This window comes from Eikenella sp. HMSC071B05, assembly GCF_001811325.1.
Lineage (GTDB): Bacteria > Pseudomonadota > Gammaproteobacteria > Burkholderiales > Neisseriaceae > Eikenella > Eikenella corrodens.
Genome location: NZ_KV804551.1, coordinates 378,015 through 491,004 on the forward strand (window position 1 = coordinate 378,015; position 112,990 = coordinate 491,004).

Consider the following 112,990-nt stretch of genomic DNA (forward strand, 5'->3'; position numbering starts at 1 on the left):
AGGCTACCTGAAACTTTCAGGTAGCCTTTTGCTATTTCTACTTGGCTTTGGCAGAGTGATAACAGGGAAGGGCGGCTTGGATGTTTTAATAATGTGAGGAAATCTTGGTTTGTTAAGTTGCATTCGTTCCAGCTTCTTGCGTCAATAGAGCAGAAGCAAACTGATGCCTTGTATAGAAACAATAGAAAGGCTACCTGAAACTTTCAGGTAGTCTTTCTATTGTTGCAATTATGCTTGGAGCAAGCCGTCCATCCAGCCTAACCCGCTGCCAGATTGCGCAGCTCACGCACCGCATCGGCAATTTCGCCCGCTGTCAGGCCGATGGGGCCGATGCCGCGGGCGGCCAGCAGCTCTGCCGCCGTGCCGTGCATCCATACTGCCGCGCAGGCCGCATCTTGCATGGGCAGATGTTGCGCCAGCAGGGCAGCCATCAGGCCGCTCAATACGTCGCCGCTGCCAGCGGTTGCCAAGCCGGGGTTGCCGCTGTCGTTTTCATACACAATCCGCCCGTCTGGTGTGCACACCAAGGTTTTCGCACCTTTGAGCACCACATAGCTGCCGTAGCGCTCGGCAATATTGGAGGCTGCCAAATAGCGGTTACCCTGCACCTCTTCCACTGTAATACCCAGCAGGCGTGCCGCTTCCAGCGGATGAGGCGTGAGTACCACATTATTGGGCAAGAACATAGTCTCTACCGCCAGCAGGTTCAGCGCATCGGCATCCAGCAGCAGCGGTGCATCAGTATGGATGGCCGCTGCCGTGGTCTGCTCCAACAGCTGACACGAGGCATCGCTCATGCCCAAGCCGCAGCCAATAGCGTAAACGCTGATGTCGCGCCGTTGCACCAGCTGCGCGGCGGTGGTGATCATGATTTCCGGATAATTGGGCAGATACGGTATCGGCAGGCTGTTTTGCGCAAAACCGAGCCATACTTTGCCCGCCCCGCCTTTCAAGGCCGCGCTGGCCGCCAGCACCCCGGCGCCGGACATGCCGGCCGCGCTGCCCACCACAGCCACCGTGCCGAACGTGCCTTTATGGCTGTCTTCGGCCCGTGGTTTGATTAAAAGGGGGAAACGGAAACGGGCAGTATGCTGCCACTTCGCCAACTGCTGGGATAAATCTGCCATATCAAACCTCATGTTATTCAATTAGACAAATGCCAAGCAAACGGCATACCGAGAGTGCGGCCATTACGCCGAATATTGAGCTAGGGCAAACACGGTGCAGGCCGCCATTGACCCGGTGCCAGATCCAGCTGCCACAAATCCAACCGACCGATGCCCACGCGCACCAGCCGCAGGCAGGGATAGCCCGCCTTGGCCGTCATACGGCGCACTTGGCGGTTTTTGCCTTCGCTGATGCGGATTTCCAACCAAAAATCCGGCACGCTCTTGCGCACCCGAATCGGCGGAACACGCGGCCACAGGCAGTCGGTTTCCGATTTTTCAGGTAGCCTGATCTGCGCCGGGCGGGTAACGAAATCGCCCAAATCCACACCACGCTGCAACAAATCCAGTTTTGCTTCGTCCGGGCTGCCTTCGAGCTGCGCCCAATAGGTTTTCACCGTTTTGTGGCGCGGGTCGGCAATTTTGGCTTGCAGGCGGCCGTCGGCCGTGAGCAGCAGCAGCCCTTCACTGTCGGTGTCCAGCCGCCCGGCGGGATAAACATCGGGCAGTCCAATAAACTCTTTCAGCGAGCGGTGTTTCTCGTGCGGGCTGAATTGGCAGATAACCCCATAGGGCTTGTTGAAAACAATTAAATCAGACATGGTGTGCAGGCCGGTTGGGGTTTCAGGTAGCCTTTTGGGCTGGAATGGCTAGATTATATAGCTGAAATCAAAGCTATTCCAGCCACCCGCGCCCGTATTCCCAAGCAATGCGAGCCATCCGGCGGTATAATTGCCCTCGGCTGAGCTGAGGCTACCTGAAAACGCAAGCAGCAACGAAGTGGAAGCGTAGCGCCATTTCTGCCAAAGCCAAGGCCTAATCCTTATCTACATAGCGAGAACACCATGTCCCCAGCCCCCATCCGCACCGGCCGTGCTGCCGACCAACTGCGCCCCATCAGCATCACCCCCCATTTCCTGCCTCATGCCGACGGCTCTGTCCTGATTGCCTGCGGCAACACCAAAGTGATCTGCACCGCCAGCATCGACGAATCCGTCCCGCCCTTTCTGCGCGGCAAAAACCAAGGTTGGGTAACCGCCGAATACGGCATGCTTCCCGCCTCCACCGCCAGCCGTATGCGCCGCGAAGCCGCCCAAGGCAAGCAATCCGGCCGCACCCAGGAAATCCAACGCCTGATCGGCCGCTCCCTGCGTGCCGCCGTAGATTTAAGCCAGCTGGGCGAACGCCAAATCCTGATTGACTGCGACGTAATCCAAGCCGACGGCGGTACCCGAACCGCCAGCATCACCGGCGCATACGTCGCCCTGCATCTGGCTGTGGGCAAGCTCTTGGCCGCAGGCAAACTCGCGCACAGCCCAATCCGCGAAGCCGTGGCCGCCGTGTCGCTCGGCATCGTCGGCGGCGTGCCCCTGCTCGATTTGGACTACCCCGAAGACTCCGGTTGCGACAGCGACATCAACCTCGTGATGACCGCCTCCGGCAACATCATCGAAATCCAAGGCACCGCCGAAGGCGCCGCCTTCAGCCCCGCCGCACTCACCCAACTGCTCGCGCTCGGCCAAAAAGGCATTGCCGAACTGCTGCAACACCAGCAAGCCGCCATTGCAGCAGCCGGCTGAGGCTACCTGAAAGCCGGTTTAACGGCATGGTCCATTGCAATTTCGGTAAAGCAGCATTTTCAGGTAGCCCCAACACCGAACAGGCTACCTGAAAGTGCAGTATCAACGAAGTTAAAACCACCTATAACCCAAACAAGAGAAACCCATGAAACTCTACACCAGTCCCACTTCCCCCTACGGCCGCCTTGTCCTGCTCGCTGCCCTCCCGCGACATGATCTTGATTTCGCCATTGCCTATACTAACCCGTGGGAAAACCCCGCCGAGCTCCAAGCCCTCAACCCCTTCTCCCAAGTGCCCGTGCTGCAAACCGATAGCGGCACCGTGATCGGCAACAGCCCGTTTATTTTGGACTTCCTGCTCGGCCACCCTTTAAAAACCGCCGAACAAACCGCCACCGCCGCATTTGCCTTCTCCCTGCTCGACCAGCTGGTGAAACTCTTCGGCTTGCAAAAATTCAAAGCCGACAACACCCCCGACCACCCGCTCACCGAACGCGCCCGTGCCGCCTGCAGCCGAGGCCTGGCCGCCGCCCCGCAGCTGGATGCCGTCAGCAGCGATGTCGCCCACCTTGCGCTGGGCATGGCCTTGGTGTTCATGCAATACCGCCTGCCCGATTTGCAGCCACACCTCAGCCCCGACAACCAAAGCGCATTGGCACAATTCACCGCCCGCGCCGACGTGCGCGCCGTGTCGCCGGAAAACTTGGAAACCCGTCCCGCTACCTTGGCGCAGCTGCGGCAGGGTTTGGTTTAGCCCTATCCGTATCCCCGCCGATACGGCAAAGGCTACCTGAAAAACAGCGCTGCCAAATTTTCAGGTAGCCTGCTGTTATAATGCGTGCATCGCCAAAACAATACCGAAAGATAAGAAAGGATCGCCAGCATGAGTACCCCGCAAACCGCCATCATCCCGGAAACCATCACCGCCGCCATTTATATCGAGGCCGACGTGCGCGATAAGGCCAAAGTCAAAACCGCCTGCTGCGAAGCCCTCGCCGCGCTGGCAGACTGCCAAACCCGTTTCCACGGCCACGAGTTGGGCATGACCATCGCCTTCGGTGCAGACTTCTGGCGCAGCCTAAACCACAGCGGCGAAGGCGAAGAAATCCGCCCGTTCGTGCCGCTGGGCAACGGCCTGTGCCCGGCCACCCAGTGTGATGTGATGATTCATATCCAATCCACCCATACCGGCCTGAACTATCTGCTGGCAGAAAAGGTGCTGGCTGCTTTCGGCGAATCGCTTGAGGTGAAAAACGAAACCCACGGCTTCCGTATGCCGGAAGAGCGTGGGCTGGACGGCTTCGTGGACGGCACGGAAAACCCCCACGGCGATGAAGAAATCGCTGCCGTGGGCATCATTGCCGAAGGGAAAAGCGCGGGCGGCAGCTATGTGGTGCTGCAACAATACCTGCACGACCTGAAAAAATGGGACAGTATCAGCGTGAAAAAGCAGGAGCAGGCCGTTGGCCGCAGTAAAGTCGATAACATCGAATTCGCCCGTGAAGACCGTTTGCCCGATTCGCACCTGGGCCGCACCAACATCAAGGAAAACGGCGTCGGCCTGAAAATCGTGCGCCGCAGCCTGCCTTTCGGCCAAGTGAGCGGCGAGCACGGCCTGCAATTCATTGCCTATAGCGCCAGCCTGCACAATATCGATGAGCAGCTGAAATTCATGTTCGGCGAAAAAGACGGCAAAATTGACCTGCTGCTGAAACATATGTCCACCGCCAAGCGCAGCGCCTACTACTACGCGCCGAGCGTGGAGCGCTTGGCTGATCTGTGATGCTGCGGATTGGTTTGGTTGGTTGACAATACAAAGGCTACCTGAATTTCAGGTAGCCTTTAATCTGATGGGAACAAGGGTTGGCTTGCTATATAGTGAATTAAAATAAGAATGCTACAGCGTTGGCTCGACTTGCCGTATTGCTCATACTGTCTGCGGCTCGCCGCCTTGTCCCATTCTTAATTTTAATCCACTATAAAAGGCTACCTGAAAACGTTGCGGAACAGCGCCGCGTTTGTTTCAGGTAGCCTTACTTATCGCTATCAAGCAATCTAATTAATCAAACTGTTTCCTGATCAGCCGGTTTGCCGACGGCCATTTTGCCGATGATGCTGCCGAGCACAATCCCGGCCAGGGCGAAGGGCAGCCACTCCAGCGAATAGGCTTTCAACGGCAGTTGCTCGGTAAAGCCAGTACCGGCCACGGAGAGGATGGAAACCGCAGTAGCCAGGCCGGTAGCGAGGCGGTGGGCAAGCAGGGGCATCGGGCGGATGAAGTTGTCGATAATCAGCAGCAGCAAAATGGTCATGGCAATCGGGTAGAGCACCATCAGCACAGGCACGGATTTACCGATAACGGCGCTCAAGCCTTGGTTGGCCAGGATGAAGCTCACGAGGGTTACGGCGATGACGTAGCTGCTGTAGCGGATGCGCGGGAACAGGCCGTAGAAGAATTCGCCCACGGCGGTTACCAGTCCGACCGAGGTGGTGAGGCAGGCGAGGGTAACAATGATGCCGAACAGAATACGGCCGAAGCTGCCGAAGGTTTGGTAGGCGGCGGTATTGAGCAGGAAGGAGCCGATGTCTTGTTGTTTGGCAGCCAGGTCGGCCAGGGTGTCAGGCGACACGGGCAGGCGGTTGCTTACCCAGGCCAGGCCGACATAAATAATAGCCAGCGATACGGCGGCGATGATGCCGGCCACAAAAGTTTGCTTCATCACCACTTGGTTATCGCGCTGATCCGCCGGCATTTTGGCCTTAATGGCGTTGATCACAATTACGGAAAAGGCCACGGAGGCAAGCACGTCCATGGTTTGGTAGCCGCCGATAAACCCGGCCAAGAAGGCGGATTGGTCGCCAAAGTTGGCAGCCGGCATGGTGGGTGGATTGCCGTAGAGCCACCACACAGATTTGCCGATCAGGGCAAGGATGGCGATGAGCAGCGCAGGGGTGAGGATGGCGCCGATGCGCTCGACCATTTTGGAGGGGTTCAGGCTCAGCCACAGGGTAATGGCGTAGTAAACCACGGTGAAGGCGAGAAGCGAGGTGCGGCCGGCTTCACCGATAAAGGGCAACACGGCCATTTCGTAGGAGGTGGCGCCGGTGCGCGGGATGGCGAAGAAAGGGCCGATGGTGAGATAAATCGCCATCAGGAAAATGACGGCAAACCAAGGGTGGATGCGGGTGAGGGCGGTTTTGTAGCCGTTGTGGTAGAAGGCGCTTACCACGATGCCCAACAGCGGCAGACCGACGCCGGTGATCACGAAGCCGAGGAGGGTGCTCCAAAATTCGGGGCCGCTATTAAGGCCGAGGGTGGGCGGAAAAATCAGATTGCCGGCGCCGAAAAAGATGGCAAACAGCATAAAGCCGATAATAAAGGTATTCTTATTCATGAGTTTTCTGGTGGCTGCTATTGCGTGGATAGAGCCTGGAGCCGAGATAAAAAGGCGTTATCATACCGAATTGGCTGCTAAAGGGGTAGGGCGGTGAGCTAAATGGATTTTTACTGCGTTGAAATCGATGTTTTCAGGTAGCCTTTGGCCAGCTTGAGGCTACCTGAAAACCGATCTGCCTGAAACTTAAGCTTGCATGATGCAGGATATGTAAAACGCTTTATCCTTGCAGCGGGAAACAGTATAATTCGGCTCTTTCGCCGACGAATTAACCCTTTCTTTCCTTGCGCTGATTTTATGCCGCTGCTGTCTATCGAATTTGCTGCCTTTTTCCTGTGCTTCTTCCCTGTTTACTGGCTGTTGGCCAAGCATCCGCGCTGGCAGAATTGGCTGTTGCTGTTTGCCGGTTTGGGTTGGCTGTGGCATTTGCATTGGGGCTTTGCCGTGGCGGTATTGGTGTTTTCGTTGGGGATTACGCTGATTGCAGGCGGTTTGTCGCAAGGCAAAGCGCAGGCGGTACGGCGCAGATGGCTCGCGGCAGGCGTGCTGTTGGCGGTGTTAAATCTGTCGTTTTTCAAATATGTGGATTTTTTCCTGCCGCTGTTACAGCGCGGCGGGCAAGATGCGGCGCTGGGCATTTTGATGCCGCTGGGCATTTCCTACTACACCTTTCAAGGCGTGGCTTATTTGGTGTCGCTCTACCGCAATGAAGATGTGCGGCTCAAATGGCGCGAGCTTTTGCTGTATTTCAGCTTTTTCCCCACCATTACTTCCGGTCCGATTGCCCGTGCCGGCCAATTAAAAAGCATCTACGGCACAGATGGCGGCATGGCGGCGCAAATCCGCAGCGAACAGCCGCGCGTTATCATCCGCCCGGCATTGGCTATCGGCCTGATTGTGCTGGGTATCTGCAAAAAGTGGTGGCTGGCCGGGGCACTGGGCGGCAACTGGGTGGATCCGGTGTTTGAAAACCCGCTGCAATACGATGCCATCACGGTGCTCACTGCGATGTATGGCTATACCGTTCAGCTGTTTATGGATTTTTCCGGCTACACCGATTTAGTGGTGGGCATGGCCATGCTGCTCGGCTTTCAGCTGCCACAAAACTTCGCCATGCCGCTGCGCGCGTTTAACCTGCGCGATTTTTGGGACCGTTGGCACATCACGCTCTCCACTTGGATTCGTGACTACATCTATATCCCGCTGGGCGGCAGCCGCAAAGGCTGGTGGCGCACGCAAGTCAATTTGATGATTGCCATGCTGCTCTCCGGCATTTGGCACGGCCACGGCTGGAATTTTTTGCTGTGGGGCGCATTGCATGGCGTGGTACTGGTCGGGCTGAATATCGGCGACAAGATTTTGGGCGGGCGAGAGAAATTATCCGGCTCATCCCGCTTTGGCAAGCTGGTGGCGGTGCTGTTTACCGTCAACTTTGTCTGCCTCTCCTTTGTGGTATTCCGTACCGCAAGCCTGGCCGATGCCTGGCTGATGTTCCGCTCATTGTTCGGCGGTGGCGGCAGCGGCGTACCGGAGTTTGAAACCCTACTGGTGCTGGGGGCAATGGTGTTTGCGCTGGCTGCATATGGCCTTTTGGCCAAGCTGTTTAATGGTGCAGTGGCACTGTTGGAACGCCTGCCGATGTGGACATGGCCGCTGCCGATGGGCGCTGCGATGTGGCTGCTGATGGTGTTTGCTCCTTCCGGCATCCCCGGCTTTATGTATGCTAACTTTTAATAACTATAATAATAAGAAAGGATTAAGCAGTCATGAACCCCAGTAAAGCCAAGCGCAGAGCCAATAAGCACAAACACCGCGATCAAGCTGCCCGCCGTAAATCGAGCGTGGAAAAACGCCCAGAGCAGTTGGAGTTGCCGGTATCGATGCCGGAGCAAGTCGCAGCCAAGCCCGAATCGCAGGCCAAGGCTAAGGCCGCAGCCCAACATAAAACTAAACCTGCAGCCAAAGCGGCTAAAACTGAGACTACATCGCCCTCTCGTTTTCAGGTAGCCTCAGGCCAAACAGCCAGAGCAGGGCATAAAGCGCCACAGCGTAAACCAAAATCTGCGCAATATGCTACTGTACGGCCGGCCAAAACCGCCCGCCCCGTAGCAGATGCTGCCAGTCTGTCCAGTCCAGCATCGGATAAACAAAACAAACCTGCTTCGCCTGTGTGGCGGCTATATGTGGCCATGCTGCTCACTGCGCTGCTCACGGTGTGGTTCAGCCAAGATTCCATCAACGCCTATTGGCAGCAAACCTACCACCGCGCCAGTCCCTTGGAAAAACTAAACGACTACGGCTGGTGGCGCAGTGGCAGCCGTTGGCAACAGGCTGCTCTAGAGCGGCATGAAGCTGCCTTAAGCTGGCTGGAAACCAAAAATGAAAGCTGGCGCCAGCAGCATACCGCCGAGCATGCGCCACCGAGTATAGTAGTATTGCCTACTGAACCTACCGTGCCTTCTGAGGCTGAGGCTAAGCCTGCTTCTGCGCCAGTTGTAGCGCAAAACACTGCGCCCAAACCGCTGCCAGAGCGCGTGCAGCTTTCGGCTGGAGACAAAGTATTTTTTGCCGGCGATTCTATGATGGAAGGCGTAGCGCCGCATGTACAAAGATGGTTGAGCAGCCAATACGGCATCGATTCACTCAACCTTAGCCGCCAAAGCACCGGGCTGTCCTACCCCAGCTTCTTCGACTGGCCGGCTACTATAGAAAAAACCTTGCGGGAAGATCAAAAAATCAGGTTGCTGGTGGTGTTCCTGGGGCCGAACGACCCTTGGGATTTCCCCAATCCCGAACCGGGCACTCGAGGCTACCTGAAATTCCAAAGCCCAGAATGGGAACAGGTGTACCGACAGCGTATCGAACGCATTGTGACAGCCGCCAAGGCCGCCGATGTGCAGATTATTTGGCTGGGCGTGCCGCTGATGAAGAGCAGCCGACTCAATGCCCAAATGCGCTACCTAGACAGCCTGTTTGCCAGCGAGCTGGCCGGGAAAACCATCTGGTTGCCCACCGATAAAATCATGGGCGGCGAAGACGGGCAATACCGCGACAGCATCAGCATCAACGGGCAAACCGTCCGCTTGCGCAGCAAAGACGGTATTCATTTCACCATAAAGGGACAACAGTTTCTGGCCGACCAGATAGCAGGCCGTATCGACTACCGACCTGCCAATGCTGTTGCGCCAGCCACCCCTGCCGCCTCCGAAACCGTGATGGCGAGTGGAAAATCATAATTGAAGGATAGCTAGAGTAATGTTGTTTTCCAAAAAAGGCCGCAAGCTGGCCTTGATGACCGCCTGCCTGCTCGCCTGCCAGGCCTGCAGTGCCGAAACTGCCGCCCAAGGCACACCTGAAAAAGCCGAGCTTACTAACTACGGCAGCTGGCAGCCTGTGTGGCTCGACAAGCTGCAACGGCTCAACCGTGGCGGCGACGTAAAATTCCGTATCATCCAGCTGGGCGACTCCCATACCGCCGGCGACTACTTTACCAACGAATTGCGCACCCGTTTGCAGCAGCAGTGGGGCGATGGCGGCATCGGCTGGGTGTATCCCAACACCGTATCCGGCCAGCGTAATGCCCAAGTGCTGCATAGCAGCAGCGGTTGGCAGGTGTTGAGCAACCGTAATGCCCGTGCCGATTTTCCGCTGGGTGGTATTCTCAGCCGCTCCTCCGGCGGCGGTGGCAGCGTAACCGTTAATCCACGCACCCCCATCGGCGAAGCCCAGCAGATCACCATCACTGCCCGCCCCGTGTTTGCCGACAGCGAGCTCAAAGTACACGATTCGCAAGGCAGCCAAGTTGCCTCTCTGCCCAACCTCGGCAGCAACGCTTGGCAGTATTTTTCCTTTACCTCCCGGCTACCGCTCAGCTACCGCGCCCAAGCCGGCGATATTTGGGAAATCGGTCACATCAACATTGAAAACAACCGCCCCGGCGTAACCGTATCCGCCATGGGCATCAACGGCTCGCAACTCTCGCAATGGAGCGGCTGGCGTGCCGATTGGCAGCAGGACTTGTCGGCCACCCAGGCTGATTTGGTCATCCTGGCCTATGGCACCAACGAAGCGTTTAACAGCCACCTCGATATGGCGCAAACCAAGCGTATTTGGGCCGATACCATCCACAAAATCCGCGAAGCTCTGCCCGGCGCCGGCATCCTGATTATTGGTGCACCCGAGTCGCTTAAAGGGCGACACGGCCAATGCGGCCAACGCCCGCCTTATCTTGATGCCATGCAGCAAATGCAGCGCGACGTGGCGCAGCAGGAGCAAATCCTGTATTGGTCATGGCAGGCAGCTATGGGCGGCGCGTGCAGTATGAAGAGCTGGATGGCACAAGGTTTGGGTGCGCGCGACGGTGTACACTTCACCGCCCAAGGTTACCAAACCGCTGCCGGCAAACTGGCCGACGACCTTATCAAACTGGCTAATAAATAACCCGCTACACCGATTTCAGGTAGCCTCAGATACGAGGCTACCTGAAATCCAATTAATAAGTTGATTGCAGTTCAATCAATCCGGTGTAACCCAAGCAATAATTTTCAGGTAGCCTGCAATACATCCAAGGCTACCTGAAAATACAATAGGCCCATTACCCAAGGCCCATTACCCATTCGCTACGGAGCCCAAACCATGCCGCAACGCCAAGACATTATCCGCTGGTGCAACGAATTTTTGCGCACTGCCGAATTCCACGACTATGCCCCCAACGGCCTGCAGGTGGAAGGGCGGGAAGAAGTGCATAAAATCGTGTGTGCCGTTACCGCCAGCCAGGCCGCTATCGATTATGCCGTGGCGCAGGATGCCGATATGCTTTTGGTGCACCACGGCCTGTTTTGGAAAAGCGAGCCGATCACCATCACCGGCTGGAAACACCGCCGCATCGCTACGCTTATCCGGCACAGCATCAATATGGCCGGCTATCACCTGCCGCTCGATGCCCACCCTGAACTGGGTAATAACGCTCAGCTGGCATTACGCATGGGGTGGCACATAGAAGGCCAAACCGGTGAGCAAAACCTACTTATGTTCGGCACACCAGAGGCAGAGGCAGACGGCAATGCGCTGCTGGCTAACCTGGCTGAACGTTTGGGGCGCCAACCGGTATCTGCCGGTGATTTGTCGCGACCGGTGCGTAAGCTGGCTTGGTGTACCGGCGGGGCGCAGGGCTTTTTCCAACAGGCAATCGATATGGGCGCAGATGCCTTCGTTACCGGCGAGATTTCCGAAGCGCAATATCATTTGGCGCAGGAAAATGGCGTGCTGTTTGTGAGTGCCGGCCACCATGCTACCGAACGTTACGGCATCCAAGCGCTGTCGGCACGGCTGCAACAGGAGTGGCCGCTGGAATGCTTGTTCTTTGATGAAGATAATCCGGCTTGAGTTGAACTGGGCAGTGTAATCTTTACATTTTGTTTTTCAGGTAGCCTTTGTTTGCATTTTTATCATGTGAACAAGCTGTTGCATTGTTGCACTTATGCCCACGCAACCTGCCGTGGTAAGACAAATCTTTACTTTATTTCAAATATTGCTTTAAGTGTTGATTTAGATTAAGGTAAAATCACGCCGCTGCGTTATTGGCAGCATTGAGGCCTTTGCAAAGTTTACCGCTCTGCGGTGCCACAACGGCTGTTGTGCAAAGGCCTCAGTATTTCGGATTTTCAGAGTATTAGGATGATTGAGTAATGACTAACCAAGAAATCAATCAGGAACGGCGGCGCTTTTTAGTGCTGGCCACTGCCGGCGCCGCCGGCGTGGGCGCACTAGGGGTAGCCACGCCTTTCGTTGCCAGCTTTTTCCCTTCGGAAAAGGCTAAAGCGGCCGGTGCGCCGATCGACATCGATGTGAGCAAAATCGAAGCCGGCCAGTTGGTTACCGCCGAATGGCGCGGCAAGCCAATCTGGGTGCTCAATCGCACCGAGCAGCAGTTGAAGGATTTGCCTTCCTTAAACGGTGAATTGGTCGATCCCTCCTCCACTGCTGCCGACCAGCAGCCGGAATACTGCCAAAATGAACTGCGCTCCATTAAAGGCAAAGATAATATCTGGGTGGCCATCGGTATTTGTACCCACTTGGGTTGCTCGCCCACTTTCCGTCCCGACCTCGCTCCTGCCGATTTAGGAGCGAACTGGAAGGGCGGTTTCTTCTGCCCCTGCCACGGCTCCAAATTCGACTTGGCCGGCCGCGTGTTCAAAGGCGTGCCAGCACCGTCCAATCTGGTGATTCCTCCTTATAAATACCTGTCTGAAACCACCATCCGTGTGGGCGAAGACGGCTGATACCGGGGAACAAATCATGACCAATCAAACCAATAATAAAGCCAAAGCATTGCTCGACTGGGTGGACGCGCGTTTCCCCCTTTCTAGAATGATGAAGGAACACGTAACCGAATATTACGCACCGAAAAACTTCAATTTTTGGTATTTTTTCGGTTCGCTGGCCTTGCTGGTGCTGGTGATTCAAATTGTCAGCGGCATCTTCCTCACCATGAACTACAAGCCAGACGGTAACTTGAACCAATACCATCTGCCTGCTGCGTTTACCGCAGTGGAATACATCATGCGCGATGTGTCCGGCGGCTGGATTATCCGCTATATGCACTCTACCGGCGCCTCGATGTTCTTCATCGTGGTGTATCTGCACATGTTCCGCGGCCTGATTTACGGCTCGTTCAAAAAACCGCGCGAGCTCGTGTGGGTGTGTGGCGCACTGATTTTCCTCGCCCTGATGGCAGAAGCCTTTATGGGCTACCTGCTGCCTTGGGGCCAAATGTCGTTTTGGGGTGCGCAGGTAATCATTAATCTGTTCGGCGCCATCCCCGTAATCGGCCCGGATTTGTCCACTTGGATTCGCGGCGACTTTAACGTTTCCGACGTTACGCTCAACCGCTTCTTCGCCTTGCACGTGATTGCTGTGCCGCTGGTGCTGGTTGGCCTGGTGGTGGCACATCTGATTGCACTGCATGAAGTGGGTTCCAACAACCCCGACGGCGTGGAAATTAAAAAACTGAAAGATGAAAACGGTATCCCACTCGACGGCATCCCTTTCCATCCGTATTACACCGTGAAAGACATTTTGGGCGTGGTGGTATTCCTAATTGTATTCTGCTCCATCATGTTCTTTGCCCCTGAAGGCGGTGGCTACTTCCTCGAAGCCCCCAACTTTGATCCGGCCAACTCGCTGAAAACTCCGGCACACATTGCTCCGGTGTGGTATTTCACTCCGTTCTACGCCATCTTGCGCGCTATTCCTTCGTTTGCTGGCACGCAGGTGTGGGGTGTAATCGGCATGGGTGCGGCAGTGATTTTGATTGCCCTCCTGCCTTGGCTTGATCGCTCGCCGGTGAAATCTGTGCGCTACCGCAACACCACCTTCAAAACCATGCTGGTGCTGTTCCTGATTGCCTTCATCGGTTTAGGTATTCTCGGTGCGCAAGTGGCTACTGATCTTAGAACAGAAATTGCCCAATCGTTCACGATTTTCTATTTCCTGTTCTTCCTCGGTATGCCGATTTACACCAGTCCTGAGCGTCCGAGCCTGGCTGCGTTTACACAGCAGCTGCGCTCTCGTCCATTGGCTGCGCTGTTTGCCGCAGGCTGGGTGGGCGGCGTGATGCTGATTGCAGTGCTGGTAAGTATTTACGATCTCTACCTGCTTGCCCGCCTGTTTTTCGCCGACCCGTTCCAAATTCAAACCCTGCTGATCCGTGTGTTCTCAGTACTGTATATGGCCTTCTTCTTTGTTGGCACGCTGCTGAACACCAAGCTGAATGTGGATCAAGCAGTGCCGGAACGTGTAACCATGAGCACTACCCGCCAAAAAATCATGTTCTTCGTGTATGCAGCCATTACATTGGCGGGTGCGTATCTGTTTGCCAACAGCATTTAACAGGAGCGGCGAAATGAAAAAACAATGGAAAAACTGGCTGGCCGCGCTGATGTTGGCCTTGCCGCTAAGTGCCAACGCCTCCGGCGGCGGCCACTACGAACATGTAGATATCGACTTGGGTGACCAAGTGAGCCTGCAACGCGGCGCACAAATTTTCGCCAACTACTGCCTTTCCTGCCATTCGGCCAGCGGCATGCGCTACAACCGCTTGCAGGACTTGGGCTTGAGCGAAGACGAAATCCGCAAAAATCTGATGTTCACCACCGATAAAACCGGCGATGTGATGCAGTCTGCCATGAATCCGGAAGATGCCAAACGCTGGTTTGGTGCCGAGCCGCCGGATTTAACCCTGATTGCCCGTTCGCGCGGTGCGGATTACCTCTACGCCTATTTGCGCGGTTTCTATAAAGACCCGAGCCGCCCCACCGGCTGGAACAACTTGGTGTTCGACAAAGTCGGCATGCCGCACCCCTTGTGGGAGCAACAGGGTATCCGCGCAGTGGAGCTCGACAGCAAAGGTCAGCCCGTGATGGTGAAAGACGAACACGGCAACCTGGTGCCCAAACTGTATTGGGAAGCCACCGGCCTGCATAGCCGCCGCCTGCCTAACGGCGAAGTGAGCGCCAAAGAGTTCGACCGCTACGCCAAAGACCTCGTGGCCTATCTGGTGTATATGGGCGAACCCGCGCAGCTGCAACGCAAACAAATCGGCTACGGCGTGTTGCTGTTCCTGTTTGCTATCATGCTGCCGTTGGCCTACTTCCTGAAAAAGGAATACTGGAAGGACGTGCACTAAGCAGTACCGCATCAAGAAACGCAGGTTGGCAACAGCCTGCGTTTTGGTTTGGGAGAAAAGGCTACCTGAAAAACCAGAACGGCAGTTTGGTTCCAGCTAGTCTCAAACCAGTGCAGGCTACCTGAAATCGTAAACCATCAGCCAAGCAAGCCAAAGGCTGAATAACGGTATCCACCAAAGTACCTGATATACTAAATACTTAAAACCACAGTAGCCATATTCCAGCTAGCCTTCAAGCAATTCAGGCTACCTGAAACTTCACCAAAGAGCCACCGAATGCAAGCCTTCATCGAAGAAGCCTACCGGCTGTTCGCCCCTTATACGGTTCATTTCCCACTCAACATCTGCACCTGCGCATGCTGCATGCCAGAAGACTGCCAGCACGAGTTGTTAAGTTATCGGCTGCGCGAGATTCCTGCTAACAACTTGGCCGGTTATCTGGGCAGCGTGCCGCTGGCAGACGAAGCCGCCACCGCGCGCGATATGAAGCATTTCCTGCCGCGCATTTTGCAGGCCTTGGTAAATGATGAAGATGTGCGTTCTCTCGACGAAATGCTGCTCGACAAATTGCGCTGCGACCTGCCCGAATGCTGGCCGGAAGATGAAATCCGCTGGCTGCACCGTTTTGCTGCCGCCTGGTTTGCACACCAAATCGCCGCTCCGCGCTACGAAGGCTGCCTGTCCACATGGCTCGTCATGTTCCACTTTGCAGGCCTTGACGTAACCGATAAACTGCTCACCCTATGGACGAAATCTGCTTCTGAAACCAACGCCCTGCGTGAATTTATCGGCCTGTATCTGACCATACCCTATGGTGCAAACGAACCGGACTGGGATAAAGTCTGTTATTTCCCCGACCATCGCCCGCATCGTGAGCATCTAGTCACCAAGCTTTCCGTCTGGTTCGCCGCCCCGCACACCTGCGCCACCTTTCGCCGCGCTTTTGAGCAAGCCTTGCTGGCCGGCTGCGAAAAGCCGGAGGAAACCCTGCTTTGGGAACAATGCTACGACTGGCTGGCTTGAAGGCTACCTGAAAAAACGGCCGAGCAATTTGTGCCACTTAGCAACCCACGTTGTTTGAGCCTCACTACCGCACCGCTTACAACCGACCTTGAGCTTGCTCCAGAGTAGGGCGGCTTTACCATTTTGCTTGCCAATAAAAAGCATTTTCTCAATAAAAGCAAATCCGTCATCCATCCCATAAAAGGCTACCTGAAACCCAATCGCCGCGGTTTTCAGGTAGCCTTTCTTCCACCTGCCAAAGGCTAGCGGCAATTTGCCGCTCGGTTTTGGCTGGCTTTCAGGTAGCCTGCTTATTGTGCGCTATAATCCCACTGTTTTTATTCCACACAAACGGTTGCCCAAATGCGCAAAACCCTCCTCCTCGTTGACGGCTCTTCTTATCTTTACCGCGCTTATCACGCAATGGCGCAATTGACCGCGCCTGACGGTGCGCCGACGGGTGCGCTTTATGGCGTGTTGAATATGCTGCGTCGTCTGCGGGCGGATTATGTGCACGATTATTGCGCGGTGGTGTTTGATGCGAAGGGCAAGAATTTCCGCCACGAGATGTTCCCCGACTACAAGGCGACGCGTCCGCCGATGCCGGACGATTTGCGCCCGCAGGCGGAAGCCTTGCCGGATTTGGTGCGGCTGATGGGCTGGCCGGTGCTGGTGATTCCGCAAGTCGAAGCGGATGATGTTATCGGCACGCTGGCGGCGATGGCCGGCGAAGCGGGTTGGAATGTGGTGGTGTCGACCGGCGATAAGGACATGGCGCAGTTGGTGAACGATCGCGTGACGCTGGTGAACACGATGAGCGGCGAAACGCTGGACATTGAAGGCGTGAAGGCGAAATTCGGCGTGCGCCCCGACCAAATCCGCGATTATCTCGCGCTGATGGGTGACAAGGTGGACAACGTGCCGGGCGTGGAGAAGTGCGGTCCCAAAACGGCGGTGAAGTGGCTGGAATCCTACGGCTCGCTGGCCGGTGTGATGGAACACGCTGCGGAAATCAAAGGTAAGGTCGGCGAAAACCTGCAAGCCGCGCTGCCCCAACTGCCGCTGTCGTATGATTTGGTGACGATTAAAACCGATGTGGACTTGCACGCGGAGCTTTCAGACGGCCTCGAAAGCCTGCGCCGTACTTCGCCGAAATGGTCGCAGCTTGCGGTCGATTTCAAACGCTGGGGCTTCCGCACTTGGTTGAAAGAAGCGGAAAGCCGTATGCACGAAGCGGCGGACGGCGATTTGTTCGGCAGCGATACGATAGGCGAACAGGCGGCGTTGGGGCTACCTGAAAATGGCGGAACGTCGTCTGAAAAAATCATAGAACATGCCCCCGCCCCCGAAAAGCTGGATTATCAAGCCGTTACCACTGAAGCGCAGTTTGCCGCTTTGTTAGACAGACTGTCGCAGGCGGACACAATCGGCATCGATACGGAAACCACGTCCCTAGACGCGATGAACGCCGCGCTGGTCGGCATCAGCATCGCGTTCCAGGCAGGCGAAGCAGTTTACATCCCCGTAGGACACAGTCTGACCGCCGCGCCCGAACAACTTGATTTGCAAGACGTATTAGGTCGTCTGAAACCGCATTTGGAAAACCCCGAACTGAAAAAAATAGGGCAAAACCTCAAATACGACCAACACGTTTTCGCCAACTACGGCATCGCCCTGAACGGCATTGCCGGCGACGCCATGCTCGCTTCCTACATCATCGAGAGCCATCTCGGACACGGCTTGGACGAATTGTCCGAACGCTGGCTGGGCTTGGAAACCATTACCTACGAATCGCTGTGCGGCAAAGGCGCGAAGCAAATCGGTTTTGCCGACGTCGCCATCGAGCAAGCGACCGAATACGCCGCACAAGACGCCGATTTCGCCCTGCGCCTCGAAGCACACCTGCGCGCGCAAATGGACGCCAAACAGCTTGAAATGTATGAAAAAATGGAGCTTCCCGTCGCGCAAGTATTGTTTGAAATGGAGCGCAACGGCGTGCAAATCGACCGCGCCGAACTCGCCAGCCAAAGCGCGGAACTCGGCGCCGAGCTGATGAAGCTCGAACAAGAAGCCTATGCCGCCGCAGGCCAGCCGTTCAACCTCAACTCGCCCAAACAGCTGCAAGAAATCCTGTTCGACAAAATGGGCATCCCCACCAAAGGCCTGAAAAAAACCGCCAAAGGCGGCATTTCCACCAACGAAGCCGTGTTGGAACAGCTCGCGCCCGACTACCCCCTGCCCAAAATCATTCTGCAAAACCGCAGCCTGGCAAAGCTCAAATCCACCTACACCGACAAACTGCCCGAAATGATTTCCCCCAAAGACGGCCGCGTGCATACCACCTACGCCCAAGCAGTCGCCATTACCGGCCGCCTCGCCAGCAACAACCCCAACCTGCAAAACATCCCCATCCGCACCGCCGAAGGCCGCCGCGTGCGCCGCGCCTTCACCGCACCGCAAGGCAGCGTCATCGTTTCCGCCGACTATTCCCAAATCGAGCTGCGCATCATGGCGCACCTCTCCGGCGACAAAACCCTCATCGCCGCGTTCCAAAACGGCGAAGACGTACACCGCCGCACCGCCGCCGAAGTATTCGGCATCGCCTCCGAAAACGTCTCGTCCGAACAACGCCGCTACGCCAAAACCATCAACTTCGGCCTGATTTACGGCATGGGTCAATACGGCCTCGCCAAATCGCTGGGTATAGACAACCTGTCCGCCAAAACCTTCATCGACCGCTACTTCGCCCGCTACCCCGGCGTCGCCGAATACATGCAGCGCACCAAAGAACAAGCCGCCGCGCAAGGCTTCGTCGAAACCCTGTTCGGCCGCCGCCTCTACCTGCCCGACATCCGCAACAAAAACGCCAACGCCCGCGCCGGAGCCGAACGCGCCGCCATCAACGCCCCCATGCAAGGCACCGCCTCCGACCTCATCAAACGCGCCATGATAGACGTATCCCGCTGGCTTTCAGACGACCTCTTGCAAAGCAAACTGATTATGCAGGTGCATGACGAACTGGTGCTGGAAGTCCCAGAAGCCGAACTGGATTTAGTGAAAGAAAAACTGCCGCAGATTATGGCGAAAGTGGACGAAGGAATGTTGAAAGTGCCGCTGGTGGCTGAAGTGGGCGTGGGAATGAATTGGGAAGAGGCGCATTGAGATGGTACGGCGTTTAACCGATTGTTTTGAGAAAGGGATAAAGGAATGAGTGTTTGGAGTTTAATTAACAAAGGTGCAAAGTTATTCAAAAACAAAAAATTTGACGAAGCGATTGAGAAGCTGAATCAGGCTTTAGATGGAATTGAAGATAAAAATAGCCAAATTCAAGAGCAAAATGAGATTCAAGCTGGGTTAGGCCGCTGCTATTTGGAGCAGGCGAAGCAAGCCGAAGGACAGGAAGCAGCTAAGTTGTTTGAGCAGGCAGTTAAACATCACCAACAGCAATTAAGGCTTGCCAAACAACTGACAGACGAACAAAACAGCCTTCAACAACAACTCAATGCCGAAGGTTGGCTGGGTCGTTGTTATTTAGAACAGGCCTTTGCAATTAAAGATAAAAAAACTTCTCAAGCTAAAATATTGGTCAAGCGAGCAGAGGGATGTTTTTCATCTGTTGATAGTCGTTTATCACAACTGATTGATAAATCTGAAGAAGAAAAGTTAAAAAAGAGAATTAATGAATTATTACGAGACTCTTATTTTCTCCAAGAAGAAAAGTGGGAACGTTATTTTGAACAGAAAAAACAGGGAATACAGGAAAAATTATTTATAAATAAAGAAGATAGCTTAAATGATGCTATCTCCACCATTCTGGCAGTTTTAAATATTCCGCCTATCGAATTGGGGGCGATTCCACTTTCTCATTACACTTCGCCTTCAGTATGCGAAAGATTATTCGGTATTGTCAGCGATAAAACTAATGATAAAGCCGATGATAACGATCCTGTTGACAGTAACAAGGTTAGTCCGATGAGAATCGGCAGCTCCACCTACATGAATGACCCGACTGAAGGAGAAGGGCTGTTGGAGTTGCTGAATATGCAGGATTTAGAATTGGAAAATAAAGCCGATTGTCCTGACTATAATGCTTTTTTTACCTGTTTTTCCAGCCGTGTAAACGATTTGAACCAGTTCCGTCTGTATGGCAAAGAAAACAGCGTAGAAGCATCGGGCTGTTGTTTGGTATTTAATAAAGAGGGAAATTGGCTGAAGGAATCTGATGTTTCTGCCTCATTCCGTAGCATGGTAAAAAAAGGGGGAGATGGATATTCAGGTGAACAGCTAGCAGAAGCAGATATACCTAATTCAGATTTTGAAGATGATAACCTGCCGCTTTATCAGGTAGCTTATATCGCTTATTACGATGAGTATATTGCTAAGGAAAAATGCACAATATGGCTACCCGATGCAAGAAGACCAAAATTCGGTATTCGATTAAAGCCTGTCGGGAAAAATCTAAAATGGCATAAATTCCGTATTAAGGAGCTTAGAGCAGCGTTAATGAAGTTAATTAAGAACTCTAATAAAATCAAAAATGAAGACAGAAAGGTTTTAGAATATATCCGCTATCTGTTTAAAGATTTTGCTTTCCGCGACGAGGAAGAGTTCCGCCTGTTGAAAATCGAACAAATAGGTTCGGACAAAATCGAATATTGCCCAACCACAAAATCCGTCTATCTGCCTTATGCCGATATACGCGATATTGTGGATGAAGTGATTTTGGGGACGAATTATGAAAAGAGCGGAAATAATCGCAAGGCGGAAGTGTTTCAGCACTTAATGCGGAAGCATTATCCAAAAGTTAAAGTTTCCCGCTCGTCGTTGCCGATTAATGCTAACCTCCCTATTAGGAAAGAATAGCAGGCTATCATTTATAACCCATGTACTACTGCTTGGTTTATCAGTTACCAAAAAGGCTACCTGAAATTTTCAGGTAGCCTTTCTTTTTCATGCCGATAAACTCAACCGCTCTTACTGCGTCAATACATCCACACCCTGCGGCGGGGTGAAGCGGAATTGGCTGCGGGAGAGGTTGGGGCGTGTATTCAAGTTATTGAACTTGATGGTGGTTTGGTTGCCGAAGCTGTCTTTCAGGCGCATTTCGGCAAGGTCGTCGCCTTTGAAACCAAGGCGGATGTATTGGTAGCCGGCGTTGGAGCGTTTGGGCGTGGCCAAAACGTAGTCGATGCCGCCGGCGGAGCCGTCTTCTTTCAGGGTGTAGCTGGCGGAGAGGGCGTCTTTATTGGAGAGGATGGCGGCGGGGCTGTCGCCGATGGCTTGGTTTTGCGCGGTTTTGGTGATTTGCGCCAAATCAATGTCGTAGAGCCAAATGTGGCTGCCGTCACCTACGATGGTTTGTTTGTAGGGGCTGGTATATTCCCATTTGAAGAGGCCGGGTCGCAGGATGCTGAAGCGGCCTTGGGCATTGCGGGTTTTGTTGCGGCTTTGCACGCTTTGGCTGAAGCTGCCGCTGATGCCGTCGGTGTCGGCGTTGAATTTTTGCAGGGCTTCGATGCCGCCGGCTTGGGCGTTACCGATGGCCATAGCCAAAACGGCTGCGGCAGCTAGGCGGAAGGTTTGGGTTTTCATCGTTTTTCCTTATGTGCGAATCAAAACGGAATGCGGCGCATTGTACCAGCTTGGGTGCGGCGGGGCAGGGCGGTTGGAATTGTAAAGACGGTGCAGCAAATGGATTTTTCCGCTACAGCAAGGTATTAGGCAGAGTAGGGTGGCAAATTTTTAACCGGATTTTATTCCTGCGCTATAATTCGCGGCTGTGGTAAGCGGCGGTAAAGGTTGCGCCAGATACTTTTCAGGTAGCCTTCAACCGCCTTCTTTGGAGAACCTTATGATTCAAGCGGTATTATTCGATTTAGACGGCACATTGGCCGACACTGCATTGGATTTGGGCGGCGCGCTCAACCGCCTTTTGGCCAGAAACGGCCTGCCTGCCGTACCGATGGCGCAAATCCGGCCGGTGGCCAGCCACGGCGCCAACTATCTGATTAAGCTGGGCACTGGCATTGAAAAAGGCCATCCCGACCACCCGCGCTGGCGGCAGGAATATTTGGCCGAATACGAGCACGGTTTTTGCGATGAAACCGTGTTGTTTGAAGGCATCAACCCCATGCTCGAGCAGCTCGCCCGCCGCAGTATTGCCTGGGGCATCATCACCAATAAGCCACACCGTTTTACCAGCCTGCTCGTGCCCGAACTGGGCTTTATTGCTCCGCCTGCGGTGGTGGTGAGCGGTGATACTTGTGCCGAATCCAAACCCAGCACGCTGCCGATGCACCATGCCTGTCGGCAAATCGGTATTGCACCGGAGCATTGCCTGTATGTGGGCGATGCCGAGCGCGATATGGTGGCGGGCAAAAGCGCCGGGATGGCCACGGCCTTGGCCAACTGGGGCTACATTGCCGAGAGCGACCCGGTGCACGAATGGCCGGCCGATGCGCGGCTGGATGTGCCCGGACAGATTTTGGATTTGCTGTAGCTGAATAGCTTGACTTTTACCCAACGGAGAACGTCTTATGAAGAAAATCAGTTTATTGCTGCCGATTTGTGCTGCACTGGCTTTAAGCGGTTGTTTTATGTCGCAGAAATCGCAAATCGTACACCGCGAAGTGCCGTATAACGCGCAAAATCAAGCAAGACTACGCATCTACGGCCAATACGGCCGCGATGTGGTACGCATGATTCCAAATAGCACCTGCGAGCAATGGGCAGAAAAACAAGGCCGCCGTCGTCATACCCGTTTCACCGGCGGCCTGCCGCGCCGCATCCGTAACCTCTCGGTGGGCATGCCTGCTACTCAGCGCAGCAACACCGTGAATGCCGATACCGGCGTGGTGTTCCGCGAGTCGTATAAAGAATTTGTGGTGCCCGCTGGCAAAGCGCTGGTGCTCGACGGCGCGTTTTCCAGTGAAACCACCAGCCAGGTAAACCGTTGCCGACTTGCCGCCAGCCTCACCCCGCAGGCTGGTAAAGATTATGAAGTGCAGTATTCACGCGGTGGAAACGGCTGCGATGTGGCTGTAGTGGAAATCCTGCCGCAGGCCAATGGCGAAGTACATCCCACCCGCCCCGCGTCCATCCAGTATTGCCCGATGCCGGCCACCAGCTATTGAGCAGCAAAGGCTGGCTGAAAGCGTAGGCTGCAAAGAAACTCAAGCAGCAATCAGGTTTTCAGGTAGCCTGTTATTCGCCTAGAGGCTACCTGAAAACATCGTTCACAGTTTCAGGTAGCCTTCCTTCCTAAGGAAAACTCATGTCCTTTTCCCTCATCATCATTGGCGACGAAATCCTGCATGGTAGCCGCCAAGACAAACACTTCGCCTTTTTCAAGCAGCTGCTCAAAGAGCGAGGCCTGCAGCTCGATTCCGTGCAATACCTGCCCGACAACCGCCAAATCCTCATCCACCGCCTGCGCCAAAGTTTTGCCGAAGGCCTGCCGACATTCGTTACTGGTGGCATCGGCAGCACGCCCGACGACCACACCCGCCAAGCCGCTGCCGAAGCCCTCGGCCTGCCGCTGGCGCTGCACCCGCAGGCCGCCGCCAACATCGAAGCCGTATCCCTCAAACACGGCGACAGCCTCGACAGCCACGGCCACCAAATCCGCCTGCGCATGGCCGAGTTTCCCCAAGGCAGCAGCCTGATTCCCAATCCCTACAACAACATCGCCGGCTTTTCCATCCGCGAACACTACTTCCTTCCCGGCTTCCCCGTGATGGCACAGCCCATGGCTGCCTGGGTGCTCGATGAATACTACGCCCATCTCCAACACCAAACCGAACGCCGCAGCATCAGCGCCTGGATCGATTTGCCCGAATCCCGCATCAGCACCCTGATGGCTGACATTGAACAGCGCTATCCCGGCATCCGCAGCTTCAGCCTGCCCGCCACTCCCACCGCCCAGCAACGCTACCGCCTGCTGTTCGGCCTCAAAGCCGAAGGCGAAGCCTGCGCATGGCTAAACCAGGCCTGGCAGCAAGCCGAAGCCGGCTTGAAAGAGCAGGGTGCCACCCAGATTGAGCTGGCACCGGAAGACGTGTAAGCAGCAAGAAAACAGTTTCAGGTAGCCTTTAGCATGATTGAGGCTACCTGAAATTTTTATGGCTAAAACACGGCCATAAAAGGCTACCTGAAAAATATTTCATAATTTCTGTATTGACAGAAATTAAAGATGCAAATAAACTCTGCCGCACTATGAGACTGAATCCGACCACTGAAAAATTTATCCTGCATTGGGGCGAGATGGGCTCCAAATGGGGCGTGAACCGTAGCGTGGCGCAGATCCATGCGCTGCTGTATATCATCGGGCGGCCGATGAATGCCGAAGAAATTTGCGAAACACTGGGCATGGCTCGCTCTAATGTTTCCAACAGTATCAAAGAATTGCAAGGCATGTTATTGGTGCACACCGTGCACATCATGGGCGACAGGCGCGACCATTTCGCCACTTCGGATGACGTGTGGACGCTATTCCGCACCATTGCCGAAGTGCGGATGCAGCGCGAAATCGAGCCCACCCGGCAGTTTTTGCAAACCTTAATCGACAGCCCGGAATTTGCGCAGGAAAACGAGGCCGTGCAGCAGAAAATCCGGCAAACCAACGATTTCATCGGCACCCTCACCATCTGGGCCAATGAAATGCTGAAACTTTCCACAGGCACCATGGTGAAGATTTTGAAGCTGGGCGCGGGCATTCAGAAATTTTTCCGTTGAAACAGTTTGCAGGTGAATAGGCCACCTGAAACATTACCGGATATTTTCAGGTAGCCTTGCCTGAGGGATGTAAATTCTTAAATTTATGCGGATAATTCCGCTAAATTTTTGAATCTTTATTTCTCTATAGACAGAAATTTAGGAAATAATAAATAAACTAGTTTCAGGTAGCCTGCATCATTACAAAGGCGTGGGTAGTTAGGGATTTCTGCTAGCTGGCGGCTGGTAGCCTTTGAGGCAGCCTCTGGTGGTCGGAGTGCTGGTTTCGGCGGTGGTATTCCTTTAGCTGCCGGCAGCAATCATGATAACTGTGCCCTACGACGCAGTGAGCGCGGCGGTCTTGGCCAGAATAGTGTGTTCGAAAGGATTGAAAATGAAACGGCTTGACGTGTTGCGGTTTTCGATGGGTTTTTTATGGCTTTGGAGCGGGATACAGCCTGCTCTGACGGCAGCGGATATGTCGTTGGATTTACTGGGAAGGGCAGGTATTGCGGCAGAATGGCAGACGGTAGCGTTTTATGCCTCATCGGCTTTAGACGTATTTTTTGGGATTTTATGTTTCACAAAATTCAGAAATTACCGTTTTATATGGCTGGCACAATTTGCCGTAGTACTGGGCTACAGCGTGATTGTGGCGTGCAGGCTGCCTGAAATGTGGCTGCATCCATTTGCGCCGCTGGTTAAGAATGTGCCGATTTTGGCAGTGTTATTTTATTTGTTTAGAAACAATGATTAGGAGTGAATCATGAATACTTATATGGTGGTGAAAACCCTGCACATTATTTCGGCCACGCTGATGGTGGGCACGGGCTTCGGCACGGCGTTTTATCTGTTTTGGGCGAACCGTTCCGGCTCGGTGGCGGCGCAGGCGGTGGTGTCGAAATGGGTGATGAAGGCGGATTGGTGGTTCACCACGCCGGCGGTGATTTTCCAGCCGCTCTCGGGCTTGTGGATGCTGCATCATTTAGGCATGCCGCTCACGTGGGACGGGGCGTGGCTGTGGGTGAAGTGGACGCTGGCGCTGTATGCGTTGGCCGGGGTGTGCTGGCTGCCGGTAGTGTGGCTGCAAATCAAGATGGCGCGCCAGGCGGCTGCGGCTTGGAAGGCGGGTGGAAATACGCTGCCGGCCAGCTACAAACGCTATCAATTCTGGTGGGAAATGCTGGGCTACCCGGCCTTCTGTGCCACAGTGGTGATGTATTTTCTGATGGTGTTGAAGCCGATGTAGATGTGGGTTTGCCTCCGCGGAGGTGCCCGACAAAAGATTGTTAAACTGAAAATGGAGAATGATGATGCATACTTTATCTGTGATGTTGCTTTTGGTGATGGTGTCTTTAACGGTGAGCCTGGTGTGCTGGCTGGTTTTAGGTGTGTCTTTGCGGCGGGTACTAGCGTTTTTATGTAATGACCCGCGCGATGAAGTGAAGGAAATCAGCGGTATTTTTTGGCAGCGGCTGTATTTGAGCCTAACCCTGTTTACGCCGCTGTTGTGCGTACTGCTATTTGCGCCGAATTTCGAGCGCAGTTTGGCAGATAACCTGCTTTACGCCCTGCGCTGGGCCGTGTTTGGCGGCGTGAGTTTGCTGCTGGTATTGGCCTATTTGGTACGCAAACAGATTCAGGTGCTGCAACGCAGCGGTTTTGAGGGCGTGAAGCCTGAAATAGGCTGTAACATACCGACTGAAACATCAAAAGGATAAGATTTTACCCCTGTGCCGAGTGATGCTGCAAAAAATGGCCGCCGTACGCAAAATGTACAAAGGCTATCAAGGTTTTGCCTTGGTGAAACTGGCGAATTTGCCGCTGTTAAACAAACTGGCCGACCGGCTTTATCCGTGGTTCGCCCGCTACCGTTACCAATTTCCCAAATGGCTGCTGCCGCACCCCGAATGCGAAGGTGGCGTATGCCGAATCCCACTGAAAGAAAGGACGAAAAAAATGAAAAAATATTGGCTATCCATGCTGCTCCTGCCCCTCGCCACACAGGCCGTTGCCGAAAGCCAGGAGCTGGCACGCTGCCGCCAAGTGCTTAAAGACAATATGGAAATCATGGTATTTACCATGCCTTGCCCGCCTGATGCCTCTGCAGGAAACATTCCGCAACATAAATTTGAAAACCACCTGCGCCAAGTAGCGCGTTGCAACAGCCTGCTGGAAACCCGCTATGCCGCCGATGCCGCACGGGTGCAAGCCGAGCTGAACGCCTATGTGGAAGGCCCTGCTGCCGAGGCTCGCGCCTTCAGCCGCAACCCGCAGCGCAAACAGGCCTACTGCCGCCGACAAAACGCTACGGCGCGCCGTTTGCTGATGCGGTATTAAAACGCTTTCAGGTAGCCTGAAACAATGGCTACCTGAAAATCCACCTCTTGCCCGCACAAAAGGCTACCTGAAAGATTTCATCCAAAGAAATTAAGACATGATGAACATCGTCCTCTTCGGCGCAAGCGGCTTTATCGGCCGCCGTGTTGCCCAAATCCTGCGTGCGCACAGCCACACGCTGCGCACCCCGAGCCGCCGCGAATTCGATTATTTGCAGCCGAACGAAGCCGCCGCCCGCGAAATTCTGCGCGGCGCGGATGCCGTGTTCAACTGCATCGGCGTGATGAGCCGCCATGAAAACGTGCTGGAAACCGTGCATCACCGCACACCCGCGCTGTTGGCCAAAATTGCGGCGGAGCAGGGCGTGCGGCATTGGGTGCAGCTTTCCGCGTTGGGCGCCGACCCGAAACACGCCGTGCATTTTGTCGGCAGCAAAGGGCGCGGCGACGAAGCCGTATGCCAAATTGGCGCGGTACACGGCATGCGCGTGCTACTTGCCCGCCCATCGCTCGTGTATGGTCGCGGCGGCGCGAGCTGCGAGCTGTTTATCCGCCTCGCCAACCTGCCTCTTATCGCTTTGCCCAACGGCAGCCGCTTCGATGTGCAGCCCGTCCATGTTGCCGATGTAGCACAGGGCTTGGCTGATTTATTCACCTGCAGCCTGCCGCACGGTACGGTGCTCAATATGACGGGCAGCCGCTCGCTCACGCTGGCACAATACCTTAACATCCTGCGCCAAACCCTACACCGCAAGCCAGCCCAGCGCGTGCTACCGATACCGCTGCCATTGCTGCGCCCGGTGCTGCCGCTGGCCAAACTGTTCAGTAACGGCATCGTCAGCCCGGATAGTTTTACCTTGCTGCAACAAGGCTCTTGCGCCGATAGCCGGCCCTTCGCCGAGCTGCTCGGCCGCCCGCCGTTGGCGGCAGAACAGTTTGCGGCAGCAGAAGATATTGGCGCATAGCACCGAGCTTGTGCTGCAAGCCAAAGAGGCTACCTGAAAAGTGGAAAATCCTTTTTCAGGTAGCCTCTTAGCGCTTTTAGGTAGCCTTAGAGAAGAATGATAGGCAAGCTATTTTGTGCGCCAATCTGTTCTTCCTCCGCAGGTGGTGGAGTGATTTGGCAGCGAAACCAGTGACAGGTTTGCCTAGCTGGCAAGGATGGAAACCAGAGGGCGACAAAGGTACCTGGGCGTTTCAGCCGCGCCGCCGTTGCAGCACCCATTTGATGTCGTCGCCCAGCTGCTCGATGCCCACGGTGTGCCAATCAGGCTCGCGGCTGAGGGCGGCGGGGTTTTCAGGTAGCCTGAACAGAGTGGGCGATTGGGCGCCGCCGAGCAGCTTGGGCGCTTGATAGCAGACGATTTCGTCCACCAAATCCTGTGCCAAAAACGCGCTGCCCAGCGTAGCACCGGCTTCCAGCATCAGCTCGCCGATACCACGGGCGGCCAAATCGGCCAGCACGGCATGCAGGCTGAGGCGGCCTTGGGCATCAGCCTCCAAACGGCAGATTTCAGCCGCTCCGGCGGGTGCAGGGCGGTCGAACAAGGTGTAGATGAGCGTGGGAGCGCTGCCGTCGAGCAGATGGCTGCCAGCGGGTAGGCGCAGGCGGCTGTCGAGCAGCACGCGCAGCGGGGGACGCAGGGTGGGGAAATCGCGCACGGTGAGGCGCGGGTTGTCGGCCAGGGCGGTGCCGATGCCGGTGAGCACGGCGCAGCTTTCGGCGCGCTGGATTTGCACGTCGTGCCGCGCGGCTTCGCCGGTAATCCATTGGCTTTGGCCGTTGGCAAGCGCGGTTTTGCCGTCGAGGCTGGCAGCGGTTTTCAGCTTTACAAACGGGCGGCCGCGTTCGATGCGAGAGAGGAAGCCGCGGTTGAGCTGCCGCGCTTCGCGTTCCATCAGGCCGCAGGCTACCTGAATGCCGGCGGCTTCAAGCATGGCCAGCCCTTTGCCCGCCACCAGGGGGTTGGGGTCTTGCATAGCGGCCACCATGCGGCGCACGCCGGCGCGGATCAGGGCTTCGGCGCAGGGCGGAGTACGGCCGTGGTGGGCGCAGGGTTCGAGGGTAACGTAGGCGGTGGCGCCTTGCGCGGCGCTGCCGGCCTGGCGCAGGGCGTGCACTTCGGCATGCGGTTCGCCGGCCTTGAGGTGGAAACCTTGGCCGACAATCTGCCCGCCCTGGGCAATCACACAGCCGACGCGCGGATTGGGCGAAGTGGAAAAACGACCTTGCCAGGCAAGGGCAATGGCTTGCTGCATCAGGGCGTGGTCGGCGGGGGAAAATTGGGGCATTTTGAGTAAGGGGCGGATAGGGAAACGGGGTAAATAAGGTTTTCAGGTAGCCTTTAAACGGCAAGAAAGGCTACCTGAAAACGAAGCGAAGCGGAGTTTCTGCGAAGCTAAAACGAAGCAAAGCGAAGTTTCTACGAAGCTAACAAGATGCCGATGCTTTCAGGTAGCCTTCAAGGCTGAAACGGCAGGCCGAAGTGGCTGTAGCTGCGCTCGGTGGCGACGCGGCCGCGCGGGGTGCGCTGGAGGAAGCCTTGCTGGATGAGATAGGGCTCGATGACGTCTTCGATGGTGTCGGGGCTTTCGCCGATGGCGGCAGCGATGTTATCGAGGCCGACGGGGCCGCCGGCAAATTTGTGCAGCACGGCTTCGAGGAATTTGCGGTCCATCATGTCGAGGCCTTCGTTATCCACATCGAGCATTTGCAGGGCGGCATCGGCCAGGGCAGCATCCACGCGGCCGTTGCTTTTCACTTCGGCGTAGTCGCGCACGCGGCGCAGCAGGCGGTTGGCGATGCGCGGGGTGCCGCGGCTGCGGCGGGCGATTTCGAGTGCGCCGTTGTCGGCCAGGCTCATTTGCAGCAGGCTGGCGGAGCGGGAAACGATGGTGGCGAGGTCGGCGCTGCTGTAAAACTCGAGGCGGGAGACGATGCCGAAGCGGTCGCGCAGGGGGTTGGTAAGCATGCCGGCGCGGGTAGTGGCGCCGACGAGGGTGAAGGGGGGCAGGTCGATTTTCACGCTGCGGGCGGCGGGGCCTTCGCCGATCATGATGTCGAGCTGGTAGTCTTCGAGGGCGGGGTAGAGGATTTCTTCCACCACGGGGCTGAGGCGGTGGATTTCGTCGATGAAGAGTACGTCGTGCGGCTCGAGGTTGGTGAGCAGGGCGGCGAGGTCGCCGGCGCGCTCGAGCACGGGGCCGCTGGTTTGGCGCAGGTTGACACCGAGTTCTTTGGCGATGATGTGGGCGAGGGTGGTTTTGCCCAGGCCGGGCGGGCCGAACAGGAGGGTGTGGTCGAGGGCTTCGCCGCGCTTTTTGGCGGCTTGGATGAAGATGCCGAGCTGCTCTTTGGTTTTGGCCTGGCCGATGTAGTCGGCGAGGGTTTTGGGGCGCAGGGCGCGTTCGAGCTGTTCTTCCTGGCTGGAAATCTGGCGGGCGGTAATGAGGCGTTCGGGTTCGGCGGCGGTGAGGGAATCGGTGTGGAGCATGATGGGGAAGGGGGTTTTAGGTAGCCTTAGTGGGTTAATTTGGTTGCGGTTTTTTTAGTCTTTACAGCAGCGCTGCCTTGGTTTTGACAATTAGTTTCGCAGGAACTTCGCTTCGTTTTAGCTTCGCAGAAACTCCGCTTTGCTCCGTTTTCAGGTAGCCTTTTGGGAAGGCGGGGGAGAAGCAGGTGAGCTACCTGAAAATTATATTGCTGTGTCCGGTTGCATGTTAGCGAAATTTGTTCGGGCTTGCCGTTTGCCTTGCCGGAGCTCAGTTCGTTTGCTTTCAGGTAGCCTGTTGGGCGAGGAAAGCTTCGATTGAGCCGGGCTGGCGCAGGCTATTTTCCAGCCATTCCGGCAGCCATTCGGTGATGCGTTCGCCGGTGCGGCGGATGAAGGTGCCGGGCTGGGGTTCGTCGATATATTCTTGCTGGCGGACGAGGACGAGCGGGGCTTCGATGCCGGGTTGTTGCTGGGAAAAGGCGAGGGCTTCGGCATGGGTGGCGAAGGCATGGAAGTAGTCGTCGCCTTCATATAAATCGGGGGCACCGCGCTCGGGATGGCACCATACGCGGTATTCGAGCACGTCGTCGTAGAAATAGCCGCCGCCGGAATGGCAGTGGGCAGGGTAGGTGCCTACTTTTTTCGGATAGGCGGCGGGCGGGTAGGGCGGCTGGCTCATTTTGTGCGGCGCTTGTTGGGAAAATAATCAGAAGGCTACCTGAAATGGCAGCCTTCTGTTGCTGGGCTAGGGAGCAGATGCGCCCTTCGGCGGGGCGGAAGCAGCCAAGGCGGCGGCAGGGGCGGATGCCGGGGTAGCCGGGGCACTGGAATCGGTGGGCAGGGAGCTGTCGGGCAACAGGTTTTCATCGGCCTGCGATTCGATGCGCTTGCCGTTCATGCTGAAGGTTTTGTTGCGCACGACGATGTGGGTGCTCACAATTTGGTTGCCGTCGATTTTCAGGTAGCCTTGCCGCGCCATGCTTTCGAGCACGCTGTCGAGCCACAGGCGCACGGCTTCTTTGATTTCGTGGTCGGCATCGGGTAGTGAAGGATCGACGCTGATGTAGTTTTTGGCCTGGGCGGCGGTGAGCCGTTCGATCACTTGCTGCGGCGCGGCAATGTGGAAATCGGCGTCGGTTTTGGCGAGCAGATTGTCGATATCGTTCAAATCGGCAGCGGTGAGGCCGCTGAATTTGAGTTCGCCGTTGCCGCTGATCATGCCTTGCGGGGTGGTGAGGTCGAACTGTTTGAGCCGGATAACGGGATCGTTGGTGAACAGGCCGGCGGCTTCATTGCGCAGGGAGGCAAGCAGGGCTTCGCGCATTTGCTCGTCGCTGAGGCGCTGGGTGATGAGCTGGTCGCGGCGGGTTTTGAGTGCGGCGAGGCTTTCGGCATCGAGGTGTTCGGCGCTCACGTGGATGGCCAGCGGGCCGTAGTTGTCGCTGCCGTAGTTGAGCTTGGCGAAACCGAATTTACCTTCGGTGTTCACCCAGCGGCCGTCTTGATCCATGCGGGTTTCGATTTGCAGATCGTTGAGGGCGATTTTGGCAGGCGGCACTTGACCGTAGGGGTTGATGAAGCTGCCGATTTGCAGGTCGGACACCATGTTCAGCACATCATTGAGGCGGATATCGTAGTTAATGCTGTCTTTCCACTCCACTTCCACCTGGCCGAGAGTGAGCTTGCTGCTGCCCAAGGCAAGGTTGTGGCTGCCTTCGCGGGTTTCGGTGTGCAGCTGGAGGTTTTTGTAGGAAACGCTGCCTTTATCGGCCAGTGTGATGGTAAGGCCGGGGTTATTCAGGCTGCTTTGGTATTCGGTGAAGTATTTGGCGTAGTCGGTGCTGCCTTCGAGGCCTTGCCAGTTGATGGCGATGCCGGAGAGCTCTTGGTATTTGAAGGCGGGCACCTGCCAAGTGAGGCGGCCGTTGCCGTTGAGTTGGATCACGTTGCGCAGGCTGGCAGGGGCTTGGCTGCCGAAGAAGCGCTGCAGTATTTCACGGCTTTCGGGCTGAAAAACGAATTCGGTGTCTACCACGGCGCGCACAGGCATGCTGCCGTTGGCAAACAGGCTGTGTTTGATGTTGCTTTCCAGCGTGATGGGCTGGGTGAGGATGGTTTTGATGTTGTCGGGCAGTTTGTCTTGCAGCTGCGCGAGGAAGGTGGGTTTGAAGCGCACCACGGTGGTTTCGTGCGAACTGAACCAGCCGCGCTCGTAGCGGCGGGATTCGACTTGCAAGAAGGATGTGTGGCTTAGGATTTCATGCTGTTTGTTCAGGCTTTGTTCGGCTTTGATGCCGAGATAGTAGGGCGCACCGAGGAATAGGGCGGCCAGCAGCAGGATGAGGCCGGAGAACAGCCAAAGGAGTTTTTTCATGCAACAACCAAAATGCGTGATATTAGGAAAGCGCAAGGATAACACCAAAACGGGGCACTGTCTTGGTGCTGGGCAAGCAAGAGGCTACCTGAAAACGGATTTTTACTTTCGTTAAAATTGTTTTCAGGTAGCCTGTGTGCCCTTAACGGGCTAAAACGGACAGTAAATTAGGCGCCGGTGCCGCTTAGGGCGTTGATGCTGTAGCCGCCGTCCACGTAGGTGATTTCGCCGGTGATGCCGGAGGATAGGTCGGACAGCAGGAAGGCGGCGGTGTTGCCCACTTCTTCGATGGTTACGTTGCGGCGTAGCGGGTTTTGCGAAGCAACGTGGTTGAGCAGGCGGCCGAAATCAGCGATGCCGGCGGCAGCCAGGGTTTTAATCGGGCCGGCAGAGATGCCGTTGCAGCGGATGCCTTCGGGGCCGACGCAGGCGGCGGTGAAGCGGATAGCGGCTTCCAAGCTGGCTTTTGCCATGCCCATTACGTTGTAGTTGGGTATGGCACGCACAGCACCCAGATAGGTGAGCGCAAGGATGGCGCTGTTGCGGTTGCGCATCATCGGGCGGGCGGCCTTGGCCAGCGCAGGCAGGCTGTAGGCGGAAACGTCGTGTGAAATTTCAAAGGCTTCTCGGCTGATGCTGTCTAAGAAGTCGCCGCTGAGGGCTTCTTTGGGCGAGAAAGCGATAGCGTGCACCAGGCCGTCGAGACCATCCCATTTTTTGCCCAGGTCGGCAAATACTTGTTCAATTTCAGCATCATTTTGCACATCGCAGCGGAATACCAAATCGGAGCCGAAGTCGGCCGCCATTTTGCGCACGCGCTCTTCCAATTTGTCTACCACATAGGTAAACGCCAGCTCAGCACCTTGTTCACGGCAGGCTTTGGCGATACCGTAGGCAATGGAACGCTCGGAAATCATGCCGGTAATCAGGATTTTTTTGCCTTGCAAAAAGCCCATTTTTCTTATCCTCGGGGAAGTTGTCTGTGTGCAGGCTGTTTGGTTTTCAGGTAGCCTGCGCCCAAAAGCGGGGCATTATAGCTTAATTTAAGGTGCCAGAGTAAATCCGGCGCTGTTTTGCGTGTGCTGCAAACAGCCGAAACCCGCTGTTTTCGGCAGCGGGCTTCAACTTTTCGGTTTTGAGTATTGGGATGTTAAGCAATTGGTTTCGCTAGGCGCACTCCTGTGGAATTGGGTAGATATAGCTTCTTCAGCTATGCCCCATAAGAGAGGGGTATGGCTATTATACACAAACGATAATTGTTATCAATATTTAAATAGAAAATATTTTTATCAATACGCATGGATGCGATTTATTTTCACAATCCTAGCAACAGGCAATACGAGCAACTGACCAGCCGTTATATAATGCCGCCCGACTTTCGTTTTCAATCCTTTAACGCCATGAACACAGCGCACTCCACCGTTTCCGCACAACTGCTGCACGCCAACCAACTGGGCACAGACGAAATCGCCCGTGCTTTATCTGCCATTTCCGCCCATCAAGTAGACTATGCCGACATCTACTGCCAGCGCACCGCTTATGAAAGCTGGCATTTGGAAGAGGGTATGGTGAAATCCGGCAGTTTTCAGATTGATCAAGGTGTGGGCGTGCGGGCGGTGTCGGGCGAGAAAACGGCGTTTGCCTATGCCGACAGCCTAAGCCCGGCCGTATTGCGGCAGGCGGCAGAAGCGGTACGCACCATCGGCGCGGCGGGGCAGGAGCGGCAGGTTAAGCTGGCTGGTTCAGCTGGCCGCCAGCAGCTTGCACTCTATACGCCGGATAATCCGATTCACGGCTTAGATTCCGCCGCCAAAGTGGCGCTGCTCAACCATGTGGAGCAACTGGCCAAAGCTGCTGATCCGCGAATTGTACAAGTGATGGCCGGGCTGACTTGCGAACACGATTTAATCTATCTGGCGCGGTTGGACGGCATCACCGCTGCCGATATCCGCCCGCTGGTGCGCCTGAGCATTACCGTAGTCGCCAAGCAGGGCGAGCGGCGCGAAGTGGGCAGCTTTGGCGGTGGAGGTCGGCACGGGCTGGATTATTTCAGCGAAGAGCGGCTGCGCAGCTATGTGGAGGCGGCGGTAAAACAGGCCTTAGTCAACCTGGAATCGCGCCCCGCGCCCGCCGGCAGCATGACCGTGGTGCTCGGCAGCGGCTGGCCGGGCGTGCTGCTGCACGAAGCCGTGGGGCACGGGCTGGAAGGTGATTTCAACCGCAAAGGCACCAGCGCGTTTGCCGACCGTTTGGGCGAACGGGTGGCTGCTAAAGGCGTAACCGTGGTGGATCAAGGCAATATCGAGCAGCGGCGCGGCTCGCTCAATCTGGACGACGAAGGCAATGCCACCCGCCGAACCGTATTGATTGAAGACGGTATCCTGGCCGGCTACCTGCAAGACGAAACCAACGCCCGTTTGATGGGCATGGCAGTAACCGGCAACGGTCGCCGCGAAAGCTATGCTGCCGCACCCATGCCGCGCATGACCAATACTTTCATGCAAAACGGCAACCGCGAGCCGGAAGAAATCATTGCCTCGATTGAAAAAGGCCTGTATGCCGTGAACTTCGGCGGTGGACAAGTGGACATTACCAGCGGCAAATTCGTGTTCAGCGCCTCCGAAGCGTGGTGGGTGGAAAACGGCAAGCTGCAATACCCCGTGAAAGGCGCTACCATCATCGGCAGCGGGCCGGAAGTACTCAAACATGTGAGCATGATCGGCAACGACATGGCGCTCGACAGCGGCATCGGCGTGTGCGGTAAAGAAGGCCAGAGTGTGCCCGTGGGCGTGGGGCAGCCCACGCTGCGTATCGATGCCGGCTTAACTGTCGGCGGCAGCGAAACCGCTTGATAGACTTGTCGGCAAAGGCTACCTGAAAGAGGGTTTCAGGTAGCCTTTGTTGTATCTTGCTTTTGTACTGTTAGTGCATCATCGCTTGGTATGAAGATGTATTTAATCCAAGTTTCAAAACCAAAAGGCTACCTGAAAACTGTTTTCCTCGCAGGGACCCATTTTCAGGTAGCCTTTACCAATACAGAAGGTAAGACCAGCAAATAGCCCGTTGCGCCCAATGAAATAGCAATAGTTATCATACGCACACAAGCCAATGTTTCTAATGAAATTCCTAAAAAACACACTATTAAGTGCAAAGAAAAGTAAATATTTTATCCACTGATAATCATTGGCAGATTCACTTGGCTAAACTAAGCTGCCTAACCATTTTATTTTCCTGAAATTCTCTGCTGCACACTAAAAAGAAATCGCTTACTTTTCAGGATAATTATTCGCATTAATAAGCGCGATATGAGAATTTTCGCATTAAGCTGCGTATAATCCACCAAGTTGAAACGGCAGCATATATTACTGCTGCCATTACACGCATCATTCTATTTATTCACAGGAGCAAAACAATGCAAGGCAACAAAGAAGTTATCGACTACATGAACCAACTCTTGGCTGGCGAACTTGCCGCCCGCGATCAATATTTCATCCACTCCCGCATGTACGACGAATGGGGCTACACCAAGCTCTTCGCACGCATCGGCCACGAAATGGAAGACGAAACTGGCCACGCCGCCGATTTCATCCGCCGCATCCTGATGCTCGGCGGCACACCACAGATGGTGCCCGCTCCCGTGCGCATCGGTCGTAATGTGCGCGAAATGCTGCAATTCGATTTGGATACCGAATACGAAGTACGCGAAAACCTCAAACACGGCATCAAATTGTGCGAAGAAAAGCAAGACTATGTAACCCGTGATTTGCTGATCAATCAGCTCAAAGACACTGAAGAAGATCACGCCCACTGGCTCGAACAACAGCTGCGCCTTATCGACCTCGTTGGCGAGCAGAATTATCTGCAAAGCCAGCTGTAATACAGAAAGGAAAACGCATGAAAGGCGATCGCGAAGTTATCCGCCAGCTCAATAAAAATTTGGGCATCCTGCTCATTACCATCAACCAGTATTTCCTGCATGCCCGCATCCTGAAAAACTGGGGCTTGGGAGAGCTGGGCGGTTATTTCTACAAACAATCCATCACCGAGATGAAAGCAGCCGATGACCTGATCGAGCGCATCCTCCTGCTGGAAGGCCTGCCTAACCTGCAAGAGCTCGGCAAACTGCTGATTGGCGAAAACACCGAAGAAATCATCCGCTGCGACCTGCAAAAAGAGCAAGACAAGCACCAGGCATTGGTAGAAGCCATTGCCGTGTGCGAAGAAAAGCAGGACTACGTTTCCCGCCAGCTGTTGGAAAAACAGAAAGACGAAAACGAAGAGCGCCTCGACTGGCTGGAAACCCAGCTGGATCTGATGGAAAATTTGGGCTTGCAGAACTACCTGCAACTTGGGGCGCAAGAGGACTAAAAACACTACACCACTGCCAAACTCGGCAAAGCCCTTTCCAAATAGCAACAGCCTGTACGCTTCAGCGACAGGCTGTTTTTTGTGGAATCAATCCGTTTCAAGTAGCACAGGCTACCTGAAAAATTACGCTGCAAGTTTTAACTGCGCTAAAGCTTCCGCTTTCAGGTAGCCTTTGTGTGGCTGGGTTAGGCTACCTGAAACTTATTACTAGGAAAAGACAAGCAAATTTGGAAGCAAGGTGGCACAGCTATGGCTGTTGGTTCTCCGGTAGTTTCTGTATCCACTGCCATTGCTGTTGTAGTACATCTTGCAAGGCACGTTGTTTTTGTTCGGGGCTTTGCAGATTGCCAGTGATGCGTTGGTAATCGAGGGCAAAGTTGGGGCGGCTGATGCTGCCGTTGATTTTCAACGGCAACCAGAGGTCTTGGCCTGCACTGGCGAGCACGGCGTAGTTGAGGGAGGCAGTTCGAATGTCGAAGCTGCCTTGGCCGCTGAGATTGAGGCTATCGCTTTGCAGGCTGAGGCTGGGCGTGGTACCGATGCCGTTTTCTACACTGGCTTCGATGCTGAAATGGCGGAAGGGGGTGGTGCTCTCGGCGTTGTAGCGGATCAAGTTTTGGGCGGGTAGATTCTCGGGCTTGTTGAGGAGTTTACCAAGGTTGATGCCTTGCCACGCGCCGTTGTCGAGCACGATTTTGCCTTGTCCGACCAGGGTGGTGTGCCATTCGCTGCGTTTGAGACCTTCTGCACCCAGGCGGAAGGATGCATTGCCGCGTCCGCTGAGATGGTTGAAGCGGAAGGCGTCTTGCAGCAAGGGTTTGATTTGGATATTGTTGAATTGGATAGCGGTTTCCCATTTGGGCGGGCTGTCGTAGTGCAACACGGCACTGCCTTCGGCATTGCCTTCATACATCTGCATTTTGATGGTTTGGGCTTCGAGCTTGTCGGCATCAAGGTGCAGGGTGCTGTGGAAGTTTTGGATTTGCAGGCCGGAGCTTTCCAGTGTGCCGATATCGAGGGTAAGCTGAATTTGGCGATGACGCAGGGCACGCGGCCAGTATTGCAGCCACAAAGGGGCTGCGGTGTTTTCGGCAGCAGGGGCGGGGCGTTTGGTTTCGAGATAGCTGCTGAGCGAAAGTTTACTTAGATTGAGAGCCGCTTCGATGTTGTGGCCTTGCTCGTTGAGGCTACCGGAAATTTTCAGGTAGCCTTCGTTGTTATCAAGGCTGCCTCGCAGCTCTGCTTTCCAGTTTTGGCTATTGCCAGCGGCTTGGCCATGCCATTGACCGGAGAGATAGGGCATGCTGCCTGGGGCGGCGTTGTGGCGGGTGCTGAGATAAAGATTGTCGATTTGAAAATGCCCAGGCTGAGCTTGGAGGCGGCCGTTGGCGCTGTAGCCGCTGCTGCCTTGCTCGTATTCCACTGTGCCGCTGAGTTGGAAACCAGCGATTGACAAGGTGCGGTTTTGATAGGAAACCTTGTTGATGCTGCCGCTGCCGCTATGCCGCACGGTTTCAGCCGATGGTTGGCTGTTGTCAGCGTCGATGTTGAAGACAATGTGGGTTTCAGGCAAAACGACGCTGTCGGGGGAGAATTGCCAGTTGCGGGTATTGCCATCAATATTGAGCGACCAGGCAGGAACTTGGATACTGAGCCGGCCGTCTTTGGTATTGAGCCGGCTTTGCTCGGCGGTATAGTCGGCATTGCCTTGCCAAGCAGCGGTGAAGGGCTGGCCATTGGGTAGGAAGCCAGCCAAATTGGCTTGAAGTTGTTCAAAGTGGCTGCCGCTATAAGCGCCGGAAGCTTCTATCCGGTATTCCTGCGGGGTAAACAGGCTGGCAGAGAGGCTAAAGTTTTCGGCGGCACGATCGATAAAGCCAGACACTTGGCGCAGGGTTTGTTTTTGTTCGCCGTATTGCAGGCGCAGGGAACAATCATCAAGTTCGATATGGCGGGGCAGGGTGCTGCTTGCTGCTTGGTTAGCAGTGAACCCAGCCACTTCCCATTGCCCGCTTTCCAGCCGACGCGCGCTGATGCTGGCGCGTTGCAGGTGCAGACTGTGGATAGACACATCGCCCCACAAAGCCGACCAACTAAATGAAAGCCGTACGGCCTCGGCATTCAGCGTTTGGCCTTTTTCCTGCGCACGGCTCAATCCCACTTGGTGCAGCATCACATAAGGGTAGGGAAACCAGCCGCGTTCGATTTGGCGGCCATCAAAATTCAGCTGCTGGCCTTGTGCGGCAAGCATTTGGTTGGCGGTTTGGCGGATGCGGGCTTCACTGAGCAATCGGCTCAAACCGAATGATGCACCCAGCCACAATGCCAACAAAACCAGGCCGAAAAGCAGCGCTTTCAGCCAGAGTTTGCTCCAAATTTTGCCGGAATACAGCTGTTTGCTCATCGAAATACCGTACGCAATAGGGAATCAAACGAAAGGTAGCTGCTTTATGCCCGTCTGGCAAGGGTTTTAGCCGATTTTTTCAGAGGTGGCGGAGGGTAATCTGAAAATATCGGTTGAAAATGCTTGCCGATTTTTCAGGTAGCCTTGGCCGATATGAGGCTACCTGAAAATGCAAACCCCAAACATTCAAGCAAAATGGTTATATAATGCCCGCTTTCCTCCCCCTGCCTACCGCGCCATGCAGCTTGCCGATTTCGATTTCCACCTGCCCGAACACCTGATTGCCCAGCAGCCGCCCGAACGTCGCGGCAGCAGCCGACTGCTCGACGCCCGCCCCGGCCGCCCCCTATGCGACCGCCTGTTTGCCGAGCTGCCAAACCTGCTCGAAGCCGGCGACTTGCTCGTGTTCAACAACACCAAAGTGATGAAAGCCCGCCTGTTCGGGCACAAAGCCAGCGGCGGGCGCATTGAAGCCTTGATTGAACGAGTATTGGACGAACACTGCGCCCTGGCGCACATCCGCTCCTCCAAATCCCCCAAGCCCGGCAGCCTGCTGGAATTTGACGGCGGCATTCTGGCGCAAATGGAAGAGCGCGAAGGCGAGCTTTTTAAGCTGCGGTTTTCAGGTAGCCTCAACGTATACCAAATCCTCGAACAAACCGGCCGACTGCCGCTGCCACCCTATATTGAGCGCGCTGCCGACGCAGCTGATGACGAACGCTACCAAACCATTTACGCCAAACATCAAGGCGCCGTTGCCGCCCCCACCGCCGGCCTGCACTTCACCCCTGAGTTGTTGAACCAACTGCAGGCAAACGGCATCCGCCGCACCGAAGTGACCCTGCACGTGGGCGCCGGCACCTTCCAGCCCGTGCGCAGCGAAAATATTGCCGAACATAAAATGCACAAAGAGTGGTATAGCATCCCTGCTGAAACCGTTGAAGCTATTAAGGAAACCAAAGCAAACGGCAAACGCGTATGGGCGGTCGGCACCACCTCAATGCGCAGCCTGGAAGCCGCCGCCCAAAACAGCCATCTGCAAGCAGGCGAGGGCGATACCGATATTTTCATCACCCCGGGCTACCGTTTTCAGGTAGCCGACGGCCTGATTACCAACTTCCATCTGCCCAAATCCACTCTGCTGATGCTGGTGAGCGCCTTTTCCGGCGTCGAACACATCCGCACCGCCTACCGCCATGCCATCGAACAGCAATACCGCTTTTTCAGCTACGGCGATGCGATGCTGCTTACCCGGGCAGAGGCTACCTGAAAACAGGGCAGGGCGGCCATTTTCATTTTTCAGGTAGCCTCATATCCCCAAGGGGCTACCTGAAAACCATCCCTTCTCACACCCAACAGGAGAAAACATGATTCAAGAGCAGCTCAACCCCCTCATCCTTCCCGATCAAAACGGCAACTTCGGCCAACACGGCGGCCGCATCGGCCATCCCGCCCTTGCCCAAGCCCTCTCCGAACTGGAAGCCGGCTTTCACAGCATCATCAGCGATGCCGACTTCATCAGCGAAATGAAACGCTTGCAAGCCACCTATGTCGGCCGTCCCAGCCCCATTTACCACGCCCGCACCCTCTCCAAACGCGGCGCACAAATCTTCCTCAAACGTGAAGACCTCAACCACACCGGCGCCCACAAAATCAACCACTGCATCGGCGAAGTGCTGCTGGCTAAAAAACTCGGCAAGAAAAAAGTGATCGCCGAAACCGGCGCAGGCCAACACGGCGTAGCGCTGGCCACTGCAGCCGCCTTGCTCGGGCTCGAATGCGAAATCCACATGGGCGTGGTCGATATTGCCAAAGAGCACCCCAATGTATCGCGCATGAAAATCCTCGGCGCCAAACTCGTACCCGTATCTGCCGGGGCAGGCACACTTAAAGAAGCCGTTGATAGCGCTTTCGCCGCCTATCTGGAACAAATCGACAGCAGCATGTTTGCCATCGGCTCCGTGGTTGGCCCCGCACCGTATCCCGAAATGGTGGCCTATTTCCAAAGTATTGTCGGCCACGAAGCGCGCGAACAATTCCAGCACGAGCAGGGCGGTTTGCCGGATGAAGTCATCGCTTGCGTGGGCGGCGGTTCCAACGCCATCGGCCTGTTCAACGCCTTTATGGAAGACCAATCCGTAGCCTTGGTGGGCGTAGAGCCTGCAGGAGAAGGCCTCGACAAGCCCGGCCGCCACGCCGCCACCATGACCAAAGGCAAATTCGGCAATATCCAAGGCTTCAACTGCTACTACCTGCAAAACGAAGACGGCACACCCGCCGCCGTACATTCCATCGCCTCCGGTTTGGATTACCCCGGTGTCGGCCCGCAGCATTGCCACCTGAAAGATATCGGCCGCGGCCGCTACGAAACCGCCACCGATGCTGAATGCCTCAACGCCTTCCTGGCACTCTCACGCGAAGAAGGCATTATTCCCGCGCTCGAATCCGCCCACGCCGTGGCCTATGCCTTACGCCGCGCGGTCGAACTTGACGGCAGCAAACGCCTGCTGGTCAACCTTTCCGGCCGCGGCGATAAAGATATCGACTTCGTGTTAGGTAAATTGGATTTTGCTTAAATCTGTACCGCAACAATAAACAAACGCCGAAACGGTCAATCAATCCGTTTCGGCGTTTTTTGAAGGCGTATATCCTAAAAGATCAGCATAAGTAGCAAAGGCATCTGTATACAACTCAGGCATCCGATTTTTGCTATTCAATAATTACTTATGAATAATTTTACATAATATACATTATGCGAACTTTAGTATTGTTCATTTTATGCAGGCTAATTAAGTATACATTCGCTGATTTGAAACAATCTGCAAGGCAGCGAAATATTTTTGTTGTATATAACTAGAGTGTTCAATCTGTAGTTGTTATCTGCATTAGAAACATAAATTTTCAGGTAGCCTTTTCACATGCAATCAGGCTACCTGAAAATCTGCTACACAAATTTAAACTGCTTATAGATATACAATCTCGCCACTGCGGCCTTTGCTTTCCTCGCTCATCCAATACACAAACTCAGGGGCAAGTTCGCTTAATTCGCGGCGTTCGCTGCGAGATTCGCCAGGATGGGTTTTCATGCGTTGCGGGGAATTAACGGGACCAGGAACGAGCACGTTGGCACGCAGATTGGGGAAACGTGCCCATTCATCGGCGGCAACTTTGCACAAATAGTTCAAAGCGGCTTTAGAGGCGCCGAAGCCGCCCCAGTAGGCTTGCGGAGTTTCGCCATGACTCTCGCCGATAAAGGCCACCGAAGCGTCGGAGGCAGCCTGCAGCATAGGCAAACAGGCACGGGTGAGCGCCATGGGGGCGACGGTGTTGATGCGGTATTGGTTTACCCACTCAGCCACGGTTTGGAATTCGAGCGGCGAGAGTGCATAAAAATAGGCGGCACTATGAATGATGCCGTTGAGACGGCCACCGGTGGCTTCGGCTACGGCTTTGGCCAGGCGTTCGTATTCCTGTTCTTCAGCGGCCATCAGGTCGAACACCACGGCAAAGGGCTCGGGGCAGCCGGCGGAAACGATGGCGTCGTACACTTTTTCCAGCTTTTTCTGATGTCTTCCCACCAACACTACGGTGGCGCCGGCTTCGGCACAGGCGCGGGCGGCTTCGGCACCGAGGCCTTGTGATGCGCCGGTAATCAGGATGACTCTATCTTGCAGTTTCATGCGTTCCCTTTCTGATGATTGAGCTGGTGATTGGATATGCAGAAACTTGTCTTCCTGCGTAAAGATTGCGTATTTTCAATTGGTTTGATGTTTTCAGGTAGCCTGATAAATGCTGCTTGAGGCTACCTGAAATATGAAAATATCCAGGAGAGCTCTGGCATTTATACACAAGCCTGGGGCAAGTTTGCGCTCCCCATTGCAGGCTGCCATTTTCAGGTAGCCTGCCGCCCTGCCCGGCCAAACGGCTGCAATCAGCTGCCGATTTTGATCACTTCTGCGCCTTCTGCCCGGCCAATAATCAGCACGTGGGCAGGATGGCGGGCAAACAGGCCGTTTTCCACGATACCGGGGATGCGGTTGAGTTCGTCTTCCAGTTTGAGCGGCTCGTTGATCGGCATATTGTGCACATCGATGATTTTATGGCCGCTGTCGGTGGTGAAATTCAAGCGCAGCTGCGGGCTGCCGCCGTATTTGAGCAGCTGGCGCGACACCAGCGAGCGGGCGGCGGGGATGATTTCGATCGGCAGCGGGAATTTGCCCAGCCTGGAAACGTATTTGCTCTCGTCTACGATGCAGACGAATTTTTCGGCGGCGCTGGCCACGATTTTTTCGGCCAACAGCGCGCCGCCGCCGCCTTTAATCATTTGCAGGCTGTGGTTGACTTCGTCGGCGCCGTCGATATACACGGGCAGCTCGTCCGCCTCGGTGAGCGGCACTTCGGGGATGCCGTGTTGTTTCAAAAGTTCGCTGGTAGCTTTGGAGGTGGAAACGGCACCTTTGATGCGGATGCCGCTATTGGCCAGCTCTTCGATGAAAAAGTTTACGGTGCTGCCGGTGCCGATGCCGATGTAGGCATTTTCGGGCACGAATTCGAGGGCTTTTTGGGCGGCGGTGCGTTTGAGTTGGTCTTGGGCGGACATAGTGTTCTCCTGTTAGCGTGATTGGTGGGCTTGGCTTCGTTTCAGGTAGCCTTATTCTACTATGCGGGCGGGAGTTTGGGTATGCGGCCGCCCTGCCCTTTTGCTTTGGCGGACGGGGTTTAGAACTTTGCCCAGCCGGCAAAATCTTTTTTAATTTCCCAGCCTTTTTTCGTAAGCTCGGCGGCATGGGTGGGGAATAAATCCATGATGCAGTCTTGCCATACGTCGGAAAGGCTATCCTTGTAGGGGTAGGCGTATTGCGTTTGTTTCCGCAGGCGCAAACCGGCTTGCAGCAGCGCGCTGAGGCGGTTGAGTAATTCGTGCACAACAGTTTCGCCCAGTTCGTCGAAATAATCTTGGCGGAAGCTGAGCAGCAGGCCGCTCTGCGGCAGGCCGCCGGAGGTGGCGTCATCCAGCGTCAGGGTAAGCGCCGGCGTGGTGTCTTGCTTGGAACAGGTAACGGGGCTAGGGAAATTGGCAAAGAAGTAGGGAAAGTCAAAGGCTTCCGGATGGGTGCTGAGATAGTAGTTATCGGCAAGTTTCTGCAATTTTTCCGCGCGCCACGATAGGCGGCCGAGTTTGACTTCCCCGTTGCTGTCATATTGGCTGGCACCGATGCGCGGTATGCCTTTGATTTTACCTGCGAATGGGTTGATTTCGTTGATGAAGGCGGGCCAGAAGGCACGGTTTTCAAGGTGTTGCTTGATGCTAAGCGGGGCGAGGAGGATGAAGTTTTGGTGGAGGTTGGTGAATTTCATCGTGCGGCCTTTCCGGCTGGTGGCAGAGAGGCTACCTGAAAAGGAAAGAAGGGGCAAATCCGGTTTCAGGTAGCCTGATGGGGCTTGAGGCTACCTGAAAAACGGGCGGCTTGGCAAATCCGCGTCCCTCCCGCTCGTTTTTCGTTTTTATACGCGGAATTCGGGGTTTATCCGCCAGCCTTTTCCAGCAGCACCACGGCTTGGGCTTCGATGCCTTCCATGCGGCCGAGGTAGCCGAGTTTTTCGTTGGTTTTGCCTTTGATATTGACGCAGTTCTCAGCCAGCCCCAAGTCGGCAGCGATGTTGGCGCGCATGGCGTCGATATGGGGGAGCAGTTTGGGCTGCTGGGCAATAATGGTGCTGTCCACGTTCACTACACGCCAGCCTTGAGCCTGCACCACGGTGTAGGCTTGGCGCAGCAGGGCACGGCTGTCGGCGTCTTTATGTTCGGCGGCGGTGTCGGGGAAGTGGGTGCCGATATCGCCCAAGGCGGCGGCGCCGAGCAGGGCATCGGTGATGGCGTGCAGCAGAGCGTCGGCGTCGGAGTGGCCGAGCAGGCCTTTTTCAAAGGGGATGGTTACGCCGCCGAGGATGAGCGGGCGGCCGGGCACGAGCTGGTGGACGTCGTAGCCTTGTCCGATGCGGAGGGTCATGGAAGTTGCCTTTATTGGGTGGATTTTAGGTTTCAGGTAGTCTTGGAGCGGGAGGCTACCTGAAAAATTAATTGTCGATCAAATGGCCGAGTTTGGCGGCTTTGGTTTTCAGGTAGCCTGTGTTCTCGCTGTTTTGTCCCACCAAAAGTGGCACGCGTTCGGTGATTTTAATGCCGCTTTTCTCCATCTTGCTGATTTTATCGGGATTATTGGTAAGCAGGCGGATGGAGTGAACGCCGAGGTGTTGGTAGATGGCTTGAGCCAGGCTGAAATCACGGGCGTCTACGGGCAGGCCGAGGGCGAGGTTGGCTTCTACGGTATCGAGGCCTTGGTCTTGCAGCGCGTAGGCGCGGATTTTATTGATGAGGCCGATGCCGCGTCCTTCTTGGCGCAGATACACAATCACGCCGCGCCCTTCGCGCTGCACGGCCTGCATGGCGGCTTGTAGCTGGGGGCCGCAGTCGCATTTTTGCGAAAACAGGGCGTCGCCGGTGAGGCATTCGGAGTGGATGCGGGAGAGCACGGGCTCGCCGTTGGCGATATTGCCCATGCTCAGGGCGATGTGTTCTTGGCCGCTTGGCTCTTCGAAGCCGTGCATGGTAAAGATGCCGTATTCGGTGGGCAGGCGGCAGGAGGCGATGAATTTTAGCGGGGTCATGGTGCTTGTTTGGTGTGTGGAGTGCTTGTTTTTAACTTTCAGGTAGCCTTTATTCGACGGCGTCTTCCGGCTGCAACAAATCGGCGAGCGGTTCGGTCAAGGCAAGAGCCAGGCCGACCCAGATGCTTTGGGCGGCTTCATCGAAGGCAGCGGTGTGGCCATGTTCGAGATACACCACGCCGAGCACGCGGCCGTTTTCGGCGCATACCGGTACGGCCAGCTGGCTGCCGGGGCGGTGGCGGCTACCGGCGAGGTCGCCGTTTTGCAGCCATTGGGCAACGTCGTCTATTTGGTTCAGCCAGCCGGTTTGCGCGCTGCGCGTGGCCAGGTGGGCGGTGTGCGCGGCTTCTAAGTCTTGCTCTACGGCAAGCAGCTTTTCCAACGGCTCGCCTTGCGCCACCAGGTGCAGCAGGCTAACTGGTGTGTGCAGCAGATACACGGCGGCGCTGCGGCAGGGGCTAGCGGTATAGGCGGAATCAAGCGCCATAAAGATTTGGCGCAACCGGGCGTGGTGCGCTTCGTTGCGCGGCAGATGCTGCTCCAATACACCGTCCGCACTGCGATACCACAGGATTTCCGGCTCAATCTCCGCCCTGCCCGCCGCCATCACGCTGCTGGCGGTGAGCATGGCTATCTGCACCGCCTCTGCCGACAGTTTCAGGCCTTGGGTGCGCAGGTAGTCTTGAATCAATGCGGTGCTCATGGCGGCTTTCCTGAAAAATGGGCAATGATACTGCCAGATCGGGCAAATGACAATTTCCATTGCTATAGCAATCGGCTATCACCGCACTGCCCCTTGTGCCATGCCGACATTTTCAGGTAGCCTTCCCTCTTTTGATAACCAGCCATCCAACCGCGCCATGAAACTCAAACCCTTCCTCACGCAAGCCGCCTCCGTACTGCGCCGCCTCGACCAAATCCTGCCGCCCGAACAGCGCGAACCCGATTGGCAAGCCATCGCCTTCCGCTGGCAGAAACACGGCAACGGCGGCCTGCTCACCGCCCTGCCCCGCCCGCACACTTTTCCCCTCGCCCGCCTGTGTGCCATCAGCCCGCAAACCCAGCGTCTGGTGCGCAACACCGAGCAATTCCTCGCCGGCCGCCCCGCCAATAATGCCCTGCTCACCGGCGCTCGCGGCACGGGCAAATCCTCGCTGATCAAAGCCCTGCTGCACGAATACGCCGAGCGCGGCCTGCGCCTGATTGAAGTGGACAAACACGACCTGGCCGGCCTGCCCGCCCTGCTCGACTTGCTCTCCCCGCGCAGCGAAAAATTCATCGTTTTCTGCGACGACCTCTCCTTTGAAGACGGCGAAGACAGCTACAAAGCCCTCAAAACCGCGCTGGACGGCGGCCTCTCCCGCCGCGCCGACAACGTGCTGGTCTATGCCACTTCCAACCGCCGCCACCTCATGCCCGAACACATGGCCGACAACCTTGCCCGCATCGGCGAGCGCGGCGAAGTACACCCGCAGGAAGCCGTGGAAGAAAAAGTCTCCCTCTCCGACCGCTTCGGCCTTTGGCTCAGCTTCTACCCCTTCAGCCAAGAAGACTACCTCGCCGCTGCCGAAAGCTGGCTGGCCGATGCCGGCCTGCCGCTGGACGACACCGCCCGCCGCGCCGCCCTCCAATGGGCACAGATGCGCGGCAGCTGCTCCGGCCGCGCCGCCTACCAGTTCGCCTGCGATTGGGCCGGCCGCCTGCCGCACGAGCGGGAAGTGGATTAGCTGTTTGCAATAGATAAAAACCAAAGGCTACCTGAAAACCTTGGCAACAGGATTTTCAAGTAGCCTTTTTCATGCTGCGGCTAAGCCGCTAGCATCATCACACAAAATCTAAAATCGGCCAGCCGCGCTGTGCGGCGGTGAGGGTGAGTACGGGGTCGGGATTAACCGCTACGGGTTGGTTTACCTGCTCCAAGAGCGGCAGGTCGTTGCGGGAATCGCTGTAGAAATAAACTTTTTCGTAGTCGGCCTGGCTTTGGCCGCGTTCGGCCAGCCATTGGTGCAGGCGGGTGACTTTGCCCTCTTGGAAGCTGGGCGTGCCCACCGCTCGGCCGGTGTAGTTGCCTTCATCATCGGTTTCAAGGCTGATGCCGATGATGTTTTCAATGCCGAATTCGCGGGCGATGGGGGTGATGATGAATTCGTTGGTGGCGGAAATCAACAGCAGGGTGTCGCCGGCATCACGGTGGCTATCGACCAGCATTCTGGCCATTTGGGTGATGCTTGGGCAGATGCGCTGCATGAACTCGCGGTGCATTTCGTCCAACTCGGCACGGCTGTATTCGGCCAACGGGCGCAGGACGAAGGCGAGATAGGCATCGAGATCGAGGCAGCCTTTGCGGTAGTCTTGGTCGAACGCTTGATGGCGCTGCATATCGGCATCGCTGAAGATGCCTTTTTCGTGCAGGAAATTGCTCCATTCGCTGCTGGAATCACAGTTGATGAGGGTGTGGTCGAGGTCAAAGATGGCGAGATTCATTGGTTTAAATATCCTGTTGCAACAGTTGTTTGAGCAGAAGCAGCGTGATGGGTCGATGACTGGCAAGGGCGTGGCGGTCGAGCGCGTCGAGCATGGCCATCAGGCTGCCGATGTCGCGCCGCCAGTGGTGCAGCAGGTAGCGGAAAATATCGGGCGAAATACGGATTTGGCGGCTGCGAGCGGCTTCGATTAGGGCGGCAACTTTCTCTTCGTCGCTGAGCGGTTTGATTTCATACACCAGGCAGTAGCCCATGCGGGTGCGCAGGTCTTCGCGCACGGCTAAGCGCGGCGGCGGCACGCTGGCGCCAATCAGGAGCGCGCCCTGCCGGCTTTGGCGGATGTGGTTGCAGAAATTGAACAATTCGGCTTGGCCGTCGGCATCTAGGCTGTCTATTTGGTCGAGGGCGAGATGGCAGCCTGCCGGCGGCATCTCGTGCAATGGCTCGTTGGCAGCATTCAGATAGCGTGCGCTCAATCCGGCCGCTTCGGCCTGCGCCGCCCAGGCTTGGAGCAAATGGCTTTTGCCGGCGCCGGCCGGCCCCCACACATACACAAAGGGCTCGCGCTGCTCGCGCAAAACTTGCAACAGCTCGCGGTTGCCCTGGCCGAGAAAGGTGTCGAAACTCGGAGGAGCAGCGGGAAAATCGAGGATGAGTTGATTCATGATGTGATGGAGGCTACCTGAAACAGGGTAGCTGCTTTCAGGTAGCCTTTCGCGGTTTAAGCCGATTCGCGGATACGGAGCAACACTTCTTTTTTGCCGATCAAGGCCAGCACAGCATCCACGCTGGGCGTTTTGGCCGTGCCGCACACGGCTAGGCGCAGCGGCATACCAAGTTTGCCCATTTTGATGCCTTCGGCTTCGCAGAACGGGGCGAACAGGGCGTGGATGTTTTCTGCCGTCCAATCCTGTTCGGGCAGTTCGGCCAGTTTGGCGGCGAAACGCTGCATTCTGGCGGGAGCTTCGCTATCCCAATGTTTGGCCACATCGGCTTCCAGTGGCACGGCTTTGCGGTAGAAATAGGCGCATTCGGCGGCCAGTGCATTCAAATCGTGGGCGCGATCTTTTACCAGTGCCAGCACCTCTTCCAGCTTTGGGTTACCTGAAACCGCAACACCTTGTTTCTCCAAGCGCGGCAGCACCAGTTTGGCCAGTTCGGCGTTGCTTGTGGCTTTGATGTGTTCGGCGTTGATCCAATACAGTTTTTTTGCATCCATGCGGCTGGCGGAGGAAGAAACGTGTTCCAGCTCAAACCATTGCACGAACTGCTCCATATTGAAAAACTCGTCGTCGCCGTGCGCCCAGCCCAAGCGGGCGAGGTAGTTGAGCAGGGCTTCGGGCAGGATGCCCATGTCTTCGTATTCGGTAATTGCTACGGTGTCGCCGCTGCGTTTGGAGATTTTCTTGCCCTGCTCGTTCAGGATCATGGGCAGGTGGGCGTATTCGGGTGGGGTGGCACCGAGGGCTTTGAAAATATTGATTTGTTTCGGCGTGTTGTTCACATGGTCGTCGCCACGGATAACGTGGGTGATACCCATGTCCATATCGTCGGCCACCACGCAGAAGTTGTAGGTGGGCGTGCCATCGGCGCGGGCGATGATGAGGTCGTCGAGCGCGGCATTGGGAATGCTGATTTCGCCTTTTACCAAATCATTCCAGCGGGTAACGCCGTCGGTCGGCATTTTGAAGCGGACAACTGGCTCTACCACTGCGGGAATTTCCGGCAGTGTTTTGCCGGCTTCCGGCCGCCAGCGGCGGTCGTAAGTGGCCGTGCCTTCGCGCTCGGCTTTTTCGCGCATCTGCTCCAATTCTTCTTTGCTGCAATAGCAATGGTAGGCGTGGCCGGAATCCAGCAGTTGTTGGATTAACTCTTTGTAGCGCGGGAAATTTTGGGTTTGGTAAACGATATTATCGGCATTGTCGGCGTGCAGGCCTACCCATTGCATACCGTTGAGAATGATTTGCACGGATTCGGCGGTGGAGCGTTCCAAATCGGTGTCTTCGATGCGCAGCAAGAATTCGCCGCCGTGGTGTCTGGCAAATGCCCATGAATACAGCGCGGTGCGCACGCCGCCGATGTGCAGGTAGCCGGTGGGGCTGGGGGCGAAACGGGTTTTGATGGTCATGATGTTGGCTTTCAGAATGAGATAGATAGCGGATTAGCAAGCTTTCGATACCAAGCGAACCAACGCCGTGGTAAAACTTTAGTGAATCCGCTATTGGGAAAGAGCGTATTGTAGCGGATTGGGCTGGCTTCGGGGAATGTGGCGGCAGATAAAAGGCTACCTGAAATGCCATGCAGCACAATTTTCAGGTAGCCTGTTGCCGTTCGGCAGGCGCGTTACAGCGTGGTATTCAATGCGGTATCGATGTCGCGCCAAATGTCTTCAATATCCTCAATGCCCACGGAGAAGCGCAGCAGGCCTTCGCGGATACCGAGTTTTTCTTTCACCGTCGGGCTCATGCCGCTGTGCGACTGGCTGAAGGAATGGTTCACCAGGCTTTCCACGCCGCCGAGGCTGGCGGCCATGTGCAGCAGTTTAAGATTGCGGATAACGGAATCGGCAGCGGCTTGGCCGTCTTTCTTCAAATATACCGACACCACGCCGCCGAAGCCGCGCATTTGGCGTTTGGCTAATTCGTGGTGCTCATGGCTGGACAGGCCTGGATAGAACACTTTAGCCACGGCGGGATGTTGTTCCAAGCGGCGGGCGAGCTCGGCAGCGTTGGCCAGGTGCTGCTTCATGCGCACAGAGAGGGTCTTGATGCCGCGCAACACGAGGGCGCAATCCATCGGCCCGGCAATGCCGCCGGTGTTCACCATGGTGCTTTGCAGGCGTTTGGCCAAGGCTTCTTCCTTAGCCACCACAATGCCCATCAGCACGTCGGAATGGCCGCAGAGGTATTTGGTGGCGGAATGGAACACGATGTCGCAGCCCATATCGAGCGGGTTTTGCAGATAGGGGGTGGCGAAGGTGTTGTCGATGCCCACTACCGCGCCGGCAGCTTTGGCTTTTTGTGCCAACAAAGGGATGTCCACCAGCCGCAGCAGCGGATTGCTGGGGCTTTCCAGCCACACGAGTTTCACTTTGTGTTCGGCCAAAAGCTTATCTAGGTTTTCAGGTAGCGTGAGGTCGGCAAACACGACGTTTACGCCCCATTGGGCATACACTTCGGTGAGCAGGTCGTAGGCGCCACCGTAGATATCGGCCACGGCGATGATGGTGTCGCCGGGACGCAATACGGTGCGGAATACGGCATCAATGCCGGCCATGCCGCTGCCGAAGGCGAAGCCGGCGCAACCGTGCTCCAATTCGGCCACGGTGTCTTCCAAAATTTTGCGGGTAGGATTGGCCAGGCGGGAATAGCGGTAGGGGATGTTTTCACCGATTTGGTACATGGCGAACATGCTGTTTTGATAAATCGGCGGCATGATGGCGCGGTTGTGCTCATCAGGGTTGTAGCTGCTGTGGATGATTTCGGTATCAAAATGCATGGATTCTCCTTTCAGGTAGCCTCTGATAGCTGAAGCTCTTCCTATAGCGTTGGCTCGCTTGGTAGGAAAAATAATTGCTTCGCTATATGGCCGTATTGGCGATGGTGCCGGTTGCGGTAGATACAAAAAAACAGCCGAGCAGTGTAGCCGGCTGTTTTGACTTGGCTTCGCAAAGCCGATGCTCTGCAAAAATATTCTGGCGGAAAGGAAGGGATTCGAACCCTCGATACGCTATTCACGTATACACGCTTTCCAGGCGTGCGACTTCAACCACTCATCCACCTTTCCGAGGTAAGGTGCGCGATTATACTAAAACGCCCACGGCAACACAACCATTTTCTGCCCTACCCCTGGCGGCAATTTCCCGGCAACAATGAAAAGCCTTCGCCCCGCAGTTTGCCGGCCTTTTCGCGCAGCGGGGTGAGCGGATACACAGTTTTCACTGCCGCCAAACCATAAGCCGCAGCGGCTGCCGGCCACCAGCGGTTGCCAGCCAGCTCCATAAAGTGCCAGCGCTGCAGCGCCCGCTCGTTCTCCCACGGCGGCACATAGGCCATAAACCGCCCCGTATCCGGCCTGAAACCGGCCTCAGCCAGCATCCGTCTCACTTTCGGCAACGGCAGCGCATGGGCACGCAAGCCAAGTTGTTTTTCAGGTAGCCCGAAGCGCCACAGCGAATACGGGTTAAACCCGCTGAGCACCAACTTGCCATTAGGCAGCAATACGCGGAAACACTCCCGCAGCAACTCTTCCGGCTGTGCGCATAATTCCAAACCATGTGGCAGCAACAAAGTCTGCACGCTGCCTGACAACAGCGGCAGTTGCGGCAGTGCGCACACCACATCTGCCTGCGCCCTACCCCGCCCCAATCGCACCACCTGCTGCGGCCAGCAATCCCAGCTGCAGAGCGAAGCAACTACGGTGATGCCATATGGATTGGCCGTATGCGTAGCAAAAAATGTCTGTTCCGCTGTTTTCAGGTAGCCTCCTGTGGCGGTGTTGTCCAGCCATTCGGCCAACCTGTTTTCTTCTATCATGCCGCCTCCTCATTTTCAGGCCATCATACCGTTCAAACAAAATTTTGCAAAACACAGCGTAAAGAAACCTGCCGGAAAGGAGAGTTTGGGCGCGCTCTCGTGTTATCATTCTACTTTTGCGCATGCCATACTGGCAAAGCGTTCGGCTGCAGCTTGACACCGCTTCCGCGCAGCCTTTAATATCCAAAAAATTTTAGCTAATCATAACGTTAACCACAACGGACTCATTCCTCTGCCATGAGTAAATTCAAATTTCTTTCCTTGGCCGTTTTAAGCCTGGGAATTCCTGCTTCTGCCCTCGCCCAAACTTATACGCCGGAGCAGATTGCCGCCTCCATCACCAACCTCAACGCTGCTATTCTGCGCAATCCCTCCTCCTACCACAACAATCTGTGGGGACGTATGCGGCAAGACTTCCGCATGAGCGAAGTCAACCCGGAAATCGTGCGCCGCCACGAAACCTACTACAGTACCCGCAGCGCCTATTTCAACCGCACCGTAGAGCGCAGTCGCCCCTATCTTTACCACATTCTCTCCGAAGTGGAAAAGCGCAACATGCCCTCTGAAATTGCCTTGTTGCCGTTTATTGAGAGTGCATTCGTGACCAAAGCCCGCTCCCACGTGGGCGCCTCCGGCCTGTGGCAGTTTATGCCCGCCACCGGCCGCCACTACGGCCTGGCGCAAAACAATATTTACGACGGCCGCCACGACATCTACGCCTCCACCAATGCCGCGCTGAACTATCTGCAATATCTGCATAATATGTTCGGCGACTGGTCGCTCGCATTGGCCGCCTACAACTGGGGCGAAGGCAACGTGAGCCGCGCCGTAAACCGTGCCCGCAGCCAGGGGCTCGAGCCGGTATATGAAAACCTCAATATGCCCAACGAAACGCGCAATTACGTGCCCAAACTACTGGCCGTGCGCAACCTCGTGAGCAACCCGCAAGTATTCGGCCTAAACCTTTCCAACATCGAAAACAAGCCCTATTTCGAAGCCATCAGCATCAACAGCCCGATGGACATTAACGCCATCACCCGCCTGGCCAATATCAGCCAAGCCGAATTTGAAGCGCTCAACCCCAGCTTCAAAGTGCCCGTATTCATGCCCGAAAACGGCCAACGCAAACTGCTTCTGCCCGTAGGTGCGGTAAACGCCTTCGAGCGCAACCTGCGCAATGCGCCCAAAGAGTCCCTGCTCTCCTACGACATCCTGCGTTCTGACGGCGCCACCACCCTCAGCGACATTGCCGACCGCAACGGTGTGAGCGTGGCCGACCTTCGCCGCACCAACGGCTTGAGCAGCAACACCATCCGTGCCGGCCTGCCTATTCTCGTGGCCAAAAACAGCCTGAACAACAGCCAGCTCGGCCGCGGCGTGCAGATGCTGGCTGATAACAAGCCCGCCGGCGACGACCCGCTGGGCAATCTTATCCGTCGCAATAGCCAGAACATAGCCGAACGCACCAGCACCGTGGCTGCTGCCAAACCTGCTACCCAGCCTGTTGCCACACCGCCCGCTCCTGTTCAGGTAGCCTCAGCCCAACCGACCCGCCCGCCCGAGCCCGTTCGTGCGCCCGTACAGCAGGCAACAAACCCAGCCCCTGCCGCTTTTGCCGCGTTGGCTGCCAACAGCCCCCGCCCGGCCGAGCCGGCACCTCGTGCAACCAGTTCGCCTGATATTCAGGTAGCCTCGGCTCCAACGATTACCCAAACGGCTGCCCAATCTGTAGCCCAACCTGTTGTATCCGGCAACATCACTACCTCCGCAGACAGGCTACCTGAAACCGCCGAGCTTACCGACGACAGCAATCTCCAGCCCGATCCGTTGATGTCCTTGGCCAACAACGACAGCGTGGCAAACGACACCCCGCCTGCCGACGAAGCCGACAACGGCAATAGCGCCGCAGCCGCCGTACGCGCCTCCTTAGCCCAAACCGAAGCCCAGGAAACCCGCCGCCAAGCCCAAGCTGAGGCGCGCCGCGCCAACAACGCCGGCTTCGACCAGCTGGCTTCCGCCACCGGCAACAACCAACGCCGTGCGGCCCGCCAAGAACAGCAGGCCAACCGCCGTGGCGCACAAACCGTCACCCACAAAGTGCAGGCCGGTGAAACACTATATTCCATTGCCCGCCGCTACAACGTAGACGTGGCCGACCTCAGCCGCGCCAACAACCTGCGCGGCAACAACATCCGCTCCGGCCAGGTGTTGCACGTGAGCGCCAGCAGCAATCAACAAGCTGCCAACCGCCATGTCGACAACAAACCTAACAGCCGCAACGAACGCGGCAACGAGCGTAACAATCGTGCCAGCAACGAGCGCAATGGTAGAAACGGCCGCCAGCAAACCGTGTCCCACACCGTGCGCAGCGGCGATACCTTGCAATCCATCGCCCGCCGCTACAATACCTCCGTGGCCGACATCAAGCGCAGCAACAACTTGAGCAACAGCGTGCTGCACCCCGGCCAAAAACTGCGCGTGAGCAGCGGCACTTAACCGTTGCCCAAGCCTGCAACGTTTTCAGGTAGCCTCAATTAAGGCTACCTGAAAATATTTCTACAGCTTATCCAGTAAGTTACAAACCACACCTGTCAAATATGAACCCGCAAAAACGCCGCGAAATCTTCCAGCGCCTGCACGACGCCAACCCCAACCCCACCACCGAGCTGGTGTTTCACAGCCCCTTCGAGCTGCTCATCGCCGTGCTGCTTTCCGCCCAAGCCACCGACAAAGGCGTCAACAAAGCTACTGCCAAACTCTTTGCCGTGGCCAACACTCCGCAAGCCATCCTCGATTTGGGCCTAGACCAACTGATGGAATATACCCGTACCATCGGCCTCTACCAAACCAAATCTAAACACATTATGCAAACCTGCCGCCTGCTCCTGGAAAAGCACGGCGGCGAAGTGCCGAATACCCGCGAAGCGCTCGAAGCGCTGCCCGGCGTCGGCCGTAAAACTGCCAATGTCGTGCTCAACACCGCCTTCGGCCAGCCGACCATGGCCGTGGACACCCATATTTTCCGCGTGGCCAACCGCATGAATCTCGCGCCAGGCAAAAACGTACGCGAAGTAGAAGACAAACTCATGCGCTTCGTGCCCAAAGAATTCCTGCTCAATGCCCACCACTGGCTCATCCTGCATGGCCGCTACACCTGCAAGGCGCAAAAACCCCAATGCCACGAATGCATCGTATACGATTTGTGTGAATACAAAGGCAAAACGGTTTAAATCAATAAAACCAAGTCCTGTATTTTTCAGGTAGCCTCTCAATAATAAGGCAGGCTACCTGAACAGACAGGGCTTGGTTTTGGGGTGGCAGATATGTTTCAGGTAGCCTCTCACTGGTTTGGAGGCTACCTGAAACATAATGCGCACGCTGTGCTGCTCAATAATCAACTTTCCGAACGGAAGAAGCGGCGGATATCCTGCTCCAGCGTATCCAACATTTCATAACGTTTGCGATACATAGAGCGTTTTTTGCTTTGCACTTCTTCCAGCGGCGTGCGCTCGATCTGGGTGGGCAACCGCCAATAGCCGTTAGCATCGAGGCTGCCTTGGTTTTCCTGCCAGAAGGCATCGTAGTTGAACAGCAGGCGGCTGGAGTCGTTCCAGCGGAATTTGGCCTGGCTTTTGTGCGGAATGCCGTAGAGCTCGCAGCCGAGTTCGGCAGCCATCAGCTTGAATACGTTCACCATCATAAACATCGGCCGCACGCCGTGCAGCTGTTTGGTGGTGTGGCGGATGAGCTCGGGGGCATCGCTGCTGTGCGGGCCTTGGATGGAGGTAATCAGCAGGCCGTTGGGCGCGATAAAGCTGAACACGGCATCGTAAATGCGGCTGCGCTCGGTGCTTTGCAGGCTCACCAAAAAGAAACCTTCCAACGGGTCTTTATGGTTGATATTCAAGCTGATGGAAAGCTCAGGCGCAGGATGGTTAAGTACGACGGTGCGCCGTGTCACCAACTCTTGCCACTTGGCAGCGGAAGGCTTGTTTTGTGCCAAAGTGAAGTTGTTGATTACCGCTTGCAATCGCGCGTTCTTGTCGAAGCGGTTGTCGGCATAAGTATCCAGCACGGCGCGGGCGGCATAGGGATTGTGTTGGAAAATCGGTGCCCACATCGGATGCTGGTTGATGAAGGCGGTAAACGCTTCGCATTGCTGCCGTGCCAGTAGGCGTTGGATTTGGTCGCGCAGATACACTACCGCATATTTGCGGATGCCCCGTTCGCGCAGATTGGGATACTGTTCGTCGAAAGTGGGAAAGTGAAATAAATCAGACATAAGTGCCCATATTATGCCAAACGGCGCCGGGCCGTTTGCGTGAAAAACAAAGCGATGCCGGGCAAAAGCCGGCCATCGAAAAGCGGTCAATCCTACCCGATTTGCCAACAGCCTTGCAAGGCTTGCTGCTGGGAATTGAGGCTACCTGAAAACCTATCTCTGCTTTTCAGGTAGCCTCCCGTCTTGCCTCAACTGTAGCCGCGCAATTATGATGCTGCCCATTCGATCATTATTCCCGTCCATTATGCACGCCATCCCGCTCACCACGCCCCCGCTTGCTCCCAAAACTCGGCAAGCGCTGCTCGAACTGGGCATAGCCGACACCGCCGAGCTGCGCCGCACCACGCCCGCCACCGCTTTCCTGCTGCTCAAAGCCAGCGGTCTCACCGTTACCGAATCTACGCTGTGGCAGTTGGTATTGCTGGCCGAAGGGCGAGAAGGCTACCTGAATGCAGATGAACAAGCCATATGGCGCGCCAAACTGCGTGCCCACCGCCCGGTTGCCCTGTTTCCGCCGCGAAAAGAAAGCGAACACTGGATGCGGCAGGCATTGCAACTGGCCGAGCAGGCCTTGACCGCAGGCGAAGTGCCGGTGGGCGCAGTGGTGGTGCGCCAGGGCGAAATCATCGGGTGCGGCGCCAATGCCTGCGTGGCCGAACACAGCGTGTGCCGCCATGCCGAAATCGCCGCGCTCAGCGAAGCCGGCCGCCGCTTGGGCAACTACCGGCTGGACGGCTGCGATTTATACGTTACCCTCGAGCCGTGCAGCATGTGTGCCGGTGCCATCATGCAATCGAGAATCCGCCGCCTGATTTACGCGGCTGCCGAGCCAAAAACCGGTGCTGCCGGCAGCGTGCTCGACCTGTTTGCCAACAAACAGCTCAACCCGCACACCGCCGTGCAAGGCGGCGTGTTGGCAGCGGAAAGTGCGCAGCTGTTGCAACGATTTTTCCAGGCGCAGCGGCAAGGATAGAGTGGATTTAAATAAGATGGAGAGCCACAGGGAGTGCACGCTTTACAGCTCGGCGAGCCAACGCAATTTTGATTTACAACAGATGCTGATCTGATATAAGCCCCCTAGCCTATCCGGCTACCTGAAAAGCAGCAAGCAAATAACTTTCAGGTAGCCTTTAATTATGCGTCGCCGCTGGTAGCCGGCCGAATATAAAACAGCCGGATAACTGTTCCCCGATATGGGAGAAGTGCAGTTATCCGGCTGTTATTGCGCCGTAGCTGTTTCAAACTGATCAGCCAGCCTGCAGCCAAACCGCCACCCCATGCCACAGCTGCCATGCCGCCCATAGGCTGACACTCAGCCCGGCTACCAGCCGGAAATGCGGATGTTGCAGCAGACCTTTGAGTTGGTTGGCAAACAGCCCCATCGCCAGCAGGTTCGGCAGCGTGCCCAAACCGAAGGCCAGCATCATCAGCGCACCATCCACCGCATTGCCGCTGCCCAGCGCATACAGCGAGGCACTGTACACCATGCCGCACGGCAGCCAGCCCCACAGCAGGCCGACACCGAAGCAGGCAGGAGTATTTTGGATAGGCAAGAGCCGGTTGAGCAGCGGATTGAGCCGCCGCCACACCGGCCGCCCGAGCTTTTCCACCTGCGCGGCATAGGCGTTGAGCCCGGCCAGATACAGGCCGATAAACAGCAGCAGCAGGTTGGCGGCGGCAAACAGGATATGCTGCAACAGGCGGGTTTGATCCAGCGAAATGCCGAACTGCCCCAGCGCGCCCAGCAAGAGGCCGATAAAAGTGTAGCTGCCGATGCGGCCGAGGTTCATCAGCACAATCAGCTTCACGCGCCCCACCTGCGGCGGCAGCTGCAGGGCAAAAGCGGTGCTCAAACCGCCGCACATGCCGGCGCAATGGCCGCCGCCGAGAAAGCCGGTAGCGGCAAGGGAGAGGAGTGTGAGGGTGGAGACCATAGCGTTGTTTTCCGGGATAGCTCAAGCACTGATTTCTGCCAACAGCCCGCTGCCTGCCGGAGGAAAATCGTTGCTTTGACTATTGCTGCCAAGTGGCAATTCAGGCTACCTGAAAACGGTTTGCCCACTTTTCAGGTAGCCTTGGCGGGAAATACGATGATGGGTTTATAGGCTACCTGAAAATGATTTCACAACTTTCAGGTAGCCTGTTGGCGAATGCATCGGGCAATCAAGCTGATTGCTTGGTACCGAAAATCTTGTCGCCGGCATCGCCCAAGCCGGGGATGATGTAGCCGTTTTCGTTGAGATGGCTGTCGAGCGCGGCGGTGTAGATTTTCACGTCGGGGTGCTTATCGTTCACCAGTTTCACGCCTTCCGGTGCGGCCACCAGCACCAGAGCAGTGATGTTGCGGCAGCCTTTTTTCTTCAGCAAATCAATAGTGGCTACCATCGAGCCGCCAGTGGCGAGCATCGGGTCGAGAATCATGGCCGGGCGTTTGTCCATTTTGCTCACCAATTTCTCGAAATAGGAAACCGGTTGCAGGGTTTCTTCGTCGCGCTGCAGGCCGACCACGCTGATTTTGGCGGTGGGCAACAGATCGAGCACGCCGTCGAGCATGCCCAAACCGGCGCGCAAAATCGGCACTACGGTTACGGTTTTGCCTTTAATCTGCTCGCCTTCGATGCGGCCGCACCAGCCTTCGATAGTCAGCGACTCGGTTTCCAGATGGCGGCTGGCTTCATAGGCCATCAGGCGGGCCAACTCTTTTACCAAGGTGCGGAATTGGTAGGTGTTGCAGTTGGCTTTGCGCATCAGGGTAATTTTGTGCTTGATCAGCGGATGATCGATAACGGTTAAGTTCATGCTATGGTTTCCTTCATTTGATTTGGCGGAGCGTATTTTAGCTTAACAGACGGGAGGGAAAAAGCGGGGGCGGTAATTTCTTCCTACGGTGTTGGCTTGGTTTGCCGTATTGCTATACCACATGCAGCACACAGTCTGGTGTATATCTGCTTAGGCACAGCAAAAGGCTACCTGAAAATTTTCAGGTAGCCTCTTATCATTTCAGCAAGCGAACCGGCTTACACTTCGATGATAACTTTCATCGCTTTGGTGTCGGCAGCGTGTGTAAACACCTCATAGGCTTTTTCCATTTCGCTGAATTTGAAGCGGTGGGTAGCCAGTTTTTCCATCGGCAGTTTGCTGGATTCGCAGGCTTTCAGCAGCATGCCGGTGGTGTTGGCGTTTACCAGGCCTGTGGTAACGGTGATGTTCTTGATCCACAGTTTGGCCAAATCGAACTCTACAGATTTGCCGTGTACGCCCACGTTGGCTACGTGGCCGCCTTCTTTCACTACTTTCTGGCAAACATCCCAAGTAGCGGGGTAGCCCACGGCTTCCATGGCGCAATCCACGCCGCGGCCGCCGGTAATTTCCAAAATCTTGGCCACAGCATCTTCCTTGTTCGGATTCACTGTGTGGGTCGCACCCATTTCTTTAGCCATGGCCAGGCGGTTTTCGTCCATATCCACCACGATGATGGTGGCCGGAGAGTAGAATTGGGCAGTCAGTAGGCAACCCATGCCCACGGGGCCGGCACCAACGATGGCAATGGCATCACCAGGTTTCACCTGGCCGTACTGCACACCGATTTCATGACCGGTAGGCAATGCGTCGGAGAGGAATACGGCCACATCGGTGTTGAGGGTTTCAGGCAGATGATAGAGCGAATTGTCGGCAAACGGAGTACGTACGTATTCTGCCTGGGTGCCGTCGATCATGTAGCCCATAATCCAGCCGCCTTCTTTGCGGCAGTGGGCGTAGAGCTGTTTCTGGCAATTGTCGCAAGTGCCGCAGCGGCTCACGCAAGATACGATAACTTTATCGCCTTTTTTGAAGTCTTTAACGGCAGAGCCCACTTCTTCCACCACGCCGATGGCTTCGTGGCCTAGGATACGGCCTTCCCATTTGCCGGTTTTTTCGCGGGCAACTGCTTCGATTTCCGGGTTTTTGCCCTTCATGATACCCAAATCCGTACCACAAATAGTGGTTTTGGTAACGCGAATGATAGCATCGGTAGGATCAATGATAGTGGGAACCGGGCGATCTTCGAAGCGGACATCGTTTTCGCCGTAATAGGTCATGGCTTTCATGGTCTTGCTCATAATGCTCTCCTAATGTGGTTGCCGATAAATAATCGGTTAGTCGGGAAAGAATCCGGAGAATTCCGGATACGTTCATTATAATCTTTATTTTTCCAAAATAGCAAAATTTTCCGTTTTAAAATATAATATTACATTATAACAATGGAAATTTTAGGAAGTATTATGCAAATAAGAGCTAAACTATTATTCCATCAGCCATTTGCAGAAAGTGCCTTGCTATGATGCAGTGCAAGCCGTAAGCAATACGTCAATTTGGCCATCCCAATGATACAGTTGAAACATTAAGGCTACCTGAAAAACCACTATCTTCCCCACACAATACAAAACAGCCTCCATCCCAACGGAATAGAGGCTGTTTTCATATAAGCAAAATTACACTTTGGCAGCAGCAGCCACTTCAGCAGCGTAATCCACTTCTTTTTTCTCGATACCGTCGCCCACTTTGAAGCGGACGAAGTTTACGATCTCTGTACCCTGTTGTTTCAGGAACTGCTCAACAGTTTGATCAGGGTTCATCACGAAGGGTTGGCCCAGCAGCGTTACTTCAGCCAAGAATTTCTTCACGCGGCCTTCCACCATTTTGGCGGCGATTTCGGCGGGCTTACCAGAAGCAATCGCCTGCTCGGTGTAGATGTGGCGCTCTTTAGCCACCACTTCGGGATCAACCTGCTCGGCAGAAATACATTGTGGCTTAGAAGCCACGATGTGCATGCCAACGTGACGGGCAGTGGTTTCATCACCTTTGTACTCCACCAGCACGCCTTCAGTGGCAGCAGCGCCGTGGATGTAGGTGGTGAGGCTGTTGGCAGCTTCGATGATTTCAAAGCGGCGTACAGAAATGTTTTCGCCCAACTTGGCAATCACGGCTTTGCGCTCGCCTTCCACCAATTCGGCCAGGGCTTCAACGGTGGCCGGTTTTTTCTCAGCAGCGGTTTTGGCTACGGATTGGGCAAAGGCGATGAAGCCGGTGTCTTTAGCCACAAAGTCGGTTTCGCAGTTCACTTCTACCAAAGCACCAACTTTGCCTTCAATAGCATAAGCCAACACGCCTTCGGCAGCGGTACGGCCGGCCAGCTTGCTGGCTTTGGCGCCGGATTTAATACGCAGGATTTCTTCAGCTTTGGCCATGTCGCCATCGGCTTCCACTAGGGCTTTTTTGCATTCCATCATGCCCAAGCCAGTGGCGGCACGCAGATCAGCAACCATTTTTGCGGTAATTGCAGACATTATTTACTCCTGTTTTATTGAGAAACGCGGCCGGATGCCGCGCTTGGATAAATTGAAGGCTACCTGAAAGGCCGGATTTGGCGTCCGCTTATTGAAACGGTGTCTTCAGGTAGCCTCATGCGGATCAGCTTAGGCAGATTCGGCTTCGTCGGCAGCAGCCTGCTGTGCGGCGGCTACGGTTTCAGCCAAGGCCTGGTTTTTGCCTTCCAATACAGCATCAGCGATACCGCGGCAGTACAGGCGGATAGCTTTTGCGGAGTCGTCGTTACCAGGGATAACGTGTTTCACGCCTTCCGGATCGTTATTGGTATCCACCACGCCGATTACCGGAATACCTAGTTTGCCGGCTTCGGTCAGCGTACCTTTTTGGTAGCCGGTGTCAATCACGAAAATGGCGTCGGGCAGGCCTTTCATGTTTTTGATGCCGCCGAGCGAGCGTTCCAGCTTTTCCACTTCGCGTTGAATGGTAAGCAGTTCTTTTTTGTTGTAACCGCTGGCTTCAGCATTTTCCAAAATGGCAGCTTTTTCTTCCAAGCGTTTGATAGACTGCTTAACAGTTTTGTAGTTGGTCAGCATGCCGCCCAACCAGCGGTGATCCACATAGGGCATACCGGCACGGGTAGCTTCTTCACGCACGATGTCGCGGGCTTGGCGCTTGGTGCCGACAAACAGGATGGTGCCTTTGTTGGCAGCCAAACGGCGAACGGCGTCTTGCGCTTCCTGGAACAGGGGCAGGGTTTTTTCCAAGTTTACGATATGGATTTTGTTGCGGGCGCCGAAAATGTATTGTTCCATTTTCGGGTTCCAGTAACGGGTCTGATGACCGAAGTGAACACCTGCTTCCAACATCTGGCGCATAGTAATTTGAGACATTTATTTTCCTTACAAAGGGTTATAGAAAACATCAATGCACACAGAATCTCAAAACTGAGACACCCTTTGGTGCAAGATGCGAGCGTTAAGATAAAAAAGAAACAGCTTTCAAAACGAAAGCTGCGGGATTATAGGGAAAAAGTGTTATTTTGGCAAGGTTTCCCCACCCTGCTTTTCTTCCTGCTTGAGGCGTTTGTTGCGCAAACGGATATAAACCACCCAAAACGCAAACAGCGTGGGCAATATCGTCCACACCAACAAATAAATCAGCATCCTCGCCAACGATGGCTGCGCGAGGGCAAACATCAGGGTAACAAAGATATAGCCGATAAAAACAATGTGCCACATGGCGTCTTCCCAATAGGGCTACCTGAAAACCGAGACTACCTGAAAACAGAGGCTACCTGAAACCGGATTGGCATTTTCAGGTAGCCTCAAGCCTATTGCTACGGCAGCTGATATTCCTGCCCGCCTGCAGTGAGAAGTTTGGGCTGGCAGTTATCGTTAATCACTGTCTCGTCAATCACCACGGTTTTCACTTGCTCTTTAATATCCGGCAGTCGGAACATGGTTTCCAACAGCGCGCGCTCCACAATCGAGCGCAGGCCGCGTGCGCCGGTTTTGCGCTGCATGGCAAGTTTGGCGATGCTGCGCAGGGCGGACGGCTGCACCTTCAGCTCCACCCTTTCCATTTCAAACAGCGTTTGATATTGTTTTACCAAGGCATTTTTCGGCTCGGTCAGGATGTTGATCAGCGCTTCCTCATCCAATTCGGCCAGCGTGGCAATCACCGGCAAACGGCCGATCAGCTCGGGAATCAGGCCGAACTTAATCAAATCTTCCGGCTCGACAATTTCAAACAGCTCAGTAACGTCGGCATCTTCATCTTTGCTGTGCACCGAAGCGCCAAAGCCGATACCACCCTTTTCCGTACGCTGGCGGATAACCTTTTCCAAGCCGGCAAATGCACCGCCGCAGATAAACAGAATATTGGTGGTATCCACCTGAATAAAATCCTGATTCGGGTGTTTGCGCCCGCCCTGCGGCGGCACGGATGCCACCGTGCCTTCAATCAGTTTCAGCAAGGCTTGTTGCACACCCTCGCCGGACACATCACGGGTAATCGAGGGGTTGTCGCTCTTACGGGAAATCTTGTCGATTTCGTCAATATAAACAATCCCTTTTTGCGCCTTTTCCACATTAAAATCGCAATTGCCCAAAAGCTTGGTAATAATCTGCTCCACATCTTCGCCCACATAGCCGGCTTCGGTAAGCGTGGTGGCATCGGCCATAACAAACGGCACATCCAAACGCCGTGCCAAACTTTGCGCCAGCAGGGTTTTGCCCGATCCGGTGGGGCCGATGAGCAAAATGTTGGATTTGGCCAACTCCACATTATCGCCCTCTTTCGGATGGCGCAGGCGTTTGTAGTGGTTGTACACCGCTACCGCCAGCACCTTTTTTGCCTGCTCTTGGCCGATAACGTGTTGGTTCAAATTGCTGACGATTTCGGCCGGCGTAGGCAGCCGGTCTTCGCCGGAGTGCGTTTCGCCTGCTGCTGCGCCCTCGCTGTGGATCATGTGGCTGCAGGTGTCGATACACTCGTTGCAAATCAATGCATTATCGCCTTCAATCAGGTTTTTTACTTCGTTTTCCGATTTGCCGCAGAAAGAACAGTATCGGGTTTCGTTGCTCATTTGGTGTGATTCCGCAATGTAATGTGTTGTGCCGTAATGGAGATGGCAAAACGCGGAAGTATATAGGGGAATCCATCGTATATCAACGCAGATACTGTTCCTATCAGCGTCGTCACCTAATTCTTAATCTCCATAGCCAAACCAGTCCTTTACAAAAATTCTTTTACACTATCTAGGGTTTACAAACTGGTATTTTTTATCCACAATAAGCAAGTTTTCATTTTTATCGTTAAAACAGATATTTGCCTGCTACAACGGTAAATCGCCTAACGGCATTGCCATACAACAGACTGATAGGTAACAAAATTGTTTTCAATTAGAAAGACTTGGCTGATTTTAGCCACCGGATTGAGCCTAGCCTTGGCCAGTCTGCCCGCCGCTGCACAAGACGATATCGATGTGCTTGGCCAGTTCCTCGAACAAAATCTGCCCGTGCAAGACGACCCGCTTGGCACTTTCCTCAGCAGCCGTCCGGCTGAACGAGTGGAAGCCCAAGCCGCCGTGGCTGGGCCGCTGCTCACTTCGCAATCTGCACTGATTATGAATGGCCGCAGCGGCGAGATTCTGTATCAAAAAGGTATCGACCAAGTCCGTCCCATCGCTTCCATTTCCAAGCTGATGGCCGCCATGGTGGTGCTGGATGCCCGCCAGAACATGAATGAAACCTTGGAAATCACTGAAGCCGAAATCGACCGCCTCAAAGGCACCGGCAGCCGTCTTTCCGTGGGCACCACCCTCACCCGCCGCGAAATGCTGCATCTGGGCCTGATGAGCAGCGAAAACCGCGCCATCCACGCCCTTGCCCGCAACTATCCCGGCGGCCTGCCTGCCTTCATGAGCGCCATGAACCGTAAGGCACAGAGCCTCGGCATGCAGCAAACCCGTTTCTACGACCCCACCGGCCTTGATTTCCGCAATGTATCCACTGCGCGCGACTTAAGCCTGATGGTGCGTGCCGCCCACGAATACCCGCTTATCCGCCAATTCTCCACTTCCAATTCCGGCTCCGCCCAAACCAGCAACGGCCGAGTGCAGCAATACCGCAACTCCAACGCCCTGGTGCGCGAAGGCACTTGGAACATCTCCCTACAGAAAACCGGCTACATCCGCGAAAGCGGCCGCTCCATGGTGCTGTATGCCAATGTACAGCGCCAGCCGCTGATTATCGTGCTGCTCAACTCTCCCTCGCCCACCACCCGCGTAAACGATGCGCGCGCGATCCAAAACTGGGTGAACGGCCGAGAAATTTAAGCCTAATCGGCTGGTACGCATGCCAAATAAAGGCTACCGGAAAATAGATGCTTTCTTTTTTTCAGGTAGCCTTTTGCTAACCATATGCCTGCCATCACTAGTTGGCTTTACGGACTGAACATCTATAAAGGCTACCTGAAAACGTAATTTCAATGAAGTTAAATGTTTCATCAACCTATTAGCTCTTCAGCCATAATAAAGGCTACCTGAAGCACTATTTTCAGGTAGCCTTTAATCCAAGCAACAAACTAAGCTATCTTTGCCTCGGATAAAACTGCACCACATTTTCATTCTCCGGCAGCTGCAGTTTTTTCACCGCGTGGCCGTACACGGTTTCCAGCGTTACCGTGTGCAGTAGTCCTTGTGCAAAACCTTCGTTCACGGCAGCGCGGGCAGCAGCTTCGTCGGTAAACTGCAAAGCCGCCCAGATGCCCAGCGTGTCCATATCCTGCCAGAAGGTTTCGGCGCGGGTATAGGACAGCTCCAGCTTGGCGGTATCCATCACCGGATCGTAGAAGCCGTGGTGGAACAGCATATCGCCGAGGTCGTGCATATCGGCAAACGGGCTTTCCACGGCGATGTTGCACGTTTTCAGGTAGCCTGTGATTTCGGCCAGCGTGTCGAGGCCGAAATGAGTGAGAAACAGCAGGCCGTCAGTTTTCAGCGCGCGCGCCCAGTTTTCAATCACCGGCACGGGCTGGGAGGCCGAGGGAACCAAGCCAAGGTTGCACCACAGCCAATCAGCCTGCGCCTCGGGCAGCGGGGTTTCGGGCGCTTGGCAGTGCTGTGGCACGGTTTTGCCCTTGCCGGCAAGGCGCTGCCAGAAACCGGTTTGGCGGGCAGCTGCGGCTGCCTGCAGATAGTCGGTACGGCTGTCGTATTCGCTGAACGCGGCTTGCGGATAACGCGCAGCCAGCAGACGACGGCTGCAATCGCCGTCGGCGCCGAACAGTAAAATATGCTGTGGTGCGGCGGCAATCAGTAGCAGTCGTTGGTCGGTATCTTCGGCAAGGCGGCGGTGGATCAGCCAGCGGTCGGTAGTCATTTTTCAGGTAGCCTGTGGTGTGTGTCGGATTTCAGGCAGCCTGCCTGAGGCTACCTGAAAACATCTGTTTCAATGAAGTTAAAATAATTTTTTGATGTTTTTCAGCCTGCTATGTTTTTTTCAGGTAGCCCGATAAAGGCGCGGTAGGCGGCAGAAAATTCATCGGCATGGCTTAAAAACGGAATATGCGCTGCCTTTTCAATCATCAGCAGGCGGCTGTTTGGCAGCTGGCGGTGCAGGTATTCGCCCATGCGCGGCGGGGTGATGCCGTCTTTGCCGCCGAACACGAGCAACACGGGGCACTGTACCTGCGGCAGCAATGCGCGGGCATCGGTGCGCACCACGGCATCCAGCGCCGCTTGCAGGCCGGGCGGTACGCCGTGGCGGATGATTTCCGGCAGCACTTCATCGGAGAGGTGGGCGCGTTCCGGGATGTGCAAAAATTGCAGCTGTAAAAACTGGCGCATATATTTGGCAAAATCTTGGGCAAACAGCGGTATCATCTTGTCCAGCGCGGGTTTGGCCAAACCTTCGGGATAATCCGGCGCGGCAGTAAGGCGGGCAAAACTGGCGGTCAGGCACAGGCTGCGCACTTTTTCGGGATGGCGCTCAGCCATATGCAGCGCCACCAACCCGCCGAGCGACCAGCCAAGTAGGTGTGCGGGCTCATTTAATTGAGCCGCCAGTGAGTCGGCCACCGCGGCCACATCGAACGTGCCGTCAAACCCAGCCGTGCCGTGGCCGGGCAAATCGGGCGCGGCGACTCGGCATTCGGGCAGGCCGGCAGCCAGCAGGTCGAAAATATGATGGTTGGCCGCCCAACCGTGCAACAGCATAATATTTACGGAATCAGACATATGGCGCTTTCAACTTGGTTAGCCGGGCAGTGGCGGCTATTTCAGCTAGCCTCCAGCCGAGGCAAACGCTGCGTATTATGCCATGAATTATCCGGCGGCCAGGCATTGTGCGGCGGCTGCACGGCGGATTTACACTGTCTGCGATCGGATACACGCCGCCGCTGTCCGTTGTGCGCCGGTATTTCCACTTCCGGCTTGCCATGCGGCCACTGCCAACGCAAACCGCCACCGCAAACCCAGCTCAATGCCGCCTTTGCCTACCGGCCGCCACTGAGCAACCTGCTGTATGCCTACAAATTCCTCGGCCGCAACGATTTATATGCCGCCCTAGCCGAGCTGATGCTGGCCGAACCGCCCACCTGGCCTACTCCGCCGGATTTAGTGATGGCTGTGCCATTGAGTGTGCAGCGGCTGCACAAGCGCGGTTTCAACCAAAGCCTGCTGCTGGCCGAGGCCATAGCCAAGCACCTGAATCTGCCGTTATTGCCGCCGTTTGCGGTAACCCGCTCCCACCGCCCGGCACAAAGTACCCTGCCCCGCAACGAGCGTGCCAAAAACGTGCGCGGCATTTTTCAGGTAGCCCCGGCGGCGGATGTAAAGAACCGTCATGTGCTGTTAATCGACGACGTTGTTACCAGCGGTGCAACAATCGGCGAACTTGCCCGAACTTTACAGCGGGCGGGGGCTGCAGCGGTTTATGGCTGGGTGTTCACCCGCGCCGAATGAAAAGATAATTGACGTAGTTACCCTGCTGCGGCATCATGCGGCGCATCTTCCAATGGCTGGTTTGTTGCAAATCAGCCTTATTTATTTGAATTTCGCTGCATATCGCTTCATGTTCAGCATTGTTTTATACCAACCCGAAATCCCGCCCAACACCGGCAACATCATCCGTCTGTGCGCCAACAGCGGTGCTGATTTGCATTTGGTGAAGCCGCTGGGTTTCCCTTTGGATTCGGCCAAAATGAAGCGCGCCGGGCTCGATTATCACGAATTTGCCCACATCAGCCTGCACGAAACCTTTGAAGATTGCCTTGCCGCCTTGAAAGGACGCCGCATTTTCGCGCTCACCACCAAAGGCCGCACCCGCCCCGACCAAGCCGAATTCCGGCCGGGCGACGTTTTCTTGTTCGGCCCCGAAACCCGCGGTTTGCCGGCAGAAATCCTCGAAAGGCTACCTGAAAACCAAAAATTGCGCCTGCCCATGCTGCCCGGCAGCCGCAGCATGAACCTTTCCAACACGGTGGCCGTGATGCTGTATGAAGCATGGCGGCAAAACGGCTACCAAGGTGGTATCTAACCGCCAACAACCTCATCCACTCAAGAAACGGAGTCTATTTTGGCTAAATTGAAAAATGCCTTCTTTATCGGCATCACTGCCGCTATCGGTCTGTGTACCGCCCTAATTAACACCGCCGCTGCCGAACCCAAAGCCGCAACGGCCAAGCCCGCCGCCCGGCAGCAATACCACAGCCGCGGCAGCATTCATTTAAACGCCGTCGCCAAACCCGAACGGCTTCACCAATCCGCCAACCGCAGCTACCAAGTGCGCGGTGTGCGCTATACCCCGATGACCAATGTGCGCCAATTCACTCAAACCGGCCGCGCATCCTGGTATGGCCGCCAATTCCACGGCCGCCTCACCGCTTCCGGCGAGCGCTACGACATGAACCTCATGACCGCCGCCCACAAAACCCTGCCCATCCCCAGCTATGCCCGCGTAACCAACCTTTCCAACGGCAAAAGCGTGGTGGTGCGCATTAACGACCGCGGCCCCTTCCACAGCAGCCGTGTAATCGACGTATCCCAATCCGCCGCCCGCCAGCTCGGCTTCATCAATGCCGGCACCGCCAACGTGCGCATCGAACAAATCCTGCCCAGCCAGGCACGCGCCGAGGCCGAAACCCAACAGCCCGCTGCCAAACCAGCCGGCAATATTTATGTGGATTTGCGCCACTTCAACCAGCGCAAAGCCGCCCACGACTACGTAGTGCAAACCACCACCCGCCTGCGCCACGCCAACAATACCAGCCAACAGGTATTCATGGTGCCGCAGCGCAACGGCGGCTTCCTCGTCCGCATGGGCCCGTTCACCCACCAAGACAAGGCCGATCAAACCAAGGCTGTGGTTACTACCGAACTATAAGCGCCAACTATCGGCAAACAGGCTACCTGAAAACGCAGCGCAGCGAAGTTTCTGCGAAGCTAAACTTTCAGGTAGCCTGTTTCTTATCCGTCACTACTCAAAATAACCTAATCAAGAACGATTCTTGTCTTGCCAAACCATCCGGCTTATGATTAAATGTTATGGTATAACATTTGAAAGGCTGTTTATGAAACCAAATATCCACCCCGAAAACTACCGCACTGTTCTGTTCTTCGACAGCAGTGCCAACGAAGGCTGGCTTATCCGCTCCTGTGCCCCCACCAACAACACCATGCAATGGAAAGACGGCAAAGAATACCCCGTATTTATGCTCGATACCTCTGCCGCCTCTCATCCCGTTTATACCGGCCAGCAACGCGAGCACAACAAACTAGGCCGCGCCAGCGCATTCAACCAACGCTACGGCAGCATGATATCTGCCCTGAAAAAGGATAACTGAAATGCAAGTCCTCTCCTCGCTCAAAACTGCTAAAACCCGCCATCGCGACTGCCAAGTGGTACGCCGTCGGAGCAAAGTATACGTAATCTGCAAAAGCAATCCCCGCTTTAAGGCTCGGCAGCGTTAAACCAGATCTCGACTAAACAATAGGCTACCTGAAAGCCATTTCCGCGAAGCCAACACCTCTTTCGACAACGCCCATTTTCCGATTCCGATTCAACACGCATAGACCGTTGTCGAATTTAAGGTTTCTTGCAAACCAGGCGTTGGCTTCGCGGAAATGGCTTTCAGGTAGCCTTTCTGTTCCACTGTAAAACACAATCATGCCGTGGCATCAAAGCAGCCCCAATCCCGTCAATAAATTCAATCCCCTTCCCGAAAAGCCCTCGTTTATTCCACCGCAAACGCGTATAATGCGCCACTTTTACTAAGTCATTCCTACGGGATAGACATGAGCGAGCAAACACCGTCAGAAAGCAGCGGCATCGGCAAAGCCATCAAGCGCTACCTGATTACCGGCCTCCTGGTCTGGCTGCCCATCACCATCACCCTGTGGGTGGTAACCTACATCGTTTCCACCACCGACCACCTCTTCAACCTGCTGCCCACCCAATGGCAGCCGGAGAGCTACCTCGGCTTCAACATCCCCGGCCTCGGCTTCATCCTGGCCATCGTTGTGTTGTTTGTAACCGGCGTACTCGGCGCCAACGTGCTCGGGCGTAAAGTGATTGAAGGCTGGGATTCACTCTTGGGTCGGATCCCTGTGGTGAAATCCATCTATTCCAGCGTGAAAAAAGTGTCCGAAAGCCTGCTCTCCGACAACAGCCGCTCGTTCAAAACCCCCGTGCTCGTGCCGTTCCCGCAGCCCGATATTTGGACGATTGCTTTTGTGTCCGGCAGCCTTTCCGAAGCATTGCAGCAAGGGCTACCTGAAAACGAAGAATACCTCTCCGTATACGTGCCCACCACGCCCAACCCCACCGGCGGCTACTACATCTTCGTGCGCAAACAAGACATCCGCCCCTTGGCCATGAGCGTGGACGAAGCGTTGAAATATGTGATTTCGCTGGGCATGGTGGCACCGGATGAACACAAAAACGGCAAATTAGCTGCTCCAATCAAGCTGCCCGAGCCTAGCAAATGATTTTTCAGGTAGCCTCTTGCCAATTCCAAAGGCTACCTGAAAATTAACTGTTATCATAATAAAGACAGTACTTACCATCTACAGAGGACATCATGGTATCGGAAACTATCATTCCCGTTGTAAAAGAATGGGGCATCTATATCGGAAGCGCTTTAGCAATCAGTTTAGTTTTAATTATTTTGCTGGCTTTCCTGTTTCGTGCTCTGAATATTTTCCCTAACGACAAAAAAAGCAGGCAGATACTGTTTTCATTTCTTGCTAAAACCATTGCGGCACTTTCTATTGCTGCTTCCATGTATCTATATGCTCAAAAATAGCATAAGCAAAATTTTCAGGTAGCCACGAAGGCTACCTGAAAACCCCGCAAACCTTTACAATTACCCTTTATCGTTTAACAAAACACTTTTCAGGAAACACCGAAATGCGTACCAACTACTGCGGCCTAATCAGCGAGCAATACTTAGACCAAACCGTAACCGTCAAAGGCTGGGTGCACCGCCGGCGCGACCACGGCGGCGTGATTTTTATCGACCTGCGCGACCGCGAAGGCATCGTGCAAGTCGTGATTGACCCCGATACGCCCGAAGCGTTTGCGCTGGCCGACTCCGCCCGCAACGAATACGTTTTGAGCATCACCGGCCGCGTGCGCAACCGCCCCGAAGGCACCACCAACGACAAAATGGTGTCCGGCAAAATCGAGATTTTGGCCAAAGAAATCGAAATCCTGAACCCCGCCTCCACGCCGCCGTTCATGATTGACGACGAAAACATCAGCGAAACCGTGCGCCTGCAAAACCGCGTCATCGACCTGCGCCGACCCGTAATGCAACGTAACCTGCGCCTGCGTTATCAGGTAGCCATGGGCGTGCGCCGCTATTTGGATGCGCAAGGCTTCATCGACATCGAAACGCCAATGCTGACCCGCTCCACCCCCGAAGGCGCGCGCGACTACCTCGTGCCCAGCCGCGTGCATCCGGGCGAATTTTTCGCACTGCCGCAATCGCCGCAGTTGTTCAAACAACTGCTGATGGTGGCCGGTTTCGACCGCTACTACCAAATCACCAAATGCTTCCGCGACGAAGACCTGCGTGCCGACCGCCAGCCCGAATTTACCCAAATCGACTTGGAAACCTCGTTCCTGAACGAGGATGAAATCATGGACATCACCGAAGGCATGGCGAAACAGGTGTTCAAAGACGCGCTGGGCGTGGAACTGGGTGACTTCCTGCGCATGCCCTATTCCGAAGCCATGTTCTACTACGGCTCTGACAAGCCCGATATGCGCATCAGCCTGAAATTCACCGAGCTGACCGATTTGATGAAAACGGAAGAATTCAAAGTGTTCCGTGGCGCAGCCGACATGAAAGGCGGCCGCGTGGTGGCTCTGCGCGTGCCGAACGGCGCGAAACTCAGCCGCAAGGAAATCGACGAATACACCCAGTTTGTCGGCATCTACGGCGCGAAAGGCTTGGCCTACATCAAAGTGAACGATGTAACCAATTTGAGCAACGGCGAAAACAGCGGTTTGCAGTCGCCCATCGTCAAATTCCTGTCCGAAAGCAGCCTGCACGAAATCATCAAGCGCACCGGTGCGCAAAACGGCGACATCATCTTCTTCGGCGCAGACAAAGCCAAAGTGGTGAACGAAGCCATCGGCGCATTGCGGATTAAAATCGGCAAAGAACACGGCGCGGAAAATGGCTACTTTGTGGACGAGTGGAAACCGCTATGGGTGGTGGATTTCCCCATGTTCGAATACGACGAGGAAAACGACCGCTGGGCAGCCATGCACCACCCGTTCACCTCGCCCAAGCCCGGCCACGAAGACTTGATGGAATCCGACCCTGAAAACTGCCTGGCCCGCGCCTACGACATGGTGCTCAACGGCTGGGAAATCGGTGGGGGCTCGATTCGTATCCACCGCGCCGACATTCAGGAAAAAGTGTTTGCCGCGCTGAAAATCACGCCTGAAGAGCAGCAAAACAAATTCGGCTTCCTGCTGGACAACCTGAAATTCGGTGCGCCGCCGCACGGCGGTTTGGCATTCGGCCTCGACCGCTTGGTGGCCTTGATGGCTCAAGCCGAATCCATCCGCGATGTGATTGCCTTCCCGAAAACGCAACGCGCACAAGACCTGCTGGTGGACGCCCCCAACCATGTAGACGAACTCCAACTGCGCGAGCTGCACCTGCGCTTGCGCCAGAAGCAGACCGAGCAGAAAGAAGCGTAAACTGCCAAACACACAGCCTGAAAACACCGCAGTTTTCAGGCTGTGTTTTATTCCGAACTATAGTGCTTGCCGCTGCACTTTCGGGATAGCTACAGCAATGATGACTACATACCAAGCGAACCAATACCACAGAAAAAATTAGTACTTTGGTTATGGTGCTCGCTTAGAGTACAATACCCACAGCAAACTACTGTTATATAAAATATTAAACCACCCAACCTATGAAATGCCCCTTCTGCCACCATAACAACACCCAAGTCATCGACTCCCGGCTGATGGAAGAACAAAACAGCATCCGCCGCCGCCGCCGCTGCGCCGCCTGCGACCGCCGCTTCAGCACCTACGAAACCGTAGAGCTGCGGATGCCGCAGATTATCAAAAACAACGGCGAGCGCGTTATGTTCGATCCGCTCAAACTGCAGACCAGTCTGCAACGCGCATTGCACAAACGCCCTATTTCCGCCGAAGCCATCGAACACACCGTGCACGAAATCGAAGAGTGCCTGTATAAAACCGGCAGCAAAGAAGTGCCCTCCCGCCTGATCGGCGAATTGGTGATGGAGCGGCTTGCCAAGCTCGACCAAGTGGCCTATGTGCGCTTCGCCTCCGTGTATAAAAGCTTTAAAGACGTGGCCGAATTTACCCGCACCGTAGCCGGACTGGAACGCACCGACCATTCCTAGACCGCGCAAAATCCTGCAAACCCGCTGCGTCATGCAGCCCGTTTTGCTATACTGCGCTCCGTTTACGTTTACTGACTCCAAGGAAAACCTATGAACCGCTCCCACACATCCCTCCTCCTGCTTGCCCTTTCAGGTAGCCTCTTGTTAGCCGGCTGCAACCAACAGGCAGAAACCTCCGTGGTTGCCCCCAGCGCCAGCGAAGTAGCCGCTGCTTCAGCAACCGCCGCAGCATCTGCCGCCGCACAAAACCCCAGCCAAACCCTGGCTACCGAAGACGGCATCATCAGCCTCACCGTAAACGGCCGTTTTGAAGACAAATTGGCTGAAGCCGCCCAATATGTCGATGGCGCTGACAGCAATAAAATCAGCCTGCTGCAATACGACGCCGACCAAGACATTGCCATCACTGTCAGCAACTTCGGTGCCCCCAAACAGCCAGCCGAAGCCTACTTCGCCAAACTGAGCGAAAGCCTGAAAGCCGACCAAGGCCTGAATGACACCGCCGTAGACACCCCTGCCGACCAGCGCATGGGCTACCGCTTCAGCCATGGCCAAGACGATAACGTGCTCAACGAAAGCTGCGTAGCCGTGTATGCCAAAAACCTCTATACCGTCTGCGCCACCAGCAGCACCGCCTCCATCCCCGAGCTGGATGCCCTGCTGAAAAACCTCACAGTAAAACAATAAGCCATACCAAATTCGCCAAACTGCTCAGGTTTGGCGAATTTTGCTTACCCGGCACGGCAAGTTTTCAGGTAGCCCTTTCAAACACGATGGCTACCTGAAAATTCATCTCCAACGAATTTAAAGCAAGCTCATGCAGCTTGCTATGCAGCCAATATCCGGCCAGCCCTTTTCAGCTAACCTGCATTCCGCAATAGCAACATGGCATCGTTGATGATACCTGCTCACACCAAGTGCTTAAGGCTACCTGAAAGCCTCAACCGATTTTCAGGTAGCCTCTGCATCCCACAAACTGCGCTATACTGCTCCATCAGCTCCTCATGCCTCCACCATGCTTACCGACACCCACTGCCACCTCGCTGACTCCGCACTTGCCTGCCGGCTACCTGAAATCTCTACTGCAGCCCATGCCGCAGGAGTGCAGCGTTTTTTTGTGCCGGCGGTAACCGAAGCGGATTTTGATGCCGTCTGTCGGCTGCATGCCCCGCCCAAATATTATGGCGCGCTTGGCCTGCACCCGTGGTTTGCCGAAAGCTTCCAACCTGGTTTAATTAGCCGCATCGCCGATCGCCTGCAAGCGCAGCCGGGGCTGCTGGTGGGCGAAATCGGGCTGGATTACTATGGCGATCGCAAGCAGACCCGCACCGAGCAAACCACCGCCCTGCTCACCCAGCTCGACTTAGCGCAGCAATTTGGCCGCCCCGTGCTGCTGCACCATGTGCGTGCTGCTGCTGATGTGGTTGCCGCGCTCAAGCACAGCGGTTTCCGCAGCGGCGGCATTGCCCATGCGTTTTCAGGTAGCCTCGAAGAAGCCCGCGCCTTTATCCGCTGCGGCCTGCTTATCGGCATCGGCACGCTGGTGCTCAACCCGAATGCCCGCAAAGTGCGCACTGCCGCCGCAGCGCTGCCGCTGGAATACTTGGTGCTGGAAACCGACAGCCCGTTTATGCCAATAGCCGGCGCAGGAGAAAACACGCCCGCCAATGTGTGGCAGGTGGCAGAAACTGTAGCGGCCTTGCGCGGCATCAGCGTGCAGGAAGTAGCTGCAGCCACCGAGCAAAACGTGGATAGGCTGCTGTCTTTCCCTTAAGTTGATGCGGTGGCGCTCTCAAGCATCCATGTAGGGAAGTTTATTTGCATAATTGTTGGCGGCAGCCAATGGCTATACTAAGCAAACAACGCTGTGTCCCATTGTTGGAAACAGCGTTGTTTGCCCGATTGCTCAAGATCAGCCGATGAAAAGGCTACCTGAAATTGGCACCGTGCTTATCACGAGACAAAATTTCAGGTAGCCTCATCCATATATGGCAACCACCTCATCACCTTTTTTCAGGTAGCCTCCCCACTCTGTTGAACCCATCACTCAAGCAATCACTCTACCGATTTCAATAAAATTATTTTTGCTTGGTGTAAGTGATTGGTTTAGAAATCCATACACTGCCCGGCCACAAAGCCTTACATTTTGCCACCTTTTTTTTGCCATCGAAATACATTATATTGTGCGAATTTCACTCGCCAAACACATTATCTTGTGTTGCCTACTCAAAATCAGGATGGGAAAATGAACGATACCGTTAATCTCAAAGTTACCAAGCGCGACGGCCGTTTGGAGCCGATCGACCTCGATAAAATCCACCGCGTTGTTACTTGGGCGGCGCAAGGCCTCGACAACGTATCTGTGTCGCAAGTCGAGCTTAAATCCCATATCCAGTTTTACAACGGCATCCGTACCGACGATATCCACGAAACCATCATCAAAGCCGCTGCCGACCTGATTTCTGAAGACACGCCCGACTACCAATATCTAGCAGCCCGCCTCGCTATTTTCCACCTGCGCAAAATCGCCTACGGCCAATACGAGCCGCCACACCTATTCGACCACGTCAGCAAGCTGACCGCTGAAGGCAAATACGACCGCCACATCCTCGAGGACTACAGCCGCGAAGAGTTTGACGAAATCGACGGCTACATTGACCACACCCGCGATATGACCTTCTCCTATGCCGCCGTTAAGCAGCTGGAAGGCAAATACCTGGTGCAAAACCGCGTTACCCGCCAGATCTACGAAACCCCGCAGTTCCTATACATCTTGGTGGCCATGTGCTTGTTTGCCAAATATCCCAAAGCCACCCGCTTGGATTACGTCAAACGCTTCTATGACGCGGTTTCCCTGTTCAAAATTTCACTGCCCACCCCCATCATGAGCGGCGTGCGCACCCCCACGCGCCAATTCTCCAGCTGCGTGCTGATCGAGTGCGACGACAGCCTGGACTCTATCAACGCCACCACCAGCGCGATTGTGAAATACGTTTCCCAACGCGCCGGCATCGGCATCAACGCCGGCCGCATCCGCGGCTTGGGCAGCGAAATCCGCGGCGGCGAAGCCCAGCACACCGGCTGCATTCCGTTTTTCAAAATGTTCCAAGCCGCCGTTAAATCCTGCTCCCAAGGCGGCGTGCGCGGCGGTGCGGCCACCCTGTTCTATCCGCTGTGGCACATCGAAGTGGAAAGCCTGTTGGTGTTGAAAAACAACCGCGGTGTGGAAGATAACCGTGTGCGCCAACTCGACTACGGCGTACAAATCAACCGCCTGCTCTACACCCGCCTGATTAAAGGCGGCAACATCACCCTGTTCTCGCCCAACGAAGTACCCGGCCTGTACGACGCCTTCTTCGCCGACCAAGACGAATTCGAGCGCCTGTATGTGCAATACGAGCAAGACCCGGCCATCCGCAAACGTGTAGTACCCGCCACCGAGCTGTTCTCCACCCTGATGCAGGAACGCGCCGGCACCGGCCGCATCTACATCCACAACGTAGACCACAGCAATACCCACAGCCCGTTCGACCCCGCCGTAGCTCCCGTGCGCCAGTCCAACCTGTGCCTGGAAATCGCCCTGCCTACCAAGCCGTTAAACGATATTAACGATGAAAACGGTGAAATCGCCCTCTGCACCCTGTCCGCCTTCAACCTCGGTGCATTGGAAAACCTGGACGAGCTGGAAAACCTTTCCGACCTCGCCGTGCGTGCGCTCGATGCCCTGCTCGACTACCAAGACTACCCCATCCCCGCCGCCCGCAAAGCCACCATGAACCGCCGCACCCTGGGCATCGGCGTGATCAACTACGCCTATTATCTGGCCAAACACGGCGTACGCTACAGCAACGATTCCGCCCTCGCCCTCACCCACCGCACCTTCGAAGCCATGCAATACTATCTGCTCAAAGCTTCCGTGCAGCTGGCCAAAGAATACGGCGCCTGCCCCTTGTTCGGCCAAACCATGTACGCCAAAGGCGTGCTGCCCATCGACACCTACAAAAAAGACCTCGACAGCATCTGCAGCGAGCCCCTGCACTACGATTGGGAAGCCCTACGCGCCGAAATCGTCCAGCACGGCCTACGCAACTCCACCCTCACCGCGCTCATGCCCAGCGAAACCAGCTCGCAAATCGCCAACGCCACCAATGGCATCGAGCCCCCGCGCGGCCTGGTCAGCGTAAAAGCCTCCAAAGACGGCATTCTCAAACAAGTCGTGCCCGAATTCGAGCGCCTGAAAAACCAATACGAAACCCTGTGGCAGATGGGCGGCAACGACGGCTACCTGAAATTGGTCGGCATCATGCAGAAATTCGTCGATCAAGCCATTTCCGCCAACACCAGCTACGACCCGCAACGCTTCGACGGCGGCCGCGTGCCCATGAAGCAGATGCTCAAAGACCTGCTCACCGCCTACAAATTCGGCCTGAAAACCCTCTACTACCACCACACTCGTGATGGTGCGGACGATACGCAGAGCGATATTCAGGACGACGGCTGTGCTGGGGGGGCTTGTAAGATTTAAACGATTTTTAAATTTGTAGTTACAAATAAGGCTTTCAAAATGGAGGTCTTTAACAATTTGTGAGCGAATTTAAAGACCGAAGGTTGATTGCTGAGTTTGTTTTTTATTTGTCTTTTTTGAATAGAGACGATATGAAAGAAATGCTAAGCAACCTTAGCCCCAATATGATATTTAGTCTATTGCTTATCTCTTTAATCTTAGTATTCCTTGTGTTCGGCTTTTTGGGATATTCCTTCGTTAAGCCAATCACAGCATTATTATATGATGCTAAAGACCAGAAATTAAGAGTCAAGAGACAAATTAATAAATCTAAGTGAGTAAAACTATGTCCTGCGAACACCTCGTCATGTCCTACAGCACCTTCAGCAAGGAAAAAAACGACGTCCTCAAAGAGCCGATGTTTTTCGGCCAGCCCGTCAACGTCGCCCGCTACGACCAGCAGAAATACGAAGTATTTGAAAAACTGATTGAAAAACAGCTTTCCTTCTTCTGGCGGCCGGAAGAGATCGACGTATCGCGCGACCGCATCGACTACGCCAACCTGCCCGACCACGAAAAACACATCTTCATCAGCAACCTCAAATACCAAACCTTGCTCGATTCCATCCAAGGCCGCAGCCCCAACGTTGCCCTGCTGCCCCTGGTATCCATTCCCGAGCTCGAGACCTGGATTGAAACTTGGAGCTTCAGCGAAACCATCCACTCGCGCAGCTACACCCACATCATCCGCAACATCGTCAACGACCCCTCAGTCGTGTTCGACGACATCGTGCAAAACGAATACATCATCGCCCGCGCCGAAGATATTGCCTGCTACTACGACGACCTCATTGAATACACCCAATATTACAATCTGTTGGGCGAAGGCGAGCACCGCGTCAACGGCAAAACCATTATGGTGAGCCTGCGCGATTTGAAGAAAAAACTCTACCTCTGCCTGATGTGCGTCAACGTGCTCGAAGCCATCCGCTTCTACGTTTCCTTCGCCTGCTCCTTCGCCTTTGCCGAGCGCGAACTGATGGAAGGCAATGCCAAAATCATCAAACTCATCGCCCGCGACGAAGCCCTACACCTCACCAGCACCCAGCACATGCTTAACCTCATGCGCAGCGGCACCGACGACCCCGAAATGGCCGAAATCGCCGCCGAGCTGGAAAACGACTGCTTCGAGCTCTTCAAAAAAGCCGCCGAGCAAGAAAAAGAGTGGGCGGAATACCTCTTCAAAGACGGCAGCATGATCGGCCTGAACAAAGACATCCTGTGCCAATATGTGGAATACATCACCAACCACCGCATGATGGCCGTCAGCCTAAACGCCGCCTTCCCCGCCGCCACGCAAAACCCCATCCCCTGGATCAATGCCTGGCTCTCCTCCGACAACGTTCAGGTAGCCCCGCAGGAAGTGGAAATCTCCTCCTACCTCATCGGCCAAATCGACGCCGAAGTCAGCGCCGACGACTTGGGTGACTTCGAACTGTAAACTCATCCGAAACCCAGCCAAAAGGCTACCTGAAAATCGCTAAACTGATTTTCAGGTAGCCTTTGAGCTTGAAGCCGCGTGTTAAAATAAAGCAGATTAATGTTCGATACCAAGCAGCCTCGCGGCCCATCCACGCGCCGCAAAGCAAGCCGACCCCGTATTCAGAATTATAGTGGATTAACAAAAATCAGGACAAGGCGGCGAGCCGCAGACAGTACAGATAGTACGGCAAGGCGAGCCAACGCTGTACTGGTTTATGTTAATTCACTATAAACTGCAATCAACCCATAACCAAACCCAACTGCCACACCGCCATGCCCACCGCCAGCCAAATCGAAGCCCTCCTGCCGCAAACCCAATGCCGCCAATGCGGCTACGACGGCTGCGCCCCCTATGCCCAAGCCATCGCCCAAGGCCAAGCCCCCATCAACCTATGCCCGCCCGGCGGCGACATCGTGCTGCATGAGCTTGCCGAGCTGCTGCACATCCCGCCGCTGCCCCTGGCCCAGCCCGAAAAGGCCGCCGTAAAAGCCCTGGCCTATATCGACGAAACCGCCTGCATCGGCTGCACCGCCTGCATCAAAGCCTGTCCCGTTGATGCCATCCTCGGCGCATCCAAACTCATGCACACCGTGCTGGTCGACGAATGCACCGGCTGCGGCCTTTGCCTGCCACCCTGCCCCGTAGACTGCATCGAAATGCAGCCCGTGCCCGATGCCGTCTTGCCCCGCGCCGGCGCCCAAGCCCAACCAGAGCAAGCCCGCCGCGCCGCTGCCGCACATGCCAAACAACGCTTCCAACACCGCGAGCAGCGCCAACAGCGTGCCGCCGCCGAACGTCGAGCCCACCTCGCCCAACGGGCCGCCGCCGTGCAAGCAGCCGCCCAAACTTCCCCGCCCGCCCAGCCGGCAGCAAGCTCCGCCAAACCAAACTCCACCGCGCCTGCCTTCAACCCCGCCGACCTCATTGCCCGCGCCATGGCCGGCGCCCAAGCCCGGCAAAACCAGCGCACCGTGCCCAGCAACCACGACAGCTTCCGCCAACAACAAATCGCCGCCGCCCAACAACAAGCCGCCCACCGCCGCGCCCTGAAACACATCCGCTACGGAAACGAAGCAGAACAAGCCGCCGCCAAAGACTACCTCCGCCAACTTAAAGCCGAAGAAGAAGCCCAATCCCAAAACTGACTCATCGCAGCCATCAAACAAAAAGGCTACCTGAAAATCCTACACAGCAATTTTCAGGTAGCCTTTTGTTGCTTTTCAACGCCGGCTTAAGCCGGCCAATTTAGCCGTTTATTTGCCGGCCATCCGATTGATAATCTTCTCACCGCGCAGCTGGTGCAGCACCGCCATGGCGATGTGCCCGAAGACCAGCACAAACAGCAGATACGCCAGTTTGCCGTGCACCGCGTTACCCAGTTGCGTCATCCACTCAATAGGCTGCTCGATTTTATGCATCACCGTGAGGCCGAACACTTCCAAATCACCGCGTGCAGAGCCGTATTGGCGAATCATTGCCACCACCGGCACCGCCGCCATCAACAGATACAGCGCGGCATGCCCCAGCTTCACCGCCAAGCTGCCGTGCGGGCGGTTGTGCCAATTGGCCAGCGCCCAAACCAGGCGCAAGGCTACCAAAACCAGCAGCAGGAAGCCCACCGATTTGTGGTAGCCCATCAGGCTGTAATATTTTTCGTTAATGTTCCACATGGCCGCTGTGCACAGCATAAAGGCAAACATGGCCGCCATCAGCCAATGGAAAAAACGGCTGAGGGTGCCGTAGTATTGTGGTGTGTCTTTCATTCTTATTTCCTTTTTTAAAACCGAAAAGCGGCGGATTATAACGGATTAGATTAACTTTCGATACCAAGCTGCAAGCCGCAGGTAATACACGGTAATTGAATGCTCTCCGGGCTCTGTCGGCAATACTAAAAAGGCTACCTGAAAAATTTCAGGTAGCCTTTTGATGCTTACCACACCGCGCAGCTTACTTGCCAAACAACGCCGCCACCATCTCAGCCTGCTCTTCGGTGAACGCGGGTTCGCCGAGGCGGGCGGCCACGGTGTATTCGTTGGCAAACTGCCGCTGGGCAGACACCGCCTGCCATTCTTTGAGCTTGGCGGTTTTGCCCTGTTTGAGCTTGGCGGCGGTTTGCAGAGCGGTTTGTTTGCGGGTAGGCATGGCAGAAAATACGGTTTAAATAGCAGGATAGGTTTTCAGGTAGCCTTGATTGTGTTTGAGGCTACCTGAAAAACGGATTACTGGGTGAGCAGTTCCAAAGCCTCGCGGTATTTGGCCAAGGTTTTTTCGATGACCTCGGCGGGCACGGCGGGGGCGGGAGGCTGTTTGTTCCAGCCGCTTTGTTCAAGCCAGTCGCGGATGAATTGTTTATCGAACGAGGGCGGGTTGCTGCCGGGCCGGTATTGGTCGGCGGGCCAGAAGCGGCTGGAATCGGGAGTGAGCACTTCGTCCATCAGGGTGAGCGTGCCGTTTTCGTCCAGGCCGAATTCGAATTTGGTGTCGCAGATGATGATACCGCGGGTGCGGGCGTATTCTGCGGCTTCGCTATAAAGGGCGATGGCTTTGCGGCGCACTTCTTCGGCCAGCTCGCGGCCGATGATGCGGGCGCATTCGTCAAAGCCGATGTTTTCATCGTGGTTGCCCACTGCGGCTTTGGTGGACGGGGTGAAGATGATTTCGGGCAGCTGCTCGGCTTCGCGCAGGTTTTCAGGTAGCCTGATGCCGCACACGGCGCCGGTTTGGCGGTATTCTTTCCAGCCGCTGCCGGCCAAATAACCGCGCACGATGGCTTCGATTTTCAAAGGTTCGAGCCGTTTGGCTACCACGGCGCGTTTTTCCAGCGCGGCGGCTACGTCGTGCGGCAATACGTCGTATACGGTTTGGCCGGTGAAGTGGTTGGGCATGATGTGCGAGAGCTTGCCAAACCAAAAATTGGAAATCTGAGTGAGGATTTCGCCTTTGCCGGGAATGGGCTCGTTCAAGATCACATCGAAAGCGGAGAGACGGTCGGAGGCAACGATGAGCATGCTGCGGCTGTCGATTTCATACAAATCGCGCACTTTGCCGGAATAGATTTTTTTCAGCGGAATGGTGGTCATGATGGATTGTCGGGCTGGTGGTTGGAAAGTTGGTATTCTAGTCCAATTGCCGCGCGGAAAAAACGGCAGCGTGGAAATATCATGCGGCAAGGCGGCAAAACAGTTGCCGAACTGCATTTTATGCTTGAGAATGCTGCCCGCATCAGCAGGCTACCTGAAAGCCTAAGCCTCAATGCAGTTAGAGTGAAACCGAAGCGCTTATTTTTCAGGTAGCCTCTCCCTCCATCCCCTCACTTAAGGAAACATCATGAGCAATCTGATTATTGAAGACATCGAAACCGGCAGCGGCAAAACCGCCGAAAAAGGCAAGCGGATTTCCGTACACTACAGCGGCTACCTCACCAACGGCAGCAAATTCGACTCCAGCCTCGACCGCGGCCAACCGCTCACCATCATCCTGGGCGTAGGCCAGGTCATCCGCGGCTGGGACGAAGGCTTCGGCGGCATGCGCGAAGGCGGCAAACGCAAGCTCACCATCCCGCCGGAAATGGGCTACGGCGCACGCGGCGCCGGCGGTGTGATTCCGCCGAACGCCACTTTAATTTTTGAAGTGGAATTGCTTAAGGTGCACGATTAAGTAGCGTCTTTCTGTATAAAGTAAAGGCTACCTGAAAATCGTAATCCAAGTTTTCAGGTAGCCTTTTCCAATTTCTTTGCTGATCGATTTTCAGGTAGCCTCTTACACACAAAAGGTGTAGGAAATCGTCGCGTTGTTTACACTTTTTCTACGACGGACGGCTTTTGTTTTTTCTTGAATGATTCTTAAGCAGCTATCCGCCATTATCAAGAACAGAGCAGCTTCCCCGTGTCTATCGACATTCTTGACAATGCCGGATAGCTGCTCAAACGGGTCTTCAAGCAAAAGCCGAAAGTGTAAACAACGCTGTTGATTTCTACAATAAAGGCTACCTGAAACTTTCCTTATGCTATACCACGTTACAACAAATGCGCCACCGCCGCACGTTCGTCTTCCAGCTCCTTAAGCGTAATGCCGATACGTTCACGGCTGAAGTCGTCGATTGGCAAGTCTTTAATCACGCGGTATTCGCCGTTCTCACACACCACAGGCAGGCCGAAGATAAGGCCTTCGGGGATGCCGTAGGCGCCGTCTGAAGGCACGCCCATGGTTACCCAACGGCCGTTGCTGCCGAGCACCCAGTCGCGGATGTGTTCGATGGCAGCATTGGCGGCAGAGGCGGCAGAAGAGAGGCCGCGTGCTTCAATGATAGCGGCGCCGCGTTGAGCCACGGTGGGCAGGAAGTGTTCGGTATTCCATTGTGCATCGTTAATCAGCTCTTGCACGCTTTGGCCGTTTACGGTGGCGAAGCGGTAGTCGGCATACATGCTGGGGCTGTGGTTGCCCCATACGCATAATTGGTTGATGTTGTTAACAGAAAGGCCGATTTTGAGGGCGATTTGGTTGAGGGCGCGGTTGTGGTCGAGGCGCAGCATGGCGGTGAAATTGCACGCGGGCAGGTCGGGCGCGGATTTCATGGCGATATAGGCATTGGTGTTGGCGGGGTTGCCCACCACAAGCACTTTCACGTTGCGGCTGGCCACCTTGTTCAACGCGGCGCCCTGCGCGGTGAAGATGTTGGCATTGGCATGCAGCAGGTCGGCACGTTCCATGCCTTTACTACGTGGGCGGGCGCCAACCAAAATAGCAATTTCCGCATCTTGAAACGCGACTTCAGGGTCGCTGGTGGCAAATGCATCGGCCAGCAGCGGGAAGGCGCAGTCGTGCAGTTCCATAATCACGCCCTGCACAGCCTGCTGCGCCTGCGGCAAATCGAGCAGCTGCAAGATAACGGGCTGGTCTGCGCCGAGCATATCGCCGGCGGCAATGCGGAATAATAATGAGTAGGCAATCTGGCCGGCAGCGCCGGTTACGGCTACACGGATGGGGGCTTTAGCTGTGTTGGTGTGGGTCATGGCTTGATGCAGTGGAGTGAGGATGAATATTAAAGTGTGCAATGCTGCCACAGATTTTTCAGGTAGCCTGAGGCAGCGTGTAAAGCGCGTTATGATACATAAAGTTGGCATATTTGTGGCGCTTTTCCGTTATTTTATATTAAGAACAAGGGCAAACGCGATGCCGAATAACCGGATTATTTATCTGACAATTAACTAAAATCCTTTTAGCACACAATCACCCTTTTTGATGTTCGCTATGTTAAGTTGATTTAAAACAAAGGCTGCTATATGATTTATAGTTGGGCAAACGTGGCCGGCTTTCGGTTGCCGCGCCCTGCCCGATAAAGGCTACCTGAAAATGTTTTCAAGCATACGCAGGCGGCTTTTGGTTTTGAGTGTCGGCTACGGCCGGCTTGGGATATTGCCAATCTGAGGAAGTTTCGCCATGCGAACGACTAACAGACCGATATTCCTGGACATCATCAGCATCCGGCTGCCGATTCCGGGGATTGTTTCCATTCTGCACCGCATTAGCGGCGTGCTGTTGTTTATCAGCCTGCCGCTTCTGTTGTGGCTGCTTGCCGGCACGCTGGACAATGCCGCCGCCTTTGAATCTTATCGCGCCTTCGTGGCCCACCCGCTGGTGAAAATCGGCCTAATCGGGCTGCTGTGGGCTTATTTGCACCACTTCTTTGCCGGCATCCGCTTCCTGTTTTTGGATGCGCACAAAGGCCTGGCGCTGAACACTGCCCGCACCACTGCCAAAACCGTGATGGCGCTGGCTTTGATCTGCACCGCAATTTTGGGAGTATGGCTATGGTAGACCGCAAACTTACCGGCGCGCACTACGGCCTGCGCGATTGGATTATGCAGCGCGCCACAGCGGTGCTGATGCTGATTTACACCGTCGCACTGATTGTATTCCTGCTCGCGCTGCCGGGCGATTACGCCGCATGGCAGGCATTTTTTGGCCAAACTTGGGTGAAAGTGTTTACCCAAATCAGCTTCATCGCGCTGTTTCTGCATGCCTGGGTGGGTATCCGCGATTTGTGGATGGACTACATCAAGCCGTTCGGCCTGCGCCTGTTCCTTCAGGTAGCCACCATCGTTTGGCTGGCAGGCTGCATGGTTTACTCGGTTAAAGTGATTTGGGGTTGAACAAGATGACTTATCCTATCCGAAAATTTGATGCCGTTATCGTTGGCGGCGGCGGTGCCGGCCTGCGTGCGGCGCTGCAACTCTCCAAAGCCGGCCTCAACACCGCCGTGCTCTCCAAAGTATTTCCCACCCGCTCCCACACCGTAGCCGCGCAGGGCGGCATTTCCGCCTCGCTGGGCAATGTGCAGGAAGACCGCTGGGATTGGCATATGTACGACACCGTGAAAGGCTCCGACTGGCTCGGCGACCAAGACGCCATCGAATTCATGTGCCGCCGCGCGCCCGAAGCCGTGATTGAGCTGGAACACATGGGCATGCCGTTCGACCGCGTGGAAAGCGGCAAAATCTACCAACGCCCCTTCGGCGGCCATACTGCCGAATTCGGTAAACGTGCCGTAGAACGCGCCTGTGCCGTGGCCGACCGCACCGGCCACGCCATGCTGCACACGCTCTATCAGCAAAACGTTCGCGCCAACACCCAATTCTTCGTGGAATGGACCGCACTCGACCTTATCCGCAATGAGGAAGGCGATGCCGTAGGCATCACTGCCATGGAAATGGAAAGCGGCGATGTGTATATCTTCCACGCCAAAGCCATCCTGTTCGCCACCGGTGGTGCCGGCCGTATCTATGCCTCCTCCACCAACGCCTTCATGAACACCGGCGACGGCCTGGGCATCTGTGCCCGTGCCGGCATTCCGCTGGAAGATATGGAATTTTGGCAATTCCACCCCACTGGCGTGGCCGGTGCAGGCGTGCTGATTACCGAAGGCGTGCGCGGCGAAGGCGGTATCTTGCTCAATGCCAACGGCGAACGCTTCATGGAGCGCTACGCCCCCACCGTGAAAGACCTCGCTTCGCGCGATGTCGTATCCCGCGCCATGTCACTGGAAATTCTGGAAGGGCGCGGCTGCGGCAAAAACAAAGACCATGTTTTGCTGAAAATCGACCACATCGGCGCAGAGAAAATCATGTCCAAGCTGCCCGGCATCCGCGAGATTTCCATCAACTTCGCCGGGGTCGATCCGATTAAAGACCCGATTCCCGTGGTGCCCACCGTGCACTACATGATGGGCGGCATTCCCACCAACTACTTAGGCGAAGTGGTTGCGCCGAAAAACGGCAACCCTGAAGCCGTGGTGCCCGGCCTGTATGCTGCCGGCGAATGCGCCTGCGCCTCGGTGCACGGTGCCAACCGCCTCGGCACCAACTCCCTGCTCGACTTGGTGGTATTCGGCAAATCTGCTGGCGACAGCATGATTGAGTTCATCAAGCAGCACCCCGACATCAAACCGCTGCCCGAAAACGCCGGTGCGCTCACCGAGCAACGCCTGGCACGGCTGAACAGCCAAACCGGCGGTGAAAATGTGGACGTACTACGCGGCGAACTGCAACGCACGCTGCAGCGCCACGCCGGCGTATTCCGCACCGACGCCATTCTGAAAGAAGGCGTGGATAAAGTACTTGCCCTGGTGGAACGCAACAAACACACCGAAATCGGCGACAAGAGCATGGTGTGGAACACTGCCCGTATCGAAGCGCTGGAGCTCGACAACATGATGGAAGTGGCCAAAGCCACCATGATTGCTGCCGAAGCCCGCAAAGAATCGCGCGGCGCCCACGCCTCCGACGACCACCCCGAGCGCGACGACGAAAACTGGATGAAGCACAGCCTGTTCTACTCCACCGACAACAGCCTGGCCTACAAGCCCGTGCACACCCAGCCGCTCAGCGTGGAATACATCAAACCCGCCAAGCGCGTTTACTAGAATAAAAACAACTATCTGGAATTTTCAGGTAGCCCTTTCATGCCGCATTGAGGCTACCTGAAAATACTGCCGCACCAAACCGAAGGAACACCCATGGAAACTATCCGCCTCAAAGTGTACCGCTACAACCCCGATACCGATGCCAAGCCCTATATGCAGGACTACGAGCTCGAAATCGAACCCACCGACGTGAAGCTGCTCGACGCCATCATGAAGCTCAAAGCCAAAGACGACAGCCTCTCTTTCCGCCGCTCCTGCCGCGAAGGCATCTGCGGCTCGGACGGTATGAACATCAACGGCAAAAACGGCCTCGCCTGCCTCACCGATATCCGCAGCCTCAAGCAGCCCATCGTATTGCGCCCCCTGCCCGGCCTGCCCGTCATCCGCGACCTCATCGTGGACATGACCCAATTCTTCAAGCAATATCACTCCATCAAACCCTATGTGGTCAACGACAACCCTGTCGACCCGCAACAGGAGCGCCTGCAAAGCCAGGCCGAGCGTGCCGAGCTGGACGGCTTGTATGAATGCATCCTCTGCGCCTGCTGCTCTACCGCCTGCCCCTCCTTCTGGTGGAACCCCGACAAATTCGTTGGCCCTTCCGGCCTTTTGAATGCCTACCGCTTCATCGCCGACACCCGCGATACCATCACCAACGAACGTTTGGATAACCTCAACGACCCCTACCGCCTGTTCCGTTGCCACACCATCATGAACTGCGTAGACGTTTGCCCCAAACACCTCAACCCCACCCGCGCCATCGGCAAGATCAAAGAAATCATGCTCAAACGCGTGGTATAGCGGATGATCTGCAGCCAGTACGGGCTTGCCTGCCTAGCCGTACTGGCTGTATTGTCTGCGGCCAATCTCCTGATCCCAATTTACAGAACCCAATCGATAAGCCATGCCCACCTTTGACGACACCGCCAAACGCCGCCTGCGCTTCCAAACCCGGCGCGGCCTGCTGGAGCTCGATATTCTGCTGAAGCAGTTTATGGCCGCCGAATTCGACCGCCTAAGCGATACAGAGCTAACCGTATTTACCGAGCTGCTCGCCCTGCCCGACCCCGAATTATTCGCCCAACTCAACGGCCAAAACCCTGCCGATCATGCCGAAAGTGCAGCCTTATTGGATAAAATCCGCAGTAGCCGACGTACTGATTAAACCACATTCCCTTAAGGCTACCTGAAAGCATAACTTCGAAGTTCGCACATATAAAATTCAGACACATAAGGCTACCTGAAAACACTGCAGAGTTTCTGCCAAGCCAAAGTTTCAGGTAGCCTCTTTCTTTACCGACCACAGCCAGCACTCAAGTACGCCGCAAGCAACTTTAACATTCCGGCTTTCAAGTAGCCTCTTTCCTCCATCTTTCCTGTTTCATCAATAGCTCACTATCCCTCCAGCACCCACCCTCTGCCGCCAGCCCACACCCATCCCGCCGAGCCTGCCGTAAAAGGGATTTTTCTTATTGACGTTCCCCATATCGGGTCGTATTATTCAGCCGTTATACCGGCGTTTGGCAAACTTCCAGCAACATTTCTGCCGCTGCCTGGTAAACCCCTGAAACTCAACGAAAGGCCGGGCTGATTCCAGAATCTTAGCGACAAAAAGAACAACCTTTTCAGGTAGCCGGCTTCGAGTTTTTTATCATATTCACCTCCCCGGCCATTCCACCGCGCCAGATTCTCCATTCCCCTTTCCAACAAATAATTTCCTGTGCCAAGTGCAATCAGGCTGCCGACAAAAGGCTACCTGAAAATGCTTATTCCGAATCGCCATACTCACTTTTTAGCCGCCTGCCGTGTGGCGATTCGGAATCGGCATTCGCTGCAGATAGGATAAAGGCTGCCCGCTTAGGCAGGCAGCCTGATAAGCAAGCATGCTGCTCTTCAAACCTTCACCCTAATAAGGATCTTGCCATGATGAAAGAACAAAGTAGTTTGTCCTACCTATACGGTACCAACGTCCCGTATATTGAAGATTTGTACGAAGCCTATCTGAGCTCCCCTGACTCCGTGGACAGCCAATGGCGGCAGTATTTCGACCAAGTGGCCGCCATGCCCGGTAACACTCCGAAAGATGTGGCGCACCGCCCGATTCAGGAAGCTTTTGCCAACTTGGCACAGCAGCGCGGCGGCGCAGCCGCGGGCGGCGTGGATTTTGCCGCCATGCAGAAGCAAGTGGCCGTGTTGAGCCTGATTTCCGCCTACCGCTCCTTGGGCAACCGCGCCGCCGACCTCAACCCGCTCGACCGCACCCATATCAGACAACTGCCCGAGCTCGATCCCAAAACCTACGGCCTCACTGATGCCGACATGAACACGCCTTTCCATGTCGGCACCGATCTTTCAGGTAGCCCCAAGCTACCCCTGGCCGAAATCATCCGCCACCTGAAACAAATCTACTGCGGCCCCTTGGCGCTGGAATACATGCACATTCCCGACACCGCCGAACGCGAATGGCTGCAGGCACGTTTGGAAGCCAACGGCGCACGCCCGCAATTTGATGCCGACACCAAACGCCTCATCCTCAAAGAAATCACCGCCGCCGAAACCATGGAGCGCTATCTGCACACCCGTTATGTGGGCCAGAAACGCTTCTCGCTCGAAGGCGGTGAAAGCACCGTGCCCGCGCTGAACCATCTGATCCGCGCCTCCACCGAAAAAGGTGTGCAGGAAATCGTAATCGGCATGGCACACCGCGGCCGCTTGAACGTGTTGGTAAACACCATGGGTAAAGCCCCGCAAGCCATTTTCGACGAATTCGAAGGCAAAGTGGACGCCAAATTCCCCAGCGGCGACGTGAAATACCACATGGGCTTCAGCTCCGACGTACCCACCCCGCACGGCCCGGTGCACCTGTCTTTGGCCTACAACCCCTCACACTTGGAAATCACCAACCCCGTGATTGAAGGCTCCGTACGCGCCCGCCAAGACCACCGCGGTGCCGAAGGCCACAAACAAGTGCTGCCCATCCTTACCCACGGCGACTCCGCCTTCATCGGTTTGGGCGTGAACCAATCTACTTTCAATATGTCGCAAACCCGCGGCTACAGCACCGGCGGCACCATCCACTTCGTGATCAACAACCAAGTGGGCTTCACCACTTCCGATCCGCGCGATACCCGCTCTACTCTGTATTGCACCGACATCGCCAAAATGGTGAGCGCGCCGATTCTGCACGTGAACGGCGACGACCCGGAAGCCGTGTGCCACGCCGCCCAAATCGCGCTGGACTACCGCACCACCTTCCAGAAAGACATCGTGATCGATTTGGTGTGCTACCGCAAACTCGGCCACAACGAGGGCGACGATCCCACCCTGACCCAGCCTCTGATGTACAAACAGGTGGCCGCGCACCCCGGCTCCCGCGCCGTGTATGCCGAGCAGCTGATTAAAGAAGGCGTAGTGACTAAGGAAGAAGCCGAAAAACTCATCAGCGACTACCGCGCCGCGATGGACAAAGGCGACCGCATCCAGGAAATCCTGCCCGAACAGAAACGCGAACACGCTGTGGATTGGAGCAAATACCAGCCCATCAGCTGGCGCACTCCGGTGAAAACCGCCCTGCCCGCCGCCGAAATCAAACGCCTGGCCGACCGCTTCACCGACACCCCCGCCGATGTGAAGCTGCACAATACTGTGAAGAAAATCATCGAGAACCGCAAAGCCATGGCCGTGGGCGAGCAGCCTATTGACTGGGGTATGGCCGAAACCATCGCCTATGCCAGCCTGCTCGAAGCCGGCCACGATATCCGCATTTCCGGCGAAGACTCCGGCCGCGGCACCTTCTCGCACCGCCACGCCGTGCTGCACGACCAAAACCGTGCCGAACGCACCGGCGGCGTGTATATCCCGCTGCAACACATCGGCGAAAAACAAGGCCGCTTCAACGTAATCGATTCCATCCTGAACGAAGAAGCCGTGATGGCCTACGAATACGGCTATGCCTCCTCCGCACCGGAAGACCTGGTGATTTGGGAAGCCCAGTTCGGCGACTTCGCCAATGGTGCGCAAATCGCCATCGACCAGTTCATTACCTCCGGCGAAACCAAATGGGGACGCTGGTGCGGCCTCACCGTTATCCTGCCGCACGGCTACGACGGCCAAGGCCCGGAACACTCTTCCGCCCGCGTAGAGCGCTGGCTGCAACTGTGTGCCGAAGAAAACATCCAAGTGCTGATGATGTCTGAAGCATCACAGATGTTCCACGCCCTGCGCCGCCAGATTCTGCGCCCCTACCGCAAACCGCTGGTGATTTTCATGTCCAAACGCCTGCTGCGCCTCAAAGACGCCTGCAGCCCGCTGTCCAACTTCACCGACGGCGAATTCCGCCTCGTTATCGGCGACACCGTACAGGGCCGCGACCAAGATGTGAAACGCGTGATTCTGTGTGCCGGCCAGGTGTACTACGATTTGGCCAAAGCCCGCGCCGACAAAGGCTTGGAAAAAGACATCGCCATCGTTCGCGTCGAGCAGCTCTACCCCTTCCCCTACGAAGAAGTGGCCGCCGAGCTCAAACGCTTCCCGAACGCCACCGAAATCATGTGGGCACAGGAAGAGCCGAAAAACCAAGGCGCTTGGTACCAAATCCGCCACCGCTTGGAAAAAGTGCTCGGCGCCAACCAGCGCCTCACTACTGCCAGCCGCCCGGCCAGCGCTTCGCCCGCCGTCGGCTATGCTGTGAAACACAAAGCCGGTTTGGACGGCCTGCTTGAAGACGCGATGAAGTTCTAAAGCACTAAAAGGCTACCTGAAACATGCCAAACCGTTTTCAGGTAGCCTCCTCAGAACACGATTTACCTATTTTTCAATTTATTAAAGGATAAAACCATGATTATCGAAATCACCGTACCCCCGCTACCGGAAAGCGTTACCGAAGCCACCCTGATGAGCTGGCACAAGAAGGTGGGCGACTATGTGAACCGTGACGAAAACCTGATCGACCTCGAAACCGACAAGGTTGTGCTCGAACTGCCCGCCCAACAGGCTGGTGTGATTGTGGAAATCATCGAACAAGACGGCGCCACCGTTACCGCCGGCCAGCTGTTGGCTAAAATCGACACCGAAGCCAAAGCAGCAGAAGCAGCCCCGGCTGCCGCCCAAGCCCCCGCTGCCGAGCCAGCAGGCCATGTGGCTGCCGCTGGTGCGCGCGCCGGCGTGGCTATGCCCGCCGCCGCCAAACTGGCTGCCGAAAAAGGCGTGGACGTATCCGGCGTACAAGGTTCTGGCCGCGATGGCCGTGTGCTGAAAGAAGACGTAGCCGCTATGCCTGCCGCCGCGCCCAAAGCCGCTGCCGCCCCGGCCGTGGCCGTACCGCTGGGCGATCGCGTAGAACAGCGCGTACCGATGAGCCGCCTGCGCCAGCGTGTGGCCGAACGCCTGCTGCAATCCCAGTCGCAAAACGCCATCCTCACCACGTTCAACGAGGTGAATATGAAGCCGATTATGGATTTACGCGCCAAATACAAAGAGAAGTTCGAAAAACAGTATGGCGTGAAACTGGGCTTCATGTCCTTCTTCGTAAAAGCCGCCGTGGCCGCGCTGAAGAAATTCCCCGCCGTAAATGCTTCGATTGACGGCAACGACATCGTTTACCACGGCTACTTCGATATCGGCATCGCCGTGGGCAGCCCACGCGGCCTGGTGGTGCCGATTCTGCGCAACGTAGATCAGATGAGCATTGCCGACATCGAATTAGCCATCGTGGACTACGCCAACAAAGCCAAGAGCGGCAAAATCGCCATCGAAGACCTCACCGGCGGCACGTTCTCCATCACCAACGGCGGCACCTTCGGCTCGATGATGTCCACCCCCATCATCAACCCGCCGCAATCCGCCATCTTGGGCATGCACGCCACCAAAGAACGCGCCGTGGTGGAAAACGGCCAAGTCGTGGTGCGCCCGATGATGTATCTGGCCCTCTCCTACGACCACCGCATCATCGACGGCCGCGAAGCCGTGCTCACTTTGGTTACTATCAAAGAAGCCCTCGAAGACCCGGCCCGCCTGATTTTAGAAATCTAACGGTTTCTAAAATCTAAGTGTTTAGCAACATCAGGCTACCTGAAAACCCTTTTTTCAGGTAGCCTTACTCTTTTGCCACATCAAACATACTAAAGGCTACCTGAAACTTTCAGGTAGCCCCAACCAAACACCATGACCAACACCACCACCGTCCACCTCTACACCGACGGCGCCTGCAAAGGTAATCCCGGCCCCGGCGGCTGGGGCGTGCTGCTGCGCTACGGCCGCCATGAAAAAGAACTCTGCGGCGGCGAAGCCGACACCACCAACAACCGCATGGAGCTCACCGCCGTGATCCGCGGCCTCGAAGCCCTCAACCGCCCCTGTCAAGTAACCATCCACACCGACTCCCAATACGTGAAAAACGGCATGGAAAGCTGGATACACGGCTGGAAGAAAAACGGCTGGAAAACTTCCTCCAAACAACCCGTGAAAAACGCCGAATTGTGGCAGCAGCTCGACCAACAAGTCGCCCGCCACCAAGTATCCTGGCAGTGGGTGAAAGGCCATGCCGGCCACCCCGAAAACGAACGCGCCGATCAACTGGCTAATCAAGGTGCCGCCAACATAGCCGGAAAGCAACAATAAACACCAATAATCAAATTATTGGCACAAAATTACCCATCACCAGCCGTCCCTTCCAGCAGTTGGCGTTCCGCCCTCCATCTGATAGAATGGCAACTCATACAGTCAATCAAAACGCAGCTTCCAATTCTGCGTTTGATTGGCTAAAAATTTGAGTTCACAAGCCGCCGGCACCAGGCGGCTTGCATTTTTATGTAAAAACGGCTGCCCCGCAGCCCTTGTGGAGAAAATCATGCAAAAGATTCCATTAACCGTACGCGGCGCCGAACTGCTCAAGCAAGAATTGCAGCATCTTAAAAGCGTTGAACGCCCTGCCATTATCGAAGCCATCGCCGAAGCCAGAACCCACGGCGATTTGTCTGAAAATGCCGAATACGAAGCAGCCAAAGAAAAACAAGGCTTCATCGAAGGCCGTATTTCCGAACTGGAAAACAAACTCTCCGCAGCCCATATCATCGACCCCACCGAAATCCACGCCGAAGGCAAAATCGTATTCGGCTGCACCGTTGTGCTGGAAGACTTGGAAAACGAAACCCAAGTGCGCTACCAAATCGTCGGCGACGACGAAGCCGATATTAAAGATAACAAAATCTCCATCAGCTCGCCTATTTCACGCGCCCTTATCGGCAAAGAAGAAGGCGACGTGGCCGAAGTGCAGGCGCCCGGCGGCATCAGAGAATACGAAGTTATCGAAGTGCTGTATATCTAGTAGGCAGTGGCGAAATGGACCAGAATTTTAATCCATACCAGGCTCCGCAAAGCCAAGAATACCTGCCGCAAAGTACTACTGAATGTTGGCGGGAGGGTAAACGTGTTTTTTTGCCTGCCGGCACTGACTTACCTTGCCGCTGCATCCATTGTGGCGAAGAGGCTGCACCGCCACGCCGACAACGTAAACTCTATTGGCATCATCCTGCACTATATTTATTGATACTCACTGCATTTATCGGCTTGCCAGGGCTATTGGTTTATCTAATTGTGGCCTTGGTTGTGCGAAAAAAAATTACGGTTACGGCCGCACGTTGTCCCGCACATCGCAAACAGATGCGCCAAATTTATATTGGTATATTCATGCTGTTGTTGGTCACGCTGTTCCTACCGTATTTTGCCTCCACCGAAAACGGTATGGTTGATAGTAGCCTGATGTCGCTGTTGTATATCGGTTTAGTTTTAATTTGGCTGGTACTGGCAATTCTCGCTTCCGTCTTCCGCCTGCGCGCTGTACGGATCAGCGAAGAATTCAGCATCCTCAAAGGCTTCGGCCGGGGCTTTCTCGACACCCTGCCGGAAGAATACGAACTCAACAGCCGCCGCTAAAACATAGCAATCATTTGGCAACATATAGCCAATTTTCAGGTAGCCCTTCTCTATCGAAAGGCTACCTGAAATATAAAAGGCTACCTGAAACTTCAGGTAGCCTTTTCTTCATTCACACCATCAACTCTTATTCAGCCCCGCCCTCCTCTTTCGGTTCTGTCTGATTGGCAAGAACAGCGGGATTGAGGCTTTGCGTGAGGCCGTTGATGTCACCGCCGCTCAAGCCCAGCTCTTTGAGCAAGCCGTCCACCAGCGGGGCTTGGGCGCGATAGCGCAGGGCGCTGTTCACCACTTGGTCGGACAAAACCGCGTTGCCTTGGGCGCCGAGGCTACCTGAAACACCGTCTGCGGCAGCGCCGCTGAATCCGCCCAAGCCGTTGACTTGCAGAATCTTGATGTCGTCGATGTTTTCCATCGGACGCACGGATTCGCGGATGATGTCGGGTAGGTGTTTCAAGAGGGCGAGGCGCACTTGCATTTCGACTTGCTCGACGCTCAGGACGTTGGCGGCTTCGTTCACGGCGCGGGTACCTTCGGCATCAACTTTATATTGCTGCTCTTGCGCTTGTGCCAGTAGCACTTTGGCATCGGCCTCACCTTTGGCTTGCAGGCGTTGTTTCTCGGCTTCGGCTTCGGCCGCGATGCGCACGGCTTCGGCGCGGTCTTGCGCGGCCTGTTTCTCGGCTTCGGCGGCGACGGTGAGCGAAATCGCGTCTTTTTGCGCGGCTTCTTCGGCGGCAATCAGTTCGACGGCTTTGGCACGTTCGGCGCGTTCGGTTTCGCGTACGGTAATCACGCTCTCTTCTTCACGCACGGCGGCGGCGCGGGCTTTGTCGGCCTCGGCTTTGGCTTCGGATTCGGCACGCGATTTTTCGGCAACGGCGATGGCGCGGTCTTGTTCGGCCAGCTCGATGGCTTTGCGGCGTTCGACCTCCGCCTGCTCGACGGCTTGGGCTTTTTTGATGTCTTCGTTTTTAATGTCGCGTTCGGCGGCGATACGTTTCAAATCCACTTCGCGTTCGGCGGCGATTTTGGCTTCTTCCGCCTCGCGTTTTTTCTGCGCTTCCTGCTCGGCTATGCTGGCTTCTTGTTCGGCGCGGCGCACGGCGATTTCGCGTTCTTGTTCGAGTTTGGCGTATTCTTCTTCGCGCGAGATTTTCAGGCGTTGCTGCTCGGCTTCGAGGTTTTTGGTTTTAATCGCCAAATCGGTGTCTTGTTCGATTTCGTTGCGTTTTTTGCGGCGGCCTTCGATGGTTTCGGTCAGTTTGGTCAGACCTTCCGCATCAAAAGCATTTTGCGGGTTGAAAAACTCAAAGCTGGTTTGGTCGAGGCCGGTCAGGGAAACGGTTTCGAGTTCGAGGCCGTTTTTAAACAAGTCTTCGCTCACGACTTGCTGCACTTTCTGAACGAAATCAACACGTTTTTCGTGCAGCTCTTCCATCGCCATTTCAGCGGCAACGGCGCGCAGTGCATCGACGAATTTACCTTCGACGAGGTCTTTCAACTCGTCGGGCGACATGGTTTTCATACCCAGCGTTTGCGCGGCGGTGGCGATGCTCTCGGCGCTGGGTTTGACGCGGACGTAAAATTCCGCCATCACATCCACGCGCATCCGGTCACGGGTAATCAACGCCTGCTGCGCCGCACGGCGCACTTCGAGGCGCAATGTGTTCATGTTCACCGGAATAATTTCGTGCAGCACGGGCAGCACCATCGCGCCGCCGTTCATGATGACTTTTTCGCCGCCGAAGCCGGTACGGACGAAGGAGACTTCTTTGCTGGCGCGTCGGTACAGGCGGGTGAGGATGAGGCCGAGCACAAACAGCGCGACGAGTATCACGCCGGCAATGGTGGCAATGGAAATAAGGTTCATGGTTTTCCTTTCTTGAGTGGATTTCGGCAGCCTGGTGCTACCTGAAATGGTTAAACAAAACTGCAATCCCAAATTGAACAACACGAGCACAACGCAACATCAGTTCTCAGATAGCCGGCCAAATAGCAAAAAAGGCTACCTGAAAACCATAAAATTCCATCAAACAACATTCCCGCCATTTTCCCCTAAAACGCTTTTCAGGTAGCCTGTGGGTCTGCAAACCGCAGGCATTTTCAATTATCCGATATAGCGTTTGTACCTGATTTGCAACAGCACTTGTCTTTTACATGGGAAGTTATATTTAAAAAACAAAAATCTAAATTAGGCATTATTTGGCACTGATTGCCAAAATTAGAGCAGGCATTAAAATACCAATCGTTCTCAATATAGTTTACTAACCGATATGGCAGCAGGCTCACCCCAACTGCCTATTTTTAATCTTTAAGGGAAACATCCTCATGAAACAACCACGCACACACCTCAAAGCCCTCATCCTCGCCCTGGCCGCCATCGGCAGCCCCGGCCTGCTTTATGCCGAAGGCACGAATGAAGCCCAGCCTGCCCAAGGGCAAGAGCAGCAGGCCGACAGCGCCGAGCTCGAAGCCATCGAAGTTACCGCCCGTCGCCGCTATGCCAGCGGCTACCAGCCCATTTCCGCCGATGTCATCGGCGGCGGCAACACCCCGCTGCTCGAAGTGCCCCGTAGCGTAAACATCGTTACCCCCGCCGTGCTGGAAGACCGCCGCCCCGGCTCGCTGGACGAAGCCCTGCTCACCGTGAGCGGCATCCGCCAAGCCAACACCCTGGCCGGCACGCTCGAGGCCGTAGTGAAACGTGGCTTCGGCGACAACCGCGATAACTCCGTGCTGCGCAACGGTATGCAGATGACCCAAACCCACGTATTCAGCCCCACCGCCGAGCGCGTGGAAGTGCTCAAAGGCCCTGCCTCCACGCTCTACGGCGTGCAAGACCCCGGCGGCGTGGTGAATGTGGTAACCAAACAGCCGCAGCTCAAACCCGCCCGCTCCGTGAGCACCAGCTTCGGCAGCCACAGCGCCCGCCAAGTAGGCGTGGATTTCACCGGCCCCATCGGCTCCAGCCAAAGCTGGGCCTACCGCTTCATCGCCGACTACCGCCAAAGCGACTACTGGCGCAACTTCGGCGAAATCAAGCAAACCACCATCGCCCCCTCGATCAAATGGATTGGTGAAAACACCACCATCACCGCCGCCTACGAATACTTAGACTACACCGTGCCCTTCGACCGCGGCACCTTCCTCGATTCCACCCGTGGCGCAAACTACGGCAAACCCCTCGCTATTCCCGCTGAACGCCGCTTGGACGAGCCTTTCAGCGAGCAGAGCGGCAAAAACCATATGTTCCAGTTCACGCTCGACCAATATTTGAGCGAACAGTGGAAAATGCGCCTGAACTACGGCTTCACCTACCATACCTACGACGACTGGAAAGCCCGTATTGCCAACACCGCCGCCGGTATCAACCCCACCACCGGCACGGTGCGCCGCCGCATCGACGGCACGCAGGATGCCCGCTTGCGTGTGCACAACCTGGCCTTAAGCTTCAAAGGCGACGTGCATACCGGCAGCGTACGGCACAAACTCGGCTTCGGCCTCGAAGCCATGCACAACGACCGCCTGCTGGGCAAAATCTACCAAAGCCCCGCCAACAACTACACCATCAATATGTACAACCCGGTGTATGGCCGCATTAGCCCGCAGCCCGGCGTGAACACCATCGACGGCCAAGGCAACAACACCCAGCAAACCGAAATCCTCAAAACCTTCGCACTGTATGCCAATGACGATATTCATCTCGGCGAAAAATGGATTGTGTCTACCGGCCTGCGCGCTGAGTATTTCGACCAATACGCCGGTCGCGCCAACCGCAATTTCGTATTCAAAGCCAATACCGACAACCACGGCTGGAACTTCTCGCCCTCGCTCGGCGTAACCTACCGCCTCACCCCGCAGTGGTCGCTCTATGGCAGCTACGCCACTTCGTTCCGCCCACAGGTTTCCGTGGCCAACGAAATCCCTGGTGATGCCCAGCCTGAAAAAGGTCGAGCCTTTGAAATCGGTGCCAAATTTGCCGGCGATCGTCTCTCTGCCGCAGTAGCCCTATTCCATATCGAGAAAGAAAATGTGCGCTACAGCGTAACCTCTGGCGGCCAAACCGAAACCCGATTTGCCGGCCGCGCCCGCTCCATGGGTTTTGAAGCCGAAATGGGCGGCCAGATTACCGAACGCCTCGGTGTGAACGCCAACTATGCCTATACCGAAACCAAGGTGCTGGAAGCCGAAGCCGCCGCCCAAGGCCTGCCGCTGAACAATACCCCGCGCAACCAGTTCGGCCTATATCTGACTTATGATTTCGGCAACGCGCTGGGCGGCAACTGGCGCGCCGGCATCGGAGCCAAATACAACGGCGCATGGTATATCGGCAAAAATGCCGCCAGCGGCGACCGTCTGTGGAAAATTCCTGCAGCCACCGTAGCTGATGCCTTTGTCTCCTACGACACCAAAATCGGGGATAACAAGCTCAACGTGCGGCTCAACGGCAAAAACCTGACCAACCGCCTGTATTACACCTCCACCGTGGGCTCTTCGGCGCAATACCCGATGATCGCCATCGGCAATCCGCGCGAAATCAGCGTTTCCGCCAAGTTTGAGTTTTAAGCATTTGGCCACAGCATAACGCCCCATAGAGGCTACCTGAAAAATGTCATCCCGCTTTTCAGGTAGCCTTCCGCGCTGTTTGGCCTGCCTGTTTTAAACACCCTTTTTGCTGCCGTTTTATTTTTCAGGTAGCCTTTCAATCCCAAAGGGCTAGGCAAACCAAATTGGCTTTCGATACAAGGCGGTGAGCCGCAGACAGTACAGAAGTACGGCAAGGCGAACCAACGTGGCAGCGAAAGTTAAGTTGGTTTGCTATACCTGAAAAATAAAGTTATCCAACCAAACACCACATATGAAACAAGAACAATGGAAAATCGAGCTCCTGGACAGCCCGCTGTGGCTGGTGCAGAGCTTTTTCGGCGTATTGCTGTTTTGCCTGATCGCTGCCTTCCTACTGCGCCGCACTATTTTCGGCCAACGTTTCGAGCGCATCCTGCGCCCCTGTTTAGCAAGCAGCAACCGTATCCGAGTGTGCCTGCTCTTGGCTGCGCTGCTCTTGATGGTGCTGCTCGAAGTGCGCATCAGCGTGCTCAATTCCTTTTTCTACAAAGGCCTCTACGATTCCCTGCAAGACCGCGCCGCAGCCGCCTTCTGGTTTTTCGCCGGCATCAACAGCGCCTTAATGGTGTTCAAAATCATCCATGCCCTGGCCGACGAGCTGCTCGAACAAGTCTTTATGATCCGCTGGCTGGAAAAACTCAACGCTGCGCTTACCCAAAGCTGGCTCGCTCATAAAAACTACTACCGCCTGCACATGCGCCGCCACGCACCCGACAACATCGACCAACGTATCCAGCAAGACGCGCAAGATTTCATCGCCTCCACCGCCGAGCTCGTGCGCGGCCTGATCAGCGCCATCGTTTCCACCATCGAATTCACCGTCATCCTCTGGAATCTCTCCGGCGTACTCAGCGTATTGGGGCTGGAAATCCCGCGCGGCATGGTGATGTTTATCTACCTCTTCATCCTCTTTGCCACCGCCACTTCCGTGTGGATCGGCCTCCCCTTGGTGAAGCTCAATTTCCAAAACGAACACTTCAACGGCAACTACCGCTACGCCCTCGTGCGCGTGCGCGACCACGCTGAGAGCATCGCCTTCTACAACGGCGAGGCCGCCGAAGGGCGCAACCTGCGCCGCCACTTCGCCCACATCATCCGCAACCGCTGGCAGATTGTGTTCCGCAGCCTCGGCCTCAACGGCTTCAACACCGGCATCACCCAAATTTCCAACCTGCTGCCCCTCATGCTGCAAGCCCCGCGCTTTTTCGCCGGCCAAGTGAAAATCGGCGATATGCACCAAACCGTACAAGCCTTCAACCGCCTGCAACGTGCCCTATCCTTCTTCCGCAACTCCTACAAAGACTTCACCGCTTATCAAGCCCGGCTCGAGCGTCTCGACGGCTTTTTCCAAAGCATGCAAAACCACCTGCCCTACCGCCAGCCGCAGCACGAAGCCGAAAACTGCATCCTGCAGGCCGACAAGCTCACCCTGCACCGCAACAACGGCAACATCCTGCTCTCCGACGTCTCCTTCCGCGCCCAAAGCGGCGATTCCCTACTCATCCGCGGCCCCTCCGGCTGCGGCAAAACCTCATTACTGCGCGCCCTGGCCGGCCTCTGGCCCTTCGGCAGCAGCGGTCACATCATTGGCCCCGCCCGTGAACACATCCTCTTCGTGCCCCAGCGCCCCTACACCCCGCAAGGCAGCCTGCGCCGCGCCATCTGCTACCCCAACATCCGCCCCGACGAACACCAGCTTACCGCCGCCCTCGAAGCCTGCCGCCTGGGCTACCTGAAAGAACTGCTCGACACCGAAGACGACTGGCAGCACAAACTTTCCCCCGGCGAACTACAGCGCATCGCCTTCGTGCGCATCCTCATCACCCGCCCCCGCCTCGTGCTGCTCGATGAGGCCACCGCCGCGCTCGACGAAGAAACCGAAGCCGCCCTCTACCGCCTGATCCGCCAAGAGCTGCCCGACAGCATCATCGTGAGCATCGGCCACCGCAGCACCCTCAACGCCTTCCACAACCAAATCATCTGCGTAGGCGAAACCCTAATCGACTGCGGCACAAGCAAGATTTGAAATACCGGATTGTTAAAGAACAATTTGCCCTAAAGCAAACAATTTTCTTAAATTTGAAACGATTATGGCGGTTTAAAAATAGATACGCTATGATGGAGATGCAGCATTCCTTTTCACAAATTTACTTAAAAGGAGCACGCTATGCACCCCGTCAAACGTCTGTTTAACGGCCTAACCGCCCTACTGCTGGCCGGATTATTCTGCATTCAAACCACCAGTGCGCAAAACCTGCCGGGCATCGTCGATATGCGTGATGCCAGTTTGCAAACCGGCAGCCCGGAAGAAGTGGCCGCTGCCGAAAGCAGCTTGCTGGGCAGGCATATGTTTTCCCTGCAATGGATAAGCTGGGAGCGTTTCGGCACCGCCACCATCCGCCGGGGCAGCAACGGCTTGGAAATCAATGCCTACCAATCCTTAAACGGCGATTTCGTGAAACTCGACGGCCTAATCGAAGTCATCGACCGGCGTCATTTCTACTTCACCGGCAACGTAAGCACCCGCGTATATCACATCAACAACGGCCAGGCCTGCGAACGCAGCGGCACTTTCCTGTTTCAAGCCAAAGACTCACGCCAATATTGGCGCATGCAGCCGATACAAAACCCCTGCGACAACGCAGCCGACTACATCGATATTTTCTTCAAACGCTGATGTCGGTTTTCAGGTAGCCCGAGTAACCAATTGGGGCTACCTGAAAGCTTCGTCTTTTTCCCAACCAGCGCTTCAGCCGGCTCCTTCCCGATCTTCACCCACATACTCCAGCAGCGGCAGCCCGGTAGCTCGGCTGATTTGTTTGGCCGTTTTCTCTGCCGTTTGCCGGTTGTCGCGCATCAGCGAATCCGCCTCCAGCAGCCGCACGTTTTTGCCGCCCGCCTTGCCTGCCAACCAGATTTCGCTCAAACCCACGCTCACGCCATTGCGCCGCACGCGGCTGTAAACTCCGCAAAACTCCGATAGCGCATAGCGTTTTTCAGGTAGCCACTTGAAACTGTGCAGGCGGTACACAATCAATTCGTCTCCCAGCACGCTGTAGCGTACCTTGCGTAAAGTATGCCAACGGTGCACCAGCCGCCCGGCGATAGACAGCAGCGCCACCAGCCAAAACAGCCGCCAGCCAATCCCTCCCTCAATCCACACCATCCCAAACGCAAACAGCAGGAACAGTAGACGCGAGAGCAAAGTACCAACCGAATACACGGCAAATTCCACCCCGTCCACAAGTTTCGGCGCAGCACGTTCCGGCAGCTTCGGCTGCGGTTCATGTTCCGCCTGCCTGGCCGCTGCCAGTGCGGCTTTGATTTCGGAGGGCTGCCGCCAAGCCGTTTGTGTTTGCGGCGTTTTCTGGCCGCGCCGTGCACGAAACACCGCGCGTACATCCGATACCGCCACCGCCAACAGCCCGAGCGCCAGCAGCCCCGCGCCGAAATACAGCGGCTTGGGTAGGCTGCCGCTTTGCCAATCCGCCGCCAAACGCAGCAGCCAAACCGCCAGCCAAGTCCACAACCCGGCCGCCGCCAGATTCACCGCCTGCCGCCACGCAGGCAGCGTTTTCGCTTGCAAGGGCTGCAACTGCGCCGGATTGGCCGCCGTTTCCTCCGCCGCACGGATGACTGTGTTGATTACTGGCCGTTTGGCCAAACCCGTTGCCTTAGCAATATGGTTCTGAATCCTGTCTAATTCGTGCAGCGAGCCCTTATGCGGCAGGAGATTTTCCTCCAATACCAAATCGTTCCGCCCATCCGCCGATTCCAGCCACAAGCGCCCGTAGTAGCCGCGGTAATCATTCTGCACTTTCTCCGCCGCCACTGCCGCAAACATCGAGAGCGGGTATTCCCGCTGCGCCTGCCAGCGCCAGCGCCAGCGACCGTGCAGTAGTATTCCTCGCGCTGTGTCCAGCCGCAGGAAGTTTTTGCCAGTTAGTTTATGCCACCAGTCATACAGCAGCTCGCCAGCCAGTATCATGATTAAGCCGACCATCAGCACCCGCAACACCACTAACACAAATTCAAACCAAAATCCGTTACCCAACCAGCCGCCAGTCGTATCTATCAGCACATACATTGTCCACAATACGAACCCCCACACAAAAGCCGTCTGCCAGGCCAGCATTTGTCCGGAATACGGATACAGCATCACGATTTTGCTTTTATTCTGTTGCATGGCTTCCTCTTCATATACGGCAGGCTACCTGAAAATGTGGAGCATCGGTTTTGGGCACTGCAGAAATTCGGCGGCTATTTTCAGGTAGCCTCACCAGGCTCCAGCACAGGCAGCCCGGTGGCCCGGCTCAAATCTGCCAAACCGGCCGCAAAGCGTTTCTGCAGCGCGCCCGTGCCTAAAAATATCCTGTCCAGCAGCACATCCTGCCCGCCGTTTTTGCCCGCCAGCCACACTTCGGCAATCGAGCCCTTGCCGCCGCGATACAGCCCGATAAATCCGTCCAACGGATAACGAGCGACCAACTGCCAGCCGCGCAGCGACGCGGCATATACCAGCAGGCAATCCTCCGCCGCGCGGTAACGGATTTTGCGCATCCGCTGCCAAACCCGGTTCAAGAAAAAACCGCTCAGCAGCAAACCGCTGATCTGCTGCAGCCGCAGCGCGCTATTCGCCGACCCCATCAGACAAGAGAAGGCCATCAGCAGCCACACCAGCGATGCCGCCGCCAGCAACCCCAACTGCCGGAACACCAGCTCCACATCGTGCCGATTGGAAGGCTCGGCTCTGGATGGTAAATCTGGCATGGTATGAGCCATGTTGCCTCTCCTAGTTAGCTTGCCGCTTTAACTCCGTTGAAGCTCCGCTTTCAGGTAACCTTAATCCACTAGGCTCCCGCTTGGATTCAAAATCGCCTTAAACGTATTCCCCTCCAGCGACACCAAAAGCACCGCCTCGCCCTGTTTCAGCACGCCTTCGCCGTCGGGCTCGGCCATCACATAATGCTGCTGGCCGTAGCCGTCTTTCACCCGCACCTGCGCCGGGCTGCCCGGCCGCGCCTCACCCAGCACCACCGTGCCCACGCGCCCGATCAGGCTTTCTTGCGAAACGGCGGTGGTTTCGTCTTTGGGCATGATTTTGTAGAGCCCGCCCGCCGTGAGGCGCACCAGGGGCAGTGCGAGAAACAGCGCCGCAGCAGCCGCCGGCCAAGCATTCAGGTAGCCGCCAAACAGCCCGGCGCACACGGATTGCAGCACATAGCCCGCGAGCCCGAACACGGCGAGGAACACCACCAGCAACATCATCAGCGGCACGCGCCCCACATACAGCCAATCCAAGAAACGCACCAACGCGCCCGCCCCTTCGATGCCGCCGTGCAAATCACCATCCAAATCCGCCTCCACCAGGCTGTCGGGCAACAGGTTATCGAGCCAGTCGGTGAAGCCGCCGGCCAAAAGTGAGAGCAGCTCAAGCAGGCCGAGCATCAGCATCAGGGCGATGGCGATGCCGAAAATTTCGGTTTCTGGGGCGTTGATTAAATTCCACATGGCGGGTCTTTCGTGGTTTGTCGGTTAATCGGGTTTCGCTTTCAGGTAGCCTTAAGGTGGAGGAAAGAGGCTACCTGAAACCATATTTCTATTTCATTTAATCTCTTGCAAGGGCACGCGCTGCCGCCCCTGTTCGTCGAAATTCTCTTCGGCCAGCCAGCGCTGCATCCGCCGCTTAATCTGCGGCCATTCCGAATCCAGCATGGCAAACCAGGCGGTATCGCGGTTGCGCCCTTTATACACCACCGCCTGCCGGAACACGCCCTCAAAACGGAAACCCAAACGCTCGGCAGCACGGCGCGAGGCCTGGTTCAACGCATCGCACTTCCATTCGTAGCGGCGGTAGCGCAGGGTTTCAAACACATATTGCGCCAGCAAAAACTGCGCTTCGGTGGCGATACGGCTGCGTTTGAGCCGTTCGGAATAAATCACCCAGCCCACCTCGATTACGCGGTTGGCGGTATCCGCGCGTTGCAGCGCCATGGTGCCGACCGCCTGGCCATCTGCCTGATCGACGATGGCGAAGTAATATGGGTCGGCCGACTGCTCCAGCCGTTGCAGCAGCGCATCCAGTTCGGCAACGCTCGCCACGGGGTTAAGCGAAAGATAGGTCCAATTTTGCGGCGGCGAAGCCGGGCCGTACACGGCATACAGATCCATGCCGTGCCGCTCGGTAGAAAGCTTTTCCAAACGGCAGTAGCGGCCGCAAAGCAATGTAGCTACAGGTCGCTCGCCAGGCGTGTAACCGGGTAGGCTTTCGCCGACAGGTTGGTTGAATTCGTTGATGTGCATGGGTTTTGCCTTGGTTATTGGTGGGTAGTGGACTACCTAAAAAGTTTGCTGGCTTTCAGGTAGCCTTATCAAAGCGTGGAAAGGCTACCTGAAATGTATGCTTATTCCTTGCTGTTGGCTTTCAACGCCGCCAGCCTTTCGGCAATGCGGTTGTTGCGGCTCAAATCTTCTAATTCTTTCAGTTTGGCCAGCTGGGCGGCATCGGTGCTGCTGTGGATGGCGTTTTGACGCCCCATCACGCGGTCGAATGCATTGCCGCTTTTTTCGGCATCACGGGCGATACGGCTCATGTCGCTGCCGCCGGCTGCTTTGCCTGCGCCTGCGTTTTGCTGTGCAGTGCGCCAGTCTTGCAACTGCTGCTGCATCTCGCGTTTTTTCGCCTGCAAGGCGGCGATAAAGCCTTCGAGTTCTTTTTCCTGCGCAGCGCAGTCGGCAATGGTGTTTTCCAACACAGGCAAGCGCGCTTCGATGTCCATCTGTTCGGCAATGCCTGCCTCGGCCAAGTCGTCGCGCCCGGCTGCTACAGCGGCCTGCAGGTTGGCATCAATGGCCTCGTGGCGGTTACTCTCATCGGCCATTTTCTTGGAAGCAAGATGCTTCTGCACCAGCACTTTGCCTAGCTCGGCACGCACTTCGTCTACCGCGCGTTCGATTTCGCGGATGCTCTCGTTCATCACCGCTTCGGGCGCAAGGTTTTCCGCTGCATCAATCAAGGCATGAAAACCGCCGCTCACCAAACGGCCTACTCTGCGGGATAGGGTTTCGCTCATTTTTGTTTCCTTTCTGCTTAGATGATTGGTTTTAAGTCTTCGATTCGCACTACTTGCCATGCGTGATTTCTTCTAATTCGCCGTTTGCGCCGATAACGGCACGAAAGCTGCCGCCCAGTGCTTTCGGCGGCTTACCGCTGATAATCCAGCGCTCTCCGTCTTTTTCTGCCCGATATGGTTTCTGCGCTTGGGCAGTTTGTGCACCGTAGTGCTGCACCACATAGTTTTCGGCCAGCTGCATGGCTTGTGATTCATTCAGCATCTGCGTGCCGCCGGTCGTACCGAATGCGATGGAGGGGAGGATTAATACGCCGGCAAGCAGCAATTTATGAATGTTCATTTTTCAATCAGCCTTTCTTTATACGTCTCAAACTTCGCCCGCCTGCTGCACAATCTTCGCCAATTTCAAAGTATTTTCAAGCTGTTGCAATACAGTATCGTCGTAGGCCGCGCCTTTGCCGGTAACGGCCAGCTGCAGGATGCTGTCGGTAAGGCGCACGATGCGACGCATCAGTTCGCACTCGTATCGTCTCAAATCGGCTGCCTGAGCGTTTTCCGGCAGGTCGGCGGCCAACGTGGCAGCAAGGTCGGGCAGCTGCTCGAACAGCCGCGCCACAATATGCGAATGAATGCCCCATTCTTTCTCGGCGTGCAGCACGTCGCGCCGGGCTACCTGAAAAAACTGCTCCTGCGCAGCCAGTGCGGTGCTGTAATCATGGGTTTGGCTGTGGGCAAGCCGCGCCTGTGTAAGCAGCTCGCGGATTTTCTCTGAAGGCGTATTCGCGCCTTCTATTTTTAATTCAGCAATAAAATCTGCATCTTCCTGCGATATTCGCACGCTAATCGGAATTCGGTTGGCTGCTGCCATATGCAATCACCTCTCTTTTGTATTCATTTGTATTCAAATATAGCTAAAATGATTTCTCTACGCAATATTTTTCATACAATCTCTCAATAACAATAAATCAACATAATGATAATAAATATAAAAATATTACGAATACATTTGTATACATGCCACATAGAAGTCTAACCACCAGCCGTTAGCCGCATTCCCGGCCTTTGGTATAAAATAACCGCTTGAACACGGAGGCAACCATGGCAGGCAAAAATTCACACGACGAACACCACATGCGGCTCGACAAATGGCTGTGGGCGGCACGTTTCTTCAAAACGCGCGGCATGGCGCAGAAACACATCGAGCTCGGGCGTGTGCTGGTGAACGGTGCGAAAGTGAAAAACAGCAAAAACATCGAGCCGGGCGACACCATCGACCTCACGCTCAACTCCCTGCCCTACAAAATCACCGTGCTCGCGCTCAACCACCAGCGCCGCCCCGCTCCTGAAGCACGCTCCCTCTACGCCGAAGACAGCGCCACCGCCGCCAAACGCGAAGCGCAAAAAGCGCTCGACCAGGCCAGCTGCATCAGCGCCGCCTACCCCGACAGCCGCCCCACCAAACGCGACCGCCGGGAGCTGGACAAACTCAAACGCGGCTGGCAGGAATAGCATCAAAGGCTACCTGAAAATCCGTCTATACCTTTTCAGGTAGCCTCCGCCGACTCTCTTCCACCAAGCGCAAAGGAAAGCATCATGTCCACAGAAAAAGCCATCTCCGGCAGCGTTAAGGCCCTCGGCGCCCTGCTCGCCATCGGCCTCGTGGCCGCCGCCTTCGTGTTGGGCGGCCAGTTTAAAAATTTCCGCCAGCCCGGCACGATCACCGTAAAAGGCCTGGCCGAACAAAACTTCCAGTCCGAGCGCGCCCGCTGGAGCACCGCCGTGAGCGTACACGGCGCCAGCTATCAGGAAGTGCTCGACCGTCTGAACCAGCAACGCCCCAAACTCGAACAATTCCTACGCAGCCAAGGCTTTGATGCAGCCGAAATTCAAACCGCCGCTCCCGAAATCAGCCCCGCCTTCTTGGTGGAACACGATGCCCACGGCAACGAAATCCGCACCCCCAACGGCTACGACGGCAAGCAACAACTCACCGTGGCCAGCAGCAAACTCGACCGTATCCAAAGCGCCCACCAAAACATCCTCGCCCTACGCGCAGGCAACGACGCCATCGATTTCGAAGCCCCGCAATACCTGCTCGGCAACCTCGAAGCCATCAAACACAGCCTGATTAAGCAGGCCACCGAAGACGCCCGCCGCCGTGCCGACGAATTCGCCTCCACCGGCGGCGGCAAGGTCGGCGCCATGCGCTCCGCCTCGCAAGGCTCGTTCAACATCTATGCCGATAGCGGCAGCAGCGGCGACGACGAATACGGCGGCAGCTACGACAAAACCACCATCGGCAAACAAGTGCGTTTGGTCGTAACCATCGAATACGCCATCGAATAAATCCATGCCGCACACGCCAAGGCTACCTGAAAACACCGGCTTCAACGAAGCTAAAACCAGCGAAGCAAGTTTCTAATCTCCGCATGCTTTTCAGGTAGCCTGTTATATAATCTGCCCTAAACCACACCAACCCAAGGAATTTCAATATGAAACTCGACAATCAACGCAGCAGCAGCAACATCGAAGACCGTCGCAGCCTTGGCGGCGGCAGAGGTGGCGGAGGCGGCGGCAAAATGAGCCTCGCCGGCCTGATTATCGTGCTCATCGGCGCCTATTACGGCGTGGACTTGAGCGGCCTCACTGGCGGCGGCATGCAGATGCCGCAGATGCAACAACAGCAACAACGCACCATCAGCCCCGAAGAAGAGCAGCTGGCGCAGTTCTCCTCGCAAATTCTCGCCACCACCGAAGACGCCTGGGGCGAATATTTCCGCAGCCAAGGCCGGCAATATGTGCAGCCGAAAATGGTGCTCTACCGCGGCAGCACCCCCACCGCCTGCGGCACCGGCCAATCCGCGATGGGCCCGTTCTACTGCCCGGCCGACCAAAAGGTTTACCTCGACCTCTCGTTCTACGACGACATGAAAAACCAGCTCGGCGCAGCGGGCGATGCAGCCTTTGCCTATGTGATTGCCCACGAAGTCGGCCACCACGTGCAAAATCTCGACGGCACCATGGAGCGCGTAAACCGTGCCCGTGCCCGCATGAGCGAGCGCGATGCCAACCGCCTCTCCGTTATGGTGGAGCTGCAGGCCGACTGCCTGGCCGGCGTGTGGGCCAACCGTGCGCAAGCACGCCAGCTGTTTGAACAGGGCGATTTGGAAGAAGCCTTCAACGCCGCCGAAGCCGTGGGCGACGACCGCCTGCAACAGCGCAGCCGCGGCTACGCCGTGCCCGACAGCTTCACCCACGGCACCTCCGCCCAACGCCTGCAATGGTTCCGCCGCGGCCTGCAAAGCGGCGACCCGGCGCAATGCGATACTTTCTCCTCCCTGTAAGCGCCAACTCAATACCAAAAGGCTACCTGAAACGGTGTATTCAGATTTTCAGGTAGCTTTTTTCATCAGGGCGACGCGGTGAATACCGAAGCATCTGTCGCTGCTTCTATCGAGTGCTTACACCCTGCCAAGCCTTCACCGCACCATTCATCAGAGCAATCCGCCCCGCTTAACGCAATTTGCTATTTAATTCCAAACCTGCGCCCCAATCCGGCAAACAGGCTACCTGAAAACCCGTCTGCGGGGCGTAAGCGCCTTAATGGCGGGTTTGCTTTTCGCAGAAACCGTTTTTCAGGTAGCCTGATTGGATGCAATTTTTGACACAAAAGGCTTGTCAAATGCTTTGCTTCAAGAGTATCTTTGACGCCTTAGCACAAATCACAAGGAAATATCATGGCAAAAGCAGTTCCTGCCGTTTTCGGCAGCGTTTTCCACCGCGAGATGCCGGTGTTGGTTTTTTCCGATGGCGCATGGCAGCCGGTGCGCTGGCAGCCTTCCGATTCGCTCGCCCTGCCGCCGGGCGCGCACAGCCTGCATTACGGCAGCGAGTGTTTTGAAGGACTGAAGGCCTTCCGCCAACAAAACGGCCGCATCGTGATCTTCCGCCCGGAAGCCAACATCGCCCGTATGCAGCAGAGCGCGAAACTGTTGGAACTGCCCGTGCCGGATGCGCAGGCTTTCCTCTCTGCCATGCTGGAATTGGTGGCACGCGCGGCCGACGAAGTGCCGGATGCGCCCGCCGCCATGTATCTGCGCCCCACCCTTATCGGTACCGATCCGGTAATCGGCAAAGCCGGCGTGGGTTCGTCTTCGGCCATGCTGTATATTTTGGCTTCGCCGGT

109 protein-coding genes and 1 tRNA gene (1 of these 110 running past the window's edge) are annotated in these 112,990 nt (G+C 55.7%); 64 read left to right on the top strand and 46 right to left on the bottom strand.

Translation table 11 applies throughout. The features are described from left to right. Positions 1-257: 257 nt before the first annotated feature. Positions 258-1,127 (bottom strand): NAD(P)H-hydrate dehydratase, encoded by an 870-nt coding sequence (locus HMPREF2796_RS07940; RefSeq protein WP_070632699.1) that lies wholly within the window; start codon positions 1,125-1,127, stop codon positions 258-260. A gap of 80 nt (positions 1,128-1,207) precedes the next feature. Continuing rightward, positions 1,208-1,768, bottom strand: coding sequence for a pseudouridine synthase (locus tag HMPREF2796_RS07945; protein ID WP_070632700.1), 561 nt, complete (start codon positions 1,766-1,768; stop codon positions 1,208-1,210). A gap of 243 nt (positions 1,769-2,011) precedes the next feature. Here HMPREF2796_RS07945 and rph point away from each other — a divergent pair, with 243 nt between their 5' ends. The 3 genes from rph (at position 2,012) to HMPREF2796_RS07960 (ending at position 4,529) form a co-directional block, all read left to right on the top strand. Continuing rightward, a complete protein-coding gene (rph, locus tag HMPREF2796_RS07950) occupies positions 2,012-2,746 on the top strand; it encodes a ribonuclease PH (RefSeq protein WP_070632702.1) in 735 nt (244 codons plus the stop codon). A gap of 145 nt (positions 2,747-2,891) precedes the next feature. Continuing rightward, a complete protein-coding gene (locus tag HMPREF2796_RS07955; RefSeq protein ID WP_070632704.1) occupies positions 2,892-3,500 on the top strand; it encodes a glutathione S-transferase family protein in 609 nt (202 codons plus the stop codon). 129 nt (positions 3,501-3,629) lie between these two features. Then, positions 3,630-4,529, top strand: a complete 900-nt coding sequence (locus HMPREF2796_RS07960) for a Dyp-type peroxidase (RefSeq protein ID WP_070632705.1) — start codon at positions 3,630-3,632, stop codon at positions 4,527-4,529. Positions 4,530-4,809: 280 nt separating this feature from the next. Here HMPREF2796_RS07960 and brnQ read toward each other — a convergent pair whose 3' ends face one another. After that, positions 4,810-6,141, bottom strand: a complete 1,332-nt coding sequence (gene brnQ, locus HMPREF2796_RS07965) for a branched-chain amino acid transport system II carrier protein (protein ID WP_070632707.1) — start codon at positions 6,139-6,141, stop codon at positions 4,810-4,812. 297 nt (positions 6,142-6,438) lie between these two features. On the opposite strand from brnQ, the gene HMPREF2796_RS07970 reads away from it, so the two are divergent. From HMPREF2796_RS07970 to HMPREF2796_RS08020, 10 genes are all read left to right on the top strand, one after another. Beyond that, positions 6,439-7,875 (top strand): MBOAT family O-acyltransferase, encoded by a 1,437-nt coding sequence (locus HMPREF2796_RS07970; RefSeq protein ID WP_070632709.1) that lies wholly within the window; start codon positions 6,439-6,441, stop codon positions 7,873-7,875. Between the two features lie 455 nt (positions 7,876-8,330). After that, positions 8,331-9,377, top strand: a complete 1,047-nt coding sequence (locus tag HMPREF2796_RS07975) for an SGNH/GDSL hydrolase family protein (RefSeq protein WP_240070302.1) — start codon at positions 8,331-8,333, stop codon at positions 9,375-9,377. Positions 9,378-9,396: 19 nt separating this feature from the next. Then, on the top strand, positions 9,397-10,581 hold the full coding sequence (locus HMPREF2796_RS07980) for an SGNH/GDSL hydrolase family protein (RefSeq protein ID WP_049258761.1): 1,185 nt from the start codon (positions 9,397-9,399) through the stop codon (positions 10,579-10,581). 195 nt (positions 10,582-10,776) lie between these two features. Continuing rightward, positions 10,777-11,526 (top strand): Nif3-like dinuclear metal center hexameric protein, encoded by a 750-nt coding sequence (locus tag HMPREF2796_RS07985; protein ID WP_070632713.1) that lies wholly within the window; start codon positions 10,777-10,779, stop codon positions 11,524-11,526. Positions 11,527-11,828: 302 nt separating this feature from the next. Further along, on the top strand, positions 11,829-12,422 hold the full coding sequence (gene petA / locus HMPREF2796_RS07990) for a ubiquinol-cytochrome c reductase iron-sulfur subunit (protein ID WP_064084824.1): 594 nt from the start codon (positions 11,829-11,831) through the stop codon (positions 12,420-12,422). A gap of 16 nt (positions 12,423-12,438) precedes the next feature. After that, positions 12,439-14,031 carry a cytochrome b gene (locus tag HMPREF2796_RS07995; RefSeq protein ID WP_070632715.1) on the top strand — a complete coding sequence of 531 codons (1,593 nt, stop codon included), beginning with the start codon at positions 12,439-12,441 and terminating at the stop codon, positions 14,029-14,031. A 13-nt stretch (positions 14,032-14,044) separates the two neighbouring features. Further along, positions 14,045-14,827 (top strand): cytochrome c1, encoded by a 783-nt coding sequence (locus HMPREF2796_RS08000; RefSeq protein WP_049258764.1) that lies wholly within the window; start codon positions 14,045-14,047, stop codon positions 14,825-14,827. Between the two features lie 276 nt (positions 14,828-15,103). Next, complete coding sequence (locus HMPREF2796_RS08005) at positions 15,104-15,850, top strand: hypothetical protein (protein WP_070632717.1); 747 nt, start codon at positions 15,104-15,106, stop codon at positions 15,848-15,850. 342 nt (positions 15,851-16,192) lie between these two features. After that, on the top strand, positions 16,193-18,991 hold the full coding sequence (gene polA / locus HMPREF2796_RS08015) for a DNA polymerase I (protein ID WP_070632721.1): 2,799 nt from the start codon (positions 16,193-16,195) through the stop codon (positions 18,989-18,991). Between the two features lie 45 nt (positions 18,992-19,036). Further along, positions 19,037-20,692, top strand: a complete 1,656-nt coding sequence (locus HMPREF2796_RS08020) for a tetratricopeptide repeat protein (RefSeq protein ID WP_070632724.1) — start codon at positions 19,037-19,039, stop codon at positions 20,690-20,692. Positions 20,693-20,803: 111 nt separating this feature from the next. Here the strand turns inward: HMPREF2796_RS08020 and lolA are convergent, their stop codons facing one another. Further along, complete coding sequence (lolA, locus tag HMPREF2796_RS08025) at positions 20,804-21,421, bottom strand: outer membrane lipoprotein periplasmic chaperone LolA (RefSeq protein WP_070632726.1); 618 nt, start codon at positions 21,419-21,421, stop codon at positions 20,804-20,806. Between the two features lie 259 nt (positions 21,422-21,680). Here lolA and HMPREF2796_RS08030 point away from each other — a divergent pair, with 259 nt between their 5' ends. The 9 genes from HMPREF2796_RS08030 (at position 21,681) to HMPREF2796_RS08070 (ending at position 27,845) form a co-directional block, all read left to right on the top strand. Then, positions 21,681-22,328 carry an HAD family hydrolase gene (locus tag HMPREF2796_RS08030; RefSeq protein WP_070632728.1) on the top strand — a complete coding sequence of 216 codons (648 nt, stop codon included), beginning with the start codon at positions 21,681-21,683 and terminating at the stop codon, positions 22,326-22,328. 37 nt (positions 22,329-22,365) lie between these two features. Continuing rightward, positions 22,366-22,962: a hypothetical protein gene (locus tag HMPREF2796_RS08035; protein WP_070632730.1), complete on the top strand. Its 597-nt coding sequence runs from the start codon at positions 22,366-22,368 to the stop codon at positions 22,960-22,962. A 140-nt stretch (positions 22,963-23,102) separates the two neighbouring features. Continuing rightward, positions 23,103-23,891 carry a competence/damage-inducible protein A gene (locus tag HMPREF2796_RS08040; protein WP_070632732.1) on the top strand — a complete coding sequence of 263 codons (789 nt, stop codon included), beginning with the start codon at positions 23,103-23,105 and terminating at the stop codon, positions 23,889-23,891. A gap of 152 nt (positions 23,892-24,043) precedes the next feature. Continuing rightward, positions 24,044-24,562, top strand: coding sequence for a GbsR/MarR family transcriptional regulator (locus tag HMPREF2796_RS08045; RefSeq protein ID WP_070632734.1), 519 nt, complete (start codon positions 24,044-24,046; stop codon positions 24,560-24,562). 373 nt (positions 24,563-24,935) lie between these two features. Continuing rightward, positions 24,936-25,298, top strand: a complete 363-nt coding sequence (locus HMPREF2796_RS08050) for a DoxX-like family protein (protein ID WP_070633466.1) — start codon at positions 24,936-24,938, stop codon at positions 25,296-25,298. 9 nt (positions 25,299-25,307) lie between these two features. Beyond that, on the top strand, positions 25,308-25,790 hold the full coding sequence (locus HMPREF2796_RS08055; RefSeq protein WP_070632736.1) for a DUF2269 family protein: 483 nt from the start codon (positions 25,308-25,310) through the stop codon (positions 25,788-25,790). 58 nt (positions 25,791-25,848) lie between these two features. Next, on the top strand, positions 25,849-26,262 hold the full coding sequence (locus HMPREF2796_RS08060) for a hypothetical protein (protein ID WP_070632738.1): 414 nt from the start codon (positions 25,849-25,851) through the stop codon (positions 26,260-26,262). A gap of 22 nt (positions 26,263-26,284) precedes the next feature. Beyond that, on the top strand, positions 26,285-26,881 hold the full coding sequence (locus tag HMPREF2796_RS11705) for a DUF393 domain-containing protein (protein ID WP_246826846.1): 597 nt from the start codon (positions 26,285-26,287) through the stop codon (positions 26,879-26,881). 100 nt (positions 26,882-26,981) lie between these two features. Beyond that, positions 26,982-27,845, top strand: coding sequence for an NAD-dependent epimerase/dehydratase family protein (locus tag HMPREF2796_RS08070; RefSeq protein ID WP_070633468.1), 864 nt, complete (start codon positions 26,982-26,984; stop codon positions 27,843-27,845). A 232-nt stretch (positions 27,846-28,077) separates the two neighbouring features. Here HMPREF2796_RS08070 and ribD read toward each other — a convergent pair whose 3' ends face one another. From ribD to fabI, 5 genes are all read right to left on the bottom strand, one after another. Further along, the gene (gene ribD / locus HMPREF2796_RS08075; protein WP_070632740.1) at positions 28,078-29,172 is read right to left on the bottom strand and encodes a bifunctional diaminohydroxyphosphoribosylaminopyrimidine deaminase/5-amino-6-(5-phosphoribosylamino)uracil reductase RibD; all 1,095 of its coding nucleotides are present in this window, start codon (positions 29,170-29,172) and stop codon (positions 28,078-28,080) included. A 170-nt stretch (positions 29,173-29,342) separates the two neighbouring features. Beyond that, a complete protein-coding gene (gene ruvB, locus HMPREF2796_RS08080; protein ID WP_070632742.1) occupies positions 29,343-30,374 on the bottom strand; it encodes a Holliday junction branch migration DNA helicase RuvB in 1,032 nt (343 codons plus the stop codon). Between the two features lie 283 nt (positions 30,375-30,657). Further along, entirely contained in the window at positions 30,658-31,053 is a 396-nt protein-coding gene (locus tag HMPREF2796_RS08085; RefSeq protein ID WP_070632744.1) for a GCN5 family acetyltransferase, read from the bottom strand. 66 nt (positions 31,054-31,119) lie between these two features. Next, entirely contained in the window at positions 31,120-32,748 is a 1,629-nt protein-coding gene (locus HMPREF2796_RS08090) for a YdgA family protein (RefSeq protein ID WP_070632746.1), read from the bottom strand. Between the two features lie 167 nt (positions 32,749-32,915). Then, positions 32,916-33,704 (bottom strand): enoyl-ACP reductase FabI, encoded by a 789-nt coding sequence (gene fabI, locus HMPREF2796_RS08095; RefSeq protein WP_003822686.1) that lies wholly within the window; start codon positions 33,702-33,704, stop codon positions 32,916-32,918. Positions 33,705-34,148: 444 nt separating this feature from the next. Between fabI and tldD the strand changes: the two genes are divergently transcribed. The 3 genes from tldD (at position 34,149) to bfr (HMPREF2796_RS08110) (ending at position 37,116) form a co-directional block, all read left to right on the top strand. Then, the gene (tldD, locus tag HMPREF2796_RS08100) at positions 34,149-35,600 is read left to right on the top strand and encodes a metalloprotease TldD (RefSeq protein ID WP_070633469.1); all 1,452 of its coding nucleotides are present in this window, start codon (positions 34,149-34,151) and stop codon (positions 35,598-35,600) included. A gap of 560 nt (positions 35,601-36,160) precedes the next feature. Next, on the top strand, positions 36,161-36,625 hold the full coding sequence (gene bfr, locus HMPREF2796_RS08105; RefSeq protein ID WP_023886537.1) for a bacterioferritin: 465 nt from the start codon (positions 36,161-36,163) through the stop codon (positions 36,623-36,625). A gap of 17 nt (positions 36,626-36,642) precedes the next feature. Then, positions 36,643-37,116, top strand: a complete 474-nt coding sequence (gene bfr, locus HMPREF2796_RS08110) for a bacterioferritin (RefSeq protein ID WP_070632749.1) — start codon at positions 36,643-36,645, stop codon at positions 37,114-37,116. Positions 37,117-37,363: 247 nt separating this feature from the next. On the opposite strand, the gene HMPREF2796_RS08115 is transcribed toward bfr (HMPREF2796_RS08110), so the two are convergent. Beyond that, entirely contained in the window at positions 37,364-39,520 is a 2,157-nt protein-coding gene (locus tag HMPREF2796_RS08115; RefSeq protein WP_070632751.1) for an AsmA family protein, read from the bottom strand. Between the two features lie 238 nt (positions 39,521-39,758). Here HMPREF2796_RS08115 and queA point away from each other — a divergent pair, with 238 nt between their 5' ends. Both queA and trpB read left to right on the top strand, forming a co-directional pair. Continuing rightward, positions 39,759-40,790, top strand: a complete 1,032-nt coding sequence (queA, locus tag HMPREF2796_RS08120; protein WP_070633470.1) for a tRNA preQ1(34) S-adenosylmethionine ribosyltransferase-isomerase QueA — start codon at positions 39,759-39,761, stop codon at positions 40,788-40,790. Positions 40,791-40,887: 97 nt separating this feature from the next. Continuing rightward, complete coding sequence (gene trpB / locus HMPREF2796_RS08125) at positions 40,888-42,096, top strand: tryptophan synthase subunit beta (RefSeq protein ID WP_070632753.1); 1,209 nt, start codon at positions 40,888-40,890, stop codon at positions 42,094-42,096. Between the two features lie 387 nt (positions 42,097-42,483). On the opposite strand, the gene HMPREF2796_RS08130 is transcribed toward trpB, so the two are convergent. From HMPREF2796_RS08130 to HMPREF2796_RS08155, 6 genes are all read right to left on the bottom strand, one after another. Beyond that, complete coding sequence (locus HMPREF2796_RS08130) at positions 42,484-43,200, bottom strand: SDR family oxidoreductase (protein ID WP_003822699.1); 717 nt, start codon at positions 43,198-43,200, stop codon at positions 42,484-42,486. Between the two features lie 251 nt (positions 43,201-43,451). Next, positions 43,452-44,120, bottom strand: coding sequence for a ribose-5-phosphate isomerase RpiA (gene rpiA / locus HMPREF2796_RS08135; RefSeq protein ID WP_003822701.1), 669 nt, complete (start codon positions 44,118-44,120; stop codon positions 43,452-43,454). A 119-nt stretch (positions 44,121-44,239) separates the two neighbouring features. Next, positions 44,240-44,935 carry a hypothetical protein gene (locus tag HMPREF2796_RS08140; protein ID WP_141749186.1) on the bottom strand — a complete coding sequence of 232 codons (696 nt, stop codon included), beginning with the start codon at positions 44,933-44,935 and terminating at the stop codon, positions 44,240-44,242. A 110-nt stretch (positions 44,936-45,045) separates the two neighbouring features. Then, positions 45,046-45,531, bottom strand: coding sequence for a 2-C-methyl-D-erythritol 2,4-cyclodiphosphate synthase (gene ispF / locus HMPREF2796_RS08145; RefSeq protein WP_003822703.1), 486 nt, complete (start codon positions 45,529-45,531; stop codon positions 45,046-45,048). A 67-nt stretch (positions 45,532-45,598) separates the two neighbouring features. Further along, a complete protein-coding gene (gene ribA, locus HMPREF2796_RS08150; RefSeq protein WP_003822705.1) occupies positions 45,599-46,189 on the bottom strand; it encodes a GTP cyclohydrolase II in 591 nt (196 codons plus the stop codon). A gap of 49 nt (positions 46,190-46,238) precedes the next feature. Beyond that, positions 46,239-46,892, bottom strand: a complete 654-nt coding sequence (locus HMPREF2796_RS08155; protein ID WP_070632755.1) for a GAF domain-containing protein — start codon at positions 46,890-46,892, stop codon at positions 46,239-46,241. 157 nt (positions 46,893-47,049) lie between these two features. Between HMPREF2796_RS08155 and HMPREF2796_RS08160 the strand changes: the two genes are divergently transcribed. After that, a complete protein-coding gene (locus tag HMPREF2796_RS08160; RefSeq protein ID WP_070632757.1) occupies positions 47,050-47,916 on the top strand; it encodes an ATP-binding protein in 867 nt (288 codons plus the stop codon). A 97-nt stretch (positions 47,917-48,013) separates the two neighbouring features. Here HMPREF2796_RS08160 and HMPREF2796_RS08165 read toward each other — a convergent pair whose 3' ends face one another. The 6 genes from HMPREF2796_RS08165 to HMPREF2796_RS08190 all read right to left on the bottom strand — a co-directional run bounded on the left by HMPREF2796_RS08165 (position 48,014) and on the right by HMPREF2796_RS08190 (position 53,207). Continuing rightward, complete coding sequence (locus HMPREF2796_RS08165; RefSeq protein ID WP_070632759.1) at positions 48,014-48,673, bottom strand: HAD family hydrolase; 660 nt, start codon at positions 48,671-48,673, stop codon at positions 48,014-48,016. A 4-nt stretch (positions 48,674-48,677) separates the two neighbouring features. After that, positions 48,678-49,337, bottom strand: a complete 660-nt coding sequence (hda, locus tag HMPREF2796_RS08170) for a DnaA regulatory inactivator Hda (RefSeq protein WP_070632761.1) — start codon at positions 49,335-49,337, stop codon at positions 48,678-48,680. Positions 49,338-49,393: 56 nt separating this feature from the next. Next, positions 49,394-50,800: a glutamate--tRNA ligase gene (gltX, locus tag HMPREF2796_RS08175; protein WP_070632763.1), complete on the bottom strand. Its 1,407-nt coding sequence runs from the start codon at positions 50,798-50,800 to the stop codon at positions 49,394-49,396. A 215-nt stretch (positions 50,801-51,015) separates the two neighbouring features. Then, complete coding sequence (locus tag HMPREF2796_RS08180) at positions 51,016-52,170, bottom strand: trans-sulfuration enzyme family protein (protein ID WP_070632764.1); 1,155 nt, start codon at positions 52,168-52,170, stop codon at positions 51,016-51,018. 197 nt (positions 52,171-52,367) lie between these two features. Continuing rightward, positions 52,368-52,458, bottom strand: a tRNA-Ser gene (locus tag HMPREF2796_RS08185). Between the two features lie 56 nt (positions 52,459-52,514). After that, entirely contained in the window at positions 52,515-53,207 is a 693-nt protein-coding gene (locus HMPREF2796_RS08190) for a class I SAM-dependent methyltransferase (RefSeq protein WP_070632766.1), read from the bottom strand. 237 nt (positions 53,208-53,444) lie between these two features. Here HMPREF2796_RS08190 and HMPREF2796_RS08195 point away from each other — a divergent pair, with 237 nt between their 5' ends. Next, on the top strand, positions 53,445-55,703 hold the full coding sequence (locus HMPREF2796_RS08195) for a lytic transglycosylase (RefSeq protein ID WP_070632768.1): 2,259 nt from the start codon (positions 53,445-53,447) through the stop codon (positions 55,701-55,703). A gap of 101 nt (positions 55,704-55,804) precedes the next feature. Continuing rightward, positions 55,805-56,437, top strand: a complete 633-nt coding sequence (gene nth / locus HMPREF2796_RS08200) for an endonuclease III (RefSeq protein ID WP_070632770.1) — start codon at positions 55,805-55,807, stop codon at positions 56,435-56,437. 164 nt (positions 56,438-56,601) lie between these two features. On the opposite strand, the gene HMPREF2796_RS08205 is transcribed toward nth, so the two are convergent. Further along, complete coding sequence (locus HMPREF2796_RS08205) at positions 56,602-57,489, bottom strand: VirK/YbjX family protein (RefSeq protein WP_070632772.1); 888 nt, start codon at positions 57,487-57,489, stop codon at positions 56,602-56,604. Between the two features lie 208 nt (positions 57,490-57,697). Between HMPREF2796_RS08205 and tadA the strand changes: the two genes are divergently transcribed. Then, positions 57,698-58,462, top strand: a complete 765-nt coding sequence (gene tadA / locus HMPREF2796_RS08210) for a tRNA adenosine(34) deaminase TadA (RefSeq protein ID WP_083308679.1) — start codon at positions 57,698-57,700, stop codon at positions 58,460-58,462. A 274-nt stretch (positions 58,463-58,736) separates the two neighbouring features. On the opposite strand, the gene HMPREF2796_RS08215 is transcribed toward tadA, so the two are convergent. The 7 genes from HMPREF2796_RS08215 to clpX all read right to left on the bottom strand — a co-directional run bounded on the left by HMPREF2796_RS08215 (position 58,737) and on the right by clpX (position 65,386). After that, entirely contained in the window at positions 58,737-59,423 is a 687-nt protein-coding gene (locus HMPREF2796_RS08215) for a sulfite exporter TauE/SafE family protein (protein WP_070632774.1), read from the bottom strand. A 229-nt stretch (positions 59,424-59,652) separates the two neighbouring features. After that, complete coding sequence (gene upp, locus HMPREF2796_RS08220; RefSeq protein ID WP_070632776.1) at positions 59,653-60,288, bottom strand: uracil phosphoribosyltransferase; 636 nt, start codon at positions 60,286-60,288, stop codon at positions 59,653-59,655. Positions 60,289-60,506: 218 nt separating this feature from the next. Then, the gene (locus tag HMPREF2796_RS08225) at positions 60,507-61,577 is read right to left on the bottom strand and encodes a zinc-dependent alcohol dehydrogenase family protein (protein ID WP_210385363.1); all 1,071 of its coding nucleotides are present in this window, start codon (positions 61,575-61,577) and stop codon (positions 60,507-60,509) included. 384 nt (positions 61,578-61,961) lie between these two features. After that, positions 61,962-62,816, bottom strand: coding sequence for a translation elongation factor Ts (gene tsf, locus HMPREF2796_RS08230; protein ID WP_070632781.1), 855 nt, complete (start codon positions 62,814-62,816; stop codon positions 61,962-61,964). A gap of 129 nt (positions 62,817-62,945) precedes the next feature. Continuing rightward, a complete protein-coding gene (gene rpsB, locus HMPREF2796_RS08235; RefSeq protein WP_064104859.1) occupies positions 62,946-63,689 on the bottom strand; it encodes a 30S ribosomal protein S2 in 744 nt (247 codons plus the stop codon). Between the two features lie 144 nt (positions 63,690-63,833). Further along, positions 63,834-64,037: a hypothetical protein gene (locus tag HMPREF2796_RS08240; protein WP_070632783.1), complete on the bottom strand. Its 204-nt coding sequence runs from the start codon at positions 64,035-64,037 to the stop codon at positions 63,834-63,836. Between the two features lie 98 nt (positions 64,038-64,135). Further along, positions 64,136-65,386 carry an ATP-dependent Clp protease ATP-binding subunit ClpX gene (gene clpX, locus HMPREF2796_RS08245; protein ID WP_070632785.1) on the bottom strand — a complete coding sequence of 417 codons (1,251 nt, stop codon included), beginning with the start codon at positions 65,384-65,386 and terminating at the stop codon, positions 64,136-64,138. Between the two features lie 306 nt (positions 65,387-65,692). Here clpX and HMPREF2796_RS08250 point away from each other — a divergent pair, with 306 nt between their 5' ends. Next, positions 65,693-66,637 carry a serine hydrolase gene (locus HMPREF2796_RS08250; protein ID WP_070632787.1) on the top strand — a complete coding sequence of 315 codons (945 nt, stop codon included), beginning with the start codon at positions 65,693-65,695 and terminating at the stop codon, positions 66,635-66,637. Positions 66,638-66,890: 253 nt separating this feature from the next. Here the strand turns inward: HMPREF2796_RS08250 and HMPREF2796_RS08255 are convergent, their stop codons facing one another. Continuing rightward, positions 66,891-67,682 carry a methyltransferase gene (locus tag HMPREF2796_RS08255; RefSeq protein WP_070632789.1) on the bottom strand — a complete coding sequence of 264 codons (792 nt, stop codon included), beginning with the start codon at positions 67,680-67,682 and terminating at the stop codon, positions 66,891-66,893. Between the two features lie 101 nt (positions 67,683-67,783). Further along, positions 67,784-68,539 carry a pimeloyl-ACP methyl ester esterase BioH gene (bioH, locus tag HMPREF2796_RS08260; RefSeq protein ID WP_070632790.1) on the bottom strand — a complete coding sequence of 252 codons (756 nt, stop codon included), beginning with the start codon at positions 68,537-68,539 and terminating at the stop codon, positions 67,784-67,786. Between bioH and HMPREF2796_RS08265 the strand changes: the two genes are divergently transcribed. From HMPREF2796_RS08265 to HMPREF2796_RS08330, 14 genes are all read left to right on the top strand, one after another. Further along, the gene (locus HMPREF2796_RS08265) at positions 68,540-69,265 is read left to right on the top strand and encodes a ComF family protein (protein ID WP_070632793.1); all 726 of its coding nucleotides are present in this window, start codon (positions 68,540-68,542) and stop codon (positions 69,263-69,265) included. It begins immediately after the preceding gene. Positions 69,266-69,374: 109 nt separating this feature from the next. Next, positions 69,375-69,839, top strand: coding sequence for a tRNA (uridine(34)/cytosine(34)/5-carboxymethylaminomethyluridine(34)-2'-O)-methyltransferase TrmL (gene trmL / locus HMPREF2796_RS08270; RefSeq protein ID WP_070633475.1), 465 nt, complete (start codon positions 69,375-69,377; stop codon positions 69,837-69,839). 39 nt (positions 69,840-69,878) lie between these two features. Continuing rightward, on the top strand, positions 69,879-70,685 hold the full coding sequence (locus tag HMPREF2796_RS08275; RefSeq protein WP_080984527.1) for a septal ring lytic transglycosylase RlpA family protein: 807 nt from the start codon (positions 69,879-69,881) through the stop codon (positions 70,683-70,685). Between the two features lie 187 nt (positions 70,686-70,872). Next, entirely contained in the window at positions 70,873-71,145 is a 273-nt protein-coding gene (locus HMPREF2796_RS08280; protein ID WP_070632795.1) for a type B 50S ribosomal protein L31, read from the top strand. Between the two features lies 1 nt (position 71,146). Beyond that, positions 71,147-71,272 carry a type B 50S ribosomal protein L36 gene (gene ykgO, locus HMPREF2796_RS10850; protein WP_083308681.1) on the top strand — a complete coding sequence of 42 codons (126 nt, stop codon included), beginning with the start codon at positions 71,147-71,149 and terminating at the stop codon, positions 71,270-71,272. Positions 71,273-71,596: 324 nt separating this feature from the next. Then, a complete protein-coding gene (locus HMPREF2796_RS08285) occupies positions 71,597-72,289 on the top strand; it encodes a DUF502 domain-containing protein (RefSeq protein WP_070632797.1) in 693 nt (230 codons plus the stop codon). A gap of 92 nt (positions 72,290-72,381) precedes the next feature. Next, complete coding sequence (locus HMPREF2796_RS08290) at positions 72,382-72,606, top strand: hypothetical protein (RefSeq protein ID WP_070632799.1); 225 nt, start codon at positions 72,382-72,384, stop codon at positions 72,604-72,606. A 104-nt stretch (positions 72,607-72,710) separates the two neighbouring features. Beyond that, positions 72,711-74,519: an aspartate--tRNA ligase gene (aspS, locus tag HMPREF2796_RS08295; RefSeq protein WP_070632802.1), complete on the top strand. Its 1,809-nt coding sequence runs from the start codon at positions 72,711-72,713 to the stop codon at positions 74,517-74,519. A 221-nt stretch (positions 74,520-74,740) separates the two neighbouring features. Further along, a complete protein-coding gene (gene nrdR / locus HMPREF2796_RS08300; protein WP_023886573.1) occupies positions 74,741-75,202 on the top strand; it encodes a transcriptional regulator NrdR in 462 nt (153 codons plus the stop codon). A 90-nt stretch (positions 75,203-75,292) separates the two neighbouring features. Continuing rightward, on the top strand, positions 75,293-75,889 hold the full coding sequence (locus tag HMPREF2796_RS08305) for a hypothetical protein (protein WP_070632804.1): 597 nt from the start codon (positions 75,293-75,295) through the stop codon (positions 75,887-75,889). A gap of 328 nt (positions 75,890-76,217) precedes the next feature. Further along, the gene (locus HMPREF2796_RS08310) at positions 76,218-76,976 is read left to right on the top strand and encodes a TatD family hydrolase (protein ID WP_070632806.1); all 759 of its coding nucleotides are present in this window, start codon (positions 76,218-76,220) and stop codon (positions 76,974-76,976) included. Positions 76,977-77,447: 471 nt separating this feature from the next. After that, on the top strand, positions 77,448-79,727 hold the full coding sequence (gene nrdA / locus HMPREF2796_RS08315; RefSeq protein WP_070632808.1) for a class 1a ribonucleoside-diphosphate reductase subunit alpha: 2,280 nt from the start codon (positions 77,448-77,450) through the stop codon (positions 79,725-79,727). Between the two features lie 346 nt (positions 79,728-80,073). Continuing rightward, positions 80,074-81,207: a class Ia ribonucleoside-diphosphate reductase subunit beta gene (nrdB, locus tag HMPREF2796_RS08325; protein WP_070633476.1), complete on the top strand. Its 1,134-nt coding sequence runs from the start codon at positions 80,074-80,076 to the stop codon at positions 81,205-81,207. A 314-nt stretch (positions 81,208-81,521) separates the two neighbouring features. Next, complete coding sequence (locus HMPREF2796_RS08330) at positions 81,522-82,394, top strand: RnfABCDGE type electron transport complex subunit B (RefSeq protein WP_070632812.1); 873 nt, start codon at positions 81,522-81,524, stop codon at positions 82,392-82,394. A 108-nt stretch (positions 82,395-82,502) separates the two neighbouring features. Here the strand turns inward: HMPREF2796_RS08330 and HMPREF2796_RS08335 are convergent, their stop codons facing one another. From HMPREF2796_RS08335 to HMPREF2796_RS08345, 3 genes are all read right to left on the bottom strand, one after another. After that, on the bottom strand, positions 82,503-83,012 hold the full coding sequence (locus HMPREF2796_RS08335) for a cytochrome b (RefSeq protein WP_083308682.1): 510 nt from the start codon (positions 83,010-83,012) through the stop codon (positions 82,503-82,505). A gap of 184 nt (positions 83,013-83,196) precedes the next feature. Further along, positions 83,197-83,391, bottom strand: a complete 195-nt coding sequence (locus tag HMPREF2796_RS08340; RefSeq protein ID WP_003822771.1) for a hypothetical protein — start codon at positions 83,389-83,391, stop codon at positions 83,197-83,199. 77 nt (positions 83,392-83,468) lie between these two features. Beyond that, a complete protein-coding gene (locus HMPREF2796_RS08345) occupies positions 83,469-84,329 on the bottom strand; it encodes a phosphoribosylaminoimidazolesuccinocarboxamide synthase (protein ID WP_070632814.1) in 861 nt (286 codons plus the stop codon). Positions 84,330-84,576: 247 nt separating this feature from the next. On the opposite strand from HMPREF2796_RS08345, the gene HMPREF2796_RS08350 reads away from it, so the two are divergent. After that, positions 84,577-84,906 (top strand): FKBP-type peptidyl-prolyl cis-trans isomerase, encoded by a 330-nt coding sequence (locus HMPREF2796_RS08350; protein WP_003822774.1) that lies wholly within the window; start codon positions 84,577-84,579, stop codon positions 84,904-84,906. Positions 84,907-85,265: 359 nt separating this feature from the next. Here the strand turns inward: HMPREF2796_RS08350 and HMPREF2796_RS08355 are convergent, their stop codons facing one another. Beyond that, positions 85,266-86,261 carry a malate dehydrogenase gene (locus HMPREF2796_RS08355; RefSeq protein ID WP_070632816.1) on the bottom strand — a complete coding sequence of 332 codons (996 nt, stop codon included), beginning with the start codon at positions 86,259-86,261 and terminating at the stop codon, positions 85,266-85,268. A gap of 427 nt (positions 86,262-86,688) precedes the next feature. Between HMPREF2796_RS08355 and sdhC the strand changes: the two genes are divergently transcribed. The 5 genes from sdhC (at position 86,689) to HMPREF2796_RS08380 (ending at position 90,335) form a co-directional block, all read left to right on the top strand. Next, positions 86,689-87,066: a succinate dehydrogenase, cytochrome b556 subunit gene (gene sdhC, locus HMPREF2796_RS08360; RefSeq protein WP_003822776.1), complete on the top strand. Its 378-nt coding sequence runs from the start codon at positions 86,689-86,691 to the stop codon at positions 87,064-87,066. Further along, positions 87,060-87,401 (top strand): succinate dehydrogenase, hydrophobic membrane anchor protein, encoded by a 342-nt coding sequence (sdhD, locus tag HMPREF2796_RS08365; protein WP_064084755.1) that lies wholly within the window; start codon positions 87,060-87,062, stop codon positions 87,399-87,401. The genes sdhC and sdhD overlap by 7 nt, the downstream gene beginning before the upstream one ends. A gap of 5 nt (positions 87,402-87,406) precedes the next feature. Continuing rightward, the gene (sdhA, locus tag HMPREF2796_RS08370; RefSeq protein WP_070632818.1) at positions 87,407-89,170 is read left to right on the top strand and encodes a succinate dehydrogenase flavoprotein subunit; all 1,764 of its coding nucleotides are present in this window, start codon (positions 87,407-87,409) and stop codon (positions 89,168-89,170) included. A gap of 93 nt (positions 89,171-89,263) precedes the next feature. Next, entirely contained in the window at positions 89,264-89,971 is a 708-nt protein-coding gene (locus HMPREF2796_RS08375) for a succinate dehydrogenase iron-sulfur subunit (RefSeq protein ID WP_003822780.1), read from the top strand. A gap of 103 nt (positions 89,972-90,074) precedes the next feature. Beyond that, positions 90,075-90,335, top strand: a complete 261-nt coding sequence (locus tag HMPREF2796_RS08380; RefSeq protein ID WP_070632820.1) for an FAD assembly factor SdhE — start codon at positions 90,075-90,077, stop codon at positions 90,333-90,335. A 332-nt stretch (positions 90,336-90,667) separates the two neighbouring features. Here the strand turns inward: HMPREF2796_RS08380 and HMPREF2796_RS11545 are convergent, their stop codons facing one another. Further along, positions 90,668-90,865, bottom strand: a complete 198-nt coding sequence (locus tag HMPREF2796_RS11545; protein WP_070632822.1) for a hypothetical protein — start codon at positions 90,863-90,865, stop codon at positions 90,668-90,670. 228 nt (positions 90,866-91,093) lie between these two features. Between HMPREF2796_RS11545 and HMPREF2796_RS08390 the strand changes: the two genes are divergently transcribed. The 3 genes from HMPREF2796_RS08390 (at position 91,094) to rnhA (ending at position 95,788) form a co-directional block, all read left to right on the top strand. Further along, on the top strand, positions 91,094-93,910 hold the full coding sequence (locus HMPREF2796_RS08390; protein WP_070632824.1) for a 2-oxoglutarate dehydrogenase E1 component: 2,817 nt from the start codon (positions 91,094-91,096) through the stop codon (positions 93,908-93,910). Positions 93,911-94,006: 96 nt separating this feature from the next. Further along, entirely contained in the window at positions 94,007-95,200 is a 1,194-nt protein-coding gene (odhB, locus tag HMPREF2796_RS08395) for a 2-oxoglutarate dehydrogenase complex dihydrolipoyllysine-residue succinyltransferase (protein ID WP_070632825.1), read from the top strand. Between the two features lie 132 nt (positions 95,201-95,332). Further along, positions 95,333-95,788: a ribonuclease HI gene (gene rnhA / locus HMPREF2796_RS08400; RefSeq protein ID WP_070632827.1), complete on the top strand. Its 456-nt coding sequence runs from the start codon at positions 95,333-95,335 to the stop codon at positions 95,786-95,788. A 102-nt stretch (positions 95,789-95,890) separates the two neighbouring features. Here the strand turns inward: rnhA and HMPREF2796_RS11780 are convergent, their stop codons facing one another. Continuing rightward, positions 95,891-96,019 (bottom strand): hypothetical protein, encoded by a 129-nt coding sequence (locus HMPREF2796_RS11780; protein ID WP_003822788.1) that lies wholly within the window; start codon positions 96,017-96,019, stop codon positions 95,891-95,893. Between HMPREF2796_RS11780 and greA the strand changes: the two genes are divergently transcribed. Further along, entirely contained in the window at positions 96,018-96,494 is a 477-nt protein-coding gene (gene greA, locus HMPREF2796_RS08405) for a transcription elongation factor GreA (protein ID WP_023886591.1), read from the top strand. The two genes, HMPREF2796_RS11780 and greA, sit on opposite strands and share 2 nt — an antisense overlap. Positions 96,495-96,508: 14 nt before the next feature. Beyond that, the gene (locus HMPREF2796_RS11140; RefSeq protein WP_141749187.1) at positions 96,509-97,102 is read left to right on the top strand and encodes a hypothetical protein; all 594 of its coding nucleotides are present in this window, start codon (positions 96,509-96,511) and stop codon (positions 97,100-97,102) included. A 127-nt stretch (positions 97,103-97,229) separates the two neighbouring features. Here HMPREF2796_RS11140 and HMPREF2796_RS08415 read toward each other — a convergent pair whose 3' ends face one another. After that, on the bottom strand, positions 97,230-98,975 hold the full coding sequence (locus tag HMPREF2796_RS08415) for a flotillin family protein (protein WP_070632831.1): 1,746 nt from the start codon (positions 98,973-98,975) through the stop codon (positions 97,230-97,232). Between the two features lie 458 nt (positions 98,976-99,433). Here HMPREF2796_RS08415 and HMPREF2796_RS08420 point away from each other — a divergent pair, with 458 nt between their 5' ends. From HMPREF2796_RS08420 to HMPREF2796_RS08430, 3 genes are all read left to right on the top strand, one after another. Next, positions 99,434-101,671: a TonB-dependent siderophore receptor gene (locus HMPREF2796_RS08420; protein WP_070632833.1), complete on the top strand. Its 2,238-nt coding sequence runs from the start codon at positions 99,434-99,436 to the stop codon at positions 101,669-101,671. A 292-nt stretch (positions 101,672-101,963) separates the two neighbouring features. Then, complete coding sequence (locus HMPREF2796_RS08425; RefSeq protein ID WP_070632835.1) at positions 101,964-103,757, top strand: ABC transporter ATP-binding protein/permease; 1,794 nt, start codon at positions 101,964-101,966, stop codon at positions 103,755-103,757. A 141-nt stretch (positions 103,758-103,898) separates the two neighbouring features. Then, entirely contained in the window at positions 103,899-104,408 is a 510-nt protein-coding gene (locus HMPREF2796_RS08430; protein WP_141749188.1) for a hypothetical protein, read from the top strand. 72 nt (positions 104,409-104,480) lie between these two features. Here the strand turns inward: HMPREF2796_RS08430 and HMPREF2796_RS08435 are convergent, their stop codons facing one another. The 7 genes from HMPREF2796_RS08435 to HMPREF2796_RS08465 form a co-directional block, all read right to left on the bottom strand. Continuing rightward, positions 104,481-105,917 (bottom strand): hypothetical protein, encoded by a 1,437-nt coding sequence (locus tag HMPREF2796_RS08435; RefSeq protein ID WP_070632837.1) that lies wholly within the window; start codon positions 105,915-105,917, stop codon positions 104,481-104,483. 80 nt (positions 105,918-105,997) lie between these two features. Next, the gene (locus HMPREF2796_RS08440) at positions 105,998-106,513 is read right to left on the bottom strand and encodes a hypothetical protein (protein ID WP_070632839.1); all 516 of its coding nucleotides are present in this window, start codon (positions 106,511-106,513) and stop codon (positions 105,998-106,000) included. Positions 106,514-106,573: 60 nt separating this feature from the next. Continuing rightward, on the bottom strand, positions 106,574-107,242 hold the full coding sequence (locus HMPREF2796_RS08445; RefSeq protein WP_070632841.1) for a YqiJ family protein: 669 nt from the start codon (positions 107,240-107,242) through the stop codon (positions 106,574-106,576). A 93-nt stretch (positions 107,243-107,335) separates the two neighbouring features. Beyond that, positions 107,336-108,034: a GNAT family N-acetyltransferase gene (locus tag HMPREF2796_RS08450; protein WP_070632843.1), complete on the bottom strand. Its 699-nt coding sequence runs from the start codon at positions 108,032-108,034 to the stop codon at positions 107,336-107,338. A gap of 101 nt (positions 108,035-108,135) precedes the next feature. Then, positions 108,136-108,804: a PspA/IM30 family protein gene (locus tag HMPREF2796_RS08455; protein ID WP_070632845.1), complete on the bottom strand. Its 669-nt coding sequence runs from the start codon at positions 108,802-108,804 to the stop codon at positions 108,136-108,138. Positions 108,805-108,853: 49 nt separating this feature from the next. Further along, complete coding sequence (locus tag HMPREF2796_RS08460; protein ID WP_070632846.1) at positions 108,854-109,144, bottom strand: NTF2 fold immunity protein; 291 nt, start codon at positions 109,142-109,144, stop codon at positions 108,854-108,856. Positions 109,145-109,171: 27 nt separating this feature from the next. Continuing rightward, positions 109,172-109,672 (bottom strand): hypothetical protein, encoded by a 501-nt coding sequence (locus tag HMPREF2796_RS08465; protein WP_070632848.1) that lies wholly within the window; start codon positions 109,670-109,672, stop codon positions 109,172-109,174. A 230-nt stretch (positions 109,673-109,902) separates the two neighbouring features. Between HMPREF2796_RS08465 and HMPREF2796_RS08470 the strand changes: the two genes are divergently transcribed. From HMPREF2796_RS08470 to ilvE, 4 genes are all read left to right on the top strand, one after another. Then, on the top strand, positions 109,903-110,313 hold the full coding sequence (locus HMPREF2796_RS08470) for an RNA-binding S4 domain-containing protein (protein WP_210385357.1): 411 nt from the start codon (positions 109,903-109,905) through the stop codon (positions 110,311-110,313). An 84-nt stretch (positions 110,314-110,397) separates the two neighbouring features. Then, positions 110,398-111,150, top strand: a complete 753-nt coding sequence (locus tag HMPREF2796_RS08475; protein WP_070632850.1) for an SIMPL domain-containing protein — start codon at positions 110,398-110,400, stop codon at positions 111,148-111,150. Between the two features lie 146 nt (positions 111,151-111,296). After that, the gene (locus HMPREF2796_RS08480; protein WP_070632852.1) at positions 111,297-112,148 is read left to right on the top strand and encodes a KPN_02809 family neutral zinc metallopeptidase; all 852 of its coding nucleotides are present in this window, start codon (positions 111,297-111,299) and stop codon (positions 112,146-112,148) included. 393 nt (positions 112,149-112,541) lie between these two features. Beyond that, positions 112,542-112,990: the beginning of a branched-chain-amino-acid transaminase gene (ilvE, locus tag HMPREF2796_RS08485; RefSeq protein WP_070632854.1), read on the top strand. It continues 556 nt past the right edge of the window; only the first 449 of its 1,005 coding nucleotides appear in the window; the start codon lies at positions 112,542-112,544; the stop codon falls past the right edge of the window.

What these genes read in the sequence shown, in the direction of transcription:
- HMPREF2796_RS08475 (WP_070632850.1), top strand. Translation starts at nt 110,398, where the DNA reads ATGTCCACAGAAAAAGCCATCTCCGGCAGCGTTAAGGCCCTCGGCGCC.
- gltX (WP_070632763.1), bottom strand. Translation starts at nt 50,800, where the DNA reads ATGACCATCAAAACCCGTTTCGCCCCCAGCCCCACCGGCTACCTGCAC.
- HMPREF2796_RS07960 (WP_070632705.1), top strand. Translation starts at nt 3,630, where the DNA reads ATGAGTACCCCGCAAACCGCCATCATCCCGGAAACCATCACCGCCGCC.
- HMPREF2796_RS08415 (WP_070632831.1), bottom strand. Translation starts at nt 98,975, where the DNA reads ATGAACCTTATTTCCATTGCCACCATTGCCGGCGTGATACTCGTCGCG.
- HMPREF2796_RS08130 (WP_003822699.1), bottom strand. Translation starts at nt 43,200, where the DNA reads ATGAAACTGCAAGATAGAGTCATCCTGATTACCGGCGCATCACAAGGC.
- HMPREF2796_RS08060 (WP_070632738.1), top strand. Translation starts at nt 25,849, where the DNA reads ATGATGATGCATACTTTATCTGTGATGTTGCTTTTGGTGATGGTGTCT.
- HMPREF2796_RS08115 (WP_070632751.1), bottom strand. Translation starts at nt 39,520, where the DNA reads ATGAGCAAACAGCTGTATTCCGGCAAAATTTGGAGCAAACTCTGGCTG.
- HMPREF2796_RS11705 (WP_246826846.1), top strand. Translation starts at nt 26,285, where the DNA reads ATGCTGCAAAAAATGGCCGCCGTACGCAAAATGTACAAAGGCTATCAA.
- ruvB (WP_070632742.1), bottom strand. Translation starts at nt 30,374, where the DNA reads ATGCTCCACACCGATTCCCTCACCGCCGCCGAACCCGAACGCCTCATT.
- HMPREF2796_RS08305 (WP_070632804.1), top strand. Translation starts at nt 75,293, where the DNA reads ATGAACCGCTCCCACACATCCCTCCTCCTGCTTGCCCTTTCAGGTAGC.
- HMPREF2796_RS08445 (WP_070632841.1), bottom strand. Translation starts at nt 107,242, where the DNA reads ATGTGGAATTTAATCAACGCCCCAGAAACCGAAATTTTCGGCATCGCC.
- HMPREF2796_RS08155 (WP_070632755.1), bottom strand. Translation starts at nt 46,892, where the DNA reads ATGAGCACCGCATTGATTCAAGACTACCTGCGCACCCAAGGCCTGAAA.
- HMPREF2796_RS08190 (WP_070632766.1), bottom strand. Translation starts at nt 53,207, where the DNA reads ATGATAGAAGAAAACAGGTTGGCCGAATGGCTGGACAACACCGCCACA.
- HMPREF2796_RS08355 (WP_070632816.1), bottom strand. Translation starts at nt 86,261, where the DNA reads ATGACCCACACCAACACAGCTAAAGCCCCCATCCGTGTAGCCGTAACC.
- ispF (WP_003822703.1), bottom strand. Translation starts at nt 45,531, where the DNA reads ATGACCCTCCGCATCGGACAAGGCTACGACGTCCACCAGCTCGTGCCC.
- HMPREF2796_RS08345 (WP_070632814.1), bottom strand. Translation starts at nt 84,329, where the DNA reads ATGACCACCATTCCGCTGAAAAAAATCTATTCCGGCAAAGTGCGCGAT.
- tsf (WP_070632781.1), bottom strand. Translation starts at nt 62,816, where the DNA reads ATGTCTGCAATTACCGCAAAAATGGTTGCTGATCTGCGTGCCGCCACT.
- HMPREF2796_RS08255 (WP_070632789.1), bottom strand. Translation starts at nt 67,682, where the DNA reads ATGACTACCGACCGCTGGCTGATCCACCGCCGCCTTGCCGAAGATACC.
- nrdR (WP_023886573.1), top strand. Translation starts at nt 74,741, where the DNA reads ATGAAATGCCCCTTCTGCCACCATAACAACACCCAAGTCATCGACTCC.
- HMPREF2796_RS11780 (WP_003822788.1), bottom strand. Translation starts at nt 96,019, where the DNA reads ATGATTTTCTCCACAAGGGCTGCGGGGCAGCCGTTTTTACATAAAAAT.
- HMPREF2796_RS08335 (WP_083308682.1), bottom strand. Translation starts at nt 83,012, where the DNA reads ATGAAAGACACACCACAATACTACGGCACCCTCAGCCGTTTTTTCCAT.
- HMPREF2796_RS08350 (WP_003822774.1), top strand. Translation starts at nt 84,577, where the DNA reads ATGAGCAATCTGATTATTGAAGACATCGAAACCGGCAGCGGCAAAACC.
- rnhA (WP_070632827.1), top strand. Translation starts at nt 95,333, where the DNA reads ATGACCAACACCACCACCGTCCACCTCTACACCGACGGCGCCTGCAAA.
- HMPREF2796_RS08280 (WP_070632795.1), top strand. Translation starts at nt 70,873, where the DNA reads ATGAAACCAAATATCCACCCCGAAAACTACCGCACTGTTCTGTTCTTC.
- HMPREF2796_RS08340 (WP_003822771.1), bottom strand. Translation starts at nt 83,391, where the DNA reads ATGCCTACCCGCAAACAAACCGCTCTGCAAACCGCCGCCAAGCTCAAA.
- nrdB (WP_070633476.1), top strand. Translation starts at nt 80,074, where the DNA reads ATGTCCTACAGCACCTTCAGCAAGGAAAAAAACGACGTCCTCAAAGAG.
- tadA (WP_083308679.1), top strand. Translation starts at nt 57,698, where the DNA reads ATGATGCTGCCCATTCGATCATTATTCCCGTCCATTATGCACGCCATC.
- HMPREF2796_RS11140 (WP_141749187.1), top strand. Translation starts at nt 96,509, where the DNA reads ATGGACCAGAATTTTAATCCATACCAGGCTCCGCAAAGCCAAGAATAC.
- rph (WP_070632702.1), top strand. Translation starts at nt 2,012, where the DNA reads ATGTCCCCAGCCCCCATCCGCACCGGCCGTGCTGCCGACCAACTGCGC.
- aspS (WP_070632802.1), top strand. Translation starts at nt 72,711, where the DNA reads ATGCGTACCAACTACTGCGGCCTAATCAGCGAGCAATACTTAGACCAA.
- HMPREF2796_RS08290 (WP_070632799.1), top strand. Translation starts at nt 72,382, where the DNA reads ATGGTATCGGAAACTATCATTCCCGTTGTAAAAGAATGGGGCATCTAT.
- HMPREF2796_RS07955 (WP_070632704.1), top strand. Translation starts at nt 2,892, where the DNA reads ATGAAACTCTACACCAGTCCCACTTCCCCCTACGGCCGCCTTGTCCTG.
- HMPREF2796_RS08420 (WP_070632833.1), top strand. Translation starts at nt 99,434, where the DNA reads ATGAAACAACCACGCACACACCTCAAAGCCCTCATCCTCGCCCTGGCC.
- HMPREF2796_RS08045 (WP_070632734.1), top strand. Translation starts at nt 24,044, where the DNA reads ATGAGACTGAATCCGACCACTGAAAAATTTATCCTGCATTGGGGCGAG.
- HMPREF2796_RS08480 (WP_070632852.1), top strand. Translation starts at nt 111,297, where the DNA reads ATGAAACTCGACAATCAACGCAGCAGCAGCAACATCGAAGACCGTCGC.
- sdhD (WP_064084755.1), top strand. Translation starts at nt 87,060, where the DNA reads ATGGTAGACCGCAAACTTACCGGCGCGCACTACGGCCTGCGCGATTGG.
- HMPREF2796_RS08460 (WP_070632846.1), bottom strand. Translation starts at nt 109,144, where the DNA reads ATGAACATTCATAAATTGCTGCTTGCCGGCGTATTAATCCTCCCCTCC.
- HMPREF2796_RS08380 (WP_070632820.1), top strand. Translation starts at nt 90,075, where the DNA reads ATGCCCACCTTTGACGACACCGCCAAACGCCGCCTGCGCTTCCAAACC.
- HMPREF2796_RS08435 (WP_070632837.1), bottom strand. Translation starts at nt 105,917, where the DNA reads ATGCAACAGAATAAAAGCAAAATCGTGATGCTGTATCCGTATTCCGGA.
- HMPREF2796_RS08390 (WP_070632824.1), top strand. Translation starts at nt 91,094, where the DNA reads ATGATGAAAGAACAAAGTAGTTTGTCCTACCTATACGGTACCAACGTC.
- HMPREF2796_RS07940 (WP_070632699.1), bottom strand. Translation starts at nt 1,127, where the DNA reads ATGGCAGATTTATCCCAGCAGTTGGCGAAGTGGCAGCATACTGCCCGT.
- HMPREF2796_RS08430 (WP_141749188.1), top strand. Translation starts at nt 103,899, where the DNA reads ATGCACCCCGTCAAACGTCTGTTTAACGGCCTAACCGCCCTACTGCTG.
- HMPREF2796_RS08215 (WP_070632774.1), bottom strand. Translation starts at nt 59,423, where the DNA reads ATGGTCTCCACCCTCACACTCCTCTCCCTTGCCGCTACCGGCTTTCTC.
- HMPREF2796_RS08005 (WP_070632717.1), top strand. Translation starts at nt 15,104, where the DNA reads ATGCAAGCCTTCATCGAAGAAGCCTACCGGCTGTTCGCCCCTTATACG.
- HMPREF2796_RS08225 (WP_210385363.1), bottom strand. Translation starts at nt 61,577, where the DNA reads ATGAAAGCCATGACCTATTACGGCGAAAACGATGTCCGCTTCGAAGAT.
- HMPREF2796_RS08000 (WP_049258764.1), top strand. Translation starts at nt 14,045, where the DNA reads ATGAAAAAACAATGGAAAAACTGGCTGGCCGCGCTGATGTTGGCCTTG.
- rpiA (WP_003822701.1), bottom strand. Translation starts at nt 44,120, where the DNA reads ATGTCCGCCCAAGACCAACTCAAACGCACCGCCGCCCAAAAAGCCCTC.
- lolA (WP_070632726.1), bottom strand. Translation starts at nt 21,421, where the DNA reads ATGAAAACCCAAACCTTCCGCCTAGCTGCCGCAGCCGTTTTGGCTATG.
- HMPREF2796_RS08090 (WP_070632746.1), bottom strand. Translation starts at nt 32,748, where the DNA reads ATGAAAAAACTCCTTTGGCTGTTCTCCGGCCTCATCCTGCTGCTGGCC.
- HMPREF2796_RS07945 (WP_070632700.1), bottom strand. Translation starts at nt 1,768, where the DNA reads ATGTCTGATTTAATTGTTTTCAACAAGCCCTATGGGGTTATCTGCCAA.
- HMPREF2796_RS08180 (WP_070632764.1), bottom strand. Translation starts at nt 52,170, where the DNA reads ATGCATTTTGATACCGAAATCATCCACAGCAGCTACAACCCTGATGAG.
- HMPREF2796_RS08425 (WP_070632835.1), top strand. Translation starts at nt 101,964, where the DNA reads ATGAAACAAGAACAATGGAAAATCGAGCTCCTGGACAGCCCGCTGTGG.
- HMPREF2796_RS08160 (WP_070632757.1), top strand. Translation starts at nt 47,050, where the DNA reads ATGAAACTCAAACCCTTCCTCACGCAAGCCGCCTCCGTACTGCGCCGC.
- HMPREF2796_RS08285 (WP_070632797.1), top strand. Translation starts at nt 71,597, where the DNA reads ATGAGCGAGCAAACACCGTCAGAAAGCAGCGGCATCGGCAAAGCCATC.
- HMPREF2796_RS08195 (WP_070632768.1), top strand. Translation starts at nt 53,445, where the DNA reads ATGAGTAAATTCAAATTTCTTTCCTTGGCCGTTTTAAGCCTGGGAATT.
- HMPREF2796_RS07985 (WP_070632713.1), top strand. Translation starts at nt 10,777, where the DNA reads ATGCCGCAACGCCAAGACATTATCCGCTGGTGCAACGAATTTTTGCGC.
- HMPREF2796_RS08040 (WP_070632732.1), top strand. Translation starts at nt 23,103, where the DNA reads ATGTCCTTTTCCCTCATCATCATTGGCGACGAAATCCTGCATGGTAGC.
- HMPREF2796_RS08205 (WP_070632772.1), bottom strand. Translation starts at nt 57,489, where the DNA reads ATGTCTGATTTATTTCACTTTCCCACTTTCGACGAACAGTATCCCAAT.
- queA (WP_070633470.1), top strand. Translation starts at nt 39,759, where the DNA reads ATGCAGCTTGCCGATTTCGATTTCCACCTGCCCGAACACCTGATTGCC.
- clpX (WP_070632785.1), bottom strand. Translation starts at nt 65,386, where the DNA reads ATGAGCAACGAAACCCGATACTGTTCTTTCTGCGGCAAATCGGAAAAC.
- HMPREF2796_RS07975 (WP_240070302.1), top strand. Translation starts at nt 8,331, where the DNA reads ATGCTGCTCACTGCGCTGCTCACGGTGTGGTTCAGCCAAGATTCCATC.
- HMPREF2796_RS08030 (WP_070632728.1), top strand. Translation starts at nt 21,681, where the DNA reads ATGATTCAAGCGGTATTATTCGATTTAGACGGCACATTGGCCGACACT.
- HMPREF2796_RS08020 (WP_070632724.1), top strand. Translation starts at nt 19,037, where the DNA reads ATGAGTGTTTGGAGTTTAATTAACAAAGGTGCAAAGTTATTCAAAAAC.
- HMPREF2796_RS08330 (WP_070632812.1), top strand. Translation starts at nt 81,522, where the DNA reads ATGCCCACCGCCAGCCAAATCGAAGCCCTCCTGCCGCAAACCCAATGC.
- HMPREF2796_RS08465 (WP_070632848.1), bottom strand. Translation starts at nt 109,672, where the DNA reads ATGGCAGCAGCCAACCGAATTCCGATTAGCGTGCGAATATCGCAGGAA.
- sdhA (WP_070632818.1), top strand. Translation starts at nt 87,407, where the DNA reads ATGACTTATCCTATCCGAAAATTTGATGCCGTTATCGTTGGCGGCGGC.
- HMPREF2796_RS07980 (WP_049258761.1), top strand. Translation starts at nt 9,397, where the DNA reads ATGTTGTTTTCCAAAAAAGGCCGCAAGCTGGCCTTGATGACCGCCTGC.
- trmL (WP_070633475.1), top strand. Translation starts at nt 69,375, where the DNA reads ATGTTCAGCATTGTTTTATACCAACCCGAAATCCCGCCCAACACCGGC.
- HMPREF2796_RS08455 (WP_070632845.1), bottom strand. Translation starts at nt 108,804, where the DNA reads ATGAGCGAAACCCTATCCCGCAGAGTAGGCCGTTTGGTGAGCGGCGGT.
- HMPREF2796_RS07970 (WP_070632709.1), top strand. Translation starts at nt 6,439, where the DNA reads ATGCCGCTGCTGTCTATCGAATTTGCTGCCTTTTTCCTGTGCTTCTTC.
- HMPREF2796_RS08265 (WP_070632793.1), top strand. Translation starts at nt 68,540, where the DNA reads ATGGCGCTTTCAACTTGGTTAGCCGGGCAGTGGCGGCTATTTCAGCTA.
- rpsB (WP_064104859.1), bottom strand. Translation starts at nt 63,689, where the DNA reads ATGTCTCAAATTACTATGCGCCAGATGTTGGAAGCAGGTGTTCACTTC.
- hda (WP_070632761.1), bottom strand. Translation starts at nt 49,337, where the DNA reads ATGAATCAACTCATCCTCGATTTTCCCGCTGCTCCTCCGAGTTTCGAC.
- HMPREF2796_RS07995 (WP_070632715.1), top strand. Translation starts at nt 12,439, where the DNA reads ATGACCAATCAAACCAATAATAAAGCCAAAGCATTGCTCGACTGGGTG.
- tldD (WP_070633469.1), top strand. Translation starts at nt 34,149, where the DNA reads ATGAACACAGCGCACTCCACCGTTTCCGCACAACTGCTGCACGCCAAC.
- brnQ (WP_070632707.1), bottom strand. Translation starts at nt 6,141, where the DNA reads ATGAATAAGAATACCTTTATTATCGGCTTTATGCTGTTTGCCATCTTT.
- HMPREF2796_RS08050 (WP_070633466.1), top strand. Translation starts at nt 24,936, where the DNA reads ATGAAACGGCTTGACGTGTTGCGGTTTTCGATGGGTTTTTTATGGCTT.
- odhB (WP_070632825.1), top strand. Translation starts at nt 94,007, where the DNA reads ATGATTATCGAAATCACCGTACCCCCGCTACCGGAAAGCGTTACCGAA.
- HMPREF2796_RS08165 (WP_070632759.1), bottom strand. Translation starts at nt 48,673, where the DNA reads ATGAATCTCGCCATCTTTGACCTCGACCACACCCTCATCAACTGTGAT.
- HMPREF2796_RS08240 (WP_070632783.1), bottom strand. Translation starts at nt 64,037, where the DNA reads ATGTGGCACATTGTTTTTATCGGCTATATCTTTGTTACCCTGATGTTT.
- bfr (WP_070632749.1), top strand. Translation starts at nt 36,643, where the DNA reads ATGAAAGGCGATCGCGAAGTTATCCGCCAGCTCAATAAAAATTTGGGC.
- polA (WP_070632721.1), top strand. Translation starts at nt 16,193, where the DNA reads ATGCGCAAAACCCTCCTCCTCGTTGACGGCTCTTCTTATCTTTACCGC.
- petA (WP_064084824.1), top strand. Translation starts at nt 11,829, where the DNA reads ATGACTAACCAAGAAATCAATCAGGAACGGCGGCGCTTTTTAGTGCTG.
- fabI (WP_003822686.1), bottom strand. Translation starts at nt 33,704, where the DNA reads ATGGGCTTTTTGCAAGGCAAAAAAATCCTGATTACCGGCATGATTTCC.
- HMPREF2796_RS08470 (WP_210385357.1), top strand. Translation starts at nt 109,903, where the DNA reads ATGGCAGGCAAAAATTCACACGACGAACACCACATGCGGCTCGACAAA.
- HMPREF2796_RS08310 (WP_070632806.1), top strand. Translation starts at nt 76,218, where the DNA reads ATGCTTACCGACACCCACTGCCACCTCGCTGACTCCGCACTTGCCTGC.
- bioH (WP_070632790.1), bottom strand. Translation starts at nt 68,539, where the DNA reads ATGTCTGATTCCGTAAATATTATGCTGTTGCACGGTTGGGCGGCCAAC.
- HMPREF2796_RS08375 (WP_003822780.1), top strand. Translation starts at nt 89,264, where the DNA reads ATGGAAACTATCCGCCTCAAAGTGTACCGCTACAACCCCGATACCGAT.
- trpB (WP_070632753.1), top strand. Translation starts at nt 40,888, where the DNA reads ATGATTCAAGAGCAGCTCAACCCCCTCATCCTTCCCGATCAAAACGGC.
- upp (WP_070632776.1), bottom strand. Translation starts at nt 60,288, where the DNA reads ATGAACTTAACCGTTATCGATCATCCGCTGATCAAGCACAAAATTACC.
- nrdA (WP_070632808.1), top strand. Translation starts at nt 77,448, where the DNA reads ATGAACGATACCGTTAATCTCAAAGTTACCAAGCGCGACGGCCGTTTG.
- HMPREF2796_RS08055 (WP_070632736.1), top strand. Translation starts at nt 25,308, where the DNA reads ATGAATACTTATATGGTGGTGAAAACCCTGCACATTATTTCGGCCACG.
- bfr (WP_023886537.1), top strand. Translation starts at nt 36,161, where the DNA reads ATGCAAGGCAACAAAGAAGTTATCGACTACATGAACCAACTCTTGGCT.
- sdhC (WP_003822776.1), top strand. Translation starts at nt 86,689, where the DNA reads ATGCGAACGACTAACAGACCGATATTCCTGGACATCATCAGCATCCGG.
- HMPREF2796_RS11545 (WP_070632822.1), bottom strand. Translation starts at nt 90,865, where the DNA reads ATGGAGAATCTGGCGCGGTGGAATGGCCGGGGAGGTGAATATGATAAA.
- ribD (WP_070632740.1), bottom strand. Translation starts at nt 29,172, where the DNA reads ATGCCCCAATTTTCCCCCGCCGACCACGCCCTGATGCAGCAAGCCATT.
- greA (WP_023886591.1), top strand. Translation starts at nt 96,018, where the DNA reads ATGCAAAAGATTCCATTAACCGTACGCGGCGCCGAACTGCTCAAGCAA.
- HMPREF2796_RS08450 (WP_070632843.1), bottom strand. Translation starts at nt 108,034, where the DNA reads ATGCACATCAACGAATTCAACCAACCTGTCGGCGAAAGCCTACCCGGT.
- nth (WP_070632770.1), top strand. Translation starts at nt 55,805, where the DNA reads ATGAACCCGCAAAAACGCCGCGAAATCTTCCAGCGCCTGCACGACGCC.
- HMPREF2796_RS08085 (WP_070632744.1), bottom strand. Translation starts at nt 31,053, where the DNA reads ATGAGCCAGCCGCCCTACCCGCCCGCCGCCTATCCGAAAAAAGTAGGC.
- HMPREF2796_RS08440 (WP_070632839.1), bottom strand. Translation starts at nt 106,513, where the DNA reads ATGGCTCATACCATGCCAGATTTACCATCCAGAGCCGAGCCTTCCAAT.
- HMPREF2796_RS08070 (WP_070633468.1), top strand. Translation starts at nt 26,982, where the DNA reads ATGAACATCGTCCTCTTCGGCGCAAGCGGCTTTATCGGCCGCCGTGTT.
- ykgO (WP_083308681.1), top strand. Translation starts at nt 71,147, where the DNA reads ATGCAAGTCCTCTCCTCGCTCAAAACTGCTAAAACCCGCCATCGCGAC.
- HMPREF2796_RS08035 (WP_070632730.1), top strand. Translation starts at nt 22,366, where the DNA reads ATGAAGAAAATCAGTTTATTGCTGCCGATTTGTGCTGCACTGGCTTTA.
- ribA (WP_003822705.1), bottom strand. Translation starts at nt 46,189, where the DNA reads ATGACCCCGCTAAAATTCATCGCCTCCTGCCGCCTGCCCACCGAATAC.